Source organism: Streptomyces sp. PsTaAH-124 (assembly GCF_000373685.1).
Lineage (GTDB): Bacteria > Actinomycetota > Actinomycetes > Streptomycetales > Streptomycetaceae > Streptomyces > Streptomyces andamanensis.
In genome coordinates this window covers 112,533-205,022 of the sequence record NZ_KB892167.1, presented here as the reverse complement: position 1 = coordinate 205,022, position 92,490 = coordinate 112,533, and the positions used below count along the sequence as shown (strand labels likewise).

At 73.0% G+C, this 92,490-nt stretch carries 72 protein-coding genes and 3 pseudogenes (1 of these 75 cut by a window edge); 39 read left to right on the top strand and 36 right to left on the bottom strand.

Features of this window, described 5'->3' with window-relative positions; genetic code table 11:
• On the bottom strand, positions 1-1,231 hold a 1,231-nt coding region (repSA, locus tag B086_RS0114715), incomplete at its 3' end, for a replication initiator protein RepSA (RefSeq protein WP_018567180.1).
• A complete protein-coding gene (locus B086_RS0114710) occupies positions 1,228-1,563 on the bottom strand; it encodes a hypothetical protein (RefSeq protein ID WP_158690389.1) in 336 nt (111 codons plus the stop codon). The genes B086_RS0114710 and repSA, both read right to left, overlap by 4 nt.
• 189 nt (positions 1,564-1,752) lie before the next feature.
• On the opposite strand from B086_RS0114710, the gene B086_RS42850 reads away from it, so the two are divergent.
• On the top strand, positions 1,753-2,511 hold the full coding sequence (locus B086_RS42850) for a GntR family transcriptional regulator (RefSeq protein ID WP_078531091.1): 759 nt from the start codon (positions 1,753-1,755) through the stop codon (positions 2,509-2,511).
• 38 nt (positions 2,512-2,549) lie between these two features.
• Positions 2,550-3,071, top strand: coding sequence for an AAA family ATPase (locus tag B086_RS42845; protein WP_078531095.1), 522 nt, complete (start codon positions 2,550-2,552; stop codon positions 3,069-3,071).
• Positions 3,072-3,967: 896 nt separating this feature from the next.
• Here the strand turns inward: B086_RS42845 and B086_RS40015 are convergent.
• The 5 genes and pseudogenes from B086_RS40015 to B086_RS0114690 form a co-directional block, all read right to left on the bottom strand.
• A pseudogene (locus B086_RS40015) lies at positions 3,968-5,625 on the bottom strand (site-specific integrase).
• A 120-nt stretch (positions 5,626-5,745) separates the two neighbouring features.
• Positions 5,746-6,069: pseudogene (locus B086_RS42840) on the bottom strand (NUDIX hydrolase); the annotation flags it as partial.
• A 46-nt stretch (positions 6,070-6,115) separates the two neighbouring features.
• On the bottom strand, positions 6,116-7,030 hold the full coding sequence (locus B086_RS0114700) for an FAD-dependent oxidoreductase (protein WP_018567178.1): 915 nt from the start codon (positions 7,028-7,030) through the stop codon (positions 6,116-6,118).
• A gap of 4 nt (positions 7,031-7,034) precedes the next feature.
• Positions 7,035-7,604, bottom strand: coding sequence for an isochorismatase family cysteine hydrolase (locus B086_RS0114695; RefSeq protein WP_018567177.1), 570 nt, complete (start codon positions 7,602-7,604; stop codon positions 7,035-7,037).
• A gap of 24 nt (positions 7,605-7,628) precedes the next feature.
• Positions 7,629-8,702, bottom strand: coding sequence for a helix-turn-helix domain-containing protein (locus B086_RS0114690; protein ID WP_051115838.1), 1,074 nt, complete (start codon positions 8,700-8,702; stop codon positions 7,629-7,631).
• 272 nt (positions 8,703-8,974) lie between these two features.
• On the opposite strand from B086_RS0114690, the gene B086_RS0114685 reads away from it, so the two are divergent.
• The 8 genes from B086_RS0114685 to B086_RS0114650 are packed head-to-tail and all read left to right on the top strand — an operon-like array spanning position 8,975 to position 16,119.
• Positions 8,975-9,442, top strand: a complete 468-nt coding sequence (locus B086_RS0114685) for an NUDIX hydrolase (protein ID WP_018567175.1) — start codon at positions 8,975-8,977, stop codon at positions 9,440-9,442.
• A gap of 3 nt (positions 9,443-9,445) precedes the next feature.
• Complete coding sequence (locus B086_RS0114680; protein WP_018567174.1) at positions 9,446-10,093, top strand: hypothetical protein; 648 nt, start codon at positions 9,446-9,448, stop codon at positions 10,091-10,093.
• The gene (locus B086_RS0114675) at positions 10,090-11,889 is read left to right on the top strand and encodes a DUF4254 domain-containing protein (RefSeq protein ID WP_018567173.1); all 1,800 of its coding nucleotides are present in this window, start codon (positions 10,090-10,092) and stop codon (positions 11,887-11,889) included. Before B086_RS0114680 ends, B086_RS0114675 begins: the two co-directional genes overlap by 4 nt.
• A gap of 47 nt (positions 11,890-11,936) precedes the next feature.
• The gene (locus tag B086_RS0114670) at positions 11,937-12,512 is read left to right on the top strand and encodes a phosphoribosyltransferase family protein (protein ID WP_018567172.1); all 576 of its coding nucleotides are present in this window, start codon (positions 11,937-11,939) and stop codon (positions 12,510-12,512) included.
• A complete protein-coding gene (locus tag B086_RS0114665) occupies positions 12,509-13,666 on the top strand; it encodes a glycosyltransferase family 9 protein (protein ID WP_018567171.1) in 1,158 nt (385 codons plus the stop codon). Before B086_RS0114670 ends, B086_RS0114665 begins: the two co-directional genes overlap by 4 nt.
• Complete coding sequence (locus B086_RS0114660) at positions 13,663-14,799, top strand: hypothetical protein (RefSeq protein ID WP_018567170.1); 1,137 nt, start codon at positions 13,663-13,665, stop codon at positions 14,797-14,799. Before B086_RS0114665 ends, B086_RS0114660 begins: the two co-directional genes overlap by 4 nt.
• Positions 14,784-15,533 carry an SDR family NAD(P)-dependent oxidoreductase gene (locus tag B086_RS0114655; protein WP_018567169.1) on the top strand — a complete coding sequence of 250 codons (750 nt, stop codon included), beginning with the start codon at positions 14,784-14,786 and terminating at the stop codon, positions 15,531-15,533. Before B086_RS0114660 ends, B086_RS0114655 begins: the two co-directional genes overlap by 16 nt.
• Positions 15,526-16,119, top strand: coding sequence for a histidine phosphatase family protein (locus B086_RS0114650; protein ID WP_018567168.1), 594 nt, complete (start codon positions 15,526-15,528; stop codon positions 16,117-16,119). Before B086_RS0114655 ends, B086_RS0114650 begins: the two co-directional genes overlap by 8 nt.
• Positions 16,120-16,227: 108 nt before the next feature.
• Here B086_RS0114650 and B086_RS0114645 read toward each other — a convergent pair whose 3' ends face one another.
• Entirely contained in the window at positions 16,228-17,025 is a 798-nt protein-coding gene (locus B086_RS0114645; protein WP_018567167.1) for a DUF6907 domain-containing protein, read from the bottom strand.
• Positions 17,026-17,385: 360 nt separating this feature from the next.
• Complete coding sequence (locus B086_RS40010) at positions 17,386-20,526, bottom strand: NACHT domain-containing protein (RefSeq protein WP_051115837.1); 3,141 nt, start codon at positions 20,524-20,526, stop codon at positions 17,386-17,388.
• A gap of 729 nt (positions 20,527-21,255) precedes the next feature.
• Here B086_RS40010 and B086_RS0114635 point away from each other — a divergent pair.
• Complete coding sequence (locus B086_RS0114635; protein WP_018567165.1) at positions 21,256-22,194, top strand: hypothetical protein; 939 nt, start codon at positions 21,256-21,258, stop codon at positions 22,192-22,194.
• A gap of 226 nt (positions 22,195-22,420) precedes the next feature.
• Here the strand turns inward: B086_RS0114635 and B086_RS45440 are convergent, their stop codons facing one another.
• A complete protein-coding gene (locus tag B086_RS45440) occupies positions 22,421-24,727 on the bottom strand; it encodes a serine/threonine-protein kinase (RefSeq protein ID WP_234029314.1) in 2,307 nt (768 codons plus the stop codon).
• A 367-nt stretch (positions 24,728-25,094) separates the two neighbouring features.
• Between B086_RS45440 and B086_RS0114625 the strand changes: the two genes are divergently transcribed.
• The 5 genes from B086_RS0114625 (at position 25,095) to B086_RS44575 (ending at position 32,721) form a co-directional block, all read left to right on the top strand.
• Positions 25,095-25,775 carry a hypothetical protein gene (locus B086_RS0114625; protein WP_018567164.1) on the top strand — a complete coding sequence of 227 codons (681 nt, stop codon included), beginning with the start codon at positions 25,095-25,097 and terminating at the stop codon, positions 25,773-25,775.
• On the top strand, positions 25,772-26,422 hold the full coding sequence (locus B086_RS44580; RefSeq protein WP_018567163.1) for a sigma factor: 651 nt from the start codon (positions 25,772-25,774) through the stop codon (positions 26,420-26,422). Before B086_RS0114625 ends, B086_RS44580 begins: the two co-directional genes overlap by 4 nt.
• 176 nt (positions 26,423-26,598) lie before the next feature.
• Positions 26,599-27,228, top strand: a complete 630-nt coding sequence (locus tag B086_RS0114615) for a hypothetical protein (protein WP_037895508.1) — start codon at positions 26,599-26,601, stop codon at positions 27,226-27,228.
• Positions 27,221-32,551, top strand: a complete 5,331-nt coding sequence (locus B086_RS0114610) for a hypothetical protein (RefSeq protein ID WP_018567161.1) — start codon at positions 27,221-27,223, stop codon at positions 32,549-32,551. The genes B086_RS0114615 and B086_RS0114610 overlap by 8 nt, the downstream gene beginning before the upstream one ends.
• Complete coding sequence (locus B086_RS44575) at positions 32,548-32,721, top strand: hypothetical protein (protein WP_018567160.1); 174 nt, start codon at positions 32,548-32,550, stop codon at positions 32,719-32,721. Before B086_RS0114610 ends, B086_RS44575 begins: the two co-directional genes overlap by 4 nt.
• Positions 32,722-32,773: 52 nt before the next feature.
• On the opposite strand, the gene B086_RS0114600 is transcribed toward B086_RS44575, so the two are convergent.
• The 4 genes from B086_RS0114600 to B086_RS0114585 form a co-directional block, all read right to left on the bottom strand.
• Complete coding sequence (locus tag B086_RS0114600; protein WP_158690388.1) at positions 32,774-33,358, bottom strand: hypothetical protein; 585 nt, start codon at positions 33,356-33,358, stop codon at positions 32,774-32,776.
• Positions 33,359-33,455: 97 nt separating this feature from the next.
• Positions 33,456-33,824, bottom strand: coding sequence for a DUF7144 family membrane protein (locus B086_RS40000; RefSeq protein WP_018567158.1), 369 nt, complete (start codon positions 33,822-33,824; stop codon positions 33,456-33,458).
• A gap of 322 nt (positions 33,825-34,146) precedes the next feature.
• On the bottom strand, positions 34,147-36,237 hold the full coding sequence (locus B086_RS0114590; RefSeq protein WP_051115833.1) for a restriction endonuclease: 2,091 nt from the start codon (positions 36,235-36,237) through the stop codon (positions 34,147-34,149).
• Between the two features lie 171 nt (positions 36,238-36,408).
• Positions 36,409-37,617 carry a membrane protein gene (locus B086_RS0114585; RefSeq protein WP_018567156.1) on the bottom strand — a complete coding sequence of 403 codons (1,209 nt, stop codon included), beginning with the start codon at positions 37,615-37,617 and terminating at the stop codon, positions 36,409-36,411.
• A gap of 82 nt (positions 37,618-37,699) precedes the next feature.
• Between B086_RS0114585 and B086_RS0114580 the strand changes: the two genes are divergently transcribed.
• The 3 genes from B086_RS0114580 (at position 37,700) to B086_RS0114570 (ending at position 40,229) form a co-directional block, all read left to right on the top strand.
• Positions 37,700-38,728, top strand: a complete 1,029-nt coding sequence (locus B086_RS0114580; protein WP_018567155.1) for an ArsR/SmtB family transcription factor — start codon at positions 37,700-37,702, stop codon at positions 38,726-38,728.
• Positions 38,729-38,738: 10 nt separating this feature from the next.
• Positions 38,739-39,260 (top strand): glutathione peroxidase, encoded by a 522-nt coding sequence (locus tag B086_RS0114575; RefSeq protein ID WP_018567154.1) that lies wholly within the window; start codon positions 38,739-38,741, stop codon positions 39,258-39,260.
• Between the two features lie 66 nt (positions 39,261-39,326).
• Complete coding sequence (locus tag B086_RS0114570; RefSeq protein WP_420712549.1) at positions 39,327-40,229, top strand: MerR family transcriptional regulator; 903 nt, start codon at positions 39,327-39,329, stop codon at positions 40,227-40,229.
• 139 nt (positions 40,230-40,368) lie between these two features.
• On the opposite strand, the gene B086_RS0114565 is transcribed toward B086_RS0114570, so the two are convergent.
• Together B086_RS0114565 and B086_RS0114560 are read right to left on the bottom strand one after the other, a co-directional pair.
• On the bottom strand, positions 40,369-42,273 hold the full coding sequence (locus B086_RS0114565; RefSeq protein ID WP_026252427.1) for a hypothetical protein: 1,905 nt from the start codon (positions 42,271-42,273) through the stop codon (positions 40,369-40,371).
• Positions 42,274-42,441: 168 nt separating this feature from the next.
• Positions 42,442-44,481 (bottom strand): hypothetical protein, encoded by a 2,040-nt coding sequence (locus B086_RS0114560; protein ID WP_018567151.1) that lies wholly within the window; start codon positions 44,479-44,481, stop codon positions 42,442-42,444.
• 499 nt (positions 44,482-44,980) lie between these two features.
• On the opposite strand from B086_RS0114560, the gene B086_RS0114555 reads away from it, so the two are divergent.
• The 5 genes from B086_RS0114555 to B086_RS0114535 all read left to right on the top strand — a co-directional run bounded on the left by B086_RS0114555 (position 44,981) and on the right by B086_RS0114535 (position 50,612).
• Positions 44,981-45,742: a GOLPH3/VPS74 family protein gene (locus tag B086_RS0114555; protein ID WP_026252425.1), complete on the top strand. Its 762-nt coding sequence runs from the start codon at positions 44,981-44,983 to the stop codon at positions 45,740-45,742.
• Positions 45,743-46,160: 418 nt separating this feature from the next.
• Complete coding sequence (locus B086_RS0114550) at positions 46,161-47,018, top strand: helix-turn-helix domain-containing protein (protein ID WP_018567149.1); 858 nt, start codon at positions 46,161-46,163, stop codon at positions 47,016-47,018.
• Between the two features lie 214 nt (positions 47,019-47,232).
• Entirely contained in the window at positions 47,233-47,424 is a 192-nt protein-coding gene (locus B086_RS42835) for a DUF397 domain-containing protein (protein ID WP_018567148.1), read from the top strand.
• A gap of 390 nt (positions 47,425-47,814) precedes the next feature.
• Positions 47,815-49,392, top strand: a complete 1,578-nt coding sequence (locus B086_RS0114540) for a sodium:solute symporter family protein (protein ID WP_018567147.1) — start codon at positions 47,815-47,817, stop codon at positions 49,390-49,392.
• Positions 49,393-49,484: 92 nt separating this feature from the next.
• The gene (locus B086_RS0114535; RefSeq protein ID WP_018567146.1) at positions 49,485-50,612 is read left to right on the top strand and encodes an ADP-ribosylglycohydrolase family protein; all 1,128 of its coding nucleotides are present in this window, start codon (positions 49,485-49,487) and stop codon (positions 50,610-50,612) included.
• Between the two features lie 44 nt (positions 50,613-50,656).
• Here the strand turns inward: B086_RS0114535 and B086_RS0114530 are convergent, their stop codons facing one another.
• The 3 genes from B086_RS0114530 to B086_RS0114520 all read right to left on the bottom strand — a co-directional run bounded on the left by B086_RS0114530 (position 50,657) and on the right by B086_RS0114520 (position 54,485).
• Positions 50,657-51,229 (bottom strand): L,D-transpeptidase, encoded by a 573-nt coding sequence (locus B086_RS0114530; RefSeq protein ID WP_018567145.1) that lies wholly within the window; start codon positions 51,227-51,229, stop codon positions 50,657-50,659.
• An 82-nt stretch (positions 51,230-51,311) separates the two neighbouring features.
• Positions 51,312-53,897 carry a bifunctional FO biosynthesis protein CofGH gene (locus B086_RS0114525; protein WP_018567144.1) on the bottom strand — a complete coding sequence of 862 codons (2,586 nt, stop codon included), beginning with the start codon at positions 53,895-53,897 and terminating at the stop codon, positions 51,312-51,314.
• 75 nt (positions 53,898-53,972) lie between these two features.
• A complete protein-coding gene (locus B086_RS0114520; RefSeq protein WP_018567143.1) occupies positions 53,973-54,485 on the bottom strand; it encodes a PadR family transcriptional regulator in 513 nt (170 codons plus the stop codon).
• Between the two features lie 108 nt (positions 54,486-54,593).
• Between B086_RS0114520 and B086_RS0114515 the strand changes: the two genes are divergently transcribed.
• From B086_RS0114515 to B086_RS0114500, 4 genes are all read left to right on the top strand, one after another.
• A complete protein-coding gene (locus B086_RS0114515) occupies positions 54,594-55,163 on the top strand; it encodes a hypothetical protein (protein WP_018567142.1) in 570 nt (189 codons plus the stop codon).
• Between the two features lie 80 nt (positions 55,164-55,243).
• Positions 55,244-55,648: a nitroreductase/quinone reductase family protein gene (locus tag B086_RS0114510; RefSeq protein WP_018567141.1), complete on the top strand. Its 405-nt coding sequence runs from the start codon at positions 55,244-55,246 to the stop codon at positions 55,646-55,648.
• A gap of 176 nt (positions 55,649-55,824) precedes the next feature.
• Positions 55,825-58,764 carry an AfsR/SARP family transcriptional regulator gene (locus B086_RS0114505; protein ID WP_018567140.1) on the top strand — a complete coding sequence of 980 codons (2,940 nt, stop codon included), beginning with the start codon at positions 55,825-55,827 and terminating at the stop codon, positions 58,762-58,764.
• A gap of 216 nt (positions 58,765-58,980) precedes the next feature.
• Positions 58,981-59,166, top strand: a complete 186-nt coding sequence (locus tag B086_RS0114500; RefSeq protein ID WP_018567139.1) for a hypothetical protein — start codon at positions 58,981-58,983, stop codon at positions 59,164-59,166.
• Between the two features lie 75 nt (positions 59,167-59,241).
• Here B086_RS0114500 and B086_RS0114495 read toward each other — a convergent pair whose 3' ends face one another.
• Positions 59,242-61,608 (bottom strand): serine/threonine-protein kinase, encoded by a 2,367-nt coding sequence (locus tag B086_RS0114495; protein WP_018567138.1) that lies wholly within the window; start codon positions 61,606-61,608, stop codon positions 59,242-59,244.
• A gap of 234 nt (positions 61,609-61,842) precedes the next feature.
• The gene (locus tag B086_RS0114490) at positions 61,843-62,571 is read right to left on the bottom strand and encodes a VOC family protein (RefSeq protein WP_037873491.1); all 729 of its coding nucleotides are present in this window, start codon (positions 62,569-62,571) and stop codon (positions 61,843-61,845) included.
• Positions 62,572-62,705: 134 nt separating this feature from the next.
• On the opposite strand from B086_RS0114490, the gene B086_RS0114485 reads away from it, so the two are divergent.
• Positions 62,706-63,341 (top strand): TetR family transcriptional regulator, encoded by a 636-nt coding sequence (locus B086_RS0114485; RefSeq protein WP_018567136.1) that lies wholly within the window; start codon positions 62,706-62,708, stop codon positions 63,339-63,341.
• Positions 63,342-63,528: 187 nt separating this feature from the next.
• Positions 63,529-64,233 carry a pyridoxine/pyridoxamine 5'-phosphate oxidase gene (locus tag B086_RS0114480; protein ID WP_018567135.1) on the top strand — a complete coding sequence of 235 codons (705 nt, stop codon included), beginning with the start codon at positions 63,529-63,531 and terminating at the stop codon, positions 64,231-64,233.
• Between the two features lie 72 nt (positions 64,234-64,305).
• Here B086_RS0114480 and B086_RS0114475 read toward each other — a convergent pair whose 3' ends face one another.
• Both B086_RS0114475 and B086_RS0114470 read right to left on the bottom strand, forming a co-directional pair.
• The gene (locus B086_RS0114475; RefSeq protein WP_018567134.1) at positions 64,306-65,190 is read right to left on the bottom strand and encodes a GNAT family N-acetyltransferase; all 885 of its coding nucleotides are present in this window, start codon (positions 65,188-65,190) and stop codon (positions 64,306-64,308) included.
• Positions 65,191-65,257: 67 nt separating this feature from the next.
• Positions 65,258-65,860, bottom strand: a complete 603-nt coding sequence (locus B086_RS0114470) for a GNAT family N-acetyltransferase (RefSeq protein ID WP_018567133.1) — start codon at positions 65,858-65,860, stop codon at positions 65,258-65,260.
• 167 nt (positions 65,861-66,027) lie between these two features.
• Between B086_RS0114470 and B086_RS0114465 the strand changes: the two genes are divergently transcribed.
• Positions 66,028-67,242 (top strand): flavin-containing monooxygenase, encoded by a 1,215-nt coding sequence (locus B086_RS0114465; RefSeq protein WP_018567132.1) that lies wholly within the window; start codon positions 66,028-66,030, stop codon positions 67,240-67,242.
• Between the two features lie 34 nt (positions 67,243-67,276).
• On the opposite strand, the gene B086_RS0114460 is transcribed toward B086_RS0114465, so the two are convergent.
• Positions 67,277-68,602, bottom strand: coding sequence for an MFS transporter (locus B086_RS0114460; RefSeq protein WP_026252423.1), 1,326 nt, complete (start codon positions 68,600-68,602; stop codon positions 67,277-67,279).
• A 71-nt stretch (positions 68,603-68,673) separates the two neighbouring features.
• Between B086_RS0114460 and B086_RS0114455 the strand changes: the two genes are divergently transcribed.
• Positions 68,674-69,780 (top strand): GlxA family transcriptional regulator, encoded by a 1,107-nt coding sequence (locus B086_RS0114455; protein ID WP_018567130.1) that lies wholly within the window; start codon positions 68,674-68,676, stop codon positions 69,778-69,780.
• A 108-nt stretch (positions 69,781-69,888) separates the two neighbouring features.
• Complete coding sequence (locus tag B086_RS0114450) at positions 69,889-70,779, top strand: serine hydrolase (RefSeq protein ID WP_018567129.1); 891 nt, start codon at positions 69,889-69,891, stop codon at positions 70,777-70,779.
• Positions 70,780-71,195: 416 nt separating this feature from the next.
• On the opposite strand, the gene B086_RS39995 is transcribed toward B086_RS0114450, so the two are convergent.
• The 3 genes from B086_RS39995 to B086_RS0114430 form a co-directional block, all read right to left on the bottom strand.
• The gene (locus B086_RS39995) at positions 71,196-71,762 is read right to left on the bottom strand and encodes an ATP-binding protein (RefSeq protein ID WP_018567128.1); all 567 of its coding nucleotides are present in this window, start codon (positions 71,760-71,762) and stop codon (positions 71,196-71,198) included.
• Between the two features lie 1,073 nt (positions 71,763-72,835).
• The gene (locus tag B086_RS0114435) at positions 72,836-73,348 is read right to left on the bottom strand and encodes an EF-hand domain-containing protein (protein ID WP_018567126.1); all 513 of its coding nucleotides are present in this window, start codon (positions 73,346-73,348) and stop codon (positions 72,836-72,838) included.
• 218 nt (positions 73,349-73,566) lie between these two features.
• Positions 73,567-73,935 (bottom strand): STAS domain-containing protein, encoded by a 369-nt coding sequence (locus tag B086_RS0114430; protein ID WP_018567125.1) that lies wholly within the window; start codon positions 73,933-73,935, stop codon positions 73,567-73,569.
• A 219-nt stretch (positions 73,936-74,154) separates the two neighbouring features.
• On the opposite strand from B086_RS0114430, the pseudogene B086_RS46090 reads away from it, so the two are divergent.
• Positions 74,155-74,607: pseudogene (locus B086_RS46090) on the top strand (sigma factor); the annotation flags it as partial.
• 186 nt (positions 74,608-74,793) lie between these two features.
• On the top strand, positions 74,794-76,152 hold the full coding sequence (locus B086_RS42825; protein WP_420712550.1) for a zf-HC2 domain-containing protein: 1,359 nt from the start codon (positions 74,794-74,796) through the stop codon (positions 76,150-76,152).
• A gap of 88 nt (positions 76,153-76,240) precedes the next feature.
• Here the strand turns inward: B086_RS42825 and purU are convergent, their stop codons facing one another.
• Both purU and B086_RS0114415 read right to left on the bottom strand, forming a co-directional pair.
• Complete coding sequence (gene purU, locus B086_RS0114420; protein WP_018567124.1) at positions 76,241-77,140, bottom strand: formyltetrahydrofolate deformylase; 900 nt, start codon at positions 77,138-77,140, stop codon at positions 76,241-76,243.
• Positions 77,141-77,224: 84 nt separating this feature from the next.
• On the bottom strand, positions 77,225-77,725 hold the full coding sequence (locus tag B086_RS0114415) for an SCO4402 family protein (RefSeq protein ID WP_026252421.1): 501 nt from the start codon (positions 77,723-77,725) through the stop codon (positions 77,225-77,227).
• Positions 77,726-77,842: 117 nt separating this feature from the next.
• Between B086_RS0114415 and B086_RS0114410 the strand changes: the two genes are divergently transcribed.
• The gene (locus B086_RS0114410; protein WP_018567122.1) at positions 77,843-79,156 is read left to right on the top strand and encodes an ABC transporter substrate-binding protein; all 1,314 of its coding nucleotides are present in this window, start codon (positions 77,843-77,845) and stop codon (positions 79,154-79,156) included.
• Positions 79,157-79,213: 57 nt separating this feature from the next.
• On the opposite strand, the gene B086_RS0114405 is transcribed toward B086_RS0114410, so the two are convergent.
• Together B086_RS0114405 and B086_RS0114400 are read right to left on the bottom strand one after the other, a co-directional pair.
• Positions 79,214-80,983 carry a hypothetical protein gene (locus tag B086_RS0114405; protein ID WP_018567121.1) on the bottom strand — a complete coding sequence of 590 codons (1,770 nt, stop codon included), beginning with the start codon at positions 80,981-80,983 and terminating at the stop codon, positions 79,214-79,216.
• A 190-nt stretch (positions 80,984-81,173) separates the two neighbouring features.
• On the bottom strand, positions 81,174-82,559 hold the full coding sequence (locus B086_RS0114400; protein ID WP_018567120.1) for a hypothetical protein: 1,386 nt from the start codon (positions 82,557-82,559) through the stop codon (positions 81,174-81,176).
• Between the two features lie 459 nt (positions 82,560-83,018).
• Here B086_RS0114400 and B086_RS0114395 point away from each other — a divergent pair, with 459 nt between their 5' ends.
• The 3 genes from B086_RS0114395 (at position 83,019) to B086_RS0114385 (ending at position 86,262) form a co-directional block, all read left to right on the top strand.
• Positions 83,019-83,684 carry a bifunctional DNA primase/polymerase gene (locus B086_RS0114395; RefSeq protein ID WP_018567119.1) on the top strand — a complete coding sequence of 222 codons (666 nt, stop codon included), beginning with the start codon at positions 83,019-83,021 and terminating at the stop codon, positions 83,682-83,684.
• Between the two features lie 152 nt (positions 83,685-83,836).
• The gene (locus B086_RS0114390; protein WP_018567118.1) at positions 83,837-84,613 is read left to right on the top strand and encodes an ABC transporter ATP-binding protein; all 777 of its coding nucleotides are present in this window, start codon (positions 83,837-83,839) and stop codon (positions 84,611-84,613) included.
• Complete coding sequence (locus B086_RS0114385; RefSeq protein WP_018567117.1) at positions 84,610-86,262, top strand: hypothetical protein; 1,653 nt, start codon at positions 84,610-84,612, stop codon at positions 86,260-86,262. Before B086_RS0114390 ends, B086_RS0114385 begins: the two co-directional genes overlap by 4 nt.
• A 764-nt stretch (positions 86,263-87,026) precedes the next feature.
• Here the strand turns inward: B086_RS0114385 and B086_RS0114380 are convergent.
• The 5 genes from B086_RS0114380 to B086_RS0114360 form a co-directional block, all read right to left on the bottom strand.
• Positions 87,027-87,998 (bottom strand): alpha/beta fold hydrolase, encoded by a 972-nt coding sequence (locus B086_RS0114380; protein ID WP_018567116.1) that lies wholly within the window; start codon positions 87,996-87,998, stop codon positions 87,027-87,029.
• A gap of 658 nt (positions 87,999-88,656) precedes the next feature.
• Complete coding sequence (locus B086_RS0114375) at positions 88,657-89,349, bottom strand: metal-dependent transcriptional regulator (RefSeq protein ID WP_018567115.1); 693 nt, start codon at positions 89,347-89,349, stop codon at positions 88,657-88,659.
• Between the two features lie 404 nt (positions 89,350-89,753).
• Entirely contained in the window at positions 89,754-91,274 is a 1,521-nt protein-coding gene (locus B086_RS39990) for a PAS domain-containing protein (protein WP_018567114.1), read from the bottom strand.
• Between the two features lie 136 nt (positions 91,275-91,410).
• On the bottom strand, positions 91,411-91,866 hold the full coding sequence (locus tag B086_RS0114365; RefSeq protein ID WP_026252420.1) for a GNAT family N-acetyltransferase: 456 nt from the start codon (positions 91,864-91,866) through the stop codon (positions 91,411-91,413).
• A 98-nt stretch (positions 91,867-91,964) separates the two neighbouring features.
• Positions 91,965-92,490, bottom strand: the 3' portion of a protein-coding gene (locus B086_RS0114360; RefSeq protein ID WP_018567112.1) for an SIS domain-containing protein. 230 nt of this gene lie beyond the right edge of the window; the window shows 526 of its 756 coding nt (coding positions 231-756); its start codon lies beyond the right edge, outside the window; the stop codon is at positions 91,965-91,967.

Below are 92,490 nucleotides of genomic sequence, written 5' to 3'. Positions count from 1 at the left end.
CGCGTTCGTGGCGTTCCTGGCGGGCGCGGTAGTCGGCGCGTACCTGGCGGCGTTCGCTGAGGGTGGTGGAGTAGGCGCGGGACTTGGTCATGAAGTGGCCGCGGAAGCCGAGCATGTGGGCCCAGCGCCACAGCAGCCGGTCGGGGTAGGCGTCGTCCAGGGNGTGGCANGCNTCGATCAGGCGGCGGGTGTGCGGGGGCAGTGGCAGGCGGTCGAGTTCGGCCAGCTCCCCGATCCGGCGGTCCACTGTCTCGGTGGCTTCGGCGGCTTTGGTGGCGTATTTGGCGACGTAGGAGGCGACCGCCGTGTCGGTCAGTTCGACACCCTGCAGGCTGCCGATCGGCTGCACGTCCACCTGGGAGCCCCAGCGCAGGGTGCGGGCGGGGAAGTCACCGCCCGCGGGGACCGGTACGGCGACCCGGGCGGCAGCGGCCTTGATGGCGTCGTCCAGGAGAGCGGTCGTGGCCCACGCGGGCGGAAGGTCGTGCGGTCCGTCCGGGCCGTCGAGGCGGACCACGGCGTGGAAGTGCACGGAGCCGCGTTTCTGGAACTCGGCGACCTTGCCGAAGGAGACCCGGCACACCTCCCGCATGGCCGTCTGGGTGAGCCCGGCACGGGCGGCGATCTCCCGGCGCAGGTAGATGGTGAAGCGGCGCCACAGGTCCCCGGCGTGGTTGTTCCACAGCACGGCCCCGGCGTAGTCGTAGCGGGCCGGGTCGAGGGCTGTGCCCAGGGCCGGAGCGTCTTCGGTGTGGGAGCTCCCGCAGCGGCAGCGGCCGGAGGACGGTCGGTTGTGGACCGGCCCGAACGACGGGGCCGTCAGGGTGGCGAACACGCCGGGATGCTGCCGGACCCTGTCGGTGATGCCCATCCGGGGGTCGCCGGTGATCCCGGCCCGGATCAGGTGGTACACGTCCCCGGCATACGTCCAGGCGCACGCGGGACAGCGCGAGGCCCGCCGGTTGCCGCAGGCCACCCGGAGCATGCCGCCCGGCTCGTGCTCGGTGCTGTAGGAGTAGAGGACGTCGCCGGTGGCGCGGTCGCGGGTGACGGTCTGGCCCCTCAGCCGGATCGGCTGGGCACAGCCACCGGTACGGCGCACCTGTTCCTGCCAGCGGTCGAAGCCGGGCAGGTTGGCCACCCGCAGCAGGTCGGCCAGGGTGATCGGGTCGGTGCCCAGGGAGGCCGCAGCACCGGCCACGGCCTCCGGGGGGACGGGGAACACCGTCACGCGGCACCCACCAGCAGCTCAGCGGCGGCCTTCCGGCGGGCGGGCGAGTGCACCGAGCACGGACGGAAGAACGGCTTGTCGTCGTCGAAGGGCAGGTCAACGACCCAGCCGGTGAAGCCGCCGTCGAGCGGGTAACCCTCGATGTGGCAGGCGCACAGCGGACTCTGTCCCTGGCTGGAGTTCGTGCAGTAGCACGGGACCAGCGCACCGACAAAGCCCGTCAGCGAACCGTCTTCGTCCAGTTCCACGAGCGTCCCGGCGCAGGACGGACAGCCGTTCGAGGTGATCGAGACCGCAGGCTCAGCGTGCGACGCAACCAAGGATGCAGGCATGATGGGGCTTCCCTTCGAGGGAGCCGGGGGCAGCGGTTCTTCTTGGCGGTTGAGCGCTGCCCCCGGGCATGGATCAGACCGGCTGTGTTTCCGGCCTTACAGCCGGTCACATACCTAGGGTTCCCTAGGGCACCCTAGGGTGTCAAGGGGTACGCTAAGGAACGAGCCACTGACCCGAAGGAGCTGACCATGTCCGACCAGGCCGACAATCGAGCGCCATACGCGCAGATCGCCGCCCATTACGAAGGGCTCATCGCATCTGGCGAACTTCAGCCGGGAACCCTTCTGCCCAGCATCAAGAACCTCGCGCAAGAGTGGAGCGTCAGCACAGCGACCGCCGAAAAGGCGCTCAGGAAGCTACGCAATGAAGGGCTTGTCAGGGGAATTCACGGAATCGGGACGGAAGTTCTAGACCGCCCCGCCCCGATGTCCTCGGGCTCTCAGCGCCAGGATCGAGGACGCCTTACCGGATCAAGTTGGGGATCTGGCGAGCGATCGGATTCACATCAGGCAGCAGTGGTGTCGGCACCCGCAGACGTAGCACAAGCCCTGGATATAAAGCCTGGCTCGGACGTCATCCGACGCTGCCGAGTGTATCGCGACCGGCACGGAATCGTCGCCCACTCGACGTCATGGATTCCGACCCGCTATCTCAAGCTGATTCCGCAGTTGGCGAAAAGCAACCGTCTGACCGGTGGTACTTCGCTACAACTAATCGCGGAGGCTACCGGTCGACCGATCACCCAACGAATCGACACCGCTTCGGCGCGCCTCCTCACCCCGGAAGACGTGAAGCTCTTGGAGCTGGACACGGCAAAACCGCCAGCGGAACCAGTAGTCGTGATGACAGCAAAGTTCCTCGACAGCGACGGCAATGCGGTGGAGTACGGCGTCGACCTCGGCGGCCCCGGCCGAACGTGGCGAACTGAATCGGAAGTCACCCAGTGACCGGCAGCGTTGAGAACCGCAGCCCTTTCTGCGTCCTTATGGCAGGGCTCCCCGGCGCGGGCAAAACGTCACTAGCACAAGCGCTCGTGGCTCGCGGATTCTTCAGGCTATGTCCAGACGAGGTAATGTACCACCGACATGGCGTGTATGGGGTGGATTTCCCCCGAGGTATCTTTCCCACTCTAGAGCGGCCGGTACTGGAAGAAATCTCTGTGGAACTCAGCGAGCGGCTTAAGTCGGGATATGACGTGGTGGTAGACCACGGCTTCTGGACACCGGAAGACCGAACTAAGTGGCGATCCATCGCGAGTGACGCCGGAGCGACTGTAGTAATGGTCTACCTAGAGGCGAGTCACGAGGAGCTTTGGTCACGCGTGAGCAAGCGAAATGCCCGGCATGAGTCCGACCCGAACTCGATCTACTTTTCCGAAAGCGACTTGATCCGTTATCGGAAGCGGTTTTCACCTCCAACTCCGGACGAGCCCCACATCGTTTACAACGGCGATCCTAAATCCATCGTCGCTGCGCTCGAAGCCGCCACCGCTACGCCGCACTCATGACCCGCAACGGTCGAGCGTTACAGGTTTCTCTACCTCATCAAGCCCCGGCTGCGCTCCGCTCCGCCGGGCGCGCTCCTGGCTCCGCTCCGCCGCCGCTCCTGCCTTCGGCCCGCTCCGGCGGGCTGCGCCAACGCGCGCCCACGTGAGAGGCCGGGGCGATGGGTGACCACCGTACGCATGCCACGGTCAAGACGATGCCTCCGGCGGGGGATCGGCCGACACCGGGGTGGAGGGGGCGCCGTCGCCGACCGCGGGCACGTTGGGGCTGGCGTGGGGTGCTTCCATCCCGTCCACCGTCGACCCAGGCAGAGCCGAGCAGACGCGGCCCAGGGCGTCCAGGTCGTTCGTACAGTGGCGCGCTCCACCTGGACGCCCTGAACCACGCCCGCTCCACGGTGTGTGGGTCGACGGCGGACGGGATGGAAGCTGGGGTGAGTGGTGGGTTGATGTATGGGGCAGGTGATCGTCAAGTCCACTACACACGCGCCTCGTTGACCGTTTGGCGATCAAGGGACACATCACGCTACAGTTGCTCCGCGCAGTCGCCCGCCGGGAACAACGTCAGGGTGCGCCCATCAAGAACACCCGCCGCGCGCGGAGGTACCGCCATCTGAAACGCGCTCTTGATGCGAGGGGGTACGGGGTCCGGCCCGTCCCCTTCCCCTCTTGGGGGTAGATCACGCCCGTGCCACAACCGTGCCAGAACGGGCGGGGAACAACGGGGAACAAGGGCGCGAGAGAGAGCACGCATCGATGATGCTCACTGATGGGAAATGCGCAGGTCAAGCTACTGATCACCCAACCTCGCTCCTAAAGCGGGTGTCGCAGGTTCGAATCCTGCCGGGGGCACAACGCATCACCGCTCTGACCTGGGGTTTCTCCCCCAGGTGGGGGCTCTACTCGGCCTCGGACTCCTCGTCCGGGGCCGTTTGCGTGAGCGGTGCGTGAGCGGACGGAGAGTCGATCTCCTGAATTTCTCCCAACGGATCAGCACCATCCGGCACGGTCTCCGGGCCGGTCTCCTCCGGCTCTTCGGGCTGGGGCTCCGGCTTCGCGGCGGGTCGCGCGCGGGGCACGAGCCGGGCCGCCGCCTCCGCGATGGCGAGGTCGGCCTCGGGGAGCAGGCTCGTGTAGGTGTCGGCCGTGATGTGATCGAGGAGTGGCCGAGCATCTCCTGGATGTCCTTCAGGTCGGCTCCGGCGGCGTGGGCGAGCGTCGCGGCCCCGTGCCGGAGGTCGTGGAGCCGGACCGGGGGCAGTCCGATCTCTTCGTGCAGCTCGACGAGCCGCCGGGTGACGTTGGCGGGGTGAAGCAGCTCGCCGTTCTCCTGGGTGAAGACGCGACCGGTCTCCACCCAGGCCGTGCTCCACTCCTCTCGGTCCTTGTCCTGCTGCGCGCGGTGCCGTCGCAGGGCCTGGACCGTGTCGGAGTCCAGCGCGATGGTGCGGGCTCCGGCCTCGGTCTTGGGATCGTCCTCGTACACCTCCCAGCCGTCCACGACGAGCTGCTTGGCGACGGTGATGAGCCCCGCGTCGAGATGGGTGTCGGTCCACTTCTGACCGCACGCCTCGCCCCGGCGCAGTCCGCGGAACGCGACCAGGTGGAAGAGGGCATACAGGCGGTCCTCCGCGACGTGGTCGAGGAAGAGGCCCGTGTGCTCCGGGGTCCAGACCATGACAGGTGAGGGCTTCTCGCCGGTGCGCTTCCAGTGGAGGATGCGCTCCTCGGTCCACACGAGGGCCTTGGGCCGCTTGCCCGCTTCCAGTTCGACGTGGGCGGCCGGGTTGAAGGTGATCAGCTGCTGGGCGATGGCGGCGTTCAGCGCGGCTCTGAGGGCGGAGCGGACCCGCTGGCGGGTGGCCGCGCCGACGATCCGGCGGTAGGGCTCCATCTCGTCGATGGCGGCCTTCATCACCTAGCGGTGAGCGCGGTGTTCGCGCCCCTTCCAGGGGATCCGGGCGAGGTCCTCGAACACCTTGCGCCTGGCTGCGTTGCCTTCGGCTATCTCGACGTTGGCCTCGGCGATGGCCTCGAACAGCTCCGACAGGTGGGCCACGCGGAGGCGGTCGAGCCGGAGGTGGCCGATGCGCGGCTTAAGGTGGACGCGGATGTTGCTCGCGTCCCGGCTGATCGCGCTCTGGCGTCCCTTCTTGCCGGCCAGCCACATGTCCAGCCAATCCCCGACGGTGAGGCGGCTGGTCAGATCGAGGCCGTGGGCGAGGCGCCGCCGGGTGGCCTCGATGTCCGGCAGCGGTGACTTCTCGTCGGCGACCCGCTCCAGAAGTTCGGCGATCTGTGCGAGGCCCTCGGGGTCGTCGCTTTCGGCGAGGCCGACAAGAGCGCGGACGTGGTCGAGGTTGGCCTGCGCCGCCTTCAGGGTGTCGTAGCCCGCGCGGCTGAAGGAGCGGCGGGTGCCGTCGTCGCGGGGCGGGAGTTCCTGGCGGATGGAGTAGGAGCCGTGCTTGCGGCTGGTGAGTTTGGGGCAGTTCTTGCCGAGCGGTTTGCCGGTCTCGGTGTCGCGGCAGTAGCAGCGGCGGTGGGTGGAGCCCTTCAAAGACGTTCCTCCGGATGGGGGTTGGAGTCGGGTTCGAGTGGGTCGACGTCGTGGAGTGCGGGCGGGAGGTCGAACCGGCTCGAACCGTCCGTACAACACGTACTGCGGGATCTCGCCGTGCGCGGCCCAGGCCAGGTCGGCCACTTCGTCATCACTCGCGATGACCGCCTCGCCGCCGACGGGGCGGCATGCGATGTAGTGGATCTCCCGGCCCGTCACGGGGTGAGTCCGCTGTCCCAGCACGCTCTGCGGTGCCACCAGAAGCCCAGCCTCCTCCCGGGTCTCCCGCGCTGCGGCCTCTTCGGGGGCTTCCGCAGGTTCGATCTTCCCGGCCGGAAACTGCCACGAGAGTGCGCCTTCCGCCACGCGTCGTCGCACGAGCAGGACGCGCCCGTCCTGAACGACGACGGCAGCGGCGACCGCCGTCTCGGCCTCACTGGTCACGGAGATTCCCTTCCGAGCGCCGTCACCGTATCCCGTCGAGGTGGTTTCAGCTCTTGGCGAGCACTTCCCTGGCCTCGTAGTAGGCGTGCAGTGCGGCCTCGCTCCCCGAACCCAAGGCGGTCATGATCCGCTGGAAGCGGGCGGAGCGGAGATCGCCGGCCACGATGACGCGGGGATGCTGGTCGGTCGGCGGGCAGTATCCGTCCACGCCGCGGGTCAGGTCGCCGGGCGGGGCGGTCGGGGCGTTGCCGATGCTGAGGTAGGCGGCATCCGCCGTGATCGTCCGCGGGGTGCCGCCCTGGCCCATCGCTTCCGCTGACACCCCTGTGCCCTCGGCGGGCCTCAGCGTCAGGTGCTCGACGGGGAGGAGCGTGACGCGGGGATCCTCGCGGACCTCTTCGATCTTGTATTCGTCGGCCGCCGAGTATGCCACGAGCAGGCAGGTGTCGGCGGTCGGGTTGGCTCGCAGGAAGGTGCCGATCGGGCGGTCGCCGCCGAGGACGAGGAGTGTCCGGCCCTCGGCGTCGTCCGCCTCGGCCTGCCAGAGCGGGGGCAGGGTCAGTCCGTCGGGGGCGGTGATCCAGGTGGCATCGCGGGGTTGGAGGGGGCCGACGCCGGTGGCGACGATGACGTACGGAGCGGTGAGACGGGCGCCGGTGTCGACCGTGACGGTCACATGGACATCGTCGGCTCGAAGCTCGGTGACGCGCCGGCCGAGTTCGAGACGGCACAACTCCGTGCTCTTCAGCTCCGCGACGATGGAGTCGGCCAGCTCGGGGCCGCTGGTGTAGCCGCCGAGGACGTTGTTCAGTACCGGAATCCGGTAGAGGTTGCGGCACAGCCGGTCCGGCTCGACCAGGATCGAGCGCATGCCGACGCTGGCGGCCATGCGGGCAGCGGCGCAGCCGGCCGGGCCTCCACCCATGATGATCAGGTCGGTGTCGTACAGCGTGTCGGCCATGAGGCTATTCCAGCACCGGGGTCCCGGCGTACGCAGTGAGTTGACCCATCACGTGTTCGGCGGTGACGAGTTGGCTGGTTCCGATCAGGCGGCGGGCGACGAGGAGTCCGGCGTCATGCACCTCGGGGCCGGCGTCGCTGGCGCAGGCGTCGGTGACGATCCAAGGCGCGTAGCCGTGCTCGAAGGCGTCGGCGGCGGACTTCAGGACGCAGCTCTCGGTGGCGATCCCGCAGAAGACGAGGTCGGTCCAGCCGGCCCGGCGGATCAGTTCAGCGGCCTCCGGGGTGAGGAGCGTGTACCCGGTCTTGTCGACGACCGCGTGTGCGTGGGCGGCAGCATCGGCGAGCTCGGTGACGATGTCGGTCTCGGGCGCTTCTTGAAGTCGGCGCCACTGGAAGAAGCGCTCGTAGGGGCTGTCCGGATAGTTGAAGTACCGGGTGAAGACCACGGGGCGGCCTGCGGCAGACCACTGGGCGACCAGGTCGGAGACCGCTGGCACGGCGTGGCTGCTGTGGTGGTTCACGAAGCCGTTCTGCATGTCGATCACAACCAGCACGGCGGTGCCGATGTCCATCCGCTGTCTCTCCTGCCCGTGTTCTCAGCCGACGCTCTCGCGTAGAGCGTCCTGCGCGGCGCGTAGCCGTTCGGCCAGTCCGCTGGTCTTCATGATGGCCTCCCGCATCAGGACGTGCTGCGCGGTCTCCTGGGCGCGGGCGGTGGTGAGCCGGGAGGAGGCGGCGCGCAGGAAGCGCCAGCCGTACCGCTCGGGCATGGAGGGGTCCTGGCCGTCCTCGATCATCTGCTGGATCTGACGTGTGAAGCACCACAGGGCCTGGACGGTCAGCTCGCAGGCGACCAGCTCGTCGATGCCGAGGCTGCGCTCGCGGGAGTGGGAGGCGTAGGCGACGCCTGACCAGCCTGCGTAGCCGGTGGAGACTCCCCGTACGCCGAAGGACACGATGTCCGGGTGGTCGAAGCCGGTGGCGAGGAGCGACTCCTCGACCGTGCCGTCCAGGGGCGCGGGCCCGTCCGGGGCACCGCGGTCGACCAGCACGGAGGGCGTGGACAGCAGGCGCAGTGCGGTGTCATGGGCGTCTCCCGCCCACGGGCCGGAGGTGACCCAGTACAGGGAGAGGACGTACTCCGGGTTGGGGACGCGGGTGTGGTCTTCGTCCAGGAGATCGCGGAGCTTGTCTCGTGCCCAGGGCAGATCGGAGGCGTAGGAGCGGTAGCGCCAGACGGCGAGATCGGTGAGCGCGGCGGGCTTTTGAGGCTGAACAAGGTGGAAGACTGCCACCCCGCAGGCGAAGACGTGCAGGAGGCAGTCCTGCGCTTCGGGGTGGTCCACTCGGGCCGAGGCGGACTCCAACCACTGGTCGTCCACGCTCGGTGTCATGTGTGCGCGGAGTAGGCGGGAGCACTCGACACCGATGAAAACTGGCAGGAACTTGTGGGAGTCGACTTCGATCCGGCCTGCGACGGTTGCACCTGCGTCACTCATTCCCAGCGCCGCCGCGAACCGGGCCTTCGCGTCCTCCGAAGCGCGGCCGAGCGCGGTGTCCAGGACGGCCTGAGATTCGGCACGGGGCTGGTAACTTACCCCGCCACCCTCCCAGTTCGACACTGTTCGGTCGCTTACACCCAGGTATGCGGCGAAGTCTCGCAGGCTCATGCGCAGGGCGTCGCGTAACAGCCGGGCTTCCCGGCCGGACCATCGCTGCACCATGACCACCGTCGTACCCCCTGTCCGCCACCTGGTGGAACGCCGAAACGACCAGCGTAGCCAGCCTCGTTCAGCAGTGGTGCGGCATTGCTGCAGCGCCCGTTCGTCACACCCCGTCATCGCCCTGCACCATGCTGATTCCACCGAGCCGGAGTGTCCACCGCCACCAAGCGGCCCTCCGCCCGTTCTCTCCCTTACCACCACCAGAAGGAGCAAACAGCATGACCGACATCGTCAAGCGCAACGCCCGCGCCATCCTCCTCGACGGCGACGAACTCGTCCTCATCAAGCGCACCAAGCCGGGGAGGGAGCCGTACTGGGTGACCGTCGGCGGAGGGGTCGAGGCGGACGACGCGACCATCGAGGCGGCGCTGCACCGGGAGGTGTTCGAGGAGCTGGGCGGCAAGCTGGAGCGCGCCGAGCTCGTCCACCTGATCACCGACGAGCTGGAGGGCGGCGTCGGCGTCCAGCACATCTTCGCCGCGCGCCTGGAGTCGATGGACTTGGCCGCGCGTACGGGCACGGAGTTCGCCAAGCCGGAGCGGGGTGGGTACGACGTGGTCCGGATGCCGTTCACCGCCGAGGACGTCCGTGGGCTGAACCTGATGCCGCCGGAGCTGGCCGAGTTCATCGCCGCCAACACGAACGCGATCGTCTCCGTCCTCGACACCCCGGTCCGCGAGGCGTGAGCGATGCCGCAGCCCCCGGACTTCGTCAGCCTCAACGGCCCTGACAACGTCGGCAAGACGACCCACCTGGTACGGCTGGCCGAGCAGTGGGACGGTTTCCAGCCGCTGGGCGCGGTCCACGAACACGACCCCGATGCGTGGGCGCGGGTGGCGGCCGGCGACTACGCCCGGTGGTGGTTCGAGACGTCCACGACCGTCGAGCTGACCGAGATGCTGCTCGTCGGCCACGCCAGGCGGGCCGCCGCCCGCGAGGCCGGGCGTACGGGGCTGCTGGATAGGGGCCTGCCCATGCTCCTCGCCGTGGCCGCCGCGACCTGCGTGGTCAAGGACGCGCTGACGGTCGGCGAGGCGTTCAAGACCGTGACGGGCATCGCCGGTTCACGAGCCGCCGCCTCCGAGACCTCGATTCTCCTGCTCCCGTCCCTCGACGCCGAGCGCAGTTACGCCATGACGAGCGCTCGCGAGGGCCGCCCATGGACCGGGATCTACCCGGCCTATCAGAAGTCGCTGCACGCGGTCCTGCTCCACCAGACCGAGCACGGCACGTACAACACGGTCGTGGACTGCGAGGACCGCTCCCTGGACGACGTACACAGCGACGTCCTCGATCGCCTTGGCCTCAGCCCACTCACTGATGGGAGTCCCCGGTGACCCAGAACTCCCCGCCCCTGGTCCTGCCGCTCGGCCTGTCCCGCGCCATCGCCACGCTCCAGGACAAGGACCGGCACCGCCTGGACGACGCCGTCACCCGACTCCACACCGTGAACGGACACCTGTGGGGCACCGAGGACCGGGTGCGCGGCGCCTTACTCTCCGCCGCCCAGGTCGCCGACTGCAAGCGGGAAATCGACCAGCTCAACGCCGAACGCAACGTGCTCGCCGAGCGGGCCGACGAGGTCCTCGGTTCGCTGGCGGACGCGGGCCGCGCCGATGCGCCACTACACACCGAGACGATCGCCTCCGTCGTCGACCGTCTGTCGGTGCTGACGCTGCGGATCTGGCACAGCGAGCGGGCGGCGGCCCGGGACGAGCTGACCCGCCGCCGCGTCCCCGCCCTCCACGGCCAGCGGGAGGAGCTGTGCGCCGCCCTCGACACGCTGGTCTCCGACGTCGTCGCTGGCCACCGTCGACTCCCCGTACCGGCCCGCTTCAAATTGTACGGCCGGGACGACGCAGCCCCCGCGGAGGTCAAGCCGAGTCGGCACCTGCGCCGGGTCATCGCCTTCGGTGGGCTGAGCGAGTGCGGCAAGAGCACCAGCGCCGAGTTCGTCCAGCGCACGTGCGGTGCCCAGCGCTTCAAGATCGGCTTCCTGCTGCGGCAGGCGGCCCACCGGGAGGGCCTTGCGGACCCGTACGCGCTCTCGGCCCGGCGGCAGGCCGAGCTGCTGCTCGGCGAGTTGAACCGCTTCGCGGACGCCCACGTCGACACCTGGCTGTTCACCATCGAGTCCGTCCACGACGACGCCTCGATCTCCGAGCTCAAGCAGCTCATGGGCGACACGCTCCAGATCGTCTACCTGGACGCCTCCTTCCCCGTACGTGTCGAGCGGTCCGGGACGCCTGCCCAGGCCGTTGCCGCGAAGGACGAGATCAAGATGAGCCGTGGTGCCCACCAAGTCGCCGCGCTCGCCGACCATGTGATCGACAACACCGGTAGCATCGCCGCCCTCCGCGCCCGCCTCCGACGCATCGCCGCCCCGCCCGCCACCACGGCGCTGCGCGTGGCCACCCCGTACGGGCTGGGACTGCCAGCCGCAGTCGCCTCGGCGACGGCCGACTTCACCGACGCGGTGCGGGCGTACGGCCCCGGCGTGCGGCTCGTCGCCCTGACCGGTAGCCCCGGCGAGGGCAGCTGGATCGCAGGCTGGTCCGACCTGGACCTCCTAGTGATCACCGAACACGAGGCTGCCGGACGAATCCACGAGGCCCTGGAGCAGTACCGAACAGCCCTGGGCGGTGCGGCTTCCCTCGGCCCCACCCTCGTCACGCCCGGCGAACTGACCGCCCGGCGCCTCACCCCGCGCCTGGCGTTCGTCCTCCACCAACTCCAGGAGGGCAGCCCCGTTCTGCACGCCGTACCTGGCCTCGAACTGCCGACGATCGGCCGAGACGAGCTCGCGTTCGCCGCCGTCCGGGAACTGCCCCAGGTCGTCTTGACCATGCGCCGCCTGCGCGCCGACGCGGGGCCTGCCGCCCTGCGGCAGCTCTACAAGCACCTCGTGCTCGCCTGCCGCCTCCTCCTGCGTGAACACAACCAGTGGGAGTCCGGCCCGGACCGGATCCTCGCCACGGCCTCCCGCCTGCCGGGCCTGCGCGACGTCTCAGTACCATCCCTGGCCGAGATCGCCGATGCCTGGCGCGACGGCGACACCGAACTCGTCCTCAAGCCCGTCACCACGGCGGTCGACCAGTTCCTCTCCTGGTACGCCGACCAACTCGCCGCCTGAACAGCCTCCCCTCCTTCTTCGCTTCTCCATCCGACAGGAGCTTCGCCATGCCCGAAACCATCGCCGTCCCGTCCTTCTCCGCCCGGATCGTCGAACGCCTCAGCGTCGGGGCCACGAGCCGCCGCGAGCGCGTCATCCACTCCCTGGACGGCCTGGAGGACCCGGTCCACCCCGACGCCCTCGCGAGCACCGGGGCCGACCTGTGGCGTCTGCTCCAGGAGCAGGTGCCGGACGGACTCGGCTCCGTGGACTTCCTCCTCGGCCTGGACGCCGGCGGCATCCTGCCGACCGTCTCCCTCGCCGGCGCCACCCACGTCCCGTACAAAATCGCTTGGAAGCTGCACCTTCCCCTCGACGGCGCGGTCCGCTTCAGCGAGCCCCACGCGATGCGCACCGACGTCTTCGCGTACGGCATCACCCCTGGGCAGCGCATCGTCATCGTGGACGACGAGATCACCACCGGCCGGACCCTGGCCGACCTCACCCACCGCCTCCGCGAGGCAGGCGCCCTCCCGCTGGCGGCGGCCTGCCTGGTGGAGGACACCACCCGCGGAGCCCGCGACCTGCTCACCGACCTCGGTCTGCCCCTGGTCTCGCTCACCACGATCGAAGGCCCGGCGTGACCGCGGTCGCCCCGGCGGGGATCCGGTTCCACCACGGTTCCGTGGTCATCCCCGCCGGACCCGTCCACACCACCCCGCTCGGATACGACCGTGACGGCGTCCCCGTCGGCGCACCGCTCCCGCTTGCCGCTGCCGCCGAGCTCGTCCACCGCCTGAGCGGGTGCGGCGAGGTCGTGGCGGCTTTCGAGGAGAAGCTCGGCGACACCCTCCTGGCACTGTCGGGGGTCCGCGCGATCCTCGACTGGCTGCGACTGCGCTCGGTTCGCGTGGCCGTCCGGGCAGTCGGTCCGTACGCGAGGTTGATCGCCCGCACCGGGCTGATCACGCGGCCCCAGGCCACCGCGCCGAACGGCCAGCGGGCCGTGATCGGCGACCGCGCGGGAATCGAGGCGCACGGCTCGACGGCGGTGGTGAGCCTGGTGCTCGACCCGGCCGCCCCGCCCTGCTGGTCGACCGACGGCCGCGCCCACCCGGACCTGCCCGCCCGCCACTACCTGGCGGGGGAGCGCCGCCTCGGCATCCGCCTGCCCGCCACGACCCCTTTCGTTCCCACCCTCGCGACCGGGCCGAGCGACCTCGTGGAGGAACTGCGCTCGGCGGGTTGGCTCGGCGGGCTGAACATCGCCGCCATCACCGCCACCAGTTGGCCGGACCGCAAGGACTACACCGCCCAGCGCTACATCGCCTTCGCCGAACACATCGCCGAGGCCCAACAGGCCCAGGCTCGGCTACTACTCATCGGCGGCAACCGGGTCGATGGCCTCCGCGTCACCGCGGAGGCTCCTCGGCGCCATGTGCAGGTCCTCCGCCTCGACGGGATGCCGGCCGATCACCTCGCCGACCTCTTCCCGCACTGCCACCTGATCGTCGGCAACGACACCGGGCTCACCCACCTCGCCGCGATGGCCCGCAGCAGGGACGGAAGCTCCCCGCCTGTCATCGGCTTGTACGCGCGCCACAGCCACAGCAAGTGGCGCACCGGCCTGCCGCACCATCACGCCGTCGCCACCGACCTGTCCGACCGCATGCACCAGAGCGACCTCTGCCCTGTACGCGACGCCATCGTCCCGGACACGGACGTGCACATGGACGCCTTCCCGCCGGCCGGGCTGGCCCAAGTCGGCCTCGAACTGCTCAACGGGGTGGGGCGATGACCTTCCGGCCGCCCCTTCGGATCGGTCCGGTACGACGCTTCACCCGCAATCTGCTCTGCCCCGTCGACCTCCTCGGCCAGCCGCTGCTCCTGAAGTACACCCGCGACTCGGCCGAGGCCCGCGAGGCGATCCGCGGCCACGCTCGCCTGGCCCGGCACTACCGCGTCCCCGCCCTCCATGCCCACCTGCGCGTGCCGGGCGGGCACCTCATCGCGTACGAACGCCTCTCCGGCGGCACTGACCAGGGACTCCTGCTCGACCTTCTCAACGCGGACGAGCCGAGCGGCGACCTCCACACCTACCTGGACCAACTCACGATCGCGTACCGCGAGGTCATCCTCGCAACGGCATGGTCAGCCGATCCGGCACACGTCGTCCGCAAGCTGTACTGGGAGCGCGCGGCTCCCGGCAGCCGACTCGACTCGTACTACGCCGGGAAGGACTTCTTGGTCGCCGACAACCTCATCGACGTCCCGGTCTCCCGCCTCGACACCTATACCCTGAGCGTCAACGGCCGTCGGCACTGTCTCGACTGGGCCGCCACACTCCGCTGGCTCCGCGCCCACTTCGCCACGGCCGAGCCGGTCTGGGCGGCCCTCACCCAAGGCGACCCCACCGACGTCAACCTCGCCCAGCCACTCGCCTGGTTCGACTACGACACCGCCGGGACGAACAGCATCCCTGGCGAGTTCGCCAACTTCCTCTGGTACGCCTCCGCACTCGGCGGCTGGCTCGTCCCCACGTACAACCCGAGCGCCTTCGCCGACCACCCGGCCACCTTCGCCCACGTCCCGGCCAACACCCCGGAGATCCGGCGAGCGGACGTCGACCACACCACCAGCACCATCCACATCGACTACGCCCCGTGCCTCTCGGCTCCCCGGCAAGCCGCCGTGACCGCGTACTGGAACCAGCTCGTACGGCCGGTCGCCGACCGCCTCTGGCCCGACGAGAACCTCGCGAACCTGCTCCGTCCCTACCTGGCCATGCGCATCCTCGGCGTCTACGACCTGGCCGACCTGGCCCCCGAGGACCGGCTCGTCCTCCTCGCCCGGCTCGCCGAGGCCATGAGCCCCGCCTTCGACCCCGCCACCTACTTCTGCCCGCTGGAGTCGCCATGCCCAGCCCCCTGAACGGCCACACCGCCCTGGTCACCGGAGCGACCGGCGGTCTCGGCTCGGCCATCGCCCGCCGCCTCGCCGCCGACGGAGCCACCGTCGCCCTCGCGCACCTCGACGACGACCGGACAGCGGCGAAACTCGCGGCTTCCCTCCCTGCGGCCGTCTCCCTGGAAGCCGACCTCCGCGACGCCGAAGCCGTACGGTCCCTATGCCAGCAGGCCCGCGACGAACTCGGCCCGATCGACATCCTCGTCAGCAACGCTGGCGCCTATCCCCGTCGCCCGTGGACGGAGACGACACCAACCCACTGGGACGATGCGCTCGCCACCAACCTGACCAGCCACTACCTACTCGCTCACGAACTCAGCCCCTCCATGACGGCCGCCGGCTGGGGCCGAATCATCACCATCGGCTCGGTCCTCGCCACCGCGGGCCGCCACGACCTCACCGGCTACATCAGCGCCAAGGCAGGCGTCGAAGGGTTCACCCGGGCTCTCGCCCGCGAACTCGGCCCCGCCGGCATCACAGCGAACTGCGTCGCTCCGGGCTCCATCCGTGTCCCCGCCGAGGACACCGTCGTCGACGACTCGGAGGCCATGACCGCCCGCCAGCTCGCCCGCCAGTGCGTGCAGCGCCGGGGCCGCCCGGAAGACGTCGCCGCGGCCGTTGCCTTCCTTGCCACCGACGGCACCGGCTTCATCACCGGTCAGACCCTACGCGTGGACGGGGGCTGGATCCTTGGCTGACATCTGGCTCATGCGCCACGGCGCCTACCAAGGCCACCGCCCCGGCCACCACGCCCCGCATGATGCCGCCCTCACGCAGGAGGGCCGCGACCAGGTACGTCGGTCCCTTCCCCTCCCCAACGGCATCACCGCGATCGTCACCAGCCCGATCCCCCGTGCCCGCCAGACCGCCACCCTCGTCTCGCACCTCACGGGCCTACCGATCGTGGCCACCTCCGGCCTCCTCGCCGAATGGCGAGCCCCGAGCATCGTCCTCGGCCGCACCGCCGAGACCTACCCGCCGGCCTACCGCGCCTGGCGAGCCCGCCGCCTCGCCAACCCCTCCCTCCGCTGCGAAGACGGCGAAAGCCTCACCGACCTCCACACCCGAGCCCGCCACTGCGCCGCCTTCCTCCACCACACCGCCGGGCGGCACGGCCCCCTCCTGGCCGTTTCCCACACCCTCCTCCTGGGCGTCCTCACCCACCTTCAAGAAGGCCCCGCCGCCTTCATGACCGCCGCGAAGACACCCTGGCACTTCGCCGAACTTCGACTTCTGACCTCCCATCAACGAGCAGCAACCGGACCTCAGCGACCTGCCCCATAGATGGCCGACACGCCAGCCACCCCACCCGCCGAGAAACCCTCCGGCCCGATTTCCGATGCCGTGAGCGCCAGGACCGCGCCACGCGATCCGTCCTCGCCAGCAACTCAGTCAAGCGTTGGCTTCCCAGTCGATCCTTGCTTGAACGAGCACCTTGCGGGTCTGGTCAAGCCGTGCGGCCTGTGCCCGGAGCTTGTCGGCAATGTCTGCTAGGTCAGCGGGTCCTAGATTTTCCATCCAGCGGCCCTCCACCACCTCTAGATCGACATGCGGTACACGGGAGAGTGGGTCGCTGTCGAAGGGGCGTACTTGCAAATATCCACGAAAGACATCTTCGGGCTCGGCCAGGTCCTTGTACCCGGGCCCGGCCACACTCATTTCGACGCCTTCGACGGTGAGCCAGTGATCGATGTCCACCAGTAAGCCGAGCCTGTCAGCGCGCAGCGGTTTCTCCGCATAGTCATCGACACTGCTGCGCTCGACCCACGGAGGGAGATACCCGGAAATATGCCCGCCCCCTTCGATGGTGATGGTCCAAGTAGTTGGTTTCTTCACGGTGTCGGCGGTGGGCTCGGGCGAGTACGTCCCAGCTTGAAGCTGGTCAGCGAGCGCCATCACCTGGCTGGCAAACGCGCCGACCTGCATGGCATAGGAATGCAGCCCGGCGACATCGAAGTCATTGCTGTCGCCTCGGTGGGTGAAGCTGGCGGTCAATTCACCGTCACCATCAAGATCGTGGAGCCATGCCTGCAAGTGAGGGGGCGACCCCTGTCCGGTGCCTAGCACCTCGGCGACGACGCCCATGTGCGAATGGTGGTCGCCGGTGTCGGTGCACCAGGTGTAGGCAGAACAAGCAGAGTTCGGGGCGATCACAGGGACCGGAGCCGAGTCGACGGTGGTGGCCTTCATGCCAGAGGTACTAGCCACCGATGGTGTCGACCATGCCACCCCCAGACGCGGTCCACCCCGCCGGGTGATCTATGTGTGAGGAGGGGGCTGCGGGGCATGGATCTAGCCTTCAGCCTCAGCATAGAAGCGACAGGGGATGCCACTTTCGGCAACGGCGCGTTGACCGAGAAGGACGTGCCTCAGCATGGTCTCAGTTGTGGTCTCATTCACCCCCGTCCAGGGCTGTTCGAGCGGCCTCTCCACGTCCTCTGCACCGCAGGCCAGAACGTTCCTGATCTTCACAGGACCCCCGTACGAACACTTGGAAAGCGTGTTGTGGGCAACCCCTCACGGTTCGAATCTCGTATCCTCCGCCACGGCTTAGTACCGCGACTCTGAGGGCTGGATCACGACACCCGGAGGTAGAGCGTCCGGGTTCGCTACAAGCAGGCGACCCGGGGTCTTCACCGAGCACAGTTGGCCGAGTTCGCTAAGCGGGCGGACATCCAGTTCGATGGGCTCTCCGGACATGTCTATGTGCCGCAATCCGGGAAGCACAGTGACGAGCTGTCGCATGTCCAGGCTCTCGTCCATGGCGAAGAGCCGCAGACGGCTGACCCCGGGAAGACTGATGCGTGCCTCGTGGAACGCCCGCAGTATCCGTGGCGGAACTACCAAACGAGTCAGGGCGGGCAGGTCGGACACTGCGGCCAGGCTTCCCCGCGAGGGAACCTCTTCCGAATCGAGAATTCGCAGTGTCTTCAGCCCTCGCCATACCCCGATCTCGGTGAGGTCGGTGACCGTCGAGGGCAGGCCCAGGTCTGTAAGCGGTGCCAGTGTCGGCAAGGCTTGCAGACTGGGGACGGTCATGCCGTCGCCGAGATAGAGGTATCGAAGGTGGAGGAGGTCGTTCAGGCATCTGAAGTCGCGTGGCCCGGGTATCCGCCGTAGCAGTAGTTTGCGTAGCGGAAGGCTAGATATCGGGGAGAGATCCCGGATCGCCGGGCTCTCGATGAGGGAGAGGCGTTCCAGAGAATGGAAGGGGCGGAGGAAGTCCAGGTCGCTGAGGCGGTTGCAGGTGAGCGAGAGCTCCTTCAGCGTGCTTGTCCTCACGGCACCGGTGATCTCATCTTCCGAGAACGTCCCGAACATCGCGAGATAGGGGTGGTCTGGCAGCCTGGACAGGGCGGCGAGCTCGGCCGGCGTGTTCACTCTGAGATGGGGCTCGCCATCGAGTGACAGGCCGGTGAGGACCTCTGCGGCGAACCGCTCGGCATCGAAATCGCTCCACCCGTTGAGCAGCGTGCCGCGCACCTTGGAAGAAGGATGATCGCGGAACTCGGCGAGCTTGGGCAGCGCGGCGTCGCTGCCAAGCGCGTTGGCCACGTGCACCACCGCCATAGCCTCGGCCTCGGTCAGACCCCCGGGCCCCGGCAGCAGCTCCAGCGCGACGTGCCCGACGGCCGCCAGGGACTTGGCCTCGCCGTATGTCCTGGGCGGGATCAACGCGGCGGCCCGCTGTTCCACCTCCCGCCGTATCTCGGGGTCGAGCTGGGTGGCGTGTTCCAGGCAGGCCGTGGCCAGCAGATGTAGCCGGACGCGGTGCTTGCCCACCTTGTCGCCGCGCTTGACCAGCTGGGTGAGCAGCCGCTTCCTCTCCTCGGGCCGCCCGTGTGCCACGGCCATCCGGACGACGTCCTCCCACTGGTCCAGGTGAGCGTTCCGCACCAGCAGGGGGAAGTCGCGGTTCTCGACAACCGCGCGGGCAGCGAGGTAGTCCTGGAAAGTGCGGTGCACGAAGTCCACGACATCGTTGGCGGGTTCCTGCAACAGTCCGGAACGGTCGAGCAGATGCCGGTAGACGTCCTCGGCGGATCCCAGTGCCGCGTCCCGGTGCATGGTGGGCAGCGCCTGGGCGATGAGATCGACGGCGTCGGCGCGGTCCATCTGGGAGTGGCCGTTGCGGATCAGCCAGTAGGCCAGCCGTTCCAGCAGCAGGGTCTGGGACCGGATGTCCAGTTGCGGCCCGTGGTCGATGCTCCGCTGCCGGTCGCGTCGTTCCAGCAGCATCCGCAGGGCCGCCTCGTACAGTTCTTCTCGGCCTCGTGGCAGATAGCCATGGCTCGCCCGGTGCAGGGCGCAGATCAGTCCGCACATCAGGGGGTTCGTGGCGAGCCGCCCGAGGTCCTGGCGGCTGCGCACTGCCTTCAGCAGGGCGTCGGCCTGGTCGTGGTCGGCCTTCGCCGCGCGGTGCCAGCGGTCGATGAACGTGGCGACGTCGTCCCGGTTCATGGGTGAGAGCGACAGCTCGCGGAAGCCGTCAGCGGCCAGCCAGTCCTCCCGTACGGCCGACGGCCGCGCGGTGATCAGGCAGACGTTGCCGGGGAACTCCTGGAGGAGGCCGCGCAGCCACTGGCGGGTACCGTCCCGCAGCTGCTCCGGTACCTCGTCGATGCCATCGACCAGCAGCAGCCCGCGCCGCGCGGACAGCACCCGCTCGGCCCAGCCGACCGGTGGGGTGTGCGGACAGCCCACCGTGCTCAGAAAGTCGCGGGGCGCGGGAAGCTCGGTGCCGGCGCGCGTCAGGGCGCGCAGGGGCAGGACGAACGGGACGCGGCCAAAGAGGTGGACAAGGCTTCCACTGGGCCGGAGCTCGGCGGTGGCGACGGCCAGCCACTGCACCAGGGTGGTCTTCCCGGCGCCCGCGACCCCTCGTAACAGCACCCGTTCCAGTCCGGCCAGCGCCTGCTCCGCGCGCTGGGGCGGTCCGGACCGGTTCCAGTGGTCGTCATCCGGGGCGGTACCCGTGAAGCGGGATGCTCTGTCGCTGGTCTCCAGGCTCAGATAGGCGTCGTCCAAGGGCCATTCGTCGTCCAGGTCGATGCCGAAGATGGTGAGCCGGCTGTACCGGTTGACAAGGTGGCGGCGGTATCGCTCCTCGAACGCGGCGTCCTCAGTGTGGCGGGCCGGCAGCCGTTCGAGGAGCAGGTCCAGCGCCTCCACCAGCCGCTGGTTCTGCCGGCACTGCTCGACCAAGGTGCGGGCGACGAAGGCGGAACGCCTGGTGAAGAAGTCAATGATGTGCAGGCAGGCCAGTCGCACCAGCCCGTCGTGGAGCAGTTCCCCGTCTCGCGACAGCTCGGCGCGCTGGGGCCCGGCGGGCAGAGCCGCGGCCAGCCCCTCGGGCCCCAGCCGGACGGCCTGTACGTCGTCCATGTCCAGATCGCCCAGCCCGGCGAGGGTGTCGGTCAGTGCCAGGGCGACGGCCTGATGTTCCTCGGGGGCGGGGGCGTCATGGGGGCCTGCGGCACGGATCGCGCGGTCGAGTAGCTCACACGCAAGCTTCTCCAGGTCGCGTCGGGTCAGGGTGCGTTTCTCACCTCGGAAGGAGACCAGTGAGGCGACGCGCACCGGCTCGGAGACCAGGCCCGCGCCCGGCGGCTCGGCCCGGAACAGCTTCTTGACCAGCGGCGCCACGGCGGCCGATCCCAGCCGTAGCCCAGCGGTAGTGATGGCGTCCATGTGCACCCTCCCCTCCCCGGGCCCCTCCCCGAGAGCGTCCTTGAGCCCTTTCTGAGGGCCGCCCGCCAGATTCTGCCCGACCTGGCGAGCCAGGGCCTGTCCGAGAGTCCACCTGAGCTGCCGCCTGGTTGCATTCACGCCCGTCCGGGCCCGTCCAGACTGGTCCGCTCCTGATCCTCCACCACAGGTCAGAACACCTACGGCCCCCGCCGGACCCCGTACAAACATTTGCAAAGCGTGTTGGTGGTTGGCCTTTGGCGAGATGGAGTGCGCTGGCTCACGGACCAGCTGAGCCAGCCGCCGCCCGCGCCTCCGCGCTCCAGGACACATGCTTCGTGCGTGAGCAATGCGTGAGCGGACTGCCCACTACAGGGTGGCAAGAACCGGATCAAGTGACTCGACGCATCGCGCTGACCAGGGGAAACAGCACTGCCCGGTATCAGCGAGCAGCCCCCGGCAAAGGTCCGATCCGACTCCTAAAGCGGGGGTCGCAGGTTCGAATCCTGCCGGGGGCACAGTGTCTGAACAGTGCGTCCACCTCTCTCGGGGTGGGCGCGCTGTTCGTCGTGGACGTGGCATCGGCCATCGGCCTGGCGAACACCAAGCTCAAGCCCGTACGGCCTTCTTCCCGTCCGTCTCGACGCAGACCCGGTTCACGCAACGCGGGCGGCCGATCCCGCGTCTGGCAGGGAGAACAGCCAAGAACCACCCCCCTGAACGGAGCGCTCGGTGCTCATAGGACTCCTGACCGCCGTTGCGGCCTCGATCTGTTACGGCACGGGCTCCGTCCTCCAGGCCGTCGGCTCCCGCAAGTCGGCCCGCCGCGAGGCGGCCGCCGCCGGACAGGTCACCGCGCATGGCGGCCCCAGTCTCTCCTCCACTGCCCAGGCCGCGATGACCTGGGAATTCATCGTCGGCACGGTCCTGGACTTCGTCGGCTTCGGACTCGGCGCGCTCGCCGCCCGTCTGCTGCCGCTGTTCCTCTCCCAGACGGTCATCAGCGCCAACCTCGTCATCACGGCCGTCCTGAGCGTCAAGCTGCTCGGCATCCGGCTGACCCGGGCGGAGTGGACCTCGATCGCAGTCGTCTGCTCGGCACTGGTGCTGCTCGCGAGCGCGGCGGGCTCTGAGGGCAGCGGGCACACGCCGATCAGCACCCACTGGTGGCTCCTCACGATCTCACTGCTGCTGATGGCGGGCGGCACGGTCCTGGTCCGGCTGCTCGGCGCCCGGGCCGCGATCCTGGCCGGTCTGCTCTCCGGTCTCGGCTTCGGCGCGCTGGGCGTGGGCGTGCGAGTGCTGAACGGGATCGATCCGTTCGCCCTGGCCACGCTGCTCACCGACCCGGCCCTGTACGCCATTCTGGTCGCCGGAATCGGCGGCATGTACCTGCACACCGTCGCGCTACAGATCGGCTCGGTGAACGGGGCGACGGCGGCGCTGGTGGTCGGCGAGACCGTGCTGCCCGGCATGATCGGCGTCTGGTGGCTGGGGGACGCGTCACGCCCCGGCTTCGCCTGGCTGGCGGTGACCGGCTTCGTCCTGGCGGTCTCGGGCGCGGTCGCGGTGGCCTGGTTCGGCGCGGCGGAGAACGCCGGGAAGGACGTCCCGGCCCCGGCCGACACCCCCGCCCAGAACCCGGCGCTTGCCCAGGACCGAGCCTCTTAGCGTCGGGGACCGGCGCGGTGGCTGCCGCGCCGTGTCCGGTGCCCGCCGCTTCGGACCATCGGAGGCCACCGTCTGCCACCGGAAGCGGCCTGCCGTCACGTGCTCACCGCGCCGCTCGATCGTCGCCCACGGGCAGCACCGGACGAGCGCGGTGTGCATCCCGGCGGCGAGGGCGATGTCGTTGTGGGCCTCGTGCAAGCAGACGACGGCAATTTGACGACAGGCCCTAGCCGCCCAGGGCCGAGGCCACGCTGCGGGCGGCGACCATGGCTCCTTGGTGGGTGTAGGAGGTGTCGTCCGGTTCGCCGTCGGTGTGGCGGCTGCGGGCGTAGAGGAGGTTCACGCAGAGGTTGCCCGAGCGGAGGATGATCGTGGTCGTGTTGATGCTGAGGTAGGTGTCGCCGCCGTGTGTCTTCTCGTCGTCCTGTTTGTAGACGTCGATGATGGCCTCGTCCCCGAACTCGCCGGGCTTTCCGAGTTCGGTGATCTTCGAGCCGTCGAGTCCGGTGCCGTAGCTGCGCTGCTTCCGTACATAGGCTTCGGCGCTCTTCGTGGTGGCGAACTTCTCCGCTCTGATCGTCAGATCGGAGTCGACGGTGTCGGACGGCGCGGACGACTCGGTCGTCCAGCCGCACTCCCGCTCCGTGTCGGTCGTCCTGGAGTCGGCGGGGCGGCGGTAGGCGATGAGGGTGTCCAGGAACGACTCGTCCGACAGGCTCCCGCAGATGTCCGGGATGGAGGTGAATCTGACGGGCGCCACCGATGGGCCGGACGCCCCGGTCGGTTCTCCGCGGCCCGTCCCGCCCTGCGCCGCGTAGACGGTGCTCACGACAATGACACAGGTGAGCAGCAGTACGCCGGCGATCACGGCCGGTGTCCTGCCCGTGGGCCAGGAGCGCGGCGGGCCGTCCGGCAGTCTTCTGGTCGGTGGGACCCCTCCTTGGGCGCGGGCCGGGAGCCTCTCGGTCTCCGGTCCGGGCGGGTCGGTCGGTCCGGGCGGTTCGGGGGTGTCGGGGGGCGTGCGGGCCGCGCGGCGGGTCGCTGCGTCTCGGACGCCGTACACCGCGATGGCCAGGACGGCCACCGTCACCGTGATCGCCTCCGGGTGGATCAGGGCGACGTACGGTGTGACGGTGGTACGGGCGACGCCTGCCACGGGCAGCACCGTGTCGAGCAGCGCCAGGGCGATGAGGGCCACGAGCGCGTAACCCGCCCTGCGGGGCCACGGACCGGTGCGGGGTGTGAGGGCGGCGGCCAGTCCCAGGAGGCTCACCAGAGCGGCTGTGGACACCCCGCCGAAGGTCAGCCACCGCCCGAATCCGTGGTAGTAGCCACCGGCGATGGAGATCCCGGTCACCGCGCCGTAGACACCGAACAGGACCATCGGCAGGGCGAAGCGGGAGAGCGTCGCGGCCTTCGCACGCCATCCCGGCCGTCTCAGCAGGACGAAGCAGCCGGCCAGCCATGCGGTGGCGGCGGCGGTCGCGGCGGCGCCCGACGCCACGTCCCGGCCGTCGTCGACACCATTGATGTTCATCGTGGTCACGGTGGTGGCCGCCAGCACGATCAGGAGCCAGAGGGCGGCGGCGAACCTCGCTCCGATCACGGGAGCCCGTGACGGGAGCGGCTGCGGCAGCGGTTGTGGTTGTGGCTGTGGCTGCTGTGGTCGGGGCTGCGGTGGGGGCTCAGGGGTCCGGTCCAGCTGCCGCAGCGCCCGGGAGACCTCGGCGGCGGTCCGGTACCGCTCGGCCGGGTCCTTGCGCAGCAAGGTCAGGACGAGGGCGTCCCAGGCCCCGGGGATGCCCGGCCGCACCGCGCTGGGTACGGGCGGCTCCTGGCTGAGGTGGGCCGTCAGATAGCCCACGCTGTCGGGGGCCTGGAACGGCAGGCGGCCCGTGATCAGTTCGAAGAGCAGACAGCCGAGCGCGTAGAGGTCGCTGCCCGGTTCCGGATAGCCGCGTGCCTGTTCGGGCGCCATGTACGGGGGCGTGCCCACGATGAAGCCGGTCCGGGTGAGGCGGTCGCCGGTCGCGTAGGGGTCGGCGGCCCGTGCGACGCCGAAGTCGAGGACCTTCACCGTGCCGGCGGGGGTGACGAGGATGTTGGACGGCTTGATGTCCCGGTGCAGGACACCGGCTTCGTGCGCGTCCGCCAGGGCGTCGCAGATCTGCGCGCCCCACCGGGCCGCGTCCTCCAGGGTGACGGCGCCCCGGCGGAGCTTGGCGTCCAGCCCCTCGCCGCGCACCAACTCCATCACCAGGAAAGGGGCGTTGCCGTCATCCGGGCCGCTCTCGCCGAGGTCGTGGACGGTCACGATGTGCGGGTGCTGGAGACGGGCGGTGATCCGGGCCTCGCGCAGGAACCGGGCGCGCGCCTCGCCGCCGCGGCTTCCGCCGCCGGCGAGCAGGGAGATCACCTTGACCGCGACCCGCCGGTCCAGTGTCTCGTCCTGGGCCTCCCAGACCTCGCCCATGCCGCCCTCGCCGAGCCGCCGCACCAACCGGTAGCGGCCTCCCAGGAGCCGATCCCGCACCACAGTCCTCCCCCGTCCCGGACCAGTCTGCCCAGCCGCCCGTGCAGAGATCCCTCGGTCACCTCACCCGTATCGGAACGGCACGGGCGACGCAAGGACACGCGCCGGGGCGTGAGCGTCGGCGTCGTACGCCGTGTACGGGGACGACGCGACCGGGCGGCGTGGTTTCAACCGGCCTGCGGCGAGGGGAGGTTCGGTGGGCGCCCGGAGTCCGTCCCGCGTCACGGCCGGCCACAGCGGCTCCGGGCCGGGGCGTCCCGTCGCCCGGACCGGCGGCGGCCGTACCGCCGTTGCCCATTGTGGCCAATCGGCTGCCCGCCTCCGTACTTGTCCATGAAACTGTCGGACAAGTGGCGAAAGAGGCGACGTGATCTTCTTCGTTACGGCGGGGGTGAGTGCCGTCCTGTTGAGCGCGCTGAGCTTCGACCCCGAGCTCGCGGCGTACTGGCGTCGCTGGCTGGGCCGCTCGGGCTATCTGGCGCGGCGGTCGCTGCTGGCGCTGCCGCCGCTGGTGCTGGCACTCCTTCTGTGCCATGTGGCCCAGGCACCGCGCGGTGGTGCGGCCGAGGCGTTGAACGGCGCCTGGATCGGGCTGACCGTCGCCGCGCTGCTGAAGGCCGACCCCGGGCACCGCAGCGTGCCGAAGCTGCGCAGGACCGCCGACTCCCGGCAGGCGGCCTCCGCGCTGGCCTGGATCCACGGCGTCGCCTGCCACCGGTTCGACGTGGCGGCACGGCGCAAGGTGACCGCCCATCTCGACCGGCTCAAGGTGCTCGGCCCGGGGTCGGCCGAACTGGTCGCCACCGCCGAGGAGATGGGGGCGCTGCTGTCCCGGGAGGCCGCGGCGGCACCGGCCAGATCGCGGGCGGCGCTGCGGGAGCGCCTGGAGGAGATCCACCGGCAGACCAGTGTGCTGGAGGACCCGATGGCCACCGAACCGCAGCTCCGCCGGGCCGCGTTCGGGCTGGCGGAGAACCTCATGCAGGAGATGACCACGCGCCGGTGGAGCCGGCAGCCGGTCCAGCCGCACCCGGAGGGGAAGAAATGACCGAGACCGGCACCGGGCCGACCCGGTTCACCACCGACTGCGCCACCATCGCCCGGATCCTGCGCGAAGGGGACAGCGAACCACTGGACGCGGCGCAGGAGACCGCACTGGCGGACGCGCTGCGCAACATCACCGGCGATCTGCCCCGGATGCTCAGCCACAGAGCCGTGCCCGACGGCGAGGACCCGCGTGACTTCGTGCAGGAGGTACTGGCCCGGTTCGTGGCCGCGGCCACCAAGGGGCTGGTCGATCCGGGCCGCTCACCGTCCGGATATCTGCTGCGCATCGCGTCGAACCTGATGGTCGACGGCGTGCGGTCGGCGCCGGATCCGGTGCCGCTGGCCGACCTCGGGCCGGTGCTCGATTCGGGCGTCGCCCTGCCGGCCGCCGCCGGAACGGGCCCGGACGCCGTCGCCCGGCTGATCGACTCCCTGGGCTCGCGGGCGGCGGTGCGCGAGGGGCTGGCCCGCGCGTACCGGGCCGGGGACCACCTGGTGCTGGAGGTGGTCGCCGCCTGGCTGGACCTCGCGGCGGAGACGGGCGCGGTGCCGGGCAGCCGGGCGGTCGCGGAGCGGGTGGGAGTCAGCAAGACCAGTGTGGCCAACGCGCTGAAGCGGTTCGCCGACCGGTGGGTGGGGCGGCCGTGAGACGGAAGCCGCCGACCGGCGGAATCGGGGTGGCCACCGCGGCCGCTCCCCACGTACTTGTCACTGACGCCCGTCGTGAGGGCGCCGACCGTCATCCTGGAGCAAGAGAGGTACCCATGGAACGGGACGAGAACCGGTACACGGGGGAAGGGGAGACCGTCCGGGCGGGAGGAGACATGGAGGAGCCGGCCCGTGCGGTACCCCGGCGGCTCCTGGCGTTCCTCTCCGGCCTCGCGGCACTGACGCCACAGGGCCAGGAGATCGCGCTGGGCACACTGGGACCCGGTTCGCGACTGGTGCTGGAGGCGTTGCGGCTGGTGGAGCCGGGTGAGCGGGGCTCGCTGACCGACCTGGGCCGCCGGCTGTCCGAGTCGCTCGCCGGCGGCGCCCCGTCCGACGCGGGGGCCAGGGTCGTACCGCTGGCTCCCCGGCTGCGCCGGATCGCCCGGGTCACGGCGGTCTCCGACTTCGGTACGGCCGCCGCCTCGACCATGGAGCGCCACCGGACGGCGGTGGCGGGGGTCGAGCTGGGCGAGCGCGTGCCGCGGCGCCGCGGGGTCTACTCCCTCTCGCCGCAGTGGGACGTGCCGTTCCCGCCGGAGGCGGTCACCGTCGAGGTCGTGCGGACCACGGGCGGCCTCAGGGTCGCCCAGCGGTCCGGGGCGGAGACCGTCGTGGTGGCCGAGACCATGGAGCCGCTGCCGCGCGGCAACGGACGGCCGCTCCTGCTGGCCAACCCGGAGGACAAACCGCCGTCGGACCTGCTGCCGGAACTGCTGCGGCTGAGCGACGAGTCCGATGGCTGAGGCCCTGCCGCCGCCGGAGCGGTACTCGCAGCGCTGGTATCTGGTGCTGGCCGTCCAGGAGGAGCTGCTGGCCCTGGACGAACTGCTGCACACCTTCACCCTGGCGGAGCCGGGGAGGGCCGACGGTGACGGCGGGAGCGAGGAGGAACGCCACGAGAGGTGGGACCGGGAGCTCGAACCACTGGTGAAGGCCGTCGACCGGGTGATGGACTCCGTGGAGAACCTGGCCGACGAGGAACTGGGCGGGCGGACCGGGCCCGGCCGGCTGACCGGGGTCCCCGACTGGCTCGGCCCGGGGGGCGGGCGCGCCGGGGGCGGACCGCGGGCGGGGCTGCGGCTGCTGGAGGATCTGCTGGACTCCGCCGCTCCGAGGTGGCGGTACTGGCGGGAAGCGCTGGAGTGGCGGGTCGAGGAGCTGCGCGCCTCCTGGGAGACGGCCGCACCGGACCCGGGTCCGCCTGCGGGGGCACCGGCCCCGGCCGGACACACGGCCACCGTGGCGCTCCCCGGCGCCCGGACACCCGCCGACACCGGCGCCGCCCGCCCGGCGCCCTGCATCAGCGTGGTCTTTCCGGTGGTCGACGCCGTGACGGGGCACGGATTCCTGGTGGAGGTACGGCTGCGCCCCCGGGAGCGGGCCGACGCGTCCGGCTGGGTGCCCGAGGAGCAGCGGCTCACGCCGAAATTCCGGCGGGGTCTGCTGGCCGGGCACCGGGCCGGGCTCGAACTGGCACGGCGGGCAGGGGTGGCGGGCCCGGCACTGGAGGAATGGCGGGCCGTCACCCTGGAGGTGCGCGGTGTGCCCGAGCGCTACGAGCTGGACGACACCTCGGCGGGTATCGGCACGGCCGCCGCCGTGGCCGGGCATCTGCTGGGGCTGCCGGTCCCGGCAGCCCTGGTGTCCGGCGCGATCCTGGACGACGGCACCGTCACCGACCTGCCGTCCCGGGAGCAGTTCGCCGCCAAGGAGGCCGCGGCCCGCGACCACGGTCTGGGCCTGCTGCCGCTGTCCTCCGGGACGGCTCTGGCGGAGGTGTGCCACCGGCTGTGGCCGCGCGAGTGGCAGCCGGTGCTGGAGTCGACGGCCGAGACGGCGCTCACGGCGCTGGGCCACAAGGTGTGCCTGATCGAGGAGGTCGGCACCGACAGCACCGTGGACGGGCACCGGTTCGCGCTGACGCCGAGCCCCGTCGTCGAGAGCATCTGCCGGCGGCTGGAAGCGGGGGCACCGGCCGTCGTGGTCGGCGGCCCGCGGTCCTCGACCCGGACGACGTCGGTGCGGCGGGCGGCACTGGCCTGGCGGAAGAGGTACGGCACACCGGTGATCGAGCTGCGGCCGAGCGCCGGCGCGCTGCCGGACGCGGCGGAGCTGCGCGACGCGATCACGCTGGCCCGCTACGCCACCCGCGTCCCGCTCGGTTCCCCGGCTCTCGTCGTGCTGGAGGACCTCCTCTCGCACCAGGACGCCACCGACCTGGAGACGGTCCTGCCGAGGGCGGCGGCCGAGACATGCTCGACGGTGATCGCGGTCTGCCTCTACAGCGGTGGTTCACGCTGGCGCGCGCACACGGTGGCGACCGTCCCGGTGGTCGTCAACCAGCAGTGGGCCCGGCAGTTCAGCAAGGAGTTCGTCGAGCTGAACGGGCTGGCCGAGCCGGACGACGTCCGGGTCGAGGTGGTCCGGCGGGCCGCCGCCCTGGACATCTGGCTGCTGGTCCATCTGCTGATGGACCTCCGTCCGGCGGCCGCGGGGGGCCACGGGGGATCCGGGCTGGCCCTGGCCGCCACCGCCACGCTGCCCCGCCCGACGGCCGAGGTCCCGGCCGGGGCCGCCCCCGCCGCCACGGCCGCCGGTCCGGTCCCGCCCGCGGCGGAAGCGCCGGAGATACGGAAGCGCCAGGAGGCGAAGGAGTCCGAGACGATCCGGCGGGCCTTCGTGCACCGCGCCCGCGCCGGGACCACGGGGACGGAACTCGCCCTCATCCAGGCGGTCGCCGCCAGCAGCCTGCTGCGGGTCGGTGTGCCGCAGCAGATGCTGACCGGGGTCTCCCCCGCCGTCCTGCGGCGGGCGGGCGCCTGGCGCGACCGGACGAAACGCTGGTACATCGGGCGGACGTCGGTCTGCCAGGCGCTGCTGGCGACGGAGGAAGCCGTCACCGACGACACCGGCCGGGAGTGGCGCAGGACGGCCGACGCGCAGTACGAGGCGCTGGCGCCGCTGCTGCGGGCCGCGGCGAGCGCCCCGTCGCCGAAGGCCGTCCAGTTCGCGACCGCGCTGCTGTCGGCGGCCGACAGCGCGGGCCACGGCCTGCGCAACCGGCTGCTGCTCCTGGTCACCCCCATGCTGACCGCCATCGGCCCCGACGCGCCGCCCGTGCTGCTCGCCCACGCGGTACTGGCGGACCTGGAGCACGAGGACCAGGTCGGGCTGGTGAAGAAGCTGCTGCGGGCGGTCCTGGCGGGCGGCTGGCACACGCTGACGGGCCGCCAGGCCACGACGTGCCTGTCCGCGATCCGCAGGCGCCGGGAGCTGGCCGTACGCCACTTCCCGTCGCTCTACCGGGACGTACTGGAGCGGATCGGCCACGACATGGCGCCGGTGCTGGCGCGCAGCGACCCGGCGCAGGGGGTGCTGCTGGTGCATGTCCTGGGCTCCTACTGGGAGAAGGCCACCGCGGCACAGGTCTTCCCGCTGGCGGTGAAGGCCACCACGCAGTGCGACCCGTCGCTGGTCGAGCACTACCACGCGGCCGTCGATCTCGTGGACGCCGCGCTGAAGTTCCGGGGCAACCGGCGGTCGGACCTGCTGAAGGAGTTCACCCGCGCTCCCGGCATCAGGCGCCTGCTGGCGGCCGACCACCGGCGCGACGCCGGTCTGGTCCTGGCGCAGGCGGCGCTGATGCTGATGCTGGGCCAGTGGCCGGAGCACCCGGGGGCGCCGCACGAGCGGATGGCCGGCCTGGTCTCCTCGGCTCTGCCGCACTCGTCGTTGGACAGCGTGACGCGGGGGCTGGCCCTCATCGGCCGGGTGGGGGTGTGGGACGGCCGGCAGATCGTGCGCTCCTCGTCGATCGTCTCGTGGCTCAAGAGCCGGGTCCTGCGGATCGGGGCGCCGCCGGTGACCCCGTGGCAGACGGCGCAGCTGGTCCAGGAACTGGGCCGGATCGACGCGCCGACGTGCGTGCGCGTGCTCTACGCCCCGGACGGTGTGACGCCCGATCCGGAGGTGGTGGAGATGCTCGTGGACCGGGTCCTGGCCATGGGCGATCTGAAGGGGGTCGGCCATGTGATCAGCGCGCTCACGCCCGTCGACCGGTTCTGGGGGCCCGGCGACCACGGGATCTGCGCGGTGCTGTGCACCCGGCTGGGACCCTTCATCGGGTTCGCGCTGGAGACGGAGGAGCGCGGCAGTGTCGTCCTCAGGCTGATGTCGGCGCTGGTGGGCGCGGACGTCCCTCCGCAGGCCCTGGCGCCGCTGCTGGAGCGGTGCGTGGAGCGGGTGGCGGTGGACGCGGACGCGAGCGAGAAGGACCACGCACCGCGGCTGGCCCTGCTGCTGGGCGGACACCCGGTGGTCGGCCAGGAGTTCATGGAGCGGCTCGCGCCCCGGATCGAGGACGAGCTGCTGCTGCGGCGGGCGACCCGGGCCGGTTCGGCGGAGACCAGGGCGCTCTACCTGGACCTGACGCGGCTCCTGGGCCGCACCCTGGACCGCGGCTTCGCCGAGGAGTTCGTGGGCGAGGACGGACTCGACACGGCCCTGCGGGAGCTGGGCAGCCAGAACGTGACCTTCGCGCTGAAGGTGGTCCGCTCCTTCGGGCTGGCGCTGCGGGACGCCGGTGCGGTGGTGGACCACGGCAGCATGCTGCGCTTCGTCGAGCCGGAACCCTCGGTGTGGGCGCTGCGGCTGAAGGGGACGACCAGCCCGGAGAACCTGGTGGAGGCCCTGCACCTGCTGCGGAAACTGGACGCGGGCTTCGCCCGTGCGTGCCTGCGCGAACTGGACCGGCTGCACCGTCCCGAGACCACGTTCGGCACCGAACTGCCGCTCCCCGCACCGGTGTCCGCGTCACCAGCCGCGCCAGCCGCGCCGGAGCGGCCGATCCCGGCGGCGCCCACGCCCAGCCGCGTCGCCGCGCTGGCCCGGCGCTCGGAGGACCGGCGGGCCGCGGCCGATCGCCGGCTGGCGGGCGTCCTTCGGCTGGCCGAGCGCCGGTTCACCGACGCCGACCAGGCCGTACGGATCGTGCACGCCGTACGGTCGATCGACGAGGAGGGCGGATGCGCGGTGGCGGCCGCGCTGTCCGCGGGAGCCCGTTGGAGCAACCGGGTACGGGCCCTGCTGGACACCGACTCGCCCGTCGAACTCGGCAATCTGCTGCGCATGATGGCCGGCGCGGGGGTCGATCTGCCGGAGCGGGTGCTCAAGGAACTGTTCCGGCAGTGGCTGCCCCACGCGACGGAGTTCCGTTCCCCCGCGGCGGCGCAGAGCATGATCCGGGGCCTGGCCGCCTGGCAGCCGGAGGATCCGGTGATGGCACACCAATGGGCGCGGCGCCTCGCTCTGTCCAGCATCGGCCGACGGCTGGGCCGCGGGCTGCCGAGGGACATGGGCATGGCAGGGCCGCTCCTGGAGTCCCTGGACGTGTGGGGGCCGCCCGGTTCGGCCGAGCGGCTGGCGGCGGCGCTCCCGAAGGACGCCGCGGCGGACTCGCTGGCCGGGTCGGTGCATCTGCTGGCCGCGCTGGAACGGGTGGCCCCGCGCACCGCCCGCGAACACGCGGCGGCGGTGGGCACGCTGGTCGTCGAGCGGGCGTCGATGAGGTACGTACGCGATCCGGAGTCGCACTGGCGGGACATCGGCTGGCTGATCCGCCGCGCCGTCCGGCTGGCCGGACCGCGGACGGTCCCGGCGTCGGTGATCCTTCCGCTGGTGCGGCGGGGCTGCCGCCGCCCCGAGGTCGTCGCCTGGGTCACCGGCTGTCTGGGCCTGCCGGTGGACGACGCCGACTGGGCCCCTGCCGGGGTCCCACCGGCCGGCTGGGCCCGGGTGGCCCGGCTGCTGATCCGCTCCGACCTCGGCCGGCTCGGCCCCGGCGTGGAGGCGGAACTCCACGAGATCATGGAGTCCGCCTCCCCGCGCTGGCTGACCGCCCTCGTGTGCGGAGCGCGGCGCGACCCGGTGCTGGACCGGGCTCTGTCCGACTCCGTTCTGCGGTTCCTGCGCGACCTCGGCCAGTGGTACGTCGACGGCGGGCAGCCCCAGGGGGCCGAACTGATGCATGAGGTACGGCGGTTGCGGCCCGCCCTCGGAACGGAGTGAGCAGCCGTCGCCGTACCGCCCTCACGGCACACCGGCCGACCGGAGGCCCGGGTGCGGAACCGGCAGGGATCGCCGCCGAGCTGAACAAGACGCTGCGGGACGGGCCGGTTCCGCGGGCCACCGTCCATCTGGTGCACCTGCGCGCCGGACAGCTCGTCGGCAGTACGTAACTACAGCGAGTGGAACGAGCGCCGGGGCGCGGGCCCGTCCCGCACCCCGGCGTCACGTCCACAGCAGGTCCGCCACGGCACGGAGCCTCGCGCGCCAGGTGAGGCTCCGTAGCGCCGCCATACGGGAAGGGAGCGGGTCCGGGTGCGGGTGCAGCCATGCGTACCGGCGGCTCGTGCCCGCGATGTCGCCGCTGCACGCGGCGGCCGCCAGGCCGGCCGGCGGTACGCCGAGTGTCGCCAGGAGGACCGGAAGTATGCCGCCCTCCGCGCTGACCACGACCTCACCGAGGAACAGCGATCCGGCGACGGCGGCCGCCAGGAGCCCGCGAGGCCACGTGCGGGAGGTCAGCCGGGCGGGGGCGAACGCCAGCACCGTGCCGAGCAGCAGCCCCAGCACCACGCCCACCGCCAGGCTGCCACCCACGAGGGCCGCTTCGAGGAAGAGGGCCTCGGACGCCTTCCGCCAGGAACCCCGTACGGCCACCACCGCCACGCCCGCTGTCATCACGGTGACCCAGCAGAGCGCGCACACCCCGCCGACGGCCAGCCCGAACCGCAGGCCCCGCCTCGTCACCGCCCCGCGCCGTGAGGCGGGGACGAGGCGGAGTTCAGGGGGCTCGTACGGGCTGCCGCTCATGGTCGTGCAAGTGTTCAGCGATCGGCGGGCGCCGGTCAAGCGGTTCCCCGCGGGCGGGCGCCCGGCCCGTGCCTCCGCTCTCGCCGCGTCGTACACCTCACAGGGCGCGTGGGGTGCGGTGGGCGGTCAGGGCCCAGATCACCCAGGCGTCCAGGCCGATGGAGATCAGGGCCCACAGGGGCTGGTAGGGCAGCCAGAGGAAGTTGGCGATGAGGCTGAGGCAGGCCATGAAGACGCCGAGGACGCGGGCCCAGAGGGCGTCGGTGAGGAGGCCGAGGCCGGTGATCACGGCGATCAGGCCGACGACGACCAGGACCCAGCCCCAGGCCGTCAGGTTGAAGCGGTAGACGTAGTCGCCGATGCGCGTGTAGATGGTGTCGGACGCGATGGACGAGATGCCCTTGAGGATGTCCAGCAGGCCGCCCACCAGGAGCACCACCCCGGCGAAGACCGTCCCGCCGGCCACCCACGCGCTCGGCCGGCCCTCCCCGGCGCCGCCACCGGCGCCTCCCCCTGCGGTGCCCGCCGTCCCCGCCGTCCCCGCCGTCCCCGCCGTCCCCGCCGTCCCCGCCGGGCCCGCGGGGGAGCCGGGGGCGGCGGTGCGGTCCTGGGGGCGGTGGTGGCCCGGCTCACGGCCAGGAGTCGCCGGCTGCTCCGTCATGGTGTCGCCCTCCTGCGGTCGGATGCGTCCACCGTGGGCGGCGGCGGGGCGCTCCACCAGCGGGGGACCGCCAGGCGGGTGAACGGCGGGAGCCGCGCCCGTGCGGTGCGCGTCCGGACCCGGCCGCCTACTCGACCTCGATGCCGTGGTCCTCGACCAGCTGGACCAGACCGCCCGGATAGCCCTTGCCGCCGAGGACGAAGTCCCAGTCGCCGTTGGCGCGGCGGCGGAAGGAGCCCAGGACGAGGGCCGTCTCGCCGGGGCGGCCGTCGGAGACGTCCAGGACGCCCAGCTCGGTCAGGGCCGGGTCCAGGAGGCGGATGCGGGCGTCGGTGAAGCCGGTGAGGTCGGCGTGCGGATCGGCCTCCGGGTCGATGGCGGCGACCAGGACGAGCCGGTCGGAACGGGCCGGGAGGGCGTCGAAGGAGACCCTGATGGCCGCCTTGTCCGGGGGTGCGGCGGCGAGCGCGCCGACGGAGCCGTCGGGGGTGCTCGGGTTGTTGTAGAAGACGAAGTGGTCGTCGTCGAGGACCCGGTTGCCGGTGCAGACCAGGGCGCACACGTCCAGGGCGACGTCGCCGGACCAGGACATGCCGAGGACGTTGTAGTCGTCGGTGGGCGCGGCGGGGGCGCCGGGCGCGGGCGCGGGTGCGGCGGCCGGAGGCGCCGGGTCCGGGGTCCGGCGCGGGTCGCCGAGCCTGCCGCGCAGGCCGTGCCGGTGCAGCAGGTCGACGAGTTCGGTGCCGGAGACCAGCTCCAGCGGCTTGCCGCCCGCGAAGGTGTGCGAGCCGGGGCCGAACTTCGACGTGGTCACCAGGACGCCCTTGTTGGCGCCGGTGTCCTGGACGGTGCCGTACAGGTCGCGTACGGCCGTGGGCGGCACGGTGTTGCGGTACCGCTTCACCTGGACGACTATCTTGCCGCCACGGATCGGCGCGGGGTCCAGCGCGTCGACGTCCACGCCGCCGTCGCCCGAGCGCTGGGTCGTCACGGCCTGCATGCCCATGGCGCGGAACAACTCGGCGACCAGGGACTCGAATACGAGCGGGTCCATCGTGTAGAGGTCGGGTTCGTCGTCGCCGTCGCCGCCGTGGGTGACGACCCGGTCGCCGATGTCCTCCGGCCGTCTGCCCGGCCGTACGGCGGTGAGCTGGTCGGGCCGGGAGGTCAGCTGGCCCCGGAGCGCGTCGGTCAGGCAGCTGACCGGGTCCACCTGGGCCAGGTGCAGCCCGCCGAACACCGGGCGCGGGGCCATGACGGTGGCGAGCGGGATGTGGCCCTGGCGTCCGGTGGCCGGGTCGTGGGCGTCCACGAAGCCGTTCAGCGCCACCGACTCCAGCGCGCCGAACTCGCTGTCCGCCGCGAAGAGTTCGTGCAGCACCAGCAGCATGCACTGGGCGACGGTCTCCCGGTACAGCGTCCGGCACTGGGTCGCGGGCCGGGCGGTCTCCTTGTCCTCGTCGCTCGCGGCGACGTAGCGGACGGACCTGACCGCGGGGACGATGTCGTAGCCGGGCAGCTCCCAGTCCAGTACGAGCTGGCCCGCCGGTGCGTCGTACGCCGCCGAGAGCTGCCGGGGGAAGCCCTCGGGCCAGGCGGTGGAGGCGTACAGCGCGGCGGAGAAGTACTCGACCACGGAGCGCGGGTCGCGCCGCCGCACCCCCTGGGTCACCTCGGTGATCCCGGCGTTGTGACGGCGCACCTCGGACAGCTGGGCGGCGGCCCACTGGTCGTACTCGCGCCGGTACGCCTCCAGTTGCTCCACCCGGCGGGCCTCGGCGGACTGGGCCGCGTACCAGTCCTGCTCGAAGCGGGCGCGGGCGTCGGCCTCGGCCTGGGCGCGGCGGCCCGCCGTCCAGCCGCCCTGCGCCTGGTACTGGTGGGGCTGCGGCGGCATGGTGACGGGCTGGGCGAGCGGTCCCGGGGCGAAGGGCTGCACGTCCTCGGCGCGCAGCAGCGCGGCGGCGGTGAAGGCGGGTGCCAGGCAGCCCTCGGCGAGCAGGCCCTGCAACGCGGCGACCTGCGCGTCCAGTTCGTCGGTGCGCCGCCGGGCCTCCGCCTGCCGGTACTGGCGGTGGTCCTGGGCCGCCCGCCGCTGGTACGCCTGCGCCTGCCGGGCCTGGTCCCTGCGGCGCCGGTCGTCGGCCTCGCGCTGGCGCTGCTGCTGCCGCTGCGCCTCGGCCCAGACCCCGACCAAACCCGTAGAGCGACGACTCATGCTCGAAGGCCCCCTCCCCAGGACACCGCGCGCGGCCAAGCACCACCGGTCACCCCCACGACCGGCCCATCAGGCGACTCTATCCCGCGGGGCCGGGCGGCGGCCCACCCCTGTATATCCGGGTTCGTGCAAGCGGGCCGCAAGGGGGCTCGCGGGGCGGGGAGTTGGCGGTCAGGGCGCGGGGGCCGGGCGGGGGCGCCCGTCCGCCTGTGCCGGGGTGCGCCGGGCGGCCGCCGCCAGGGCCAGGGTCACCGCGGCGGACGCCGCCGCCATGGCCGTCGTCGCGCCCGCCGGTGAGGTGAACTGGGCCACCGAGCCCGCCAGCGCCGCGCTGATGCCCTGGAGGGTCAGCATGCCCGCCGAGTGCAGGCCGAGGGCGTGGCCGCTGAGCGCGGCCGGGGTCAGGGCCATCAGCCGTTCCTGCTGGACCAGGTTGGCGGCGAACCCGGCGGAGGCGAGCGCGGCGAGGGCGGCGGCCACCGGCAGCGGCGGGCGCAGCGCGAAGAGCAGATAGGGCGCGGCCAGGAGCAGCAGCAGCGGTGTGGCCGCGCGGCGGCGCACGGCGGGCGGCAGCAGCCGGCCGACCGTGGCGTCCCCGGCCAGCATGCCCAGCGCCGCGCAGGCGAAGAGCGGCCCGGCCGCGTCGGGGGCGTAGGAGACGTACAGCGACTCGCAGCCGACGACGAGGCCGTTGGGCAGCCACAGGCCCAGGTAGGTCAGGCGGCGCGGACGGTCGGACCACAGCAGGGCGTTGGTGCGCCAGGTCGCCGCGACGGAGGGGCGGCCGGTGGCGCGGGGCGGGCGCCTGCTCAGGCCGAGGCGGACGACGGCGCACGCGAGCGCGTACAGGACGGCGGCCAGCAGCAGCGAGTAGCGCGGGGACAGCACGGCGACCAGGGCGCCGCCCACCGCGTACCCGACGATCTGGAGGAGGCCGCCCATCATGTTGAACAGCGACCGCCCCAGCAGATAGCCGGTGTCGCCGCCGGGCACCAGGATCTCGTTCAGCAGGCCCCAGCGGACCCCGCCGCCGAGCGAGGCGACCAGCCCCTGGACGAGGACGACGGCGAAGAGCGCGCCGAGCGGCAGTCCGGGCAGCGCGAGCACGGCCGTGGTGGCGGCGAAGGCGAGCGTCACACCGGTCAGGGCCGAGCGCGGGGCCAGCCGGTCGGAGCCGGACAGCAGCAGCGTCGCGCCCAGCACCTGGGCGAGCGAGGGGCCGAACATGCTGACCGCCGACAGCAGCGGCGACCCGGTGGCCCGGTACACGAGGGTGCCCAGGGCCAGTCCGCTCATCGTCTGGGCGGCGGTCTGGGCCGCGGTGGACAGGAACAGCGGGGTGAACTCAGGGGTGCGGAACAGATCCTGGTAGCTGCGCATGCGCCGGAGTCTGGGGCGGTGCGGCGGCGGCCGGTACTGTTTCGCGCGGGTGCGAAACGTCACGGGGAGGGCGGTCGGTTCCGTGGGCTGGTGGCAGGTCAACGCCGACACGCTCGCCGGGAGCCGGTTCCTCATCTCGCCGCTGGCCGAGACGTTCGCGAGCCTGATCCTGCTGCACAAGGGCGCGGCCGGGCACGCGGGCGGCCATCCGGGCGAGCGGGACTGGCTGCGCGGCCACCTGCCCGGCTACCGCGCGCTGCTGGCCGGGGACCCGGTCACCGCCGCGCTGGTACGGGCCGGTCTCGGCCGGGAGTGGATCGCCGACTTCCTCACGCCCACGCCCCGCGACGGGGAGTCCTTCGCCGAGGAGGTGGCGCGGGTGCGGGCCACCGGCCCGGCCGCCGCCCGCGCGCACCTGCGGACCGCGCTCGCCGGGCCCGTACCGGAGCTGCTGGAGCGGGACGACCTGCCCGAGCGGGCGGCGCGGCTGCTGGAGTACGTCTGGACGGAGACCGTACGGCCCACCTGGGAGCGGCGGCGGCGGATCCTCCAGGCCGATGTGGCGGCGCGGACCGCGCAGGCCGGCCGGGGCGGCTGGGCGGCGGTGCTGGACGGGCTGCGGCCGGGGACGCGGTGGCTGGGCGGGAGCCGCTTCCAGGTCAATCTGCACGAGTACCCGCCGCGGGAGATCTCCGGCGCCCAGCTCCTCTTCGTGCCCGTCACCCCGTACTGCGGCTGGGTGTCCTGGGAGGAGTCCGGGCTGCGGTACGCCGTCGTCTACCCCTGCACGGGTGTGCTGGCCGGTGCGGACGAGCGGCGGACGGCCGTGCCCGCCGCCCTCGGCGCGCTGCTGGGCGCCTCCCGGGCGCAGGTGCTCGTCCTGCTCGGCTCGCCGCTGAGCACGACCCAGCTGACCGCCGTGACCGGGCAGGCGCTGGGCTCCGTCGGCCGCCATCTGCGGGTGCTGCTGGACGCGGGGCTGGCCCAGCGGCACCGGGCGGGCCGGTCGGTCCTGTACACGCGCACGGCGGCGGGCCAGGTGCTCGTGGAGGCGGCTTCGGGCAGGAGCGGGGCGGGGCCGGGCGGGCCGGGTTCCGGGGGCAGGGCCTAGCATCCGACGCATGACCACTTCAGACAGCAACGGCGCCCTCTCCCCCACCTCTCCGCTCGGTGTGGGGATCGGCGCGCTCCAGGGCGGGGACGCGGACCTCGCGCAGTACGCGGGACGCGTGGTCCTCGTCGTGAACGTGGCGTCCAAGTGCGGGCTCACCCCGCAGTACGCCGGACTCGAGAAGCTCCACGAGCGGTACGCGGAGCAGGGCTTCACCGTGCTCGGGGTGCCCTGCAACCAGTTCATGGGGCAGGAGCCGGGCAGCGCCGACGAGATCGCCGCGTTCTGCTCGGCGACGTACGGCGTCACCTTCCCGATGACCGAGAAGGCCGAGGTCAACGGGGACGGACGGCATCCGCTGTACGAGCGGCTGACGGGTTTCGCCGACGCCGAGGGGCACAGCGGGGACATCCGCTGGAACTTCGAGAAGTTCCTCGTCGGCCGGGACGGCGAGGTCGTCGCCCGGTTCTCCCCGCAGACCGAGCCGGACGCGCCCGAGCTGGTCGCGGCCGTCGAGGCGCGGCTCGGCTGAGCCCCCTTTGACCTTGCCCCTGGGGCAGGGGGCAGCGTCCTCGGCACCGGGCGGACAGGCCGCCCGGTGACGGAGGATGGCACGGTGGACGGGCAAGCCGGGCGAGCCGGGGAAGAAGAGGAACTGCTCACCATCGGCGCGTTCGCCGCGCGGGCCCGGCTGTCGGCCAAGGCGCTGCGGCTGTACGACCGCCTGGGGCTGCTGGTACCGGCGCAGGTCGACGAGGCCAGCGGCTACCGCTACTACCGCGCGTCGCAGACGGAGCGGGCCCGGCTGGTGGCGCTGCTGCGGCGGCTGGACATGCCGCTGGCGCGGGTGGCCGAGGTGCTCGCGGCGGCCGAGCTGGACGGGCCCGGCGCGGCCGGGCTGCTCAGCGCGTACTGGGCGGACGTCGAGCGCCGGGTGGCCGGGCAGCGGACCCTCGCCGACTACCTCCGTGGACGGCTGTCCGGGAGGAGCGAGGACATGTACGGGAAGTTCGCGGTCGAGACGGTCGAGGTGCCCGCGCAGGTGGTGGTCACCGAGACCCGGCACACGCTGGCGGGTGAGCTGCCCGCGTGGATCGGGGCGTCGCTGGGCCGGCTGGAGGAAGCGGCGCGGGAGTGCGGCGGGGTGGCGGGACCGCCGTTCGTCGTCTATCACGCCGAGGTGTCCATGGAGAGCGACGGACCCGCCGAGTGCTGCGTCCCGGTCGCCGACGAGCGGGCCGCGCGCGCCTGGGCCGAGGCGCGGGGGCGGTCCTGGGACACGGCGGTGCGCGTCGAGCCCGTACGGCGGCTGGCGTACACCCGGATCACCAAGGCACAGGTCGCCCACCCGCAGATCCAGGCCGCCTTCGACGCCGTGGGGCGGTGGATCACCGGTCAGGGGCTGACGCCTGCCGGGCCCTGCCGCGAGGTGTACTTCGCCGACTGGGAGGCGGCCGGGCCCGAGGACCCGGTGTGCGACGTGGCCTTTCCGGTGAGGTGAGGTGAGGTGAGGTGATCCGGTGAGGTGAGCGCCGGGCCGCCGGGACCGCCGGGCCGCGGTCAGCGGCGCGGCGGTCAGCGGCGCGGCGGTCAGCGGCGCGGCCGTCAGCGGGTCCGGACGCGGCGCGCCGGGGTCCGGCTCACTTGCCGGGCTTCAGCTCGTCCGGGCACGGGGTGCCGCGCGGCAGGCGGTAGGGCGCCGCGAGGTGGTAGGTGCCCGTCTTCGGGGCGAGCAGGCTCGTCCACCTGTCGCCCCTGGCGTCCTGCGGGGTCTCCGCCAGACAGCCGTTGACGTTGTCGAACGTCTTCGGCGTGCCCTCGGTCCGGTGCTTGGACGCCTCGGTCTCCTGGGGCGCCTTGAGGCTCTTGCCGTGCTCGTCGACCAGGCTCAGCCAGGGCGAGTACGGGATGCGGATGAGGACCCGGCCGGGCTCGCGCACCTCGATGGTCAGCTCGCCCTGCTCGGCCCGGTCGACGACGGCGTGGGGCTCGGCGAGCGGCTTGGGGTCGGTGACCTTGAACAGCTGCCAGTTGGCGTCGCCCCAGACCTGGCTGAGGTAGGGCATGCCGCGCTGCACGAGCGCCCGCTCGCGCTGCCCGCCGTCGCCGTCCGGCTCGCCCTTGGGCAGCACCACGTAGTGCACCGCCCAGCGCTGGAGCCAGTCGTGGTAGTTGGCCGAGTTGAGCGTGTCGTCGTAGAAGAGCGGGTTGCGCTCCATGTCGGCCTGGCGGTTCCAGCCGCGGGCGAGGTTGACGTACGGCGCCAGCGCGGACGCCTCGCGGTGCGAGCTGGCCGGGACGACCTCGACCCGGCCCTTCTGCGCACCGGCCTTCTGCAACTGGTTGACCAGCGGGGCCAGCTCGCGCGACCAGGAGGCGGCGGGCGCGGTGTGCACGATGTCGTCCACCGACTTGAAGCCGATCCAGACGACGAAGCCGGTCAGCGCCAGCACGGTCGCGTACCACTTGCGCGAGCGCGGCACCGTGAACGGCAGCGCCGCCACCAGCGCCACCCCGGCGAACAGCATCGCCAGGCGGGTGATGTTGGAGCCGATCTGGGAGCTGATCACCCAGACCCCGACCACCGACAGGGCGTACACCCAGGAGGTGATCCGGACCGTCGTCCACTCCCGGGGGACGAGGACGGCCGCGAGGACGGCGTACAGCAGCGGCAGGGACGCCGAGCCGAAGCCCATCGGCTGGGTGCCGGAGAAGGGGAAGAGCAGCGCGGAGACGGCCACCACCACGGCCGGAGCCAGCCCGAGCGCCCAGGCACCGGGGCGGCGCTTCTGGAGGAAGAGGGCGACCGCCACCAGGCCCACGAACAGGCCCGCCACCGGCGAGCCCATGGTGGCGAGCGCGGCCAGCGGCGCCGCGACCAGGGCCTTCGCCCAGCGCTTGCGGCGCCAGCGGTGCGGCCAGCAGAAGACGGCGGCGACCGCGCCCAGCGCGAACATCGTGCCCAGACCGAAGGTCACCCGGCCCGACAGCGCGTTGCACAGCAGTCCGAACACCCCGGCCAGCGCCGCCCACAGCGGGTTTCTGACCACGCGGCTGCGCAGGAGTATCAAGGTGAGCAGGCCCGCGGAGACCGTGCCCGCGATCATCATCGTCGTACGGACGCCGAGCAGGGACATCAGATACGGCGACACCATGCTGTAGGAGACCGCGTGCATCCCGCCGTACCAGGCGAGGTTGTACGCCGAGTCCGGGTGGCGGCCGACGAACTCGGCCCACGCGTCCTGCGCGGCGAGGTCGCCGCCGCTGTTGGCGAAGGCGAAGAACCAGATGACGTGCAGCACACCGGCCAGCGCGGTGATCGAGAGGACGGGATGCCGGAGCATCCGCTCACGCAGCGCCAGGACGGCACCGCGGGCACGCGGCCACCGGGCCGCCCAGGCGAGTTCGTCACCACCGGCCCGCGCCGTGTCACCGTCCGCCCGCGTCCGGTCGCGCTCCGTGTCAGGGATGCGCGAACCTATTCGCGGGCCTGCTCCCGGGCCCGGATCGGCGTCGTCGGCGCGTGTCGGCTCCGCTGTGGCCACCTGAAGGCACTCCCCGTGTCCCGTCCTCTGTTCGCGGCCTCGTCCCACGACCGGTGACGTGCCCGATTCGTGACGCTAGCACGCACCCCGCCGGGGAGCGCCCCGGGTGGGGCTCCCCGACGGGGTGCGCGGACCGCTGGTGCGGGCCCGGGGCCGGGCCCGCACCGGTCAGCTGATCCGGGTCAGCCTGGCCAGGAAGTCCGGCTCGCCGAGGTCCTGGCTGAGGGCGACCGGCACCTTGATCGCGCCGCCCGCGCCGCCCTCGCCCACGGTGAGCGTGCCGACCTTGGTCCCGGCCTTCGCCGAGTGGGGCACCTGGTCGGCGGCGAAGGACAGCTTCACCTGCGAACCGGCCCAGCCGACCGCGGTGACGTCCTCGGTGACGACGACGGGGGTGTGGCCGCCGAGCTTGTCGTCCACGTACCCGACGACGTCGCCCTTCTTGAGGATCTTCGCGGAGGTCAGGGCCTCCTTGGCGGCTTCGAGGGCGGTCTTGCTGACGGCGTTGGCGGTGCCGAGGATCGGGTTCTTGTGCTGGCCCAGGATCGCGCCGACGACGGTGACCGTCTCGCCGCCGACCTTCTTGCGGGCGGCGAAGAGCAGATTGCCGCCGGCCGCGGTGGTGCTGCCCGTCTTGATGCCGATCGCGCCCATCCGGTACGGCAGCTCGTTCCAGTTGGGCCAGTTCTTGCCGGACGGGTCCGTCCAGCTGGCCGCGCTGGTGATGGCCACCAGCGCCGGGTTCTGCACGACCTGGTTGCCGAGCTTCACCTGGTCCTCGGCGGTGGAGACGGTCGTCTCCTTCAGACCGGAGGGGTCGGTGTACGTCGTGTGGGTCATCCCCAGTTCCTTGGCGGTGTCGTTCATCTTCTTGACGAACGCCGCCTCGGAACCCGCGTCCCAGCGCGCCAGCAGCCGCGCGATGTTGTTCGCGGACGGGATCATGACGGCGGACAGCGCCTGCTTCTCGGTGAGGCTCTGGCCGGCCTTGACCGTGTTGAGCGTGGACTCACCGCCCTTGTCGTAGCCGCCCTCCTTCTCGGCCGTCGGGTCGATCTGGATCTTCGGGCCCTCCTGGCCCACCTTGAGCGGGTGGTCGCGCAGGATGATGTACGACGTCATGGTCTTGGCGACCGACCCGATGGCCACCGGCTTCTGGGCGCCGAACTGCCCCATCGCGCCGACGCCCTGCACGTCCATCCAGCCCTGGCCCTCGTCCGGCCACGGCAGGGACAGCTTGCCGCCGTCGAAGGCGTAGGTGTCCTTCGCGGTGAGGGCGAGGGCGGGCGCCGGCAGCGGGCGCAGAGCCTGTACGACCGCAAAGACGACCAGGAGCAGCAGGACCAGCGGGGTCCAGATCTTCACCCGGCGCATCGTCGTGCGCAGCGGGGTCTCCGGCGGCGGCGGAGTGTTCGTCAGCTCCGCGAGCAGGTCCAGCGGGGGCTTGGGCGGCAGCGGCTGCTGGGTGGTCCGCTCGAAGCCGGGCCGGGCCGCGGGCGTGGTGCGCGCGGGCGGCGCGGTGGGCTCCGCCTTCGGCGTGGCCGGGGCGGCGGACTCCGGCTTCGGGGCGTCCAGGGGCTTGAGCGCGACGAACTTGCTGGTGCGCTCGGCCTCGGACTCCGCGGGCTTGGGGGCGGGCTTGGTGCCGCCCTTGCCCTCGCCGCCCTCGCCGGGCTTCGGGGCGGCCTTCGCGCCGTCCTTCGCCGCGTCCTTCGCCGCGCCGCCCAGCTTCAGCATGGTGGTGGGCTGGTCGACGGCGGGCCTGGGCTTCTTGAAGACAGCGGTGGGCCGGTCGACTGCGGGTTCGGCCTCGGTTTCGGCTTCTGCTTCGGCCTCAGAGCGGTCGGTGTCGGCGTCGGCCTTCGGGGCCTCGGGCTCCGGAGTCCCGGTCTCGGGGGCCTTGGGCTCGGAAACCTTGGGCTCTGCGGTCTTCGCCTTCGCCTTCGCCTCGGGCTCGGGGTCGTCGGCCGTCCCGGCGTCCGCCTTCGCGGCCGTCCCGGCGTCCGGCTCGGGCTTCTCGGCGTCCTCGGCGTCCCGGGCTTCCTCCGCCGCCGGTTCCTCGGACTGCTCGGCGTCCTCGGCGACGCCGCTCCCGCCGCCGCCCTCGCCCGCCTCCGGCGCTTCCGCCGGATCGTCCTCCGCCTCCGGCTCCGGCTTCGGCTCCGTCACCACGTCCCGCACCGAGAGCACCCGCGTGGCCGTGTCCACGCCACCGCGACTCCCCGACGTACCGGACGTACCCGACGTGCCGGACGCTTCACCGGCCGCCGCCCCGGACGCACCGGACTCCCCGCTCAGCGCGAGGCGCGGATCGCGGGGATCCCGCGTCTCGCTCCTGGCCCCGGGAACCGGGCCCGCGCTCCCCGACGTCGGTTCTGCCGACGACTCGCGCTGCTTCGACCTGTCGGGGGACTCGCCCGCCACCGATGCCTCCTCATGTGCCGCACGCCCCGCGTGCCGCTACCGAACCGTGAACCGCCACCCGCACACAGCCGTACCGGCCGGCCGTACCAGCGGAGGTACGACCGCCTGTACCACCCGGTCGTACCGCTGTCCGAACCATGTACCAGTGTCCTGTGTGCGGACCAAACCCACGGGGAAGACGAGAACGACATACCTACTGGTTCCACTACGAAGCGGTCACGCACTCTCGACAGACCAATGTGAGAGGGGTCACCCTGTCGTACATCCACGCGGGGAGGCATGGATGGGCAGGAGCCGCAGAACACTTCCGGAGGAGCTTCTGCTGCTGGCACTGGACCCGACCACGGGTACCACTGCGCAGCCGCAGTCGCTCGACCTGGGTCTGGCCGGGGCACAGCTAGTGGAGCTGGCGCTGGCCGGACGGATAGCCCCAGACGGGGATCGTATCGCCGTGGTGGTGCCACGGCCGACAGGAGATCCGACACTGGACTGCGCGTTGGAGTTGCTGCGGAGGCGCGGCGCTCCGGTACGGGCCGTCCACTGGATCGGCGGGCCGCGTCTCGGGCTCCGCCAGACCTATCTCTCGCATCTGGAGCGGTGCGGCATGGTGCATGCCGTGGCCGGCCAGATGTGCGGGGTGCTGCCGACGACTCGCTACCAGGCGACGGACAACGCGATCAGCCGGGAGATCAGGGCCCGGCTCGACTCCGCGATCCGCACCGGCGTACCGCCGGACCCGCGGACCGCGGCGCTCGCGGCGCTGGCCCACGCGGTCGGCCTCGGCAAGCACCTGTATCCGGGCAACGAGGGGCGTTCGTCCCGGTCCCGGCTGCGCGATCTGATCCGGCACGACCCCATGGGGGGTCTCGTCGCACACGCCGTGATGGACGTGCAGAACGGCGCGGCGGCCCAGCCCCGCCGCGGCCAGGCACCGGTCGGCCGGCAGGCCACCGCGGGCGGCAGGCCCGCTCCGGAACCGGCCCGCGGCGTTCCGATGCAGCCGCAGCACGGCGCCGGGGCCATGATGCGCGCGGTGGCGCACTGATCCGCCGCGGCGGCGCGGCAGCCGCTCCACGGCGAAGGCACCGCGGCGCACCGTAGAAGCACCGCACCGTAGAAGCACCGCACCGCAGAAACACCGCACCACCGCACCACGGAAGCACGACACCATCGCACCCACGCGCACGCCGTACAGGTCGTACGACCGTACGGGCCGCGCACGCCGCACACGCCGCAGCGCAGTCCCCAGACCCGGTTCGGGAGCCGCTGGTCCGGGCGGGGTGGCGGAACCCGGGGGTCCACCCCGGGGTTCCGGCGCCCCGCCCGGCCGCTCACCAGGGCCCCCGAACCGGCTTGCGGACGCCGCATATCCGGCGTTTCCCAGCGGAGGCAAGCCGCTTGGTGGCAATCTGCTCAGCAGCAGATACGCAAAGTAGAGGCATGCAGCCGGAGGTGCGCGTCCCGTGGCGTCCAATGTCAATCCCACCGTCAGGCGGCGCCGGCTGGGCCAGGAGCTGCGCAGGCTCCGTGAGCTCAAGGGCATGACGGCGGAAGAAGTGGCGGAACGACTGCTCGTGTCGCAGTCGAAGATCAGCCGTCTGGAGAACGGCCGGCGCAGCATCAGCCAGCGCGACGTCCGCGATCTGTGCGGGGTCTACGAGGTCGAGGACCACCGGATCGTCGACTCGCTGATGCAGATGGCCAAGGACTCGCGCCAGCAGGGCTGGTGGCACTCCTTCGGTGACATCCCGTACAGCGTGTACATCGGTCTGGAGACCGACGCGGCGAGTCTGCGGGTGTACGACCCGCAGGTGGTCCCGGGGCTGCTCCAGACCCGTCAGTACGCAGAGGCGCTGATCGCCGGCGCGCTGCCGGAGACGACGCCCGCGGACATCGAGAAGCGCGTCCAGGTACGGATGCGCAGACAGGAGCGCATCGCGGCCGCCGAGAACCCGCTGCGGCTGTGGACGGTCCTGGACGAGGCCGCGCTGCGCCGGGTCGTCGGCGGTCCGGCGCTGATGCGGGAGCAGTTGGAGCACCTGGTCGAGCAGTCGCAGCTGCCGCACGTGACCGTGCAGGTGATCCCCTTCGGGATGGGCGCGCATCCGGGCCTGAACGGCCAGTACGCCATCCTGGAGTTCCCGGACACGGCGGACTCCAGCGTGGTCTACATCGAGGGCGTGACCAGCGACCTGTATCTGGAGAAGGCCAACGACGTGCAGAAGTACAGCGTGATGTACGAGCACCTGCGCGCGCAGGCCCTCAACGTGGAGCAGTCGCGGGAGTTCATCGAGAAGGCCGCGAAGGACTACGCACGCTGAGAGGCGGGCACGGTACACCGTCAACAGCCGTAGACGGAAGAGCTGTTGGAATATGCCATCCGGTCGAGTGAACGGCGGCTTCACCCAACGAGCCCGGCGAGTAGCGTCGATCACGCCATCGAGCAACACCGTTGGCGCAGACCGCGCTGTGGGTTCCCCGAACGCGTCGTGCGGTGTCAGCCATTCAACCCCTCACTCGCAATCCGGAGCAGAAATGGCAATTCGTCAGGGTGCCACGGCGAAGTGGACCAAGTCCTCGTACTCCACGGGCAACGGCGCGTGCGTCGAGGTCAAGTCACCGGTCGTCGCGGCCATGGCGGTCCGGGACTCCAAGGTCCCCGGGGGCCCGGCGCTCGGCTTCCGCGCCGACACGTGGAACTCCTTCGTGGCGTCGGTCAAGTCCTGAGGCAGGGGCCTCTGCCGGGGCCCTCCCGACCCTCGCCCGGCACACCGCACCACAACTGAAGAACGCACAGCAGGCGCACGCGGCAGCCCCGTGAGCGCCGCCCGCAGAAGCCCCCTCGGCCGGTCCGCCGCCGTTGCCGAGGGGGCTTCGCCCTGCCCGGGGCGGCCCCGTCGGCACACCCCGACACCACTCCCGCATGTTCATATAGCTGAACCGAGGTCAGCAAGCAGAACCTTTTTACTCCGTCTTGACCTTCCGCTTTCTTGTCGTGCACATGCGAGCGATCCCACGATGAGCGGGCACTTCGCGGCCTTCGTCGCCCCTCCCCCGTTCAGGCGAAGTGCCCACCTGCTGAGCGGAGTTCACAAGGCGGACCCTGGAAGGGGGCACATGAACAGTCTCGACTGGGCCGTGCTCATCGGCTACTTCGGTGTGATGGTGGCGATCGGCCTCTGGTCGCACCGGCGGGTGGGCGACGTGAGCGACTTCTTCACCGCGGGCGGCCGGATGCCCTGGTGGCTGTCCGGCATCTCGCACCACATGTCGGGCTACAGCGCGGTGCTGTTCACCGGATACGCGGGCATCTCCTACACCTACGGCGTCACCTCCTTCGTCACCTGGTCGTTCCCCATCGCCCTGGGCATCGCCATCGGCTCGAAGCTGTTCGCGCCGCGCATCAACCGGATGCGCTCCCGGCTGCACGTGGCCTCGCCGCTGGAGTATCTGAAGAACCGCTACAACCTCCCCACGCAGCAGGCGCTCGCCTGGTCCGGCATGCTGCTGAAGATCGTGGACGTGGGCGCCAAGTGGGCGGCGATCGCGACCCTGCTGTCCGTCTTCACCGGGATCAGCCTCGACCAGGGCATCCTCATCACCGGGGCGATCACCGCCGTCTACTGCACGATCGGCGGCCTGTGGGCGGACGCGCTCACCGAACTGGGGCAGTTCGTCATCCAGTTGCTCGCCGGTGTCTCCATGTTCGTCGCCGTCGTCCTCAAGCTGAACGACAAGGGCATCGGCTTCCTCGGCGCCTGGGACGAGCCCGCCCTGCACGGCCACGGCAAGCCGCTGGTCGGCCCGTACGGCACGGTGTTCCTGCTGGCCTTCCTGTTCATCAAGCTCTTCGAGTACAACGGCGGCATGCTCAACCAGGCCCAGCGCTACATGGCCACGAGCAGCGCCCGCCAGGCCGAGCGCTCGGCGCGCCTGTCCGCCGCGCTGTGGCTCGTCTGGCCGGCCGTCCTCTTCTTCCCGATGTGGATGTCGCCGCTGCTGGTGCACGCGGCCAGGCCCGACGGCTCCGACTCCTACGCCCTGATGACCGAACAGCTCCTGCCGCACGGGCTGCTGGGCCTGGTCGTCGTCGGCTTCTTCTCCCACACGATGGCCATGTGCTCCTCGGACGCCAACGCGATCGCCGCCGTCTTCACCCGGGACGTGGCACCGGTGCTGTCGCGGCGGGCGCGGGCGTGGGGCACGCGCGGTGCCCTGGTGGCCGCCCGGGTGACGACCGTCGTCTTCCTCGGCCTGTCCATGGCGGTGGCGACCCAGGTCGAGTCCCCCGCCTTCAAGGACATCATCACGGTCGTCATCAAGTGGGTCGCCGGTCTCATGGGCCCGATCGCCATCCCGATGATGCTGGGCCTGCTCCGCCCCTTCCGCCGCTCCGGACCGACCGCCGCGCTCACCAGCTGGGCGCTGGGCCTGCTGGCGTTCTGGCTGGTGAACTACCCGGTGAACGCGCACGTCGACGGCGGCGTACCGCTCCAGTACCAGGTGTCGATCCCGCTCGCGGTCTCCCTGGTCCTGTACGTCGTCATCGGCTACATCCACCCGGAGGACACCCCCGAACGGCTCGCCGTCATCGAACGGGTCAACACCGACGGGGACGGCGACGGCGCCTCCTCGGCGGCGGTACCGGCCCCGGCGGGCGCGGGCGACGACGTGGTGGGCACCCCGCCGTCGTGAGGGCCGCGCCCACGGAGCACCTGAACGCACCGTTCCCGTTCGGCTACAGTGCCGAACGTCGTACGTACGGACGGTGCCGTGAGGAGGTCTGGGTGGGTACGACGTCCGGGGTGGTCTGGGGGCGTGCCGAGCAGCAGGACTTCCGCAGCAGAGTGCGGGGCACGCTGCTCGGCGTGGGGCTGGGGGACGCGCTCGGGGCCGCGGTGGACGGGCTCGGCCTCGACGCGATCCGCGCGGCGCACGGCCCCGAGGGGATCGCGGACCTGGCCCCCGCGCACGGGCGGTCCGGCGGGATCACGCACTTCACCCAGCTCACGCTGTTCACCGTGGACGGGCTGATCCGGGCGCAGGTACGCCGCGACACCGGGGCCTGGCACCCGCCGACCGACCTGCACCGCGCGTATCTGCGCTGGGCGGCCACCCAGCGGGACTGGGGACCCGACGAGCGCCGCGAGGACGACGGCTGGCTGGCCCGCGAGGAGTGGCTGTACGCCCGGCGGGAGCCGACGCGGGCGCTGCTCGGCGGGTTCGGCGACACCGTCATGGGGACCCCGGAGACGCCGAAGAACCCCGGGGAGACGGGTCCGGAGGCCGCCGCCCGGTCCGCGCCGTTCGGGCTGCTGGTCGGCTGGGAGCCCCAGTTGGTCGTGCAGCTCGCGGTGGAGTGCGCCGCGCAGAGCCACGGCCACCCCTCGGCGTGGCTGGCGGCCGGCGCGTACGCCGTGATCGTGCACGGGCTGGCCCGCGGGGACGCGCTGGACGCCGCGGTGCAGAAGGCGCTGGCGCTGCTCGCGGTGCGGCCGGGCCACGAGCCGGTGTCGGACGCCCTCCAGCACGCGCTGGGCGCGGTCCGCCAGGGCATGCCGGGCCCGGCGCGGGTGGCGGAACTGGCCGGGCGGGGCGCGGCGGAGGGCGTGCTCGCGGTCGCCGTGTACTGCGCGCTGGTCGGCGAGGACGTACGGCACGGACTGTGCCTGGCGGTGAACCAGAGCGGCCCCTCGGGCGCGGCCGGTGCCCTCACCGGCGGGCTGCTCGGCGCCCTGCACGGCGAGACGGCCCTGCCGCCCGCCTGGCTGGCCGAACTGGAGGGCCGCCCCACCCTGCTGGTCCTCGCGGACGACTTCGCGATGGAGATGACCCAGGGCCCCGCCCTGCACGGCCCCACCGGCTCGTCCCCGGGCTGGCTCGCCCGCTACCCGAGGGGGGCCGGGGCCGCGTAGGCGTACGACGCCGCCGGGGAGGCGGTGGCCGCGGGGCCGGGGCGTCAGTCGACCACGACCACCCGCGTCCCCTTCGCCGCGAAGTCCCACAGGGCCGTGCCGTCCTCCTTGCCGGTGCGGACGCCGCCCGTCTTGATGCCCTCGGCGACCGGTGGCGGCGAGGAGCCGTCGACGGCGTTGCTGAAGGCGACGAAGACGCCCGCCTTCCCGGCGAAGTACATGATGTGCTCGATCTCCACGCCGTCCGAGCCCTTCGTGGGGTCGGCGACCCGCTGGGAGATCGCGTAGGCGCCCGGGTCGGGGCTGACCGTGCCGGGCCAGACGGCGAACGTCCGGGAGGGCATGCCGCGTTCGTCCATCAGCCAGACGCGCTTCTGGCCGAGGGAGTAGACGACACGGCGGCCGGTGCCCGAGCCGGTCGGGGCCGCGGGCGGCGCGGTGTGCTTGGGGGAGGCGGCCGGCGGGTGCTTGCCCGCGGAGGCCGAGGCGCTCGGACGGGGCGCGGCGGCGACGGGGTGCGGGCCCTGGTCCGCCTGGGCGGCGAGGGCGCCGACCGCGACGACCGCCGCGACGGTGAGGCCGCTGACCCAGGCCCACGAAGGTATTCGGGCAGGCATGGGCACGCATCTCCTCGGCTACTCAGCTGTTCGGCCCCGGGAACCGTCGGCTCATCGTACTGTGGGCCGCCTCCCGCGCGGTTCAGTCCAGCACCGGCAGCAGCCGCGGCAGATGACCGTCGGAGGCGGCCGCCGCGCGCTGCCGCTCCTCGGGGACCTCGCCGTAGAGGGTGGTGCGCGGTTTCGCGGGCCGGCCGGCCGCGGCGGCGACCTCGGTCAGGTCCTTGACCGACTTGTAGGAGCCGTAGGAGGAGCCCGCCATCCGGGAGATGGTCTCCTCCATGAGGGTCCCGCCGAGGTCGTTGGCGCCGGAGCGGAGCATCTCTGCCGCGCCCTCCGTGCCCAGTTTGACCCAGCTCGTCTGGATGTTGGGGATCCAGGGGTGCAGCAGCAGCCGGGCCATCGCGGTGACCGCCCGGTTGTCGCGGACCGTGGGTCCGGGGCGGGCGATGCCGGCCAGGTAGACGGGCGCGTTGGTGTGGATGAAGGGCAGCGTCACGAACTCGGTGAACCCGCCCGTGCGCTGCTGGATCCCGGCCAGCGTGCGCAGATGGCCGAGCCAGTGGCGGGGCTGGTCGACATGGCCGTACATCATCGTCGAGGAGGAGCGGATGCCCAGCTCGTGCGCGGTGGTCACCACCTCGATCCAGGTGGCGGCGGGCAGTTTGCCCTTGGTCAGCACCCAGCGGACCTCGTCGTCCAGGATCTCCGCCGCGGTGCCCGGGATGCTGTCCAGGCCCGCCTCCTTGGCCGCCGTCAGCCACTCGCGGACCGAAAGTCCGGTGCGGGAGGCGCCGTTGACCACCTCCATCGGCGAGAAGGCGTGCACATGCATGCCCGGGACGCGTTCCTTGACCGCGCGCGCGATGTCGAAGTACGCGGTGCCGGGCAGGTCCGGGTGGATGCCGCCCTGCATGCAGACCTCCACCGCGCCCACCTCCCAGGCCTGCTGGGCGCGGTCGGCGACCTGGTCGAGGGAGAGGGTGTAGGCGTCGGCGTCGGTGCGGCGCTGGGCGAACGCGCAGAAGCGGCAGCCGGTGTAGCAGACGTTGGTGAAGTTGATGTTGCGGGTGACGATGTACGTCACGTCGTCGCCCACCGCCGATCTGCGGACGTCGTCCGCGATCCGGGTGAGGGCGTCCAGCGCGGGCCCGTCCGCGTGCAGCAGGGCCAGCGCCTCGGCGTCGGTCAGCCGCGTCGGGTCGTCGGCCGCGGTGCGCAGCGCCTGGCGTACGTCGGTGTCGATGCGCTCGGGCACCATGCCGGGTGCCGCGGCCTCGCGCAGGGCCTCCCAGTCGCCGTAGACCTCGTCGAAGTCGCCGCGCCGGTCGCCGGTGCGGCCCTCGGTGTCGACGGCGGTGTGCAGGTCGGTGCGGCCGGACGCGGTGAACGCCTCGTCGGGCTCCTGCCAGGGGCGGCCCTCGACGACGGCGTCCTCGCGGGCCAGTCCGGTGTCCGGGTCGGCGAGGGCGCCGACGTGCGGGAGCAGCCGCGGGTCGAGCCAGGGCTCGCCCCGGGTGACGAACTCCGGGTAGACGCAGAGCCGTTCGCGCAGCTCGAAGCCGGCGGCGGCGGAGCGCTCGCGCAACTGGTCGATCTGCGGCCAGGGGCGCTCGGGGTTGACGTGGTCGATGGTGAGCGGGGAGACACCGCCCCAGTCGTCGATGCCTGCCTCGATGAGGCGTTCGTACTCGCCGTCGACCAGGTTGGGCGGGGCCTGGAGGCAGGCGGCGGGGCCCATGATGTGCCGGGCGACGGCGACGGTGGCGACCAGGTCGTCCAGTTCGGCGTCGGGCATGCCGCGCATCGCCGTGTCCGGCTTGGCACGGAAGTTCTGGATGATCAGTTCCTGGATGCCGTGGTGGGCGCGGGCGATCTTGCGCAGCGCGAACAGGGACTCGGCGCGCTCCTCGTGGCTCTCGCCGATGCCGATGAGGATCCCGGAGGTGAAGGGGACGGAGGAGCGTCCGGCGTCCTCCAGGACCCGCAGCCGCACGGCGGGTTCCTTGTCCGGGGAGCCGTGGTGGGGGCCGCCGGGCTCGGACCACAGGCGGGTCGCGGTGGTCTCCAGCATCATGCCCATGGACGGGGCGACGGGCTTGAGGCGCTGGAAGTCCGTCCAGCTCATGACGCCCGGGTTGAGGTGCGGCAGCAGTCCGGTCTCCTCCAGGACGCGGACGGAGATCGCGCGGACGTAGGCGATGGTGTCGTCGTAGCCGTGCGCGTCGAGCCACTCGCGCGCCTCGGGCCAGCGGTCCTCCGGCTTGTCGCCGAGGGTGATGAGGGCTTCCTTGCAGCCGAGTGCGGCGCCCCGGCGGGCGATGTCCAGCACCTCGTCCGGCGACATGAACATCCCGTGCCCGGCCCGGCGCAGCTTGCCGGGGACGGTGACGAAGGTGCAGTAGTGGCACTTGTCCCGGCACAGCCGGGTCAGCGGGACGAAGACGCTCTTGGAGTAGGTGATGACGCCGGGCCGCCCGGCGGCGTCGAGCCCGGCGTCGCGCACCCGGGCGGCGGAGGCGACGAGGTCGCGCAGGTGTTCGCCGCGGGCCTGGAGCAGCACCGCCGCCTCGGCGACGTCGAGCGCGACACCGTCCCGCGCGCGTTTGAGGGCGCGACGCAGGGAGTTCTCGGTGGGGCCGGTTCCGGAGGTCGCGGAAGTCGTCATCCTCCGAGCATACGAGTGCGCTGATCACCGGCGCCGATCACGGCGACGGGCGCGACCGCGCCGCCCGGCCCCCGCTCACTTGATCCGGTCCGCCGCCCACTCGGCCCACTCGCGGCGCATGGCGTTGAAGCGCAGCCCGTACTCCAGGGCGATGCGGCCGTGCACGGAGAGGCTGTCGTCGCCCCAGTCGATGGAGTCGGTGAGCCGGCGCAGTTCGCCGTGCTCGCGCTCGGACATCTCGGCGAGGCCGGTGAGGTAGGCGCGGCCCTGCGCGGGGGTGAGCACGCCGAGGAAGAAGACGCGCAGCAGGATGTCGCTGCGGACGGTGCGCTGGGGCTCGGTCGCGGTGAGCCAGTGGCGCAGCTCGGCCAGTCCGCCGCCGGTGAGGGCGTACTCCTTGCGGCCCCGGGGGCCCTCGGCCGCCACCTCGATCAGTCCGGCGCCGGCGAGCTTGGTCAGTTCGGTGTAGATCTGGCTCTGGGTGGCCGGCCAGACGTTGGCCAACGAGGTCTCGAACCGCTTCAGCAGGTCGTAGCCGCTGGCGGGGCGCTCCGAGAGCAGGCCGAGCAGTGCGTGTCTGAGGCTCATGCCCCCACTGTAGCCACGACCTTCCAGGATTGACATGTCAGTCCTCGACCTTCTACTTTCGACATGTCGGAACAGAACTAAGTGCCACCGGGGAAAACGGGGAACGCCATGTCCTATCTGCGCACCTTCCTGCCATGGATCGTCTTCGCGGTGCTGCCCTCGGGGAGCTGGCAGTGGGCGGCCCTGGCCGCGCTCGTCATCGCCGTCGCGGTCATCGTCGGCCAGGTGCGCTCCGGCGCCGGCTTCGACGCGCTGATCATCGAGTCCGGCTCGGCGGTCTTCTTCGCCGTGCTGGCGGCCGTCGCCTTCGCCGACCACGACTCGGGCGTGCACACCTACTCCGCGGCGCTCTCCTCGGGCACCCTCGCCGTCATCGCCGGGGTCTCCCTGCTCATCGGCAGGCCGTTCACCCTGGGCATCGCCAAGCGCAGTACGCCGCCCGAGCTGTGGGGACTGAAGCCCTTCGTCCGGACCAACACCGTCATCACCGCCGTGTGGACCGCCGCGTTCGCCGTGACCGCCGTCGTCCTCGCCCTGCTGAGCCACGCCGGGCACGCCCACTCCGCCCTCGCCGCCGTCATCCAGATCGCCGGTTTCGCGATCCCGATGGTCTTCACCGTCCGCTACGTCGCCCATGTCCGGGCCAGGGCCCGTGCCGCCGGCCGGGCGGCCCGGTGACCGCCCCGCACCCGGCGGGCGCCCGGCACCCGGCGGGCGCCCACTCCCCGGGACGCGCCCCCGGTCTACGCTGACGCACCATGACCCGTCTGACCCGTCACAGCGACCTGAAGCACCGGATGGTCACCCGCTTCCAGCGGTACGTCGCCAACCCGGTCACCCGGCGCCTTCCGCTCCAGACCCTGCTGGAGACCACCGGACGCGTCTCCGGCCTGCCCCGCCGCACCCCCGTCGGCGGGCGCCGCACCGGCGAGTCCTTCTGGATCGTCTCCGAGTTCGGCACCCGCTCCCAGTACGTGCGCAACATCCTGGCCGACCCCGCGGTCCGGGTCCGGATCGGGGGCCGCTGGCACCACGGCACCGCGCATCTGCTGCCCGAGGACGACGCCGCGGCCCGGCTGCGCCGCCTGCCCCGGTTCAACAGCGCAGCGGTCCGCGTCTTCGGGACCGACCTGCTGACCGTCCGGGTGGACCTGGCGGACTGAGAGCGCTTGCCACCCGGGCGCGGCCCGCTCTCCGGATGCGGAGAGCATGTGTGGGCCTTGTGTCACCGGGCACCACGACCTGTGATCGCTGTCTCCCGGAGCTGACGCATCTGCCATTTAGAAGGCAAACTGACCTATCGAAGAAGGACAGTTCGGCTGGCGGCCAGGGAGCAGCGATGGACGGTGTACCCCGAGTACCTGAGCAGCGGCGTGCCGGACGGCCGGCGGCGCTGCGCTTCTGCGTACTCGGACCGGTGCGCGCCTGGCGCGGCGAGGAGCCGCTGCCCACCGGGTCGCCGCAGCAGCGCGCCCTGCTCGCCGCGCTGCTGCTGCGCGAGGGGCGCACGGCGACGGCGGCCGAGCTGATCGACGCCCTGTGGGGCGAGGAGCCGCCCTCGCAGGCGCTGGCGGCGCTGCGCACCTACGCCTCCCGGCTGCGCAAGGTCCTGGACCCCGGGGTGCTGGTCAGCGAGTCCGGCGGCTACGCCGTACGCGGCCTCGACGCGGGCGCGCTGGACCTGGCCACGGCCCAGGACCTCGGCACGGAGGCGGACAAGGCCCGCGCCGCCGGGGACCTGCACCGGGCACGGGCACTGCTGGGCCGCGCGCTGCACCTGTGGGACGGCGAGCCCCTGGCCGGGGTGCCCGGCCCGTACGCCGAGGCCCAGCGGGTGCGCCTCGAGGAGTGGCGGCTGCAACTGCTGGAGGCGCGCCTGGACATGGACCTGGAACAGGCCCGCCACGGCGAGGCCGTCTCGGAGCTGACCGCGCTCACCGCCGCCCACCCGCTGCGCGAACGCCTGCGCGAGCTGCTGATGCTCGCCCTCTACCGCAGCGGCCGGCAGGCCGAGGCGCTGGCCGTGTACGCGGACACCCGGCGGCTGCTCGCCGACGAACTGGGCGTGGACCCGCGCCCGGAGCTGCGCGAGCTCCAGCAGCGGATCCTGCGCGCCGACCCGGCCCTTGCCGAGCCCTCCGCCCCCGCGCCCGAGCCGGTGGCGGCACCGGTGCGGCCCGCTCAACTGCCCGCGACCGTGCCCGACTTCACCGGCCGCACGTCCTTCGTCACCGAGCTGAGCGACATGCTGGCCTCGGCCGAGGGCCGGGTGATGGCCGTCTCGGCGCTGGCCGGGATCGGCGGGGTCGGCAAGACGACCCTGGCCGTCCATGTGGCGCACCGGGCCCGCGCGTCCTTCCCCGACGGCCAGCTCTACGTCGACCTCCAGGGCGCGGGCCAGCGCGCGGCCGAACCGGAGACCGTCCTCGGCTCCTTCCTGCGCGCCCTGGGCACCGCCGACTCGGCGATCCCCGACTCGCTGGAGGAGCGGGCCGCCCTGTACCGCTCCGTCCTGGACGGCCGCCGGGTCCTGGTGCTGCTGGACAACGCGCGCGACGCCGCCCAGATCAGACCCCTGCTGCCGGGCACGGAGGGCTGCGCCGCGCTGGTCACCTCCCGGGTGCGGATGGTCGGCCTCGCGGGCGCCCATCTGGTCGACCTGGATGTGATGAGCCCGGAGGAGGCGCTCCAGCTCTTCGTCCGGATCGTCGGCGAGGAGCGGGTGGCGAGCGAGCGCGAGGCGGCCCTCGACGTGGTCGCCGCCTGCGGCTTCCTGCCGCTGGCCATCCGTATCGCCGCCTCCCGGCTGGCCGCCCGGCGCACCTGGACGGTCTCCGTGCTGGCCGCCAAGCTGGCCGACGAGCGGCGCCGTCTGGACGAACTCCAGGCGGGCGACCTGGCGGTGAAGGCCACCTTCGAGCTGGGCTACGGCCAGCTGGAGCCCGCCCAGGCCCGTGCCTTCCGGCTGCTGGGCCTGGCCGACGGCCCGGACATCTCCCTCGCCGCGGCGGCGGCCGTCCTCGACCTGCCCGCCGAGGACACCGAGGACCTGCTCGAAGCGCTCGTCGACACCTCCCTGCTGGAGTCCGCCGCCCCCGGCCGCTACCGCTTCCACGACCTGGTCCGGCTCTACGCCCGCGCGTGCGCCGAACGCGACGAGCAGCCGCCCGGCGAGCGGGACGCGGCGCTGTCGCGGCTGCTGGACTTCTACCTGGCCACGGCGGCGGGCGCGTACGCGCTGGAGCGGCCGGGCGACCGGCTGGTGGACCATCTGCACACCGCGCGCCACCCGGGGCTGGTCTTCGAGGACCGGCACAAGGCCCAGGACTGGCTGTACACCGAGGCGGTCTCGCTGCTGGCCTGCGTCCGCCAGTCCACCCGGCCCGCGTCCCTGGAGCGGGCCGTGGACACCCTGTGGGCGGCCGTCGACCTCGCCGAGTCGGGCACCAACTCCAAGGCGTACGAGAGCGTCGCCGCCGCGCTGCGGGACGCGGCCGAACGCGACGCCGCCCCGCGGGCCGAGGCCCGTGCCCTGATCTGCCTCGCCTACGTCCACAGCATCACCGGCCGCTTCGACCTCGCGGTGCGGGCCGCCGAGCACTCCGCGCGGCTCAGCTCCGGCACCGATCCGCTGGCCGCCTGCTGGGCGTACAACACCCTCGGCGTGATCGCGATCTACCAGAAGCGGTTCGAGGACGGCGAGAGCCTGCTCACCCGGGCCATCGAGGGGTTCCGCGCCTGCCAGGACCGCGCGGGCGAGGCCAGCGCGCTGTGCAACCTGTCGCGGATCCACCTGGACAGCGGGCGCACCCACAGCGCGGTGTCGCTGGCCCAGCAGGGCACCGACATGTACGACGACATGGGGCACGCGCTCAAGGGCGCCAACGGCCGCTACGCGCTGGGCCTTGCGCTCACCCAGAGCGGCCGGACGAGCGAGGCGGCGGCCCGGCTCCAGGAAGCGCTCACCGTCTTCCAGGACAGCCGCCAGCAACTGTGGGCGGGCATGACGCTGTTCCGGCTGGCCGAGGTCGACCTCGCCGCCCGGCGGCCCGCGCAGGCCGCGGCAGGCGCCGAACTGGCCCTCGGCGTGCTCCGGGACATCGGCGGCGACTGGCGGCGCGGGAACGTGCTCGTCGTCCTCGGCCGCGCCCTCAGCGGCATCGGGCAGACCGGCCGCGCCCAGGTCTGCTGGCAGGACGCCCTGGCGCTCTACGAGGCGTCGGGCGCGCCGGAGGCCGAGGCGGTCCGGGCACTGATCAACCCGCTCGCCGTGGCCTGAGCCCACGGCCCGCCCCCGGGCCGGGCGTTCATCGTTTGTTTATCGCCGCACGGCACTCTCGACCTGTCGTTCCGTCGCGTCGGGGGGCAGGCGGAACGGATCAGGGCCGTGCCATAGGGTGAACGGCCCCGGGCAGTCCGCCCGGAGGCCCTCGGGGGAGCCTCCGGGCGGACTGCCCGGCCAACGAACGGAATCCTTGAGACGGGGAAAGCGGACATGAGCGACGACGAGAAGAGCAACGGCAACATCCACGCCACCGGCACCAAGCCCGGCGGCGCGGTCAGCGCGAAGAACATCCACGCCACGAGCGAGCCGCTGACCACCCCGAACCCGCTCAAGGCGGACGAGGAAGCCGGCGAGGCGGGCACGGACAACATCCACGCGACGGACGAGAAGGCCTGAGCCGGGTCCGTTCGCACACACGGGGGATCGGCCGCGGCGGCGCGGAGGGGGAGCCGTCGCGGCCGACGTGTGTGTTCAGGCGGTGGTGCGGGCCGTGCCCGTGCCCTTCTCGGCGTCCAGGGCGTAGACGCAGCGGTCCTTGCTGCACGCGTAGACGACGCCGTCGCGGACCACCGGTGAGCCGGTGATCTCGCCGCCGGTCGCCAGCTTCCAGCGCAGCCGGCCGTCGTCGGCCTTGAGCGTGTAGAGCAGGTGGTCGGTGGAGCCGAAGTGGATACGGCCCTCGGCGACCGCCGGGGAGCCGACGATCTCGCCGCCGGACTGGAAGCGCCACTTGGGCGTGCCGGTCACCGCGTCCAGGGTGTAGAGCCCCTTGCCGCTGCCGACGTGCACATGCCCGGCGGCGACCAGGACCGGGTCGACGGAGGCCCGCGCCTCGGTGGCGATCCGCCAGCGGTCGCGGCCGTCGGTGGCGTCCAGGGCGTAGACGGTGCCCAGGTAGTCGGCGAGGTAGACGCCGCCGCCGGCGACCGCCGGGCCCGGCACGAAGGCGGGCGGCGAGAGGAAGACGGCGGGCGCCTCGAAGTGCCAGCGGACACGGCCGCTCGCCACGTCGACGGCGAGGACCCGGGTGCCGGCCGAGATGTAGGCGTAGCCGTCGGGTGCCGCGGTGATGCGCATCGGGACGCCGCCGCAGGAGGCCGCGTCCCCGATCGGGTAGGACCAGCGTTCCTCGCCGGTGCGGGCCTCCAGGGCGCGCAGCCGGGCGTCCTGCCAGACGTAGACGGTGCCCTCGTGCAGGGCGGGGCCCGCCTCGGGCGACTCGAAGTCGGTCTGGCAGCCGGTGATCTCCCACAGCTTCTGGCCGCCGGCGGCCTCCCACGCCTGGACGCCGCCGCCGCGGGTGCCGGTGACGACCGTGCCCCGCTCCGCCTGGATCGTGTACACCCAGGCGTCGGCCGGCAGCCGCCACAGGTCGGCGCCGTCGCGGGCGTTCAGCGCGAACAGGGTGGGGCCGTCGGAGGCGTGCACGCGGCCGTCGGCGACCGCCATGGACCAGGCGACGTCCCGGGTCTTGAAGCGGCGGCGGCCGGTGGCCACGTCCAGGGCGTGCACCTCGAAGGAGGTGACGTAGACGAGGTCGGAGGCGACGGCCGGGGTGCCCCAGACGTCGTTGGACATCCGGAAGCGCCAGGGGCGCCAGCCGGGCGCGGTCTCCGGCGGCGCGGCGGGCGCGGCCGGGACGACGGGCGCGGCGCCGGGGCGGGGCTTGGACCAGGTGGCGGCGAGGCTCGCCTCCGGCGGCGGCGCCTTCACCGCGGCGGCGCGGGCGTCGGCGACGCGCGGGCCGGGGCCGATGGGCGCGGCGGCACCGGCCAGCCGTACCGGGCCGCTGTCGGGGGCGCCGACCGGCGCGGGCAGCGCGGGCAGCGGCGGCGCCTGCGGGGCCGGGACGGCGGGGTCGTAGGAGGGCGGGGGCGGCGGGGCCATCGGGGGCCGGGCGCCGTTCGCCGGGCCGCCCGAGGTGGGCGGCGGCGGGAGCAGGCGTCCGCCGCGGCGGGACTCGATCAGGCCGACCGCCGGGGCGGGCAGCCAGGCGGAGGCGGTGCCGCTGTCGTCGGATCCTGAGCCGAAGAGGTGGGGCGCGAGCTGCGACTGGAGGTCGGCCGGGGTGGGCCGGGCCGCCAGCTCCATCTGCATGCAGGACTCGATCAGCGGGCGCAGCTCGTCCGGGAGCCCTTCGAGGTCCGGGCCGTCGCGCAGCAGCATGAAGACGGTCTCCACCGGGTTGGCGCCGTGGAAGGGCGGGTGTCCGGTGGCGGCGAAGACGAGCATGGAGCCGAGCGAGAACACATCGCTGGCGCCGGTGACGCTGCGCGAGTCCTTGGCCTGCTCGGGCGACATGTAGGCGGGCGTGCCCACGGCGACGTTCGTCATGGTCAGGCGGGTGTTGGAGACGCCGGAGGCGATACCGAAGTCGATCACCCGCGGCCCGTCCTCGACGACGAGCACATTGGACGGCTTCAGGTCGCGGTGCACGAGCCCGGCGCCGTGGATGGACTGGAGCGCCTCGGCGACGCCCGCCGCCAGCCAGCGCACCGCCTGCGCGGGCAGCGGCCCGCACTCGGTCACTATCTCCTCCAGCGACGGCGCGGGCACATAGGCGGTGGCCAGCCAGGGCACGGCGGCGCGCGGGTCGGCGTCCACCACCGCGGCCGTGTAGAAGCCGGAGACCGCCCGTGCCGCCTCCACCTCGCGGGTGAAGCGCACCCGGAAGAGCTGGTCCTCGGCCAGCTCGGTGCGGACCGTCTTGATCGCCACCCGCCGGCCGGACGCCGAGCGCGCGAGATAGACCAGTCCCATGCCGCCGGCGCCCAGCCGTCCCAGCACCTCGAACGGACCGATCCGCCGCGGATCGTGCTGCGTCAGCTGATCCACCACTTGCCTGCCACCTCCCCGTACGAGCCGCGCCACCTCCGTGTGTCCGCGGCCCCCGTGCAGCGTCTCACCACCGCACCGCCGTGGCGGCACGCACTCCGATTCTTCCTGGCCGCGGCACTGGTTGCGAACCCGCCGACGAACCGGGATGTCCTGGTGTATTTTCGGCGCGGAATGACGGTTTCCCGCCGCGCGGACGGCGTCAGGTGTCCGACCTTCACCGCCCCGCCATTATCTTCACCGCTCCATGACGGCGAAGGACGCCCCCTGGTCGTCCATGGCGACCGCGACCTTCCCGTACGACGTCTCGAAGGGCGGCACCTGGACCCGGCCGCCGAGCCGGACGACGCTGTCCAGGGCGGCTCCGGTCTCCTCGACCAGGAAGTGGACGAGGAAGTGCGGGGGCATCTCGGCCGGGAAGACGTCCGCGACCGGGGCCCGGCCGAAGTCGGGCCGGGCGCCGGGGCCGAACAGGGCCGCGTGGAAGAGGCCGCCGTAGAAGGTGTTCGCGCCCTCGGTGTCACGGGTGTAGAGCTGGACCCAGCCGAAGCTGCCCGGCCGGTGGCGGCGGCCGAAGCCCGCGTGCCGCCCCGGCTGCCACAGTCCGAACACGGCGCCCTCCGGACCGGCGGCCAGCGCCGCGGTGCCGTACGGGCCGAGCCGCCGGGGCTCGCCGAGGAGCTGGCCGCCGCCCGCCCGGATCCGCCCGGCCAGCGCCCCGAGGTCCGGGGCGGCGAAGTACACCGTCCAGACGGTGGGCATCCGGCCGTCCGACTTCGGGGTGAGCGCGGCGACGGGCTCCCCCTCCAGCAGGGCCACGACGGAGCCGCCGTACGCCTCCCTCTCCTCGAAGGTCCACCCGAAAAGCTCACCGTAGAAGCGCCGCCCCGCGGCGGTGTCGGGGAGCTGTGCGTCCACCCAGCAGGGGACGCCCTCCGTGTACGCGGATGCCCTGTTTTCGGCCATGCCGTCAAAGTAGCCGGGACTGCCGCACCGCGCAGACCAGGCACACCAGCCTCGCAGCGCCCTCGCGACCCATTTGCAGTCGGCCGAATCGCGCTCCCATCACCCCTCGGTAAGCTGACGACATGACAGGACAAGTGCGTACCGTCGACGGCCGCGTGGCCGGCCGGCGTGGGCAGGCGACCCGGCAGAAGCTGCTCGACTGCCTCAGCGAGATGCTCAGCTCCTCCCCCTACCGGGACGTCAAGGTCATCGATGTCGCCCGGAAGGCGGGCACTTCGCCCGCCACCTTCTACCAGTACTTCCCGGACGTCGAGGGTGCCGTCCTGGAGATCGCCGAGCAAATGGCCGCCGAGGGCGCCGATTTGGCCGGGCTGCTCGAAGGCAGGTCCTGGGCCGGCAAGGCGGGCTGGCAGACGGCCCAGGAACTCGTCGACGGCTTCCTGGACTTCTGGCGCCGCAACGACGCGATCCTGCGCGTGATCGACCTCGGGGCGGCCGAGGGGGACAAGCGCTTCTACAAACTCCGTATGAAGATCCTCAACGCGGTGAACGGCTCCCTCGCGGATTCGGTTGCCGAACTCCAGTCCAAGGGCAAGGTCGACAAGGACGTGAACCCGGCCGCCGTCGCCGGTTCGCTGGTGACGATGCTCGCCGCCGTCGCCTCGCACCAGAAGGGCTTCACCTCCTGGGGCGTGAAGCAGGCCGAACTGAAGCCGAACCTGGCGCTGTTGGTGTACCTGGGCGTCACCGGCAGGAAGCCGACGAGATAGCGGGCCCTCCGGCCGGGCGCTCTCACGGCACCTCCAGGCCACAAGTCCTGTCAGGCAGGCGGCGGTTCACCCGGGTGGACCGCCGCCTGCCGTGTTGCGGGGCGCCGCGCAGGGTGCGGTCCGGTCCCCGGGCGGGTCCGGGCGCAGGGTGAACGCCAGGGTGCGGGGGGCGGGCGATACTCGGGGCATGGACACGGATCTCGACGCCCTGCTGAGGTCGCTGCGCGTGTGGGACCCGGAGGTCACCCGGCTGCCCGCGTTCGATCCGGGCGAGGCGCCCGCCGACCCCCTGGACCTGTTCACCGCGTGGTTCGCGCAGGCGGTGGCGGCCGGTGAGCCAGAGCCGCACACCATGTCCCTGGCGACGGCCGACGCCGGGGGTGACCCGGACGTACGCGTGGTGATGCTGCACGGCGCCGACGCGCGGGGCTGGGCCTTCGCCACCCACGCGGGCAGCCGCAAGGGCCGCCAGCTGGCCGCCCGCCCGCATGCGGCGCTCCTCTTCTACTGGCCCGTGCTGGGCCGCCAGGTCCGGGTGCGCGGCCCGGTCACCGCCGCGCCCCGTGCAGAGGCCCGGACGGATCTGCACGCCCGCTCGACGGGGGCGCTGGCCGCCGCCCTCACCGGGGCGCAGAGCGAAGTCCTCGGCTCCCTCGGCGAACTGGACCGGGCCTCGGCCGCGGCCTGGCAGCGCGCCGAGGCCGCACCGGACACGGACGCCCCCTCCTGGACGCTCTACCGGCTGCGCCCCGACGAGGTCGAGTTCTTCCAGGGCGACGCCCGGCGCCGCCATGTCCGCCTGCGCTACCGGGCGCGGGCGGCACAGGGGGGACGGGAGGAACGGGAGGGACGGGAGGAGAGGGGCTGGGTGCGGGAGCTGCTGTGGCCGTGAGGCCGCCGCCCGGTCCCCGGCGCTCGCACCGCTCCCGCCACCGCCCGGCGCCTTCCGGTCGTCGTCCGGGCGTCATCCGGTGAAGGTGTGCACCGCGAAGTCCGAGACCGGGCGGTAGCCGATGCGCTGGTACAGGCCGTTGCTGGTCGGGTTGGCGAGGTCGGCGAAGAGCAGCACCTCGCGGACGCCGTCCGTCCGCGCGGCGGCCCGGCTGACCTCCGCGGTGACGGCGCCCGCGTAGCCGCGGCCCCGCAGGTGCGCGGGGGTGTAGACGGCGTTGACCCGGATCTGACCGGCGACCGGCGGCGCACTTCCGGCCATGGCGACGGGCGTCCCGTCCGGGGCCTCCCAGAACAGCACGTCACCGCGCTCGGCACGGTCGGCGGCCCAGTCCGCCGGATCGCGGACGGCCGCCTCGCCGACGGCGGCGGAGAACTCCACGTACCAGCGGGCCAGCAGCTCCCGGTCCGCCGCGCCCGCGGTGCGCGCCCGGCCCGGCGGCGCGGGGCGCGGCGCGGTCAGCTCGCCCAGCCGGTACAGCCGCAGCCGCCGCCGGACGGCGGTACGGGCGCCGGTGTGCCGCCGCCAGGCGGCGGCGAAGGCGGCGGCCGTGGCGTCGTCGGCGTTCACTCCGGTGAGGCCGCCGCTCCCGTCGTGCTCCCGCCCGGCCAGCCGCGCCGCCAGCGCGTCGGCCTGCCGCCCGGTCAGCGCGGTGGGCACCAGCGGATGCGGCGGCGTACGCAGGAACGCCGCCCGCACGCCGTGCCCGTCCGCTCCCGCCAGCACCCCGAACTCGGGGTCGCTCGCGCCGTACACCCGGGCCCCGCGGGTGCGCAGCGTCTCCGCCACGGTCAGGTGCACGGTATGCCGCGCGGGGCGCGAGCGCAGGAAGTCCCCGGCGCGGGCGAGGAATTCGCCGGGGTCACGGGTGAAGTACCAGTCGTCGTGGGTCGTCATGCCTCATGCTCCGCCGCCGCGCCCGGAGCCGCCTCCGATTTTCTCCGCGCGTCAATGAGACGGCGGATCAGGGCAGTTCGGGTTCCGGGTCGATGGCGAGGCGGGCGTGCAGGTGGCAGTCGCGGAAGGCGTCGCGGCGGCCCGCCTGCCACATGGCGCCGCGCGCGGTCCCCTCGTAGAGGTAGCCGCAGCGCTCGGCGACCCGGCAGGACGCCTCGTGCCCGACGGCGTGGTCCAGTTCCAGGCGGTGCAGGCCGAACTCGTCGAAGGCCCAGCGTCCCGCCAGGCGCAGCGCGAGGGTCGCGACGCCGCGGCCCCGGGCCTCGGGCAGCACCCAGTAGCCGACCCGTCCGGAGCGCATCGGGCGGCTGAGGACGCCGATCCCGACGTGCCCCAGGGTGGCGCCGGTCGCCTCGTCCGTGACGCAGAAGGGCATGCCCATGCCGCCCTTGGCGGTGTCCAGATGGGAGGCGAGCGACTCCCGCGCGTCGGCCGGTTCCTGTTCCCTCACCAGCGGGGTGTTCCAGCGCAGGAACTCCGGGTCCGTCCGCCCGCGCAGCCACGCCGCCAGATCGGCCTCGGACTCCAGGTCCCACAGCCGCAGCCGCAGGCCGTGGCCGCGCAGCACGGGAGCGGGGTCGACGAGGGGCTTGTCAGATATCTCGGCCATCCGGCCATTGTGTCCGAATCCACCGGGTCCGACACCTGAGTTGCCGCGGGGCACGGCGCCCGGCCCGGCACGCGGCCGCACCTGATCGAGTCGTACGTGATCAATCCGCAACCAATTCCGGTCTTGACCGAGACCCATCAACCGGGTGCGTGATTACGCTCGCGCTCATGGCCGACTCCCCGTCCACCGCCGCCGCCCCCGCTCCGCCGCCGGTGCCCGCACCCGGGCAGACCGACCGGCCCGTCTATGTCATCGGGGCCGGTCCGGGCGGCCTGGCCGCCGCGTACGCGCTGCGCGCGCGGGGCGTGCGCGCCGTCGTGCTGGAGCGGTCCGACCGGGTCGGCGCCTCCTGGCGGGGGCACTACGACCGGCTGCGCCTGCACACCACCCGACGGCTCTCGGCGCTGCCCGGACTGCCGATACCGCGCCGGTTCGGCCGCTGGGTGGCGCGCGACGACGTGGTGCGGTACCTGGAGAAGTACGCCGAGCACCACGAGCTGGAGATCGTGACCGGGGTCGAGGTCTCCCGGGTGGAGCGCACCGCCGACGGCACCGGCTGGCTGCTGCGCGCCACCGGCGGCCGGGAGCTGACCGGCACCGCCGTGGTCGTCGCCACCGGCTACAACCACACGCCCCGCCTGCCCGACTGGCCCGGCCGCGCCACGTACACCGGCGAGCTGCTGCATGCCTCGGCCTACCGCTCGCCCGGCCCGTACGCCGGCCGGGACGTGCTCGTCGTGGGCATCGGCAACACCGGCGCCGAGATCGCCGTCGACCTGGTGGAGGGCGGCGCCGCGCGGGTGCGGCTGGCCGTGCGCACCGCCCCGCACCTGCTGCGCCGCTCGACCGCCGGGTGGCCCGCGCAGTACACCGGAGTGCTGTGCCGACGGCTGCCCGTCGCGCTCGTCGACCGGCTCGCCGGACCGCTCGGCCGCCTGAGCGTCCCCGACCTGTCCGCGCACGGCCTGCCCCGCCCGGACACCGGCCTGTACACCCGGGTCGGGCAGGGGGCGATCCCGGTCCAGGACGTCGGTCTGATCGAGGCCGTGCGCACCGGCCGGGTCGAGATCACGGCCGCCGTCGACGGCTTCGAGGACGGCGAGGTCGTCCTCGCCGACGGCGAGCGGATCCGGCCGGACGCGGTCATCGCGGCCACCGGCTACGCCCGCGGCCTGGAGCCCCTGGTCGGGCACCTCGGCGTGCTGGACGAGCGCGGCCGTCCGGTGGTGACCGGCGCGCGCACCCCGGCCGGTGCGCCCGGCCTGTACTTCACCGGCTTCACCAACCCCATCAGCGGCATGCTCCGCGAACTGGCCCTGGACGCCCGGAAGATCGCCCGCGCGGCGGCCCGTTCCCAGGCCCGTTCCCGCGCCCGCTCCTGAGCGGGCGCCGGGGCGGGCGCCGGAGCGGTACGTCTCAGGCGAGCGCCCCCGCGAGCGCGGCCGGCCGGCGCCGGATCACCAGGGCCATCAGCGCCGCCGCCGCGCACAGCGCCCCGGAGGCGTACCAGACGACGTCGTAGGAGCCGAAGACGTCGCGGGCCACTCCGCCGAGGTAGGCGACGAGTGCCGCGCCGACCTGGTGCGAGGCGAGCACCCAGCCGAAGACGATCGCGCTGTCCTCGCCGTAGTGCTCCCGGCACAGGGCGAGCGTGGGCGGCACGGTGGCGACCCAGTCCAGGCCGTAGAAGACGATGAAGAAGACCATGGGCGGGTGCACGCCCGGCGCGAGCAGCATCGGCAGGAAGAGCAGGGAGACGCCGCGCAGGGCGTAGTAGACCGCGAGCAGCCGGCGCGGCTCGAAGCGGTCGGTGAACCAGCCGGAGGCGATGGTCCCGGCCACGTCGAACACCCCGATGACCGCGAGCAGCGAGGCCGCCGTGGTGACGGGCATGCCGTGGTCGTGGGCGGCGGGCACGAAGTGGGTCTGGATCAGGCCGTTGGTGGAGGCGCCGCAGATTGCGAAGGTGCCGGCCAGCAGCCAGAACGGGCCGGTGCGCACCGCCGAGAACAGCACGGCGAGCGTGCGCCGGGCGGCCCCCGGCACGGGCGGCGGCTTGGGCACGAACTCGGCCGCGCCGTAGGGCCGTACGCCCAGGTCGGCCGGGTGGTCGCGGAGCAGCAACCAGACGAAGGGGACGACGGCGAGGGCCGCGAGGCCGACCGTGACGGCGGCCGGGCGCCAGCCGTGCGACTGGACCGTCCAGGACAGGATGGGCAGGAAGATCAGCTGGCCGGACGCGGAGGCCGCGGTGAGGATGCCGCTGACCAGGCCGCGCCGCTCGGTGAACCAGCGGTTGGTGACGGTCGCGGCGAAGGCCAGCGCCATCGAGCCGGACCCGAGGCCCACCAGCAGGCCCCAGCACAGCCACAGCTGCCAGGGCGCGGTCATCCACACGGTCAGGACCGAGCCGACGGCGATCACGACCAGCGCGAAGGCGACCACCCGGCGGATGCCGAAGCGGTCCATCAGCGCGGCGGCGAACGGCGCGGTGAGCCCGTACAGCGCCAGGTTGAGCGAGACGGCGACGCCGATCGTGCCGCGCGACCAGCCGAACTCGTCGTGCAGCGGGTCGAAGAGCAGTCCGGGCAGGGACCGGAACGCCGCCGCTCCGATGATGGTGCCGAAGGTGACGGCGGCGACGAACCACGCGCGGTGCACGCGGGCCCGGCGGCGGGGCGGCTGCGGTTCCTCGGTACCGGCCCCGGAGGTGCCGGATGCGGGGTGCGTTGTCTGGGTCACGTCACCCAGCTTCGGGCGTGCGCGTCCGCGCAACGAGTGGCCCGAAGGACAGCATTCATTAGAATCGGGCCATGGACTCCGTCATGGACAGGGACAGGAACAGGGACGGCTCGGAAGAACCGGCGGACCCGGAGGACCCGGAGGACCCGGAGGAGCCGGGAGGCCGGGCAGGGCTCCCGCGCGCGTACCGCCCGCACCGCGTCGTCGTGCTCGCGCTGGACGGGCTGCTCCCCTTCGAGCTGGGCATCCCGCACCGGATCTTCGGCCGCCCCTCGGACGCCGCGGGCCGCCCGCTGTACGAGGTGGTCACCTGCTCGGTCCGGCCCCCGGGCCCGGTGCGGACGGACGCCGACTTCTCGATCGTCGTCGAACACGGCCCGGAGGCCCTGGCCGGCGCCGACACCGTGGTCGTCCCGGCCTCGTACGAGCTGGGGCCGCTGTACGAGGAGGGCAGGCTGACCGGGGAGCTGGCCGCCGCGCTGGCCCGGATCCGGCCCGGTACCCGGCTCGCCTCCATCTGCACGGGTGTGTACGTGCTGGCCGCCGCCGGCTATCTGGACGGCCGCCCCGCGACCACCCACTGGGCCGACGCCGAGCGCTTCCAGCGGCTCTTCCCGCGCATCGACGTCGACGCGGACGTGCTGTTCATCGACGACGGCGACGTGCTGACCTCGGCGGGGGTGGCGGCCGGGATCGACCTGTGCCTGCACATGGTGCGCCGCGACCACGGCACCGCGGTCGCCAACGACGTGGCCCGGCGCACCGTCGTACCGCCGCACCGCGACGGCGGGCAGGCGCAGTACATCCACCGGCCGGTGCCGGACGCACCGGCGGCGGGCACGACCACCGCCCGCGCCTGGGCGCTGGGGCGGCTGCACGAGCCGATCCAGTTGCGCGACATGGCCGAGCAGGAGGCCATGTCGGTACGGACCTTCACCCGCCGCTTCCGCGAGGAGACCGGGGTCAGCCCGGGGCAGTGGCTCACCCGGCAGCGGGTCGAACGGGCCCGGCATCTGCTGGAGTCCACGGACCTCTCGGTGGACCAGGTGGCCCAGGAGTCGGGGTTCGGCACGGCCCAGTCGATGCGGCAGCACCTCCAGGCGGCCCTCGGCGTGACCCCGACCGCCTACCGGCGCACCTTCCGGACCGCGGCCGGGGCGACCGCCGCCTCCGCCTGATCCCGCGCCCCGCCGACCCCATGACCCTTCTCACAATTCAGGCGAAACGGGGACGAGGGTGACGGGCGTCACCGCCCGCCGCCGGGTGTTCTGTTTATGTTTCGCCCCATGCCGAACTCTTCGCGCTCCCGGCAGCGCCGCCCGAAGACCGGAGCCCTGCTCGCCCTGGCCGCGGTACTGCTGCCCGCGGGCGCGCTGAGCGCCGCCGTACCGGCCCAGGCCGCCCAGACCCAGGCCCAGACCCAGCCGCAGTCGCAGGAGCCGCGGGCGGGCGCGCCCCGGGTGACGGCGGCGGTGCTCCCGCTGGACGGTTCGCGGCAGCGGCCCGCCGTGTACGGCGACGACACCGCGTACGACACGGCCAGCATCATCAAGGTCGACATCCTCGCGGCGGCGCTGCTGCGGGCGCAGGACGCCGGACGGACCCTCACCGCGCAGGAACGCGCCTACGCGGAGCCCATGATCCGGCAGAGCGACAACGCCTCCGCGAACGCCCTGTGGCGGCAGATCGGCGAGGCGCCGGGGCTCGACGCGGCGAACCGGCGGCTGGGCCTGACCGAGACCCGGGGCGGTTCCGGCCCCCGCTGGGGTCTGACCCGGACGACGGCGAGCGATCAGATACGGCTGCTGCGCGCGGTGTTCGCCCCGGAGAGCGGCGGCACGACGAGCGACGGCACAGCAGGCAGCCGTACAACAGGCAGCGGTGCGCTGAACGCGGCCTCCCGCGCCTACATCCGCACCCTGATGAACGGGATCGCCGACGACCAGGACTGGGGTGTCTCGGCGGCCGGGTCGCCCGCGGGGGCGGCGCTGAAGAACGGGTGGCTCCAGCGCAGCACCTCCGGCCTCTGGGACGTGAACAGCGTCGGGCGGATCACCGTGGACGGGCGCCCCTGCCTGGTGGCGGTGCTGTCCGACGGCAACGCCTCGATGAGCGAGGGCGTTTCGCTGGTGGAGCGCACCGCGCGGGCCGCCGTGTCGTCGACCGCCGCGCACTGAGGAAGCCGCCGGAACGGAACCGTCCGTCCGCCTGTCTGTCTGTCTGTCCGTCCACAGGCTGTGGACGGCCCCGCCCCGGGGACCTCGACGTCCGGACGGCGGTACGCCCATGCCCGCCCCGAGCACGGCACCGCGCACCGCCGTCCGGCTCCGGCGCACCGGTCCCACCCCCCTCACCCCTGAAGGGACCGGTCGACGCCGACCTCACGACTCACATGCGTCGAGGGCTCCGACCCCCGGGCTCCCTCGACGTCCCCTCACGGCGAATCGCTGCCACAAGCGTGATCAAACGGACACGGACCGTCAATGGCTGCTCGGAGATTCGCCCGTTATGCCGGTATCACAACGGGCGCGCACAGAAGCACCCCCGGCGCACGCCACCCCGCCCGCACCGTTCACGGGTCCCTCCGGGCCGCCTACACCGCCTGGTACCTCAACGCCCCGTGCACCACACCCTCGTGGTCCGCGCCGTTCGGCCGGGCGGCCGCCCGGTAGGCCGGGGCCTGCCAGGCGGCCGCGTCGAGTCCGGTGCCGTCGCACAGGGGGGCCTGGCCGCCGCAGCCCGCGGGCCGCGCCGTGACGGACGCCACCGGCGGCGGACAGCGGTCCAGTTCGCACCAGATGCGCTTGCCGGCGCCCTCCGCGCTCCAGCCCCAGCGGTCGGCCAGACCGTCGACCAGGGCGAGACCGCGGCCGCCCGTGGCCTCGTCGCCCGCGCAGCGCGGCACGGGCGCGCACGCGCTGGCGTCGGCCACCTCCAGGCGCACGGTCGCCGCCCCGGCCGCCGTGCCGGGCAGGGAGAGGCGCAGCACGGCCGGACAGCCGGTGTGCACCACCGCGTTGGTGACCAGCTCGGAGACGAGCAGGACCAGCGTCTCGGCGAGCGGCTCGTCGGCCGCTATCCCCGACCCGGCGAGACGCGACCGGGCCCACCTGCGGGCTCGCCCCACTTCCGCGGGGTCGGGCCGGATCTCCAGCTGCACTTGAAGCACCTGCACCGCTCACACCATCCGAACCGGCGGACCCGCGACCCCGCACCGTGCGGGGTCCGCGAGCACAGCCATTCTCTGCATGGCCAGAACAACGGCCAGAGCAAGGGTCACGGACTGTGACTCCCTTGCCAGACAGCATGGTTGACGTACCGTCACCGCAACAAGCGCTTCGGGCATATTCCCGCGCGAAGGAGTACCCGTGCGGCATACTGTGCGACGCCCGTCACCGGGAATCGAACCCATGGGCGACACAGGCCGCCCGACCTCGTGAACAGCGGCGCGCACCGCCGGATCCGGGGCCGCCGCACGGGCAACACCGGGACGCCCGGCCCTCGGAACCACTCGCATCTCACACAAGGTACCCGAGCCGGACGGTGACTCCGGGACGTGACGAGTCCGGCCGACGGCACCATCCGGCCGCGACTCTCCGTGATCATCATGTGCCGCGTCCCGGAAGAGGCGGCTGCCGAACAGCCCCTCACCGCGGTCCGGCGGTCCGTACGCCGTGCCGTGACGGCCGGTCCGCTCCGGCCGGTCATCGATCACTCTCCGTGACATCACCACGGCGGCGGATCCCTCGCGCCACCGGCCCGCCGAGGCGGGCACGCGCGTGGACTGCCTGGTGAGGCGGGTGCGCTCGGGCGCCCGGAGGCGGTCGCGGGCGGCGCGCGGGCGCGGGCTCACGGCCGCGCCCGCGACCCGCGCGGGGACCCGCCGGACCGGCGGCGGCGCACCGCCGGGCGGGCCGTGTCCCGCCGGGCGTACGTCCCCGGCGCACCGCGCCGCCGGGGCGTGCCGTGCCGTCGTACGGGCCCCGGCCGGGCCCCGGCAGGTCATCCGAACTGCTCGCGCGTCCGGGCGTGTTGCGCCCGGCCCTCGCACACGCGCACACCACCGCCCGGCTGTTCGGGACAACGGGCGGGACAGCGGGGCGGACGGCGGGACGGACGGCGGGACGGGCAGTGGTGAGGAGGGCGGCGGAAGGACCGGTGCCCCAGGGGACCCAAGGGGCCCGAGGGGCGGCGCGGGCAGCGGCACAGCCGGACGGCACAGCACGGCGGCGCCTACTCGGGAACGGTGAAGTAGCGGGCGAAGGCCGGCACGATCTCGTCCTCGCCCACCCGGCCGTCCGCGTCCGCGTCGAGCGCGGCGGCGGTCGCCCGTGCGATCTCCTCGGGCACTCCCAGCACCCTGAGCACCCGTACCGTGTCCGCGACCGTCGCGGCGCCGTCGCCGTCACTGTCCGCGACGGCCAGGGCCGCGTGCAGGAAGGGCCGGGCGATCTCGGCGAACCGTTCGGGAGTGTCGCGCAGCCGTTTGACGGCGCCGGTCACGAACTCCTCCCGGGTGATGCGCTGGTCGCCGTCGCGGTCGGCGATCCCGGCCATGCCCTGCCAGAAGGCCTCCGCCCCGGCGTACAGGGCCTGGCCCTTGTCGGAGCGCGCGGGGGTGCGGAACTCGGCGAGCAGCGCCCTGGCCGCCACGCCGAAGTCCTCACGGGCGATGTAGCCGTTGCCGTCCTGGTCGAAGGTGGCGAACCGGGCCGCGATCCTGCGCTCGTACTCGCTGCTGACCATGTCTTCTCTGGCCGCCTCACATGTGGGGGTCTGCGTTGGCTGGGAGCGTACGACGCGGGTGGCCCCCAGGGGCCGGAACGCCGTGGCTGTGCCAGGACCGGGTGAATCCCGGACACGACCGGAGCACGGAGGGCACGAACAGCGCGGAGGGAGCGCAGGGAGCGCGTGGAGCGTGCGGGACGGGTCGTGGGAAGCGCGGGAGGCCGGAGGGGGCTCGCTCAGGCGGACAGGGGTTCGTCGTCGACGGCCGCCGCCAGGTCGGGGTAGACGTCGAAGAGGCGGCGCACGCCGAGGGCGCCGAGCACGCGGTTGACGTGGGACCCGTCGACGGCGCCCCCGGCGGGCAGGATCAGCCGCAGACGGCCCTGGCAGGAGCGGATCAGACGGCGGGCGGCGATGAGCACGCCGACCCCGCTGGAGTCGCAGAAGAAGACCTCCGAGAGGTCCAGCACCAGGTCGTGCCGCCCCTCGGCCACCACGTCATGGACGCGCTGGCGCAGCAACGGCGAGGTCACCAGGTCCAGTTCGCCCGCGACCCGCAGGACGCTCCATCCGCCCTGCCCGTCGCCGGTCACGTTCAACGCCACGGCCTGCCCTCCGCTCGCCGGATCTTCCCCGGAACCGCCCGGAACCGCCCGGAAACGGAAGCAGTTCCTACGCTTCATTCCGCGCGGCTGCCCAGCGGCCGTTCCCCCAAACGCCGCACAGCAAACGACCATGGTGCCCCAGAGGACTTGTTTCAGTCACATTCGGGATCTTTTCCATCAGACCCGATCGCAGATGATCTGGAAGAGAGGGGGTAGCCGATGCTTCGTACGCTCCCCTACCACCTGGGGCTCTCCAGGGGGCGCACAACGGCACAAAGGGGCGTGCGCGGGCGAATGTGCCGACTACGTTCGAGGAGACCAGGCAGACACGCTGGACCGGTCGCCTCCCCGGGGCAGCGCCCCGGGACGGCCGGGCGCGAAGGGGGCCGCATGGCGAAGAAGGACGCACCGCCCCGCTGGGACCGCGAGATGCGGCGGCGGCTGACCCGCGGCGAGGCGGCGGCGCTCGGCGAGCTGTACGACCGGTTCGCCCCGCTCGTGCACGGGCTCGCGCACCGCGTACTCGGCGTACTCGGCGACGAACAGGCGGCCGACACCGTCACCCGCGAAGTCTTCCTGCACGTCTGGCAGCACCCCGGCGCCTACGAACCGGCCGAGGGCCCGCTGCGCTCCTGGCTGGCCGCGCTGGCGCACCGGCTCGCCGCGGAACGGCTGCGCACCACCGGCGCCGCCGCCCCCGCCGCCGTCGCCGCCCGCGCCGACCACATCGTCCAGTCCCTGCCCGCCCCGCTGCGCGCCGCCCTCGACCTGGCCTACTTCCAGCGCCGCGACTACCACCGGACCGCCGCGGACCTCGGTGTCTCCGCGGACGAGGCCCGGCGGCGCCTGCGCCTCGGGCTGCATCTGCTGGCCACCGCCCACGACGCCGGCGGCGGCCGCGCGTCCGGGAGCGGCGGACCGCCGCCCGTCCCGGCGCCGGAGGCGGCCCGGACGAAGGATCCGACCGGGCCGGAGCACCACGTCCTGAAGTCGCTGCTCGGCGCCTGGGCCCTGGCCGCCTGCACGCCGCGGGAGACGACGGCCGTCGAGGAGCACCTGGGCGGCTGCGGCGACTGCGCGGACGAGGCGCTGCGGCTGCGCGGGGCGGTCGGCCTGCTGCACCGGCCCGACAGCCTGGACCTCGACCCGGGTCTGCGGGCCCGGGTCCTGGACGCCTGTCTGGAGCGGCGGCCCCCGAGCGTCCCGGTGCCCGGCTGGGCGGCGCCCTACGACGCGGAGACGGCCCGCCTGGACGCGCTGCTCCAGGACTTCGGGAACGCCGAGTGGCACGCGCCGGTGCGGCTGCGGTGGTTCGAGGACGGGAAGGCGGTGAGCCGGCGGAGCACGGTCGCCGGGGTCGTCGCACATCTGACGAGCGCCGACGGACTGGTGGCGGTGGCGCTCGGCCTCGACGACCCGCTCGGCGGCCTGGACGACCCGCTCGGCGGCCGGTCCGCGCGCGGACCGGATCCGGCCGCGCGCACCGAGGCGTACGGGCGGTCGCGGCCCTCCCCGCCGACCCGCGCGGTCCGCGGGCCCTGGCGCGAGCAGACCCACGCGCTCGTCCGGACCGCGTCCCTCACCGGTACGGACGGCCCGGAGGGGAGCCCCGTGAGCGGTGCGGGCGGGCTGGGCGGTGCGGCTGGTGCGGGTGGTGTGCCGGGCGGCCGGTCCGGTGGTCCGCCCCGTGATCCGCCCGGTGATCCGTACGCGGTTCCGTGCACGGTTCCCTACGGTGACTTCACCCTGCCGCTGCGGGACGCGATGGTCGACCGGGCGTTCGAGTGCTGGGTGCACGCGGAGGACATCGCGCAGGCCGTGGACTACCCCTACGACCCGCCCGCCCCGCGCCATCTGCACGAGATGATCGACCTGGCCGCCCGGATGCTGCCGGGCGCGCTGGCCACCCGGCGCCGGGCCGGGCTCGCCGCGCCCGCGCGGACCGGGCGGCACCTGATGGCGGTGGGCGCCCCCGCGCGCAGCGTCCGGCTGGAGATCGAGGGCCTGGGCGGCGGCGAGTGGCTGGTCCCGCTGGACGCGCCGGGCGCGGTGGGCTCGGCGGAGCACCAGGTGGCCCATGTGGCCCTGGACGGAGTGGAGTTCTGCCGACTGGCGGCCGGGCACGTCGCCCCGCGCGAGGCGGCTGCCGGACAGGACGGAGATCCGGACGCGGTCAGCGACGTCCTGTGCGCGGCGGCCGCGCTGAGCCGGATGTGAGACACCGGGCCGAGCCGTGCGGGGGCTCCCGCACGGCGCCCGCGCGGCGCACCCGTCCCGCGCGAAGTCCTCCGCGGACACCGGAGTCCTACGCGAACACCACCGTGCGCCGGCCGTTGAGCAGGATGCGGTGCTCGGCGTGCCACTTCACCGCGCGCGCCAGCGCCTGGCACTCCACGTCGCGGCCGATGGCGACGAGCTGGTCGGGGGTGACGCCGTGGCCGACCCGCTCGACCTCCTGCTCGATGATCGGGCCCTCGTCGAGGTCGGCGGTGACGTAGTGCGCGGTCGCGCCGATCAGCTTCACGCCCCGGGCGTGCGCCTGGTGGTACGGCTTGGCGCCCTTGAAACTCGGCAGGAAGGAGTGGTGGATGTTGATGATCCGGCCGCTGAGCTGCTTGCACAGGTCGTCGGAGAGGACCTGCATGTAGCGGGCGAGGACGACCAGCTCCACGTCCTCCTCGCGGACCAGTTCGAGCAGCCGCGCCTCGGCCTCGGCCTTGGTGTCCCGGGTCACCGGGATGTGATGGAACGGAATGTTGTACGAGCCCACCAGCTCGGCGAAGTCCGTATGGTTGGACACCACTGCCGCGATCTCCACCGGCAGCGCGCCGATCCGGGCGCGGAACAGCAGGTCGTTCAGGCAGTGCCCGAACCTGCTGACCATCAGGACGATCCGCATCCTGTCCTCGGCCCGGTGGAGCTGCCAGTCCATGCCGAAGGAGTCGCCGACCGCCGCGAAGCTGGCCCGCAGCTTGTCCACGGTCACCGGCGGCTCGGCGGAGAAGTGGACCCGCATGAAGAACAGTCCCGTGTCCTGGTCGCCGAACTGCTGGCTGTCCACGATGTTGCAGCCGGTCATGAAGAGATAGCTCGACACGGCGTGCACGATGCCCTGCTTGTCCGGACAGGAGAGCGTCAGGACGTACTGGTCGGCCTGGCCGGACTCGGCCGGGGCCGTCGCGGAACGGGGGGACTGCTCAGTCATGCCGAACAGGGTCCCACACGGTCCGCCCGGCGCGGGCCGCCGTCCCGCGTGCCGGGACGGCACCACCGCCCCGGCCCGGCCCGGCTACGCGGCGCGCGTCATGACGCGCAGGGTCTCCAGGCTGCGTGGCGGCGCGGCCGGGTCGTCGCCGTCACTGGCCGCGAGGCGCAGATGCGCGTCGTGCGCCGCCCGCACCGCCTCCGGCCAGCCGTGGTGGTCGAGATAGGCGGACACCGGGGCGTCCGGCCCCACCTGGTGCATGATCCGCAGCACCCGCAGCACGGCCGTGTCGACGAGGGCCGCCTCCTGCGAGTCGCGGAAGATCGTGCCGACGTACTTCTCGGCGGACCAGCTGTCCAGCCAGGTGTCCTCGACCAGGCGGTAGACGGCGTCGGTGACGTCGCCGTAGCCTTCGACGCCCGCGAGCCAGACGTCCCGCTGGAACACCGGGTCGGAGAGCATGTGCAGCGCGGAACGCACATTGCAGCGCCAGCGCCACCACGGCATGTCGTTGAGTGGCATGCCGCCCATGGTGGAGGAGCGACGGCCACGACGGGAAGAGTTCTCCGAACCTTGCACGGTCATCGATCGTACGTTCTCCTTCCCGGTGTCCCCACCGGCCCCCGCAATTCACCTGTGCGTCACCCATTGTCGACCATGGATCACTCCGGGGTTAGGGATGTGCCGGAATCGTGCGGAAGCATGACCGGCAGGCGAGACAGGCACACCGCACTCCGCACCGCCGCCGCGCGGCCCGCCGGACGGAGGAAGACCCTCCGGACCGCGGGCGCGCTGGCGGCGGCCGTCTCGCTGTCCGCCGGCTGCGGTGTCGTCCCCGGCACCACGGGGAGCTCGGGGAACGACACCGTCACCGTGATGACCTGGGCCCCGGACAGCACCCCGGCGACCAACAAGCCCGGCATGCCCGCCATGGCGCGCGCCTACGCCCGCTGGGTCAACGACGCCGGCGGCATCGCCGGGCACAAGCTCAAGGTCCTCACCTGCAACGACAGCAACGACAGCGTGGCCGCGGCCAAGTGCGCCCGGCTCGCCGTCAAGGAGGACGTGGCCGCCGTCGTCGGCTCGTACAGCCAGTACAGCGACTCCTTCTTCCCGCCGCTGGAGAGCGCCGGCATCCCCTATATCGGCGGCTACGGCCTCACCACCGCCGAGTTCACCCGCGCCCTGTCCTACCCGGTCAACGGCGGCCAGCCCGCGCTGCTGGTCGGCCTCGGCCGGGAACTGGCCAAGGACTGCGGTCCGGTCGCCCTGGTGCGGCCCGACAGCATCGCGGGCGACGAGCTGCCCGGACTGCTCGACACCGGTCTGAAGGCCGGCGGCCACCGCGCCGCCCACGACCAGCCGGCCGCCGAGGACGCCACCGAGTACGCGGGCGAGGCCGCCAGGGCGCTGGCGCAGGCGACCTCCCAGCCGGGGAAGAAGGGCTGTGTGATCCCGGCCCTGGGCGAGCGCACCAGCATCTTCATGGACTCCTTCCGCCGGGCCCGCGCCGGTCAACCGGCGGTGCGCACCGCTGCCGTGCTCGGCAACGTGGACCAGACCGTCATCGACGCGAGCGGGGGCCGGGCGGGCCCGTACGAGGGGGCGTCCGTCACCGGCTGGTACCCGGTGGCGGACGATCCGCGCTGGAACGCCATGAAGAAGGTGATCGACGAGCAGGCGTTCGGCGACAACCGCGTCGACCCGGCGGACGCCGGGGTGCAGACGACATGGATCGCCTACACGGTGCTCCGGGCCGTCCTGGAGAAGATCGGCTCCGGGCCGGTGAACCCCGGCACCGTGCGGCGCGCCCTCGACTCCGGTCTGGCCGTCGACACGGGCGGGCTGACCCCGCGGCTGCGCTGGCCCCTGTCCGGCCCCTTCGCCCCGGCCGGCTTCGCCCGCCTGGCCAACGCCGAGGTGACCCTCCAGGCGGTGCGCGCGGGGCGGCTGGTGGCGGCCACGAAGGGCTTCGTCGACGTCACCGGGCCGCTCCGGGAGACGGACACGGACTGACCCGCCCGCGCCCCTCAGCAGGGAACAGGGCTCGGGGCACGGGCAACGGGCAAGGGGTCAGAGCTGGGTCGGCTGGCGCTCGGTGAGGCCGTACTTCCGGGCGATGGCGTTCCACAGCTTGGCCGCCTTGGCCTTCTGGATGCTGGCGACACCACTCTGGTGGTTGGCGGCCTGCGCATGGCTGGTGTTGCGGGCGTGGCCCTTGTCGCAGCCCTTCTTGCCGCGCGTCTGGTCGGCCCAGGCCGCGTAGTGCTGGTCGGCCGACTGGGACGCCTTCCAGGCGCTGGTGAGCGCGCCGGTCAGCTCCGCGTGCTGGGGCAGCTTGTCCACGGGCAGCGCGCCGAGTCTGCTCACCAGCGCGGCGCGCTGCTTGGCGGCGCTGCGCAGATCGGCGGCCGCCTCGCCGAGGTCGTCGCACTTCTTGACGTCGTCCACGGCCTTGATCACGGAGGCGCGGCTGCCGCCGCTGTCGGCGAGCAGCTTGTCCAGCGCGGCCGCCTGCTCGCGGGCGGGGTCGGGAGCGGCCGGGGCCGAGGAGCCACCGCCGGTGGCCGGGGCCGCCGAGGAGACGTTCGCGGCCTTGTCGGTCTTGTCGTCGCTGCCGCCGCCCCCGCTGAGCAGCGCACCGGCGCCCACCCCGAGGACGACGATGCCGGCGCCGACCGCCGCGATCAGCGGCATCCGCGAGCGGGGCCGCCGCCCGCCGCCGTCCTGGCCGTCCGGGCCGCCCGGTCCGCCCGCGTACGGCGGACCGGCCGGAGCGCCCGGCCCCGGCTGGAAGGTCTGCGCGGGCGGCTGGCCCAGGTTGACGGGCGCCCCGCCGGGACGCAGGCCAGGACCGGACCGGCCGTCGCGCGGCTGGAGGTGCGGGAGCTGCTGCGTGCCCGGGGCGGTGCCGCCCGAACCGTCGCGGAACAGGTTGTCGAACTCGGCGGGCGTCTGCCGCCCGCCGCCCGCCCCGGGGCCCGCGCCGAACGGCGGCGCCGACGCCCCGCCCGGCCCGCCGGGCACCGGCGCGATGAACTGCGTGGCCTCGGCGTCCGGACCGGCACCGGGCACGGCGGGCGGCATGCCGCCCGACGGCACCGGCGGTATGTACTGCGTCGCGCCCTCGTCCACCGGCGCGGCGGGCACGGGCGGCAGGAACTGCGTGGCGCCCTCGTCCGCGGACCCGGCGGCGGCCGGCGGCAGGAACTGGGTGGCCCCCTCGTCGGCGGCCGGCGGCAGCGGGACACCCGCGGACGTGCCGTACGGGCCCGGACCGGCGGCCGGAGGCAGGGATGCCGCCTGGTGCTGGTGCGGGTGCGGATGCTGCGGGGGCGCCTGGTGCTGCTGCTGGTGCTGCTGGAATCCCTGGTGCTGCTGGGGGACCTGCCCCTGGGGGCCGTGGTCCTGCGGGTACCCCTGGTGCTGCTGGTACGACGGCTGCGGGGCGCCGCCGTGGATGCCGTGCCCGGGGGCCGGTGCGCCCTCCGGCGGGAGCGGGCCCGCTCCCGGGTGCCCGGCGGACCCGCCGTGGGCGTCCCACTGGCCCGACGGCGCCTGCGGATACGACGGCGCGACTCCCCACGTCTGGGTGGGCGGCGCCTGCCAGTCCTGCCCGGACTGCGGCCGCTGCTCCCCCTCCGGGCCCCAGGGCTGCCCCCAGGACTGTCCGCCGGCGGGCGGCTGGGCGGCCGGACCCGGTCCGTCCGCCCGCGCGGGCGGACGGCCGCCCGGTCCGCCGGTCGCGCCCGGCAGCAGGGGCTGCCCACCGTCGGAAGGCAGCACGATGCCTTCGCGCGCGGGCCGCGCCGAGGGCTCCTCGCCCTGTCCACTCTGCGTCACCGGGACTCCTACGAATGGGGGACTTGCGGAATCGTCGGCTCACGCTACCGGGTCCCCCGAGCCCGGTGCCACGCAGCACGGGGCCCGGCCGCCCTCCTCCCCCGGTGCGGTAACGGATCCGAGGCCGGGCGCGCTGTTCTACGGCGTCCTGCGGCGCCGCACCTCCCCCGCGCGCCCGGCACTCCCCCGCTCACGCCGCCATCTGCACCTCCAGCCGGGCCCCGAACTCCCGTACCACCGGCTCGTCCCGGTACGGGTCCAGGCGCTGCTGGAAGTCCTCCAGATACTCGGCGCCCCGGTTGGACCGCAGCCGCTCCAGCAGTTCCACCGCCTTCAGGCCGGTGGCGCAGGCCTGTTCGACCTCGCGCTGCTGCACCTGTGCCGTGGCGAGCAGCACATAGCCGATGGCCCGGCGCCTGGTCCGCGAGAGCGGATGCCCCGCCAGCGCCTGCTCGGCCTGGCGCGCCGCCGCCTCCGCCTGCCCCAGGTCCCGGTGGCAGTGCGCCAACTCGTCGGCGAGATACGCCTCGTCGAAGTGCGCGATCCAGGCCGGGTCGTCCCCGGTGTCCGGCGCGGCGCGCTCCAGCGCGCCCACCGCGCGCCCCGACGAGAGCTGGGCCGCGCGCGCGTCCCCCAGCAGGGCGTGCCCGCGCGCCTCGGCGGCGTGGAACATCGCCTCCGCGCGCGGGGTCACCCGGCCGCGCGCCCCCTCCTGCGCCGCCCGCGCCAACTGCGCGATCTCCCGCGGGTTTCCGAGCTGGGCGGCCAGATGGCTCATGGAGGCGGCCAGCACATAGCCGCCGTACCCGCGGTCCCCGGCCGCCTGGGCGAGCCGCAGCGCCTGGATGTAGTACCGCTGGGCGAGCCCCGGTTGACCGGTGTCCACGGCCATGTACCCGGCCAGCTCGGTCAACCGGGCCACGGCGCCGAAGAGATCGCGGCCCACCGCCTCCCGGTAGGACCCGGCGAGCAGCCCGGAGACGACGCTGTTGAGGTAGTGCACGACCACCGGGCGCACATGCCCGCTGCCGTGGGTGTGGTCCAGGTCGACCAGCGCCTGCGTCATGGCCCGTACCGCCGCCACGTCCGACTGCCCCACCCTCGGGCCGGCCGAGCGCGCCACCTGTCCGTCCGGCGCGGTGATCAGCCAGTCGCGGCTGGGCTCCACCAGCGCGGAGGCGGCGACGGAGGAGCCGGACAGGAAGTCCCGCCGGCCCACGTCGCTGCGCCACAGCTCGCAGACCTGCTCGATGGCCCCCAGGACGGTCGGCGAGAACTGGAGACCCACGCCCGAGGCGAGGTTCTTGCCGTTGGCCATGCCGATCTCGTCGATCGTGACCGTACGGCCGAGCTTGCGGCCCAGGGCCTCGGCGATGACCGCCGGGGCCCGGCCGCGCGGCTGCTGTCCGCGCAGCCAGCGCGCCACGGACGTCTTGTCGTAGCGCAGGTCGAGGCCGTGTTCGGCGCCGCACATGTTGACCCGGCGGGCCAAGCCGGCGTTGGAACAGCCCGCTTCCTGGATGAGCGCCTGCAACCGTTCGTTCGGCTGCCGCGCGACGAGAGGCCTGGCGGCCATGGCGTAAACCCCCTGCTTCCTGGCGGCTCGCGTGGCTGCGGTGCCCTGCCCAAGCACCGACTCTGACGTGTCTTGCACGACCGGATCCCGCCCGTCACGGCCGAGTTGTCCGGTCGTGAAGATCAATGCCCCACGGACATAACGAAAATGCGGGACATGCGAAGATTGCCGGAGTGCCGGAGCGGAAAAGCGAGGCGGACACCCCTGTGTCCCCTGGTACCGCCGCACCCCCGTCGCTCCCGATTCCCCCGTACGGACGCCCGTGAGCGCCCGTGGGCACCCCCGCCGCGAACTCCCCCACAACCACTACCCCACGCCCGCCGGTGCCCCTCCCGCGCGCCCCCGCACATGCACCCGTGCGCCCCAGGTACGGACCGGATGCTCCTCCCCCGCGCGCGGGCCGCCTCCCGAGCCTCCCGTGTGCCCGTAACTCCAGGTGGGCGCGGGAGTTGAGTGAGCGTGGAAAAGACGATCCCGGGCGCGGAAGCCGCACAGACCGCCGGTCAGATCCCCGAGCAGCGCGGAGACTCGCTGCCGGAGACCGCCGTTCGCTACACCGAGGAGCGCCACTGGGACGTGGTCCCCGGCACCTGGCTGGTGACCGCCGACGGGACCCCGCGCTGCTCCTGCGGCGACCCCGGCTGCACCGCGCCCGGCGCACACCCGGCGCACGAGGACTGGGCGGCCCGCACCACCGGCAGCGCCACCGTCGCGCGCCGGATGTGGCAGCAGCAGCCGGACGCGTCGATCCTGCTGCCCACCGGGCGCTCCTTCGACGCGCTCTGCGTCCCGGAGAGCGCCGGGTTCCTCGCCCTGGCCCGGCTGGAGCGGTGGGAGCTGACACCCGGGCCGGTGCTCCTCACTCCGGGCCGCCGGATGCAGTTCCTCGTCCTGCCCGGCGCCTGCGCCAAGCTGCCCGGCCTGGTGCGCAGGCTGGGCTGGTCGCCGGGGTCCCTGGACCTGGCCGCGCTGGGCGAGGGCGGCTGGGTCGCCGCGCCGCCCACCCGGTGCGGGTCGCGCGGCGCCGTGCAGTGGGCCTGCCGCCCCACCCCCGCGAACCGGTGGCTGCCGGACGCGGAGGAACTGGTGCCCGCGCTGGCGTACGCCTGCGGCCGGGACAAGTAGCCGGGGCAGGGAGGCGGGACAGGGAGACGGGACAAGTAGCCGGGGCAGGGAGGCGGGTCGAGGAGGCGGAGCGACGGCGAGGAGGCGGGACGGACGTCCGGGACCGCCCCGGCGGCTCCCCCGTAGGGTTCTTCCTGACGGAGGGAGCAGCAGTGACGACTACCAGCGCCGTACGGATCCAGGGGCTGTGGAAGCGGTTCGGACAGCAGGTCGCGGTGGCCGGGATCGATCTGGACCTGCCGGCCGGCCGGTTCATCGGCCTGGTCGGGCCGAACGGAGCCGGGAAGACCACCACCCTGTCCATGGTGACCGGCCTGCTCCGCCCCGACCAGGGCACCGTGGAGATCGTCGGCCACGACGTGTGGCGCGACCCGGTCGCCGTGAAGGCCCGGATCGGCGTCCTGCCCGAGGGACTGCGGCTCTTCGAACGCCTCTCGGGCCGCGAACTCCTCTCCTACTCCGGCCGGCTGCGCGGACTGCCCGGCGCCGAGGTGGAGCGGCGGGCCACCCAGCTGCTCGACGTGCTCGACCTGGCCGGCGCCCAGCACAAACTGGTCGTCGACTACTCGACCGGCATGCGCAAGAAGATCGGACTCGCCGCCGCACTGCTGCACAACCCCGAAGTGCTCTTCCTGGACGAGCCGTTCGAGGGCGTCGACCCGGTCTCCGCGCAGATTATCCGGGGCGTCCTGGAGCGGTACACCGCCTCCGGCGCCACCGTCGTCTTCTCCTCCCACGTCATGGAACTCGTCGAGTCCCTGTGCGACTGGGTGGCCGTGCTCGCCGCGGGCCGCATCCGCGCGCACGGCCCGCTCGCCGAGGTGCGCGGCGACGCGCCCACCCTCCAGCACGCCTTCCTCGAACTCGTCGGCGCGCAGGGCCGGGACGCCGGGTCCGACCTCGACTGGCTGGGCGGCGGCACCCGATGAGCACCGGCCCCCGGACGGACGCCGTCCCACCCACCGCCCCTGCCGTCCCCGCCACCCCGGCCGCCCCCGTCACCGCCGTACTCGTACGGCTGAAGCTGTCCCTGCTGCGCAACGGGCTGCGCCAGTCCGGCGGACGGCGCGCCGCGTACGTCGTCTCCGCCGTGGTCGCCCTGCTCTTCGGCGTCCTGCAACTGCTCGGCTTCGTGCTGCTGCGCGGCCATGAGCACGCCGCGTCCGTGGCCGTGCCCTGCGCCGCCGTGCTCGCCCTCGGCTGGGCGGTGATGCCGCTGTTCTTCCCCAGCGGCGACGAGACCCTGGACCCGACCCGTCTGGTGATGCTGCCGCTGCGCCCGCGACCGCTCGTCCGGGGCCTGCTGGCCGCCTCCCTGGTCGGCATCGGACCGCTGTTCACGGCGCTGCTGCTGACCGGCTGCGCGATCTCGGTGGCGCACGGCGCGGGGGCGTACGCCGTCGCGGTCGTCGGCGTCGTCCTCGCGCTGCTGGTGTGCGTGGCGCTGGCCCGCGCGGTGGCCGCCGCCAACACCCGCCTGCTGACCAGCCGCAAGGGCCGCGACCTGGCCGTGCTCAGCGGCCTCGTCGTCGCGGTCGGCGCCCAGCTCGTCAACTTCGGCGCGCAGCGCCTCGGCTCCTCGGGGCTCGGACGGCTCGACCCGGTCACCGACGTGCTGCGCTGGGTGCCGCCCGCCTCCGCCGTGGACGCGATCGACTCGGCGAGCGACGGTTCGTACGGCGTCGCCGCGGCCCAGCTCGCCCTGGCCGCCGCCGCGCTCGCCGTCCTGCTGCGCGCCTGGTCGCGCACCCTGACCCGGCTGATGACCTCCCCGGACGCCTCCACCGTCCAGGCCCCCGACGCCGCCGCCCGCAGGCGCACCGCGGCCCCGGGCCGGCGACGGCTGCTCCCGGCCGGCCGCACCGGCACCGTGATGGAACGCTCGCTGCGCTATGTGCTGCGCGACCCGAAGACCAAGGCGGCCTGGGTGACCTCGCTGGCCATCGGACTGATCGTGCCGGTGTTCAACGCGCTCCAGGGCACCGGCTCGGTCTACCTCGCCTGCTTCGCGGCCGGGATGCTCGGTGTGCAGATGTACAACCAGTTCGGCCAGGACACCTCCGCCTTCTGGATGGTCGCGCTCACCATCTCCTCGCCCCGCGACGCCTACCTGGAACTGCGCGGCCGGGCCCTCGCCCTGCTCGCCGTCACCCTGCCCTACGCCACCCTCGTCACGGTCCTGACGGCGGCGCTGGTCGGCGACTGGGCCCGGCTGCCCGAGGTGCTCGGGGTGTCCTTCGCCCTGCTCGGCGCGATGCTGGCGACCGGGGCCTGGGCGTCGGCCCGCTTCCCGTACTCCATCCCGCAGGAGGGCTACAAGAACGTGGCCCCGGGGCAGGCCGGGCTCGCCTGGATCGCCATCTTCGGCGGCATGCTTTCCGCGGCCCTGCTGTGCTCCCCGGTCATCGCCTTCGCCGTCTGGACCCACGTCAGCGCGACCGGCGACGGCCTCGGCTGGCTCCTCCTGCCCACCGGCGCCCTCTACGGCACCGCCGTCACCCTCCTCGGCCTGCGCCTGTCCGCCCCCCGCACGGCATCCCGCCTCCCGGAGATCCTCACAGCGGTGAGCAAGGGCTGACACCGGGCGCCGCCGGTCCCACGGCGGATCCGCCCGCCGCCTCCTCCCCCGGCGAGCTCAGGGGAGGAGGCGGCCGCCGCCCGACCCCACCAGCCTCCGGGACCGACGTCCCGGGGGGGGGCGTGACACCGACGGCCCCGCGCAAGCACGCCCCGGACCGCAGCCCCGCCGGTACAGGAGCCGCCGGACGGATACCGCGACCGGGAACGGCACCCGAGCGGCACCCGACCGGCACCCGCGCAAGCACCGCACCGGAGGCCGGACGCCGGACACAGCACCCCACGACCCGCGCTCCCGGCTCCGCTCAGGCGGCGCGTCGGCCGTCGCGATGTGGACGCGGAAGCCGCACGGGACGCGGCCGTCCGCCGACGCCAGGGACTGCGCCCCGGTGAGGAAGTCCGCCCGGAGGGCTGCCACGGCGGCCGGGGCGAGCGGTCCGACGTCGTAGATACCGGAGACGGCCGCCCAGACCCGCTCCGCCGGTCCGCTCAGATCGATCTCCACGGTCTCCCAGCGCGGCGGCTCGAACCCGGCCGGCGAGGATCGCGTAACTGGACCGCCCGTCCGGGGCCCGGCCGCCGCCGAGGGCATCGCCGGTGACGGCGGGGTGCTCGGCGTGGAAGGACCGCAGGAACTCCTCCCAAGGATCTGTCCGGCCGATCACGGCGAAGACGCGGGCCCACAAGGCACTGTTGCCTCCCTCCACCATGACCGGCCGGACAGGTCCTGGGCGGCGGTGGAGGGGGCCCGGACGGTGGGCGTGTTCACGGGGCGAGGACCCTTTCCAGGAACGGCGAGACGGCCGCCCGCCATGCCTCGGGCTGGTCGAAGTGGACGAGGTGGCCGGCGTCGGTGACCTCCGCGTACTCGCCGAGCGGCAGGACGCGGACCATCTCCTGCGCCTCCGCGCGGCCCAGTTCGCCGTCGAGGCCGCGGACGACGAGGGCCGGGCACCGCACCTGGGCCAGTTCCTCCCAGTGCGCGTCGTACACCCAGGTCTCGCGGGAGACGAGCATCTGCTCGGGTTCGAACACGGGGCGCCAGCCGTCCGCGCCCTCGTGCATGATCTCGGCGTAGAACGCGCCGCGGGCCGGATCCGGCCGCTCCACCCAGGGATCGTCCGCGCCGAACCACTTGCGGACATCGGCGAGGGTGGCGAACGGCGTCGGCCAGGTCTTGAACCAGTCCTCCCACTCGCGCTGGGAGGCCGCGCCGAGCGCGGAGGCGCGCATGTCGCAGATGACCAGTGCGCGCACCAGGTCGGGGCGCTTGGCGGCGAGCTGCCAGGCGGTCAGCGCGCCCATGGCGTGTCCGACGAGGACGGCCGGGCCGAGACCGAGCTGCTCCACGGCCGCCTCGGCGTCCTCGATGTAGGCCTCGCGGGTGTACGCGCGCCGCGGGGGCTTCTCGCTCTGGCCGTGGCCCCGCTGGTCCAGGGCCACGGTGCGGTGCCGCTCGGCGAGCCAGCGGGCGGTCGGCGCCCAGTGGGAGGCCCGGCCCATGAGTCCGTGCAGTAACAGCACCCCGGCGCCCCCGGCACCGGCCGCCCGCGCGTGACCGGCCGCCGGTGCCTGCGGATCAGGGGGCTCGGGCGGCTCGCTGAGCTGCCGCGGCAGCCCGCCGCGGTGGGCACCGGCCCGCGCCGGTACGTACGGCCGCTCCTTCGGGGGTTCGGCGAACTCCCAGGCGGCCAGCCGTACGCCGCCCGCCCCGGTCACGTCGATACGCCGCGCCATGTGGTCCTGGCACCCCCTAGCTCTGCCCTGGCTCCGCCACGACCGCCCGCTCGCCACCGCCCGGCAGGCCGTCCGGCAGTTCTGCCCGGCCTGCCCGGTCTACCCGGTCCGTCCGGTCTGCTCGTGCGCTGTCCGTGCGGGTGCGGGAGCCGTGATTCCACTTACCAGATTATCGAATACCCATTCGAAAAAGCCGCTTGCGTCACGAACACCCCTCGTTCGAGTGACCCGCCGCAAGGAATGATCGCCGCCGCCGAGGGGAGATCTTCAACGGGAGGCGGACCACTCGGGGAAAAGCGGTCCGAGGGGACGACCCTGGGAGCTCGGGGCTCCGGGTCGCACAGGGGAGGACCGGCCCCGGCGCCGCTCAGCGCCGGGGCCCTCTCCACGTCCGCGTGGTGTGCACGGTGCGCCACATCCTCCCCCACCCCCCAGCGTCATATGCCTCACGCAACAGCGTCGCACGCCGGGCTCCCGAGCGCTCCGCTTCGACGCACGAAAACCGGACGGAGACGGCCACCGGAGAGGCCCCCGGAAGACCGGAAACGGATCGGACGACCGGACACGACGGCCGACGCGACGACCCCGGCGGACCGGACGGGCGGACCGGACCGCCACCCGGTCGTCCGGACCGGCCGGACCGGCTGGACCGGCCGGATCAGCGCTTGGCGACGAAGACGTGCGAGGCGACCTCCGACTCCAGCTCCGCCGCCTCACCCCCGCTGCCCACCAGCACACCGCCCGCCGCCTCGGTCACGCTCACCACCGAGCCCGGCTGCACACCCGCGCGCCGCAGCGTGTACATCAGCTGCGCGTCCGTCTGGATCGGCTCCCCGATCCGGCGCACCACGACCGTCTTCCCCTCGGCACCCGGATCCAGCTCGCTCAGCGCGACCAGACCCGCGTCCAGGAACGGGTCCGCGCCGTCCTTCTCGCCCAGCTCCTCAAGACCCGGGATCGGATTGCCGTACGGCGACTCGGTCGGATGCCGCAGCAGCTCCAGCACCCGGCGCTCCACCGCCTCGCTCATCACATGCTCCCAGCGGCACGCCTCGGCGTGCACCTGCTCCCACTCCAGGCCGATCACGTCGACCAGCAGACACTCCGCCAGCCGGTGCTTGCGCATCACGCGCGTGGCCAGCCTGCGGCCCTCGTCCGTCAGCTCCAGATGCCGGTCCGCGGCCACCGAGACGAGACCGTCCCGCTCCATCCGCGCGACCGTCTGGCTCACGGTCGGTCCACTCTGGTCCAGGCGCTCCGCGATCCGGGCGCGCATGGGGACGACGCCTTCCTCCTCCAGCTCGAGGATGGTGCGGAGATACATCTCCGTGGTGTCGATCAGTCCGGACATACGTGCCCCTCGATTACCTCTGCCGGAAGCCCTGCGACTTCACGGCGCGTGCGCTGACCCTGAACTCAATTCTGACGCATACCACTGACAATCGGAGCGCTCCGCGCGAACAGCGGTCTCCGGCGGAAACGGAGTGCGACAATCCGCGCACACGCAGACGACCCGCGAGCTGGGTCCTCCGCCTGACGGCGGAGAGCCGGCCGGACGTACCGGCAGCTCGCGGGTCGGGTGACTGCTTGGGATCGGGCCGGCTGCGCGCACAACTCACACGCCGGTCCGGCACCGCACTGAACGTGGTGACGGGCCGCTAGCCCGCAGCCACCTCACGCGTCCGGTTTCCATACATCTGCCGAACCACCTCCCTTCTCGTGTACTCCACACCCTAGGAACCGTCCGGCGCCCGATCAACCGCTTTTTCCAGGACCGCTCCCGGGCCGTCCGGGACGCTCGGGACGCTCCAGCAGTTCCGCCAGGTCCAGGGTGGTCGCGATGCGGGCGGCGATGTCCTCGGCGTGGGCCGAGTCGGCGCGTTCGAAGGGGGCTCGGCCCGTGGTGCGCAGGAAGGTGACGACGCCGAGGGTGCGGCCGCGGCTGCGGAGGACCGCGCACAGGGCGTGGACGGTGTCGGTGGGCCACTGCCGGGCCTGGGCCCAGAGGCGGGCCTGGTCGGCCGGTGCGGTGCCGACGGTGGCGCGTACCGAGCCGGTGCGCTGGATGCACTGGAGGGCGGGGTGGCCCTCGGCGTAGCGGACGGGGAGTCCGGCCTGGCCGGTGAGCAGGCTGGGGCCGGGTCCGGCGGTGGGGGTGGCGGCGGCGCGGACCAGGTCGGCCGGCGGCGCGTCGGTGTCGTCCGGTGCCGGGGTGCGGGCGGCGCCCGCGGGGTGGCGTACGCGGTCGACGAGGGCGTGGTCGGCGAAGCCCGCCAGGGCGAAGTCGAGGTGGACGGTGGCGGCCTCCAGCGGGTTGTCGCACTCGGCGGCGGCGCGGGCGGCGCGGTGCAGCTGGTTGGTGCGGAAGCGCAGCAGGGAGGCTTCCTGTTCGCTGCGCCGGGATTCGGTGACGTCGGCGAAGAGCCAGGCGACGCCGAGCGGGACGGGTTCCTCGGCGAGGGGCGAGGCGAGCCGGACGAAGCCGCTGCGCCAGCAGCGCCGCCGTTCGCCCTCGGGGCCGCGTACGCCCACCCAGATCTCGGCGGGTGCGGGGGGTGCGCCCTCCGCCAGGACGTGGGTGAGGGCGCTCTCCAGTTCCTCGACGCCCTGGGAGAGGAGTTCGCCCAGGGGGCGGCCGAGGGCGGCGGTGCGGCCGGTGCCGAGGGCCTGGGCCGCGTGCGCGTTGACGACGGCGGGGCGCAGGTCGGCGTCGATGAGGACGACGCCCCAGGAGGCGTCCTCGAAGAGGGCCTCGCTCAGGGCGATGGAGCGTTCCAGGTCGATCTGGGCGTGCACCTCGCTGAAGGCGCAGTACAGGCCGGCGGGCCTGCCGTCGGGGCCGCGCACGGCGGCGGACTGGGTGCGTACGAGGACGCGTCCGCCGTCCTTGGTGAGCAGGGCGAACTCGTGGACCTGCCGTCCGGTGGCGTGCATGGCGGACATCAGCCGCCGTTCGACCTCCTCGGCGTCGGCGCTGCGTACGGCCCAGCCGGCGAAGCCGTGCCGGCCGACGGCCTCGGCGCTGGTCCAGCCGAGGATGCGTTCGGCCTCGCGGTTCCAGTGGGTGACCACGCCGTCCGCGTCGAAGGCGCACAGGGCGGCGTCCATGCCGTCGAGGAGGGCGGCGAGCAGGTCGGAGCCGTCGGGGCCGCCGGGGACACCGGGCCCGTCGGGGCCGTCGTCGGCCCCGGAGCCGTCCCGTCGGGGATCGGGCTCGTCCGGTCCCAGTTCGTCGGTGGCTCCTCTACGCCGGGAAGCACTCACCTGGACCCCCATCAGGCTGCGTCCGCTGGTACGGCGCGTCGGTTCGCTCTCTCACCATCATTCAACTTGAACGTGATGCAGCACACACCGGGTTCCCCGAGATTGGTCTCCCGAGCCGGTGCGGAGCGGGGAGCGCGGGGTTCCCGTGTCAGCGGGTGTCAGTGGCCGTCAGGCGCAGCGTCAGCCATACGTCGTGCTCGTCGGGGAGTACGTACCGCTCGGTCTCGGTGAAGCCGCGGGCGGCGGCGAAGCGTACGCCGTCCTCGTTGGCGGCCAGGACGACGGTCTCCACGGCGCGCGCGCCGAGCACGCGCGCGTGGGTGAGGCCCCGGGTGTACAGGGCGGTGCCGATGCCCGTGCGGCGGTGGCCGGGGAGCACGCGCGCGATGACGGTGGCGACGGCGTCCTCGCCCGCGGGCGGGCGCACGGTGGAGCAGCCCACGAGGGTGTCGCCGAGGTAGGCGTTCTCCAGCCGGTTGCGTCCGGCGCGCTCGCGGACCTCGTCGAGGGTGAGGGCGGCGGGGGGCACGATCGTGTTGTGGACGTGCCGCCACGCGCGGAGCATGGCCTCGCCGGACACGGGTTCGATACGAAGATCAGACACGGGAGCAGCGAACCGTACCTCCGCGGGGCGGTCAACCGGTTTGGCGCGGGGGCGCGCGCGACCGGTGCCGCGGGGGCGTGGTGTCGCGGTGGCGGCCGTCAGCGCCGGTAGAAGATGCGGTCCGCGTACTGGTCGAAGACGCGGCTGTTCCATTCGAGGCCGCCGTCGACATTGCCGGAGCGCAGCAGCGGGGGCTCGATGCCACGCTCGGCCAGGACTCCGGCGGCGGTCGCGAGGACGGCCTGGAGGAGGGCGGAGGTGACGACGGTGGAGGCGGGGGCGAAGGGCGCCGGGACGGTGTCGAGGGTGAGTTCGGCGTCGCCGATGGCGATCTTGGAGTCGAGGACCAGGTCGCAGTGGTCCTTGAGGTAGGTGCCCGAGGAGTGGCGGGAGCTGGTCTCGCTCGCGTAGGCGACGGAGGTCACGCCGATCACGTGGACGCCGAGGGAGCGGGCGTGCAGGGCCATGTCGACGGGCAGGGCGTTGCGGCCGGACAGCGAGACGATGACCAGGGTGTCGCCCGCGCGCAGCGGGGAGCTGTCCAGGACGGCGGCGGCGAGGCCGTCGACGCGTTCCAGGGCGGAGCCGAGGGTGGCGGGCATGACGTCGACGCCGACGGTGCCG

Bases quoted from the DNA above. Each gene is read 5' to 3' on its own strand.
- B086_RS42835 (WP_018567148.1), top strand. From the start codon at position 47,233: ATGGCAATTCGTCAGGGTGCCACGGCGAAGTGGACCAAGTCCTCGTAC.
- B086_RS0114525 (WP_018567144.1), bottom strand. From the start codon at position 53,897: ATGACGACTTCCGCGACCTCCGGAACCGGCCCCACCGAGAACTCCCTG.
- B086_RS0114500 (WP_018567139.1), top strand. From the start codon at position 58,981: ATGAGCGACGACGAGAAGAGCAACGGCAACATCCACGCCACCGGCACC.
- B086_RS0114400 (WP_018567120.1), bottom strand. From the start codon at position 82,559: ATGGCCGCCAGGCCTCTCGTCGCGCGGCAGCCGAACGAACGGTTGCAG.
- B086_RS0114530 (WP_018567145.1), bottom strand. From the start codon at position 51,229: ATGCCTGCCCGAATACCTTCGTGGGCCTGGGTCAGCGGCCTCACCGTC.
- B086_RS0114695 (WP_018567177.1), bottom strand. From the start codon at position 7,604: ATGGACATCGGCACCGCCGTGCTGGTTGTGATCGACATGCAGAACGGC.
- B086_RS0114465 (WP_018567132.1), top strand. From the start codon at position 66,028: ATGGCCGACTCCCCGTCCACCGCCGCCGCCCCCGCTCCGCCGCCGGTG.
- B086_RS44580 (WP_018567163.1), top strand. From the start codon at position 25,772: ATGACCGAGACCGGCACCGGGCCGACCCGGTTCACCACCGACTGCGCC.
- B086_RS0114510 (WP_018567141.1), top strand. From the start codon at position 55,244: ATGACCCGTCTGACCCGTCACAGCGACCTGAAGCACCGGATGGTCACC.
- B086_RS0114520 (WP_018567143.1), bottom strand. From the start codon at position 54,485: ATGAGCCTCAGACACGCACTGCTCGGCCTGCTCTCGGAGCGCCCCGCC.
- B086_RS0114410 (WP_018567122.1), top strand. From the start codon at position 77,843: ATGACCGGCAGGCGAGACAGGCACACCGCACTCCGCACCGCCGCCGCG.
- B086_RS0114490 (WP_037873491.1), bottom strand. From the start codon at position 62,571: ATGGCCGAAAACAGGGCATCCGCGTACACGGAGGGCGTCCCCTGCTGG.
- B086_RS0114645 (WP_018567167.1), bottom strand. From the start codon at position 17,025: ATGAAGGCCACCACCGTCGACTCGGCTCCGGTCCCTGTGATCGCCCCG.
- B086_RS0114435 (WP_018567126.1), bottom strand. From the start codon at position 73,348: ATGGTCAGCAGCGAGTACGAGCGCAGGATCGCGGCCCGGTTCGCCACC.
- B086_RS39990 (WP_018567114.1), bottom strand. From the start codon at position 91,274: ATGGGGGTCCAGGTGAGTGCTTCCCGGCGTAGAGGAGCCACCGACGAA.
- B086_RS40010 (WP_051115837.1), bottom strand. From the start codon at position 20,526: ATGGACGCCATCACTACCGCTGGGCTACGGCTGGGATCGGCCGCCGTG.
- purU (WP_018567124.1), bottom strand. From the start codon at position 77,140: ATGACTGAGCAGTCCCCCCGTTCCGCGACGGCCCCGGCCGAGTCCGGC.
- B086_RS0114450 (WP_018567129.1), top strand. From the start codon at position 69,889: ATGCCGAACTCTTCGCGCTCCCGGCAGCGCCGCCCGAAGACCGGAGCC.
- B086_RS0114660 (WP_018567170.1), top strand. From the start codon at position 13,663: ATGACCTTCCGGCCGCCCCTTCGGATCGGTCCGGTACGACGCTTCACC.
- B086_RS0114685 (WP_018567175.1), top strand. From the start codon at position 8,975: ATGACCGACATCGTCAAGCGCAACGCCCGCGCCATCCTCCTCGACGGC.
- B086_RS0114380 (WP_018567116.1), bottom strand. From the start codon at position 87,998: ATGGCGCGGCGTATCGACGTGACCGGGGCGGGCGGCGTACGGCTGGCC.
- B086_RS0114680 (WP_018567174.1), top strand. From the start codon at position 9,446: ATGCCGCAGCCCCCGGACTTCGTCAGCCTCAACGGCCCTGACAACGTC.
- B086_RS0114540 (WP_018567147.1), top strand. From the start codon at position 47,815: ATGAACAGTCTCGACTGGGCCGTGCTCATCGGCTACTTCGGTGTGATG.
- B086_RS0114670 (WP_018567172.1), top strand. From the start codon at position 11,937: ATGCCCGAAACCATCGCCGTCCCGTCCTTCTCCGCCCGGATCGTCGAA.
- B086_RS0114655 (WP_018567169.1), top strand. From the start codon at position 14,784: ATGCCCAGCCCCCTGAACGGCCACACCGCCCTGGTCACCGGAGCGACC.
- B086_RS0114710 (WP_158690389.1), bottom strand. From the start codon at position 1,563: ATGCCTGCATCCTTGGTTGCGTCGCACGCTGAGCCTGCGGTCTCGATC.
- B086_RS0114375 (WP_018567115.1), bottom strand. From the start codon at position 89,349: ATGTCCGGACTGATCGACACCACGGAGATGTATCTCCGCACCATCCTC.
- B086_RS0114610 (WP_018567161.1), top strand. From the start codon at position 27,221: ATGGCTGAGGCCCTGCCGCCGCCGGAGCGGTACTCGCAGCGCTGGTAT.
- B086_RS0114470 (WP_018567133.1), bottom strand. From the start codon at position 65,860: ATGGCCGAGATATCTGACAAGCCCCTCGTCGACCCCGCTCCCGTGCTG.
- B086_RS42850 (WP_078531091.1), top strand. From the start codon at position 1,753: ATGTCCGACCAGGCCGACAATCGAGCGCCATACGCGCAGATCGCCGCC.
- B086_RS0114455 (WP_018567130.1), top strand. From the start codon at position 68,674: ATGGACTCCGTCATGGACAGGGACAGGAACAGGGACGGCTCGGAAGAA.
- B086_RS0114515 (WP_018567142.1), top strand. From the start codon at position 54,594: ATGTCCTATCTGCGCACCTTCCTGCCATGGATCGTCTTCGCGGTGCTG.
- B086_RS0114600 (WP_158690388.1), bottom strand. From the start codon at position 33,358: ATGAGCGGCAGCCCGTACGAGCCCCCTGAACTCCGCCTCGTCCCCGCC.
- B086_RS0114575 (WP_018567154.1), top strand. From the start codon at position 38,739: ATGACCACTTCAGACAGCAACGGCGCCCTCTCCCCCACCTCTCCGCTC.
- B086_RS0114385 (WP_018567117.1), top strand. From the start codon at position 84,610: ATGAGCACCGGCCCCCGGACGGACGCCGTCCCACCCACCGCCCCTGCC.
- B086_RS0114615 (WP_037895508.1), top strand. From the start codon at position 26,599: ATGGAGGAGCCGGCCCGTGCGGTACCCCGGCGGCTCCTGGCGTTCCTC.
- B086_RS0114415 (WP_026252421.1), bottom strand. From the start codon at position 77,725: ATGACCGTGCAAGGTTCGGAGAACTCTTCCCGTCGTGGCCGTCGCTCC.
- B086_RS0114700 (WP_018567178.1), bottom strand. From the start codon at position 7,030: ATGGCCGACACGCTGTACGACACCGACCTGATCATCATGGGTGGAGGC.
- B086_RS0114475 (WP_018567134.1), bottom strand. From the start codon at position 65,190: ATGACGACCCACGACGACTGGTACTTCACCCGTGACCCCGGCGAATTC.
- B086_RS0114505 (WP_018567140.1), top strand. From the start codon at position 55,825: ATGGACGGTGTACCCCGAGTACCTGAGCAGCGGCGTGCCGGACGGCCG.
- B086_RS0114585 (WP_018567156.1), bottom strand. From the start codon at position 37,617: ATGCGCAGCTACCAGGATCTGTTCCGCACCCCTGAGTTCACCCCGCTG.
- B086_RS0114480 (WP_018567135.1), top strand. From the start codon at position 63,529: ATGGACACGGATCTCGACGCCCTGCTGAGGTCGCTGCGCGTGTGGGAC.
- B086_RS42845 (WP_078531095.1), top strand. From the start codon at position 2,550: ATGGCAGGGCTCCCCGGCGCGGGCAAAACGTCACTAGCACAAGCGCTC.
- B086_RS0114555 (WP_026252425.1), top strand. From the start codon at position 44,981: ATGGGCAGGAGCCGCAGAACACTTCCGGAGGAGCTTCTGCTGCTGGCA.
- B086_RS0114590 (WP_051115833.1), bottom strand. From the start codon at position 36,237: ATGAGTCGTCGCTCTACGGGTTTGGTCGGGGTCTGGGCCGAGGCGCAG.
- B086_RS0114690 (WP_051115838.1), bottom strand. From the start codon at position 8,702: ATGAGCCTGCGAGACTTCGCCGCATACCTGGGTGTAAGCGACCGAACA.